Raw genomic sequence first — 112,398 nt, 5'->3', positions numbered from 1 at the left:
AGTTGGCGGCGTGCGCGTCGCCGCATATCTGGGCGGCGATCCCGGTGACGGGCGTCCCGACGAGGTCCTGGGCCATGAGCCCGGCGGAGCCGCGCAGGAAGGCGAAGGGGCCGGCCGCCATCCTGCCGACCCGTATCGGCGCGAGCTCGGGCACTCGGCCCCGGTTCGACTCCTCGACGGCGCGCACGGCGTCGGGGCGGTCGGCGGCGAGGGCCGGCCGGTCGTGCGAGGAGCGGGGCACCCGCTCGCGCAGCTGCTTGCCCCGGTCCTTGGGGTAGACCCCGGTGGCGGGGACGGCGCGGCGCGCGAAGCCCGGCACGTGCGGGACGCGTGCCCCGCCCTGCTCTTCGTCCGTACCGCGCTGTTCTGGCATGACGGCCTGGATCCCGTCCATGGGACGCCTCCCCCGATGCGATGTCCAACATCATCCGGCCCTGACCGTACCGCCGTTCCCGATCGCCCGTCTCCCCCTGTGGACAACGCCCTCACGAGCCTGTGGACAACCCCGCGAGCAAGCCCCTGGGCCAGGCCTCCGGAGAGGTCTCCGGCCCAGCTCCGGCCTGCGTCCTTGAGCTCTCAGGCCGCCCTCAGACAGCGACGGCCTCTTCCATCTCCTCCTCGGCCTCGGCCGCAGCCCTGGCCCGGACATCGGCGTCCTCCTCGACCGCCCCCGTCGTGGTCGCCGGCATCCCCGGTGCCCGCCCCTGCCCGGCGCTCGCCTGCTTCCGTCGAGACTCCGTGACTCCGGCGAGGACGACGAGCGTGACACCGGCGAGGAACCAGAGGGCGAGGACGAGGACGTTCCCGCCGAGCCCGTGGCCGTCGAAGTAGACGTGGCCGCGCACGCCCTCGACGAAGCCCGCGCCGTTCCAGAAGGCGTGCAGCGCGCCGAAGAAGCCGGGCTGGAGTTCGGGCCGGTAGATGCCGCCGGAGCTCGTGAAGTTGAGCATGACGAAGAGGACCATCACGCCGAGCGTGGTCCAGCGCCGCAGGAAGGTGTGCAGGCCGACGCCGACGGCGAGGATGCCCGCCGCGTACAGCCAGGACATCGCCCACACCCCGCCGAGGCCCTGGTCGACCAGGTGGAAGACCGGCCCGGCGAAGAGGGTGCCGATCAGGCTGACGACGAGTGACATGCCGGCGGCGAGGAGCGCCCTGATCCGCATGGGCAGGACGGCTCCGGCTCCGCCGATGACGGCGACGGAGGCGTACGCGCCGATGCTGAGGGCGACGAGCAGGAAGAAGACGCCCTGGCCCGTGGGGTCGCCGGAGGCGGTGGGGGCGACGTCGGTGACCTCGAGGGGCGCGCCCTGTCCGGCGGCGACCTTGGTGAAGACCTTCTCGACGGCCATGGCGCTGGTGTCGGAGGAGCCCGAGGCGACGAGCAGTTCGGGCTTGGTGCCGGGGACGTAGGCGCCGAAGCTGCGCTGTTCGCGCAGTGCGGAGACGGCGGCGTCCCGGTCGGCGACGGTACGGACGTCGAGGGCACCGGCGCCCTTGTCCTGGAGCGTCTGCGCGAGGACCTGGGTGGTGGGTCCGGAGCCGACGATGTCGACGCGCAGGTCGTGGGGTTCGGGCGCGTGGAAGGCGCCGAGGTAGGCGAGGCCCATGCCGACGCACATCAACAGGGGGGTGAGCAGATGTCCGAGGACATGCCGCAACGCGCCGCTGGTGTTCGGTCCTGCGGACACCGAGACCTCCATGGTTGGCTTTTACAACTAAAGTACCGTTGTACTATACAACCGAAGGTTCGCGAGAGACGACCCGTCCCGAACCTCCTCCCCGAACGACCCGCCCCGACCGACCCCGGCCGACGGCGACGCACCGACGGCAACGCACCGACAGCAGGGAGCGCACGATGACCGGCGCCGCAGAGCCACCCCGTGAGGCGTCCGTGGACGTCATCCAGCGCGAGCTGACCGCCTTCGCGCGCCGGGCCCGTGCCGCGGCGGCCCGGGTCCACCCCGAACTCCCGCTCGTCTCGTACACGCTGCTCGCCCACATCGAGGAGCAGCGCGGCTGCCGCGCCACCGACCTCGCGGCCCACTACTTCCTGGACAAGTCGACGGTGAGCCGCCAGGTCGCCGGCCTGGAGAAGCTCGGGTTCGTGGAGCGCCGCCCCGCCCCCGACGACCACCGGGTGCAGGTGCTGCACCCCACCGAGGCCGGCACCAGGGTCCTCGCCGCGGCCCAGACGAGCCGCATGGCCGCTTTCCAGGAACGCCTGGAGGACTGGTCGGCCGAGGACCTCGCCCGCTTCGCCGCGTATCTGCTGCGCTACAACGCCGCGGCCGCCGGCCCCCTCTCCGGCACCCCCGCGAACTGACCCCGCCCTTCACCCACCGACCAGGCACCGGCCTCCACGTGCCCGGCCTCCACCCGCCGGCCAGACACCGGCCTCCACGTGCTCGGCCTTCACCCACCGACCAGGCGCCGGCCTCCACACGACCGGCCCGCCCCGCCTCCTCGGCTACAGCCCCGCGTCCCGCGCGAGCAGGGCCGCCTGGACGCGGTTCTCGCAGTCCAGCTTGGCCAGGATCCGGCTCACGTACGTCTTCACGGTGGCCTCGCTCATGTGCAGCCGCTTCCCGGCGTCCGCGTTGGAGAGGCCTTCGCCGAGCAGGGCCAGGACGTCCCGTTCCTTCTCGCTGAGCGCCGCCACCCGTGTCCGCGCCTGCTCGGCGCGCGCCACCTCCCGGCCCGTGGCCAGCCGCTCCACCACGTGCCGGGTCGCCGCCGGCGACAGATACGCGTCTCCCGCCGCGGCCGCCCGCACCGCCCGGATCAGCTCGGCGGGCGCCGTGTCCTTGAGCAGGAACCCGGCGCCCCCGTGCTCCAGGGCCCGCAGCACGTTCTCCCGCTCCCCGAAGGTCGTCAGGACGATCACCCGGGCCGCGGGCGCGGCCCGGCGCAGCTCCGGCAGTGCGGAGAGGCCGTCGAGCACCGGCATCTGGATGTCGAGCAGCACCACGTCGGCGGCGTGCGCCCGTGCGGCCTCGACCGCCTCCCGCCCGTCGCCGGCCTCCCCGACGACCTCGATCTCCGGGTCCGAGATGAGGATCATCCGGATCCCGGCTCTGATCAGAGGCTCGTCGTCGGCGATCACGACCCTGATGGGCTGCCCTGCCACTGCTTCTCCCCCACGCCTCCGGTACGGGCCGCTCAGCGCTACCGCTGCTCGACCGAGTACGACTTCTTCTCGATCAGCTTGCCGTCCTTGAAGCAGAACCGGAAAACGGGCTCCCGGTCACCGACGTCGCCCATGTCCGAGGACATCAGCACCAGACAACTGGCGCCCGCCGGCCGTGCGGGTCCGGTGCCGTCCAGTCCCGCCGTGGCTATGGTGTCGCCCGGGGGCAGCTGGTCACGGACCTCCTTCTCGGTCATCCCGACCTTCACCGCCTCGTACTGGGCGGGGTCGATCATGCCGTCCTTCACCGAACCCATAAGGAAGTAGAGGCCGAAGCCCGCCGCCACCACCAGGAGGACGAGCGCCGCGAACGCGATCCCGCAGCCCAGTGCGACCGCCCCGCCCGTGCTCCTGCCCCTGCCCCCACGCACCGCCATCGCCAACTCCCGCTCCGTGTACGTCCAGTCGGCCGGTCCGACCTCGACCGGACGACCATCGCCCACCAGCGGCTTCGTGGTCTGCTGCCGGAAGTCGTCGGCCGCGTCGACCAAAGGCGCTGCCTCGGCGACCGGCGCCGCCCCGTACGGGAGCATCCCCGCGACCCGGAACCCGCCGCCGTCGGCCGGGCCCGCATGGCACATGCCGCCCACCAGACGGGCCCGTTCGACGAGGCCGGCCAGCCCCTGCCCGCCACTCACCACGTCCTTCACCGGGCCGTCCACCGGCTCGCCGTTGACGATCTCCACGACGAAGGTGTCCGGCTCGTACCGCAGCTCGACGCCGATCGGCGTCCCCGGCGCGTACTTGTAGGCGTTGGTCAGGGCCTCCTGCACGATCCTGTACGCCGCGTGGTCGGCGGCCGGCGCCAGTGGTCTCTCCTCTCCCAGCCGCCGCAGCCCGACCGAGGTGCCGGCCGCGCGGGCCGCCGCCACGAGCCCCTCGATGCCGGCGATCCCGCGCGCGGCCCTCCCCGTCTCGTCCCCGGCCGGTGCGGGCGCCGACGGGGCGCCGTTCTCCGCCGCGACCCCGTCGCGGAGTATCCCGACGACCTCCCGGAGTTCGTGCATGGCAGTCACCGAGGCGTTCCGCAGGACGCCGACCACCTCGCGCTGCCGCTCGCCCAGGTCCCGGTCCACTTCGAGGGCGCCCGTGTGCACGGCGATCAGTGCCAGCTGGTGGCCGAGGCTGTCGTGCATGTCCTGGGCGATCCGCTGCCGCTCGCGCAGTCTGGCCTGCCAGATCACCATGTTCCGCTCGCGCAGCAGCTGTGCGTTGCGCTCCTGGAGCGCGTGCAGCAGGGTCCGCCGCTGGGTCCAGTAACGGTGGGCGAGGCCGGGAGCCAGCGTGGTGCCCAGGTAGTAGAGGGTGGCCATGAAGGCGACGGTGAGGAGCCGCTGTCGGTCCCAGGTCTCCAGGAGCGTCCCGCCGACGTTCAGGACGAAGGCGGCGATGAACGCGGCCAGCGCCCGGCCGGCACTGGCGACGTACCGGCCGGAGGACCAGCCGAGCACGATGAGCAGGGGCCCGAGGCCGGGCAGGAAGGGCGCGAGGCCGGCGGTCAGGACGAGCACACCGGCGGGGAGTCTGCGCCGCAGCAGCGACAGCACGGCCGCGCCCGCGGCGACGGCGGCCAGCCTCCATCCCTCGCCGCCCATCAGTTCCTCGGAGCCCGCCGCCAGCAGCGCGACGACCACGGCGAGGGCCACCTCGCCGGTGATCCTGCGTCGTGACCAGTGCCCGGGCATCACGAGCCAGTTCCACCAGTCGGCGACCGTGGCCGCGATCTCACTCGCGGCCCGGCTCCCCGACTCCGGCAGCGCGCTCCGGTCCCCCGACTCCGGCAGCACGGTCCGGTCCCCCGACTTCGACATAGCGTCCACGCTCGAACCCTAGGCAGCGACCGGCCCCCGGTCGTCTCTCTTTCGTCTCGCCCTTGGACGACAAAAGTCGCGCCCTTCGACGGGCACCTTCGACGGCAGCCCCCGAGGAACGTCCCCCGAGGAACGCCCCCGACGAACACCGCCCGCCGAACGTCCCGACAAGCGCCCCGACGGACGCCGCCGAACGCCCCGACGAACGCTCCGACGTGGGAAGGCTCACACCCGTCCCCGCATACGCGGAAGCCCCGTAGGTCGATGACCTACGGGGCTTCCGTCTGGTGCGCGAGGGGGGAGTTGAACCCCCACGCCCTTGCGGGCACTGGAACCTGAATCCAGCGCGTCTGCCTATTCCGCCACCCGCGCATTGGGTGGTCTCCCTGCCCTCTCACTTTTCAGTGGGAGCGCCTGGCGACATCTGAAGATTAGCACGTCGCAGACCGTGGATTCACATCCGTTGTTTCGCCCCCGCTCCCGGAGAACAAGGAGAGGGAGGGAGCGACGGCACGGCCGCGTGGAGCGGAAGCCGGGAGGGAGCCCGGAGGAGTGGGCCCGTCCGGGAGGGGGAGGCAGGGGGAAGGACGGCGGAAGAGAGGGAGAAGAGAGGACGGATGGGAGGAAGAAGGGGGGAGGAAGGGGACGGACCGGTCCGGAACCCCGGCCCGAGCCTCCGCTCCCACAGCCGGGTGCGGGACACTGTCCACAGGCCGCCTCTACGATCCGTGGGGAAAGCCTGTGAGAGGTGACACTCGTCCACAGGGCAGAGAAGGGGAACCAGCCGATTTCCCGACGCGTGGATACGATCAGTAAGCAGTACCAGGGCGACAACGACGGAGGAGGTGCCCCATGGGAGTCCTGAAGCGTTTCGAGCAGCGTCTCGAAGGTCTGGTCAACGGCACCTTCGCCAAGGTCTTCAAGTCCGAGGTCCAGCCCGTCGAGATCGCCGGCGCGCTCCAGCGCGAGTGCGACAACAACGCGACGATCTGGAACCGCGAGCGGACGGTCGTCCCCAACGACTTCATCGTGGAGCTGAGCACGCCGGACTACGAGCGTCTCAGCCCCTACTCGGGCCAGCTCGGCGACGAGCTCGCCGGCCTGGTCAGGGACTACGCGAAGCAGCAGCGGTACACCTTCATGGGCCCGATCAAGGTCCACCTGGAGAAGGCCGAGGACCTCGACACCGGCCTGTACCGCGTCCGCAGCCGCACGCTGGCGTCGAGTACGTCACAGCCGCAGCCGCCCTCCCCGGGACAGCAGCAGCATCAGCAGCAGGGCCGCGGCGGCTACGGGTACCCCCCGGTCGGCGCCCCGCCCATGCCCGCCTCCCCGCCTCCCGGCGCGCCCGGCCACCGGCCGACGGCGCCCGCCGGACGCCCGGCGGGCGGCCCCGGATCCATGCCCGGCCCCGCCACCCACGGCGGAGCGGGCGCTCCGGTGCGCCGCTGGATCGAGATCAACGGCACCCGCCATCAGATCTCCCGCCCGACCCTGGTCCTCGGCCGCAGCACCGACGCGGACGTGAGGATCGACGATCCCGGCGTCTCCCGCCGGCACTGCGAGATCCGGACCGGAACGCCCTCGACGATCCAGGATCTGGGATCCACCAACGGCATCGTGGTGGACGGGCAGCACACCACCCGCGCTACGCTCCGCGACGGCTCGCGGATCGTCGTGGGCAGCACCACCATCGTTTACCGGCAAGCCGAAGGGTGAAGCGGGGGCAATGTCAGAGCTGACCCTGACGGTCATGCGGTTGGGTTTCCTGGCCGTTCTGTGGCTGTTCGTCATCGTGGCCGTCCAGGTCATTCGCAGTGATCTGTTCGGCACACGGGTCACCCAGCGCGGTTCGCGGCGCCAGGAGGCGCGGCCCCAGCAGAACGCGCGCCAGGCGACCGCGCCTCCGCAGCAGCGCGGCCAGCAGAACGCGGGTGGCCGCCAGCGCCGCGGCGCACCGACCAAGCTGGTCGTCTCCGAGGGCACCCTCACGGGCACGACGGTCGCCCTCCAGGGGCAGACGATCACGCTGGGCCGGGCGCACGACTCGACGATCGTCCTCGACGACGACTACGCCTCCAGCCGTCACGCCCGGATCTACCCGGACCGGGACGGCCAGTGGATCGTCGAGGACCTCGGGTCCACCAACGGCACCTACCTCGACCGGACCCGCCTCACCACCGCCACGCCGATTCCGCTGGGCGCGCCGATCCGCATCGGCAAGACCGTCATCGAGCTTCGGAAGTAGTGCCACGACATGAATGAGCGCGAGCGGAGCGAGCGAGCCGGGACGGTCCCCGCCGCGGGACGTGCCGCGCTCCCGACCGGAGCGACTGAATCGACCGGCGTGACCGGAGCGACCGGAGGGTGGGCAGTGTGGGTCGAGACCGGCCGTACCCCGATGCAGCGGCGACAGGGCAGGTGCGCATGACTCTGTCCCTGCGATTCGCCGCGGGCTCGCACAAGGGCATGATCCGCGAGGGCAACGAGGACTCGGGCTACGCCGGTCCCCGACTGCTCGCCATCGCCGACGGCATGGGCGGACAGGCCGCCGGCGAGGTCGCCTCCTCCGAGGTGATCTCCACGCTCGTCACGCTCGACGACGACGTCCCCGGCTCCGACATCCTCACCTCGCTCGGTACGGCGGTGCAGCGCGCCAACGACCAGCTGCGGATGATGGTCGAGGAGGACCCGCAGCTGGAGGGCATGGGCACCACGCTCACCGCCCTCCTGTGGACCGGCCAGCGGCTCGGGCTCGTGCACGTCGGTGACTCCCGCGCCTATCTGCTCCGCGACGGCCTCCTCACCCAGATCACCCAGGACCACACCTGGGTCCAGCGCCTCGTCGACGAGGGCCGGATCACCGAGGAAGAGGCCACCACGCACCCGCAGCGCTCGCTCCTCATGCGCGCGCTCGGCAGCGGCGACCACGTCGAGCCCGACCTCTCCATCCGTGAGGTCCGGGCCGGCGACCGCTATCTGATCTGCTCCGACGGCCTGTCCGGCGTGGTCTCGCACCAGACCCTCGAGGACACCCTCGCCAGCTACCAGGGCCCGCAGGAGACCGTGCAGGAGCTGATCCAGCTCGCGCTGCGCGGCGGCGGCCCCGACAACATCACGGTGATCGTCGCCGACGTCCTCGACGTCGACGGCGGCGACACCCTCGCCGGTCACCTCAGCGACACCCCGGTCGTCGTGGGCGCCGTCGCCGAGAACCAGGCGCAGCTGAACGACGGCGGGGCGATGCAGACCCCGGCCGGCCGTGCCTCGGGCCTCGGCCGCACCGCGCCGCACCACCAGCCGCCCGCCGGCGGTTTCGGCCCGCCCGGCAGCGGCGACGACCACGGCTACGGCGGCATGCCCCCGCAGGGCTCCTTCGACTCGTACACGGACGAGGACTTCGTCAAGCCGCGCACCGGCCGCAAGTGGCTCAAGCGCTCCTTCTTCCTCGTCCTCGTCCTCGCGGTCGTCGGCGGCGGGCTGTACGGCGGCTGGCGCTGGACGCAGACGCAGTACTTCGTGGGTTCCAAGGACCAGCACGTGGCGCTGTACCAGGGCATCAGCCAGGACCTGGCATGGGTGTCGCTCTCGAAGGTCGAGAAGGACCACCCCGAGATCGAACTCAAGTACCTCCCCGCCTACCAGCGGAAGCAGGTCGAGGACACGATCGCGGGCGGCAGCCTCGCCAAGGCCGAGACGAAGATCTCGGAGCTGGCCCTGCAGGCCTCGGCCTGCAAGAAGGCCGAGCAGCGGCACGACGCCGCCGAGAAGGCCGCCGACCAGGCGAGCAAGCCGCCGGCCACCCAGAAGCCCGGCACCGCCACCCCTGACTCCAAGCCCACCACAGCCGCTCCCTCCCCGGGTCCCACCCTCACCGCGGAGGAGCAGAAGCTGGCCTCGAACTGCGGCAAGCAGTAAGCACCCGTAGGGGGCCTTTCACCACCATGAGCGTTGTCACCAACACGACCACCATCGGCGCGATCGAGGCGCCGAGCCGCCGCAACACCGAGCTGGCGCTGCTGGCGTTCGCCGTCGTCATCCCGGTGTTCGCGTACCTCAACGTGGGCCTGGCCATCGACGGCAAGGTCCCGGCCGGCATGGCCGGGTACGGCCTCGGCCTGACCCTCCTCGCGGGCGTCGCGCACCTGGTGGTGCGGAAGTGGGCCCCGTACGCGGACCCGCTGCTGCTGCCGCTGGCGACCCTGCTCAACGGCCTGGGCCTGGTGCTGATCTGGCGGCTGGACCAGTCGCCGCGGCTGATCGCCAAGTCCATCCGGGACTTCGGCAGCTTCAGCCCCGACGCTCCCAAGCAGATGCTGTACTCGGCGGTCGGCGTCGCCATGTTCGTGGGCGTGCTGCTGCTGCTCAAGGACCACCGTGTCCTGCAGCGCTACACGTACATCTCGATGGCGGCGGCGCTCGTCCTCCTGCTGCTGCCGCTCGTCCCGGGTCTCGGCGCGGACGTCTTCGGCGCCAAGATCTGGATCCATATCGGTGGCTTCTCCATCCAGCCCGGTGAGTTCGCCAAGCTGGTCCTGGCGATCTTCTTCTCCGGATACCTGATGGTGAAGCGAGACGCCCTGGCCCTGGCCAGCCGCCGCTTCATGGGGCTCTACCTGCCGCGTGGCCGTGACCTCGGCCCGATCCTGACGATCTGGGCGGTCAGCCTCCTCATCCTCGTCTTCGAGAACGACCTCGGTACGTCGCTGCTGTTCTTCGGCATGTTCGTGATCATGCTGTACGTGGCGACGGAGCGGACCAGCTGGATCGTGATGGGTCTGCTCATGGCCGTCGCGGGCGCCGTCAGCGTGGCCTCCTTCGCGGGCCACGTCCAAGCCCGCGTGGACGCCTGGGCCGACCCGTTCGCCTGCGCGCAGACGGTCGCCGCCTGTGACCAGATGTCGCAGGTGCTGATGTCCTTCGGCTCCGGAGGCATCCTCGGCGCCGGCCTGGGACAGGGAAGCTCGGACCTCATCGGCTTCGCCGCGAACTCCGACTTCATCTTCGCCACGGTCGGCGAGGAGCTCGGCCTCACCGGGGTGATGGTCTTCCTGCTCTTCTACGGGCTCATCATCGAGCGCGGAGTCCGCACCGCCCTCGCCGCCCGCGACCCCTTCGGCAAGCTTCTCGCGATGGGCCTCTCCGGTGCCTTCGCGCTCCAGATCTTCGTCGTGGCCGGCGGTGTGATGGGCCTCATCCCGCTCACCGGTATGACGATGCCGTTCCTCGCGTACGGCGGTTCCTCCGTCATCGCCAACTGGGCTCTGATCGGCATCCTGATCCGGATCAGCGACACCGCGCGCCGCCCCGCGCCCGCTCCCGCCCCGAACCCCGATGCCGAGATGACCCAGGTGGTCCGTCCGTGAACAAGCCGCTGCGCCGGGTCGCGATCTTCTGCGGCCTGCTCGTCCTCGCCCTGCTCCTGCGGGACAACTGGATCCAGTTCGTCCGTGCCGACGAGCTGAACGCACATCCCAAGAACACCCGTGTCCGGATCGAGCGATACGCGAACCCGCGCGGCAACATCATCGTCGACGGCAAGCCGATCACCGGCTCCGTCGACTCCGGCGGCAACTACTACAAGTACAAGCGCACCTATGTGAACGGCCCCATGTGGGCCCCCGTCACCGGCTACGCCTCGCAGGTGTACGACGCCAACCAGATCGAGAAGATCGAGGACGGCATCCTCACCGGCAACGACGACCGGCTCTTCTTCGACCGCACCCTCGCCATGTTCACCGGCGAGAAGAAGAAGGGCGGCGACGTCGTCACCACCCTCAGCAGCGCCGCGCAGAAGGCCGCCTTCGAGGGCCTCGGCGACAAGACCGGCGCCGTCGTCGCGATCGAGCCGAAGACCGGCAAGATCCTCGCGCTCGCGTCCACCCCGTCGTACGACCCGTCCACCATCGCCGGCAGCGACGACGAGAAGGCCTGGGTCGCGCTGAACGAGGCCAAGAGCAAGCCGATGCAGAACCGGGCGCTCCGCGAGATCTACCCGCCCGGTTCCGTATTCAAGGTCGTCACCGCCGCCGCCGCCCTGGAGAGCGGCAAGGTCACCGACATCAATGCGCCGACCGACACCCCCGAGGGCTGGAAGATCCCGCTCTCCACCAAGCCGATGGTCAACCACGCCAGGGGCTGTGCCAACGCCAGCCTCAAGCACGCCCTCGACATCTCCTGCAACTCGGTCTTCGCGAAGCTCGGCGACGACGTCGGTGTCGAGAAGATGACCGAGATGGCGGAGAAGTTCGGCTTCAACGCCGAGCAGTTCACCCCGGTCCGCTCCTCCGCCTCCGTCTTCGACAAGAAGGCCGACCGCGGCGGCAACGCGCTCTCGTCCATCGGCCAGTTCAACACCGCGACCACCCCGCTGCAGATGGCGATGGTCACGGCGGCGATCGCCAACGACGGCAAGCTGATGAAGCCGTACATGATCGACCAGCTGCGGGCCCCGAACCTCGACATCATCAAGCAGACCGACCCGGAGGAGATGAGCCGCCCGGTCTCGCCGGAGACCGCCCAGAAGCTCCAGCAGATGATGGAGAGCGTCGTCGCCAACGGCACCGGCGGCAACGCCGACCTGAACATGGACGGCGTGAGGGTCGGCGGCAAGACGGGTACGGCCCAGCACGGCGAGAAGAACGCCAAGCGCCCGTACGCCTGGTTCATCTCGTACGCGAAGACCGCCGAGGGCTCCCCGGTCGCGGTCGCCGTCGTCGTCGAGGACTCGGCCGGCACCGACCGTGAGGACATCACCGGTGGCGGTCTGGCCGCCCCGATCGCCAAGGCCGTGATGAAGGCGGTCATCAAGACCCGGGGCTGACCCCCGGCCCCTACACGAGCCGGGTACCAGCCAGGTACCGGTCAGGTATCAGCTACCGGCCCCGGGCGGAACGCCTTCCCGGGGCCGGTAGCGTATGCGCGGACAGCACACACCGCCGGACCACCCATGGGTGCGGTCGGGACAGACGGAGAGGGCTGGATTAGCTATGGAAGAGCCGCGTCGCCTCGGCGGCCGGTACGAGCTGGGCCCGGTGCTCGGCCGTGGTGGCATGGCCGAGGTGTACCTCGCCCAGGACACCCGGCTCGGCCGCACCGTCGCCGTGAAGACGCTGCGGGCCGACCTGGCCCGCGACCCGTCCTTCCAGGCCCGGTTCCGCCGTGAGGCACAGTCCGCCGCCTCGCTGAACCATCCGGCGATCGTCGCGGTCTACGACACCGGCGAGGACTACGTCGACCAGGTCTCCATCCCGTACATCGTGATGGAGTACGTCGACGGGTCGACCCTGCGTGAGCTGCTGCACTCCGGGCGCAAGCTGCTGCCCGAGCGCACCCTCGAGATGACGGTCGGCATCCTCCAGGCGCTGGAGTACTCGCACCGCGCCGGCATCGTGCACCGTGACATCAAGCCGGCGAACGTCATGCTGACGCGCACCGGCCAGGTCAAGGTCATGGACTTCGGCATCGCGCGCGCCATGGGCGACGCGGGCATGACCATGACGCAGACCGCCGCGGTGATCGGCACGGCCCAGTACCTCTCCCCGGAGCAGGCCAAGGGCGAGCAGGTCGACGCCCGCTCCGACCTGTACTCCACGGGCTGCCTCCTCTACGAGCTGCTCACCGTCCGTCCCCCGTTCATCGGCGACTCCCCGGTCGCGGTCGCGTACCAGCACGTCCGCGAGGAGCCGCAGCCGCCGAGCAACTTCGACCCCGAGATCACGCCCGAGATGGACGCCATCGTCCTGAAGGCGCTGGTCAAGGACCCCGACTACCGCTACCAGTCCGCCGACGAGATGCGCGCGGACATCGAGGCCTGCCTCGACGGCCAGCCGGTCGCGGCCGCCGCCGCGATGGGGATGGGCATGGCGGGCGCGCCCGGCTACGGCGGGGGTTACGGCGGGTATCCGCCGGAGGACCAGCCGACCACCGCGCTGCGCCAGGCCGACCCGGCCGGCCAGACGTCGATGCTGCCGCCGGTCAACCCGGACGACGGCGGCTACGGCTATGACGACCGTCCGGACCGCCGTCGTGGCGGTGGCCAGAAGAAGTCGAACACCTCGACGATCATCCTGGTCCTCGCGGGCATCCTGGTGCTCGTCGGCGCGATCTTCATCGGCGTCGCGATCTTCGACAAGAAGGACGGGCCGCAGAAGGTCACCGTCCCGCAGCTGGTCGGCCAGACGATGCAGGACGCGCAGGATCGCGCACGCAACGTACAGGTGAAGGTCCAGCAGGCCGGCACCGAGCGCTGCGACCAGCCCAAGGACTCCATCTGCCGCCAGGACCCGGCCGCGGACGGCACCGCGAAGATGGACATCGACGGCACGATCCAGGTGTACGTCTCCGAGGGCGCCCCGCTCATCGAGGTACCGGACGTCATGGAGCAGTCCCAGGAGCGGGCCGAGCAGAGCCTCAAGGACAAGGGCTTCAAGGTCAAGGTCGAGCAGGAGGAGTCCGAGCAGGACCCCGGCACGGTCCTGCGCCAGAACCCCGAGGGCGGCACCAAGGCGGAGAAGAACTCCGAGATCACGATCACGGTCGCGAAGAAGCAGCTGTCGGAGCTTCCCGACCTCAAGGGCCGTACCTACGACCAGGCCGTCCAGCAGCTCAACACGATCGGCTTCAAGAACGTGACCCAGGAGCCGGTCGACTCGACCGAACCCGCGGGCACGGTCGTCGGTCAGACTCCGGAAGGCCCGTCGAACCAGCCGAAGGACGTCCAGATCACGCTGAAGGTCTCCAAGGGCCCTCAGCAGACCCAGGTCCAGATCCCCACGGGCCTGACCGGCAAGAAGTTCAAGGACGTCCGGGACCTCCTCCAGGGCATGGGCCTCACGGTCGTCCAGGCGGGCTCCGACAAGGAGGACGCCATGGTCATCAACACGAACCCGCCGGAGGGCACGATGGTCGACAAGAGCCAGCCGGTCACCGTCAACACCCTGGGCGGTGGCGGTGGCGGGGACAACAACAACGGCAACCCCGGCGGCGGCATCGGCGGCTTCTTCGGCTGAGACCCGCCCGCGTCGAGCGCGCACGAGGCGAGGGCCCCGGCATCCGTGAGGATGCCGGGGCCCTTCCGTCTTCCGGGACGCCCTCCCGGCTTCAGCGCAGTTCGGCCGGAGGGGTCCGGTCGCGGTCGACCTTCTCCGTGCGTTCCAGTTCGCCCCAGACGATGTAGCGGTAGTCCGAGGTGTACATGGGGGTGCAGGTGGTCAGCGTGATGTAGCGGCCGGGCTTCATCTTCCCCGATTCCTTCGGGACGGGCTGGAGGACGTCCACGTTGTACTTCGTGGTCTCGGGCAGGGTCTTGTAGACCTTGTAGACGTACCAGGTGTCCTTGGTCTCGAAGACGATCGCGTCCCCGGTCTTCAACTTGTGGATGTTGTGGAACTTGGCGCCGTGGCCGTCCCGGTGGGCGGCGAGCGTGAAGTTGCCCTGCTTGTCCTGCGGGAGCCCGGACTTGACCGGCTCGGTGTAGTAGCCGGCGACGCCGTGGTTGAGGACGTCGGTGCCGGTGCCCTGCTTCACCAGGACCTCGCCGTTCTGCATGGCGGGCACGTGGAGGAAGCCGATGCCGTCCTTGGTGTCCAGCGCGCCGGGCCCGTCGGCCCACCGGTCGCGGACCTGGGCGCCGTCCTTGTCGGCGGCGCGGTCGGCGAGGACGTTGGTCCACCACAGGGAGTAGACGACGAAGAGGCCGAGCACCAGGCCCGCCGTGATGAGGAGTTCGCCGATGAGGCTGATGAGCCCGGCGATCCGATTGCGCGCGCGTGCCACTAGGTCGTCCCGTCGTCCCGTCCGGAGGTGTGGGGTCTCAGCCTACGAGCGCTTCCGGCTTTCCCTTGCTGCGCGGGCGTTCGTCGACCAGCCTGCCCCACACGATCATGCGGTAGGTGCTGGTGAACTCCGGTGTGCAGGTGGTCAACGTGATGTACCGGCCGGGCCCCTTGAAGCCGGACTGCTTCGGTACGGGTTCGATCACCGAGACGTTGGAGGGCGAGGTCTGCGGCAGGATGCTGGCCATCTCGTACGTGTAGTACGCGCTCTGCGTCTCGACGACGATCGGGTCCCCGGGCTTCAACCGGTTGATGTACCGGAAGGGTTCGCCGTGGGTGTTGCGGTGGCCGGCCACCGCGAAGTTGCCCTGCTTGTCGGCCGGCATGGCCGTCTTGAGCTTGCCCTCGCCGTAGTGGCCGACCATGCCCTTGTCGAGGACGTCGGTCTTGCTGATGCCCTCGGCTACGGGGACGACGACGTCGAGCTTGGGGATGTACATGATGGCGAAGCCCTTGCCGGGCTCGAAGGCCCCCGGTTCGGTCTTGTCGTCGCCCTTGGCCCAGGTGTCCTCGATCTGTGCCTTGGCCCTGTCGGTCTCCTGTCCGGCCCGGATGTTCGTCCACCACAGCTGGTAGGTGACGAAGAGGAGCATGACGACGCCGAAGGTGATGAAGAGTTCTCCGACGACCCGGCTGGCGACGACGCCGACGCTCTCCTTGGCGGCGCGGGCGGCCCGCCGGGCCTCCACGCGGGAGAGGGGGCGTCCTTCGGCGGCGGACGGAGAGGCGGTCGCGGGGGCGGCGCCCCGGGTCCTGCCCCGGCCGCCCTTGGCGGCACGCCGGCGCTCGGCCCGCCCGGGGCCCGGGGACGGCGGCTCGGCAGGGCCCTCCACGGCCCGCAGGGGCATCGTCTCGTCCGGCGGGGCCGCCGGGGGTTCTTCCGCCTCGTACGGGCCGTACGGGGGCCCGTAGGGGCCCTCTTGGGCGACGCCCCCGCGGTGCACCGGCTCCTCGTACGCGTACGGCTCGGCGGTCGCGTACGGCTCGGCGGCCGTGTAGGGCTCGACGTACGGCTCGGTTTTCGGCGCGTACGGATCACCGGGGGCGTACGACTCGGCGACGGGCGCGTACGGTTCGGCGGCGGCATACGGCTCGGCGTACGGCTCGGCGTACGGCTCGGCGGCAGGCGTGTTCGGCGTGTACGACTCGGCGTACGGCGCGTACGGCTCGGTGTTCGGCGCGTACGACTCGACGTTCGGCGCGTGCGGCTCGGCGGCAGGCGCGTGCGGGTCCCCGGTTATCGGCTCCGGCCCCGGCCCGTTCGACGGCCGGAACCACGGCGAGCCCGTCGTCACGCGACGGCCTTGCCCACCACCGGAGCGAGCCCCGCCGACCGGCCGACCGCCCCCTTGTCGCCGCACTGCTCCAGCCAGTTGGCCAGCATCAGGTGTCCGTGCTCGGTGAGGACCGACTCGGGGTGGAACTGCACTCCCTCGACGGGCAGTTCACGGTGGCGCAGCCCCATGATGATGCCGTCCTCGGTCCGCGCCGTGACCTCCAGCTCGGCCGGCAGGTCGGCGGGCTCGGCGGCCAGGGAGTGGTAGCGGGTCGCGGTGAACGGCGAGGGCAGACCGGCGAAGACGCCCTGGCCCTCGTGCGTGACGAGCGAGGTCTTGCCGTGCAGCAGCTCGGGCGCGCGGTCGACGACGCCGCCGTAGGCCACGGCCATCGACTGCATGCCGAGGCAGACGCCGAAGACGGGCACGCCGGTGTCGGCGCAGTGCCGGACCATGTCGATGCAGACGCCGGCCTGCTCGGGCGCGCCGGGCCCGGGAGAGAGCAGGACGCCGTCGAAGCCGTCCTGGGCATGGCTCAGCTCGACCTCGTCGTTGCGGAGGACTTCGCACTCGGCGCCGAGCTGGTAGAGGTACTGAACGAGGTTGAAGACGAAGCTGTCGTAGTTGTCGACGACGAGAATTCGCGCGCTCACTGGCCGTCCACCGTCACATCGTTGAACGGAAGCAGAGGCTCCGCCCAGGGGAACACGTACTGGAAGAGGACGTAGACGATCGCGAGGACCAGCACGATCGAGATCAGCGCCCGTACCCACGCGTTGCCCGGCAGATGCCGCCAGATCCAGCCGTACATGACGTCGACCGCCCCTTCCGTTCGTTACGGGGACCAGAGTACGGGGCGAGCGGGCCGCGGGGGGTCAGCTGCCCAAAGCCTGTGGACGGCCGTCGGTCACCGGGCGGGTGGCGTCGAGGTGCGCCCAGACGATCAGCCGGTGGCTGCTGCCCCACTCGGGGTCGCAGGTGGTGAGGGTGAGATAGCGCCCGGGACCGTCGAAGCCGGACTTCCCGGGGACGGGGTCGACGACGGCGGTGTCGTCGGGGACGGTCCGGTAGGGGCCGCGGTCGATCCGGTAGGTGAACCAGGTCGTGCCGTCGGTGAGGACGATCGCGTCGCCGGGGCGCAGCCGCGGGAAGTCCTTGAAGGGGTCGCCGTGGGTCCGGCGGTGGCCGGCGACGGCGAAGTTGCCGGTGGCTCCGAGCGGGGCGGTGCGGGTGTAGTGGCCGAGGCCCCGTTTCAGGACGTCGGGGCCGGTGCCTTCGAGGACGGGCCATTCCCAGTCGCGGCCGAGCCGGGGGACGTACATGACGGCGAAGCCCTTGCCGGTGGCGTACGGCGCCGGTGTGCGCGCGGGAGCGGGTGCGGCGGCGACGGGCGTGCCGGCCCACTCCCGCTGGAGGGTGTCGATCTGGGCGGCGCCGGCGCTGTCGGCCTGGACGCCGGTCCAGTAGAGGAGGTACGCGACGAAGAGGACGACCAGGGCGCCGGCGGTGATGCACAGCTCGCTGAGGCTCCGTACGACCAGTCGTACCGTCACGGCCCCGGCTCCCCCCGGTCGACCACCGGCGCGTCAGCTCACCGGCTTCGCGTAGTGGAGGTCCACTGTGCCCGAGTAGCCGGGAAGAGTCACCGCCCTGTGCTCGTCGACTTTCCAGCCGAGGCCGTACGCCTTGACGTACAGCTGGTAGTTCTGGAGCGCGGGGGACTCCGCGAGGGCCTTGGTCAGCTTCCCCCGGTCACCGACGGCGGTGATCCTGTAGGGCGGGGAGTAGACGCGGCCCTGGAGGATCAGGGTGTTGCCGACGCAGCGCACGGCGCTGGTGGAGATGAGCCGCTGGTCCATGACCCGGATGCCTTCGGCGCCGCCGTGCCACAGGGCGTTGACGACGGCCTGGAGGTCCTGCTGGTGGATGACGAGGTCGTTGGCCTGCGGTTCGGGGTAGCCGGGGGCCGCCTGGGCGTTGGGCGGGGCGTCGTCGAGGGTGACGGTGAGGCCGGGGCCGGCGACCTCGGTGGTCCCGGCCTTCGCCTCCAGCGCGTCGAGTTTCTCGTCCTCCGCGCGCGTGGAGCCGTCGTCGCGGGCGGCGAGGGAGTCGACCTGGGTGCGGAGGGCGGCGGTGGACTCGTCGAGTCCGGCGTTCTTGTGGCTGCGTTCCTCGATGAGGTCGGAGAGCCGCAGGAGCGAGGCGTCCGTCCGGAGGTTGGTGCCCTTGGCGGTGTTGAAGCTCGTGACGAAGATCAGTCCGGCGAGGGCGAAGACGGCAAGGGTGAGCACTCGGACGGGGCGCCACCTCGTGGTGCGGCCCGGCCTTTCGGGAGTGTCGGCGGAATTGCTCAACGTACCCTGATCCCCTTCGGTGCCGCGGAACCACTACGCTAACGGACGCCTGGGGGACGCAGTCGTCCTCCTTCGTCACATCCCGGCGCCAGCCACAGTTCCCTGCGCGGTCACGCAGCGCATCGACAGGAGAGTCCCTCGTGCCGAAGTCACGGATCCGCAAGAAGGCCGACTTCACGCCTCCGCCCGTCAAGGCCACCAACATCAAGCTGACCAATCGCAGCTGGGTGGCGCCCGTGATGCTGGCGCTGTTCGCCATCGGGCTGGTGTGGATCGTGGTCTTCTACGTCACCGACGGTTCCATGCCGGTCGAGTCGATCCGGAACTGGAACATCGTGGTGGGCTTCGGCTTCATCGCGGCCGGCTTCGGCGTCTCCACGCAGTGGAAGTAGCGGGCTCCGACGTCTCCCCGCAGTGACGGCAGGCGGGCTTCGACGTCTCCCCGCAGCAGCGGAAACAGGGACGGTCCGGGCGATCTAGCGGTCGCGCGGGCCGCTCGTCAAGTTCTCCCCCGAGCTTATCCACAGAGTTGTGCACAGCACTGGATAACTTACGAAGATCTGTGGATAACTCGGCATCAGGTTGACGCCGGTATGACCGGAATCACCCATGAGGTTATCCACAGTGCCCCTCGTCTCCCTGGGGAAACACCAGGTCAGAGGCGAGGGGCGCTGTCTTTCCCCACGCAGCGGACAGGGCTCGCCACACACTGTGGATAACTCTGGGGAAAGCTCACCGAAGAGCTCTTCCACAGGTGTGCATGCTCAGGTGAGCGCTGCCGAACGGGCTAGCACGATCCCCAGGTCGATCAGGAGCACCAATCCACAGGCCCCGTACTGCACGAGGTCCCGACGGGCCCGCGGCGCGTGCACCATCGCGTACGCCACCAGGGCGCCGGCCACCAGACCGCCGACGTGCGCCTCCCACGAGATCCCCGGACGGGTGAACGTGAAGAGCAACGACAGCGCCACGAAGAGGGCCACCGGCCGCATGTCCTGCCGCCGGCGCCGGGCCAGTACGGCCCAGGCTCCGATCAGGCCGTAGACGATGCCGGAGGCGCCCAGCGAGAACTGGTTCTGCGGGGAGAGCAGATAGGCCAGCGCGGAGCCGGAGAGCCCGGCGAGCAGACAGAGGGCCGCGTACCGGATCCGCCCGAGCTCGGGTTCGACGATCCCGCCGATCACCCACAGGCCCATCATGTTGAAGAGGAAGTGCGGGATCTCCTGGTGGAGGAAGGCGGAGGTCAGCAGGCGGTACCACTCGCCGTCCGAGACCCCGACCAGCTCACCGGTCGGCAGGTACGCGCCGCCGATGAGCGCCAGGTCGTCGACGAGCCGGTCGCCCACCACCTGGACGGCGATGAACAGCGCCAGGTTGATCGCGATGAGGATCTTGGTGACGAACCGCTCGTCCGACGCCACCCGGCCGCCGGCGAGCGTCCGGGGCTGGTTGGCGTCGGGGGCGTGGCCCGTCCCCGAACCGCCCCGCACGCACTCGGGGCACTGGAAGCCGACGGAGGCGGAGATCATGCACTGCGTGCAGATGGGCCTCTCGCAGCGGGCGCAGCGGATGCCGGTCTCGGCCTCCGGATGGCGGTAGCAGCGCAACAGACCGGGCTGCGTGTCCATGGCAGGTCCCGTCCCTTCCGCCTCAGCGCTTCTCGATCACCACGGAGTCGACGGTCACGTCCTGGAGCGGACGGTCGGTGTGCGGGTCGGTGGCGGTGGCCGCGATGGCGTCCACGACCTTCCGGCTCTCCTGGTCCACGACCTCGCCGAAGATGGTGTGCTTGCGGTTCAGCCAGGTCGCGGGGCCGACGGTGACGAAGAACTGCGAGCCGTTGGTGCCCGGGCCGGCGTTGGCCATGGCAAGCAGGTAGGGGCGGTCGAAGAAGAGCTCCGGGTGGAACTCGTCGGCGAACTCGTAGCCCGGCCCGCCCGTTCCGTTCCCCAGCGGGTCGCCGCCCTGGATCATGAATCCCTTGATGACCCGGTGGAAGACCGTTCCGTCGTAGAGCGGGTCCGAGGAGACCTTGCCGGTGGCGGGGTGCGTCCACTCGCGCTCGCCGGAGGCGAGTTCGACGAAGTTCCGGACCGTCTTCGGGGCGTGGAACGGCAGCAGCCGCACCTCGATGTCGCCCAGGCTCGTCTTGAGGATCGCGTACAACTGCTCGGCCACGGTCGCCTTCCGTCCACGTCGTCTCGCGCCATGCCACGCACGTCGTCCGGCGTCATGTCACGGCTGTCTCTGGCGTGTCCGATCCTCGCATGCCCCGGATGCCAGCCCCACATGCCGGAGCTCGCTCCGGCGGGCATGATTCCGAAAAGGATGGAAAGGCGAAAAACCGACATCGCCACCGAGGAGGAGGAACCCCGTGACCCGCATGGACAGCGTGCGCGCCGCGACAGGATCGGCGAAGGAAAGCGTCCTGCACGCCGCGGAAGTGGTGGCGCCGTACGCCGGCACGGCCAGGGACCAGGCCACGTACTACGCGCAGGAGGCGCGGTCGTGGGCCGCGCCGAAGGTCTCGAAGGCCGCGCAGCAGGCACGCGCGCAGGCTCGTGCGCAGTACGACTCGTATGTCGCACCGCATGTACCGCCACGGGTCGACGCGGCCGCACACCGTGCGGCGGTCAAGACCCGCCAGGCCGCCCGTCAGGCGGCCGACTACACCGTTCCGCGCGTCGAGAGCGCGGTCGCCGCGACCGGTCCCGCCCTTGAGGAGGCCGGGTCGCGTTCCACCGCCGCCTGGGCCGCGCTGCGCGGTCAGGTGACGCCGGAGGAAATCCAGAAGATCGTGAAGAAGCACGAGCGTCGGGCCAGGGCCGGACGCCTCGCCAAGGGACTCGTCGTCCTCGGCGTACTGGTCGGCGGCGCGTTCATCGCCTGGAAGTGGTGGGACAAGCAGGCCAATCCCGACTGGCTGGTCGAGCCTCCCGCTCCGACCGAGACGGACGAGACGGACGAGACGGACGAGGACTCCTCGCTGCCGTCCGTCGACGGCGGTGGGGCCCCGCTCGACGCGGAGGCGGAGGCCGACGCGGATGCCGCGGCCGCCGCAGAAGCCGCCGAACGCGACGAACGCCGCTGACCGACCACTCCTCCTGCCGGGGTCCTACCGGGGTCGTACTGGGTACTGCCGGGGCCGTACTTGGTCCTGCCGGGTGCTGCGGGGTTCTGCCGGGTCCTGCGGGGTTCTGCCGGGTCCTGCGGGGTACTGCGGGGTCCTGCCGGGTCCTGAGGAGGTCCTGCCGGGGCTTGCCGAGCACCGCTGGGTCCCGCCGGGTACTGGCGGGGTCCTGCCGGGCGCTGGTGGGGGCCTGCCGGGTACTGACGGGGCCTGCCGGGCCTTGCCGCGTACCGCTGACGTCCTGCCGGGCCCTGCCGAGATGCCGCCGGACCGTACGGACTCTGCCGGGCTCGGCCGAGGTCCTGCGGGGTCCTGGCGAGGTGCCGCCCGGTCGTACGGAGGTGTTCGCCGACCCTGCCGCGGGCTTGCCGGCCCTGGCACGGGTCTGCCGGTCCTGCCGCGGGGTTCCGCGGGTGGGGTGCGGGGAGTACGCGTCGTGGCTCCCCACCCCCTACGCCGCCGCGGCGAGCGCGAGCTCGGTCAGCGCGGTCGGGTCGCTCTCGACCCCGGCGGACGACGAGGACCGCTGCCGCGCGGAGGGAGAGGCACCGTGGGCCTCGGCGGCGATGCGCTGCTTGATGGTGGGCGGCAGGGAGCGGTCCCCGACGAGCGGCCACCGGCGCGCCCGCTGTGCCGGTACGGGGGCGAGCGCGCGCTCCACGGCGGCAGCGGCGGGAACGGCCGCGGGGGCGGCGGGCTCCTCGGGCTGCTGGACGGCGGGCTGCCCGGCCGCGGCGGCGGTGTTCGCCAGGCCGACGGAGGCGAGGAGGGCGAAGAGGACGGAGATGAAGGCGGTCCAGAACTGCTTGACCTTGGCGGTGGCCATGGCCCCTCACTTTCGTGACGTTCCCGGATGGTTCATTTCGGGTTGCGCGCTTTACATACCTTTCTCATGATGTTGATGCGGTCCGGATTTCCGCGGACCGACGCTGCCGCCGCGCAGTTCTTCCGATGAACACCACCCGTCCGGCCCTGCGCCGCCCGGTCACCCAGCGCCACGGCGCCCCGCCGCGAGGCCGCCTCCCCGCCCCCGAGGCCCCCCTGGAACGCGAAAGACCCCCTTGACCTGCGCTGCCGCAGGTCAAGGGGGTCTGTCCGAGTGGAGCCTAGGGGAGTCGAACCCCTGACATCTGCCATGCAAAGACAGCGCTCTACCAACTGAGCTAAGGCCCCGGAACGAGGACAGCGTACCGGGTCACCCCCCATGTCCGGCAAAAGGATTGGGACTCCCGGTGGGCGACCACTCTCCGTAAGATGCTGACCGGGGTTCGCAGTGGCGAACCAAGGGATGGGGAGAAGCAATGGACGCAGCGCAGCAGGAAGCCACGGCAAGAGCCAGAGAGCTTCAGCGCAGTTGGTACGGAGAGCCGCTGGGGGCGCTCTTCCGTCGCCTGATCGACGACCTCGGGCTCAATCAGGCCAGGCTCGCGGCCGTGCTCGGGCTCTCCGCGCCCATGCTGTCCCAGCTGATGAGCGGCCAGCGGGCCAAGATCGGCAACCCGGCCGTCGTCCAGCGCGTCCAGGCCCTCCAGGAGCTCGCCGTCCAGGTCGCCGACGGCACCGTCAGCGCCGCCGAGGCCACCGACCGGATGGACGAGATCAAGAAGTCCCAGGGCGGTTCCGTCCTGACCGGCACGGCCCAGCCGACCACCGGCTCGGGCGGCCCGACCGTGCGCCGCGTGGTCCGCGAGATCCAGTCCCTGTTGCGCTCCGTGGCGGCCGCCGGCGACATCATCGACGCCGCCGACTCGCTCGCCCCGGCCCACCCGGAACTGGCAGAGTTCCTCCGGGTGTACGGCGCCGGGCGCACCGCCGACGCGGTCGCCCACTACGAGTCGCACCAGAACTGACGCGGGCCCGGCAGTCGGCCGGCACCGCGTGAAGCCGACGCAGACGGGGAGCGGACGCAGCGCGATGGGTGAGGTCTTCGCCGGCCGGTACGAGCTGGTCGACCCGATCGGGCGCGGCGGGGCGGGCGCCGTGTGGCGCGCCTGGGACCACCGGCGCCGCCGCTACGTGGCGGCCAAGGTGCTCCTGCAGAGCGACGCGCACACGCTGCTCCGCTTCGTCCGCGAGCAGGCGCTGCGGATCGACCATCCGCACGTCCTCGCCCCGGCCAGCTGGGCCGCCGACGACGACAAGGTCCTCTTCACCATGGACCTGGTGGCCGGCGGCTCGCTGGCCCACGTCATCGGGGACCACGGGCCGCTGCCGCCCCGCTTCGTCTGCGCCCTGCTCGACCAGCTGCTCTCGGGCCTGGCCGCGGTGCACGCCGAGGGGGTCGTGCACCGGGACATCAAGCCGGCCAACCTCCTCATGGAGGTCACCGGCGCCGGGCGGCCGCACCTGCGGCTGTCCGACTTCGGCATCTCCGTGCGCAAGGGCGAGCCCCGCCTCACCGAGACCGACCACGTGGTGGGGACGCCCGGCTACTTCGCGCCGGAGCAGCTCCTCGGGGCCGAGCCGGACTTCACCGCCGACCTCTTCGCCGTCGGGCTGGTCGCGCTCTATCTGCTCAAGGGCCGCAGGCCGGACTCCCGGGCGCTGGTCGAGCACTTCCTCGCGCACGGCACCCCGGGCGCGCCGGAGGGCGTTCCGGAGCCCTTGTGGCAGGTGCTGGCAGGGCTGCTCCAGCCCGATCCGCAGGCCCGCTTCCGGACGGCCACGGGAGCGCGCAAGGCGCTGGGCTCCGCCGTGGAGATGCTGCCCGAGCCGCGCCCCGACGAGCAGCCGGTGGAGATCCTCGACCAACTGGGCCCCCTTCCGGCCGGATTCGGCCCGGAGGGCCCCACGGCTTCCACAGGTCCTGCCGGTCCTGCCCGTCCCGCCGGGCCCACGAGCCCCACAGGCACCCCAGGCCCCACGAACCCCGCAGAGCCCGCGGAGCCACCGCGCCCCGCCGGTACGGGCCCCGCCGCGTCCGCGCCCGCCCCCGGGCCCGTACCGGCCCAGGAACCGCCCGTGCCCCCCGTACAGCCGCAGCAGCCCCCACCGCAGCCCCGGCCGTACCCGTCCCATCAGCTCGCCGCCCAGGCCCCGGTGGCCCCGCCGCTGCCCGGGCCCTCCGAGACGGGCAGCTTCCATCTGCCTCCGCCGGTCCCGCACCCGGCCCCGGTCCCGTCCTTCGCGCAGGCGCCCGCCGCCCCGGCGCCGTACGGACCGGCTCCCGCCCCTCCGTACGTCCCCCAGCCCGTCCAGGTCCCCGCTCCGGCCGCCGTACGCAGGCCGGGACCGCCCCCGAAGGTGGCGGTCCCGGTGCTCCTGGTCGCGCTGGTCTGCCTCGCGGTCGGGTTCTGGGCCCTGACGCGGGTCTGAGGGCTCAGGCCCGGCGCCGGGCCAGCAGGGTCCAGGCCCCCAGCCCGAGCAGCAGTGCGGTCCCGGTGCCGATGCCGGCGGTCGCGACGATCGCCATCGTGCCGTTCGTCGTGGCCGACGCCCCGGTGGCGCCGTTCACGGCGGCCTCCCGGTCGTCCGCCGTCACCGAGAAGATCCCGGGGTCCGCGTCGTACGGGGGAGCCTGCTCCGGGCTGCCCTCGACGTTCACCCGGAGCGTCAGCGGCACCGGCTTGTCGCCGTACTCGGCGGCGACCTCCGGGCTCAGCGTCGCCGACAGGTAGTACCAGCCGGCGAACCGCATGCCGCTGGTGGCCTCCTGGTACGAGGTGCGGTTCTCGTGGGCGACCGGCCGCAGCGGGTCGAGCGTCAGTGTGGTGGGCTCCCCGTCGTAGCTGACCGTGTCCATGTCGACGAAGCCGAGGGCCGGGTTGTCGACCGAGAGGGCGAGCGCGTTGCTCACGGAGTCCCCCTTGGCGCCGCTGCCCAGTTCGGCGCTGGCGAAGAGCTGCTGCCCCCAGTCCACCGGCACCCGGTAGAAGAGGGTCTGGCCGGGCCGGATGTCGGCCCGCCACTCGCCCTCGCGCAGGGCGACGGCCTCGTGGAACCCGGCGCCTCCCTGCCGCCTCTGCTGGCCTCCGGCCGGCGGCGCGGGCGTGCCCGACGGCCAGGCCTCGGGGAGGGCGGTGGGGCCGGCCTGCTTGAGGAGGGGCTCGGTGACGTACCGGATCTCCAGCTCCCAGTCGTCCGGGGTGGAGGTCGCCGCCGCGTCGCGCTCGACGAGCACGTAGTAGGCGCCCTGCTTCTGGCAGCTGGAGGAGTCCGGGTCGACGATCCGGCGGGCGTAGGCGGCGAGCGGCCTGGGGTACCGGCCGGAGCCGAAGTCGACCTGCTGGTAGCCGCAGTCGGCTCCGGTGTTGTCCTGGATGCCGACCTTGAAGCCGTCGCCGTACTCGACCTTGCCGCCGGGCTTGGGGACGGCGACGACGGAGACGTACGCGTTCCGCTTCGTGTCGAGGTCGACCCGGTAGTAGACCTTGCCGTCCTTCTCGAGGGTGTCGCGGTACGTCCGGCCGGTCTGCAGCGTCTTCGCGTCGAGGCTGGAGGAGGCGCCCTGGATCCGCTGGGCCGAACCGTCGAAGGCGTACGGCGGCACGGCCGACCCCCCGGCGGCCTGGGCGGCCCCGGTGGCCTGGGCGGGCAGGGCCGTCACCGTGCCCATCGCCGCGGCCGCCGCGATCAGGGCCCCCGCCCTCCGGCCGATCCCGGTCCGCCTCCCGGCCTGCGTACCCACGCGTCCCTCCCGTTCGTTCCCGCCCTGCGGTGCCGGTCCATCCTGCCTTTCGCGGGACCTCCGCACGACGACTTCGCGTGAGCGGGCACACGATTCGCGCGGGCGAACACCGGGGGGCCGAGACGCAGTGAAGCCCCGCTCCGCTCATGCGGCCGGGGCTTCACCCACAGAGTGTGTGTCGCTCAGACACCGGAACCTGCGGGCACGGAGTCGGTCGCCTCCGTCCACAGGTCCTGCTCGGCGCGATCCGCCTGGATCTGGCGGTACACGAGGAGCCCGCCGATGGCGGCCAGTGCGACCAGGAGAAGCTTCTTCACCGCGCGACCTCGTCTTTCGTTGACGTAGGAGACTTCTGACGCCCACTCTACACATCGACCGATACCGATCGGTGACCTGTGCGGACTTCGCACCCCTGCTTCAAACCTCATACAAACAAATCGACCCGGATGGAGTACCATCCGGGTCGATCCGATCTGTGGGGCTAACAGGATTTGAACCTGTGGCCTCATCCTTATCAGGGATGCGCTCTAACCAACTGAGCTATAGCCCCGCCGCGCTCTGCGGTTTTTCGTGTCCGCCGCGCTGACTCCTGAACATTAGCGCACGTGGGGGCCAGTCCCAAAATCGGTGCCCGGGCCCGGCCCCCCGCGGACTACTCGTCCTCCGCCAGCGTGAGCTCCACACCGCCCACGAAGCCGGCCGACAGGTTGTAGATGAAGGCGCCCAGCGTCGCGAGGGCCGTCATCAGAACCACGTCGATCACGGCGATCACCGAGGTGAACATCAGGACCCGCGGCAGCGACAGGAAGGACTGCAGGTCGAAGCCGTTGGACTCGTTCGAGCCCGTGGCCTCGCTGATCGTGCCGCCGACCGTCGAGAAGACGCCCATGGCGTCCATGACCATCCACAGCACCGCGGCGGCCACGACCGTGCAGATGCCGAGCGCGATGGAGAGCAGGAAGCTCACCTTCATGACCGACCACGGGTCGGCCTTGGCCACCCGCAGCCGCGCCTTGCGCGTCCTGGGCATCGTGCGCGCCCCGGTCCGCGGCCGGCGCACGGCCCCGGTCTGCCCGCCCTGCGTACCGCCCGCAGGCGTGCCGCCCGCGGGCGTGCCGTACGCCTGCGGCGGGTGGTAGGGCCCGCTCGGCTGCCCCTGGGGGCGCTCGCCGGGCAGTGGCCCGTTGTACGTCTCGTACGAGGGCTGCTGCCCCCGAGTGTCCGTCACCGCAACCCCCTGGGAGTCCGTGGCGGAACCACGGGCACCGTTCGCTCCAGCACCAGCAGAAGCTCCGGCAGCCGCCGATCCGGCGCCCGTGGCTCCACTCACGCTCTACTCCTCGTGCTCCCCGGTCGAGGGCTCCGTGCCCTCGACCGCCTCGACCTCGGCCGCCTCCAGGGCGCCCTCGGCATCGTCGACGTCCTCGTCGTCGCCACCGGCCTCGGCGTTCCGTGCGATGCCGACGACGGCATCGCGCTTGCCCAGGTTGATCAGCTGGACGCCCATGGTGTCACGGCCGGTCTCCCTGACTTCGTTGACTCGCGTACGAATCACACCGCCGGACAGCGTGATGGCGAGGATCTCATCGGTCTCCTCGACCACCAGCGCGCCCACGAGCGAGCCGCGGTCCTCCACGATCTTGGCGGCCTTGATACCGAGGCCGCCGCGGCCCTGGACGCGGTACTCGTCGACGGGGGTGCGCTTCGCGTACCCGCCGTCGGTCGCGGTGAAGACGAAAGTACCGGGCCGGACGACATTCATCGAGAGAAGCTCGTCGTCCTCGCGGAAACTCATCCCCTTGACGCCCGAGGTGGCGCGTCCCATCGGGCGCAGCGCCTCGTCCGTCGCGGTGAAGCGGATCGACTGCGCCTTCTTCGAGATGAGCAGCAGATCGTCCTCGGAGGAGACCAGCTCGGCGCCGATCAGCTCGTCGTCGCTGCCGTCCTCGCGCTCCCGCAGGTTGATCGCGATGACACCGCCGGAGCGGGGCGAGTCGTAGTCCTTCAGCGCGGTCTTCTTCACCAGGCCGGCCTTGGTGGCGAGCACCAGGTACGGCGCGGCCTCGTAGTCGCGGATCGCCAGGATCTGGGCGATCTGCTCGTCCGGCTGGAAGGCCAGCAGGTTGGCCACGTGCTGGCCGCGGGCGTCCCGGCCGGCGTCCGGCAGCTCGTACGCCTTGACCCGGTAGACCCGGCCCTTGTTGGTGAAGAAGAGCAGCCAGTGGTGGGTGGTGGAGACGAAGAAGTGGTCGACGATGTCGTCCTGCTTCAGCTTCGTGCCGCGCACGCCCTTGCCGCCGCGCTTCTGCGAGCGGTAGTCCTCGGTCTTCGTCCGCTTCACGTAGCCGCCGCGCGTGATGGTGACGACGATGTCCTCCTCGGCGATCAGGTCCTCGATGGACATGTCACCGTCGAAGGGCACCAGCTTGGAGCGGCGGTCGTCGCCGAACTTCTCGACGAGCGCGGCCAGTTCCTCGCTGACGATCGCGCGCTGCTTCTCCGGCGAGGCCAGGATCGCGTTGTACTCGTCGATCTTCGCCTGGAGCTCGTCGTGCTCGGCGACGATCTTCTGGCGCTCCAGGGCGGCGAGCCGGCGGAGCTGCATCTCCAGGATCGCGTTGGCCTGGATCTCGTCGATCGAGAGCAGGTCCATCAGACCCGTGCGCGCGACCTCGACGGTCTCGCTGCGGCGGATGAGCGCGATGACCTCGTCGATCGCGTCGAGGGCCTTGAGCAGGCCGCGCAGGATGTGGGCGCGCTCCTCGGCCTTGCGCAGCCGGAACCTGGTCCGGCGGACGATGACCTCGATCTGGTGCGTCACCCAGTGGCGGATGAACGCGTCGAGCGAGAGGGTGCGCGGCACGCCGTCGACGAGCGCCAGCATGTTCGCGCCGAAGTTCGTCTGCAGGTCGGTGTGCTTGTACAGGTTGTTGAGGACGACCTTGGCGACGGCGTCGCGCTTGAGCACGATCACCAGGCGCTGGCCGGTGCGGGACGAGGTCTCGTCGCGGACGTCGGCGATGCCGCCGATCTTGCCGTCCTTCACCAGGTCGGCGATCTTCTGCGCGAGGTTGTCCGGGTTGGTCTGGTAGGGCAGCTCCGTGACCACCAGGCACTGGCGGTTCTGGATCTCCTCGACCTCGACGACGGCGCGCATGGTGATGGAGCCGCGTCCGGTGCGGTACGCCTCCTCGATGCCCTTGCGGCCGACGACGAGCGCGCCGGTGGGGAAGTCCGGGCCCTTGATCCGCTCGATCAGTGCGTCGAGGAGTTCCTCGTGGGTGGCCTCGGGGTGCTCCAGGGCCCACTGGGCGCCGGCCGCGACCTCGCGCAGGTTGTGCGGCGGGATGTTGGTGGCCATGCCGACGGCGATGCCGGCGGAGCCGTTGACCAGCAGGTTCGGGAACCGGGCCGGGAGGACCGTCGGCTCCTGGTTGCGGCCGTCGTAGTTGTCCGTGAAGTCGACGGTCTCCTCGTCGATGTCGCGGAGCATCTCCATCGACAGCGGCGCCATCTTGCACTCGGTGTAGCGCATGGCGGCGGCCGGGTCGTTGCCCGGGGAGCCGAAGTTGCCGTTGGAGTCGACGAGCGGCAGGCGCATCGACCAGGGCTGGGCGAGGCGGACGAGCGCGTCGTAGATCGAGGAGTCGCCGTGCGGGTGGTACGTGCCCATGACGTCGCCGACGACGCGGGCGCACTTGTAGAAGCCCTTCTCGGGCCGGTAGCCGCCGTCGTACATCGCGTACAGCACGCGCCGGTGGACGGGCTTGAGGCCGTCCCGTACGTCGGGCAGCGCGCGGGACACGATGACGGACATCGCGTAGTCGAGGTACGAGCGCTGCATCTCGGTCTCGAGCCCGACGGGCTCGATCCGCAGCACGGGCTCCTGCTCTTCGGTGGTGCCGGAGGTGTTCTCGTCGGCCATTGCTGGTCTTCAGTCCTTTCGTACGGTCAGCTGAGACCGACTCAGATGTCGAGGAAGCGAACGTCCTTGGCGTTGCGCTGGATGAAGGAGCGCCGTGCCTCGACGTCCTCACCCATCAGCACCGAGAACAGGTCGTCGGCCTGGGCGGCGTCGTCCAGGGTGACCTGGCCGAGCACGCGGTGCTCGACGTCCATGGTGGTGACGCGCAGCTCCTCGGCGTTCATCTCGCCGAGACCCTTGAAGCGCTGGATCGAGTCCTCGCGGATCCGCTTCCCGTTCTGCTTGCCCAGCTCGACGAGCGCGTCCCGCTCCCGGTCCGAGTACGCGTACTCGAAGTCGTCCCGGCCCCACTTGATCTTGTAGAGCGGCGGGCGGGAGAGGTAGACGTGCCCGGCCTCGACCAGCGGCCGCATGAAGCGGAAGAGGAAGGTCAGCAGCAGGGTGTTGATGTGCTGGCCGTCGACGTCGGCGTCTGCCATCAGGATGATCTTGTGATAGCGGAGCTTCTCGATGTCGAAGTCCTCGTGCACGCCGGTGCCGAAGGCGGAGATCAGCGCCTGGACCTCGGTGTTCTGCAGGATCTTGTCGATCCGCGCCTTCTCGACGTTCAGGATCTTGCCGCGGATCGGCAGGATGGCCTGGTACATCGGGTTGCGGCCGGACTTGGCCGAGCCGCCGGCGGAGTCGCCCTCGACGATGAAGATCTCGCACTTGGACGGGTCGTTCGACTGGCAGTCGGACAGCTTGCCCGGGAGGGAGGCCGACTCCAGGAGGCCCTTGCGGCGGGTCAGGTCGCGCGCCTTGCGCGCGGCCACGCGCGCGGTGGCGGCGGTGATGCCCTTGCGGATGATGTCCGCGGCCTCGATGGGGTTGCGGTCGAACCAGTCCGTGAGGTGCTCGAAGACGACCTTCTGGACGAAGGTCTTCGCCTCGGTGTTGCCGAGCTTCGTCTTGGTCTGGCCCTCGAACTGCGGCTCGCCGAGCTTGATCGAGATGATCGCGGTCAGACCCTCGCGGATGTCGTCACCCGTGAGGTTGTCGTCCTTCTCGCGGAGCAGCTTCTTCTCGCGCGCGTACTTGTTGACGAGCGTCGTCAGCGCGGCGCGGAAGCCCTCCTCGTGCGTACCGCCCTCATGGGTGTGGATCGTGTTCGCGAAGGAGTACACGCCCTCGCTGTACGAGGAGTTCCACTGCATCGCGATCTCGACCGAGAGCAGGCGCTCCTTGTCCTCGGCCTCGACGTCGATGACGGTGGGGTGGATCAGGTCGCCCTTGCGCGAGTTGAGGTATTTCACGAAGTCGACGATGCCGCCCTCGTAGTGGTACGTCACCGTGCGCGCGGTCGGCTCGGCGGCGGCCTCGGCGTCCGGGTCGTCGGCGCCCACCGTGGCCTTCGCGGACTCGCGCTCGTCCGTGAGCGTGATCGTCAGGCCCTTGTTGAGGAAGGCCATCTCCTGGAAGCGGCGCGAGAGCGTCTCGAAGGAGTACTCGGTCGTCTCGAAGATGTCCGGGTCGGACCAGAACGTGACCGAGGTGCCGGTCTCGGAGGTCTCCTCGTGCTGGGCGAGGGGCGCGGTGGGGACGCCCATCTTGTAGTCCTGCGTCCAGCGGTGGCCGTCCGTCTTGATCTCGACGGAGACCTTGGTGGACAGGGCGTTCACGACCGACACGCCGACACCGTGCAGACCGCCGGAGACGGCGTAGCCGCCGCCGCCGAACTTGCCGCCCGCGTGCAGGACCGTCAGCACGACCTCGACGGCCGGCTTGCCCTCGGACTCGACGATGCCGACGGGGATGCCGCGGCCGTTGTCGACGACGCGGACGCCGCCGTCGGCGAGGATCGTCACGTCGATGGTGTCCGCGTGACCGGCCAGGGCTTCGTCGACCGAGTTGTCGACGACCTCCTGCACCATGTGGTGCAGACCGCGCTCACCGGTCGAGCCGATGTACATGCCAGGGCGCTTGCGCACCGCATCCAGGCCCTCGAGCACCTGGATGTTGCTGGCGGTGTACTGGTTGTTCTCGTTGGGGTTGCCGGAATCGGCCACGAAGCGCCCTTTCTGGCACAGCACAAGCCGTTCTCCGGGCATACGGGAGCGGCTGCGTCGTTCGACATGTTCCGCAGGGTGGCGGGATTGTCTCCCAGTCTACCGGTAGCGCCGACACTCATGGGGGTTTGCCGGTACCTGAATGCGCATGTGCCGCCCTGGGCGGGAGCGAGACGACTCCCCATATCCGGATAGGGGCTCCAGAGGCCCCAGACGGCCACCCAGCGCTTCGGCCGGTGACCCGTTGTGGGCACCGCGTCGGCGCCCGGCCGCGGGCAGTCGTTCCGCCGCGTCGCGGGCATGCGTTCGCCGGGGTGGAACGGGTGGGCGGAACGGGTGGGCACAACGCCACCCGCGCGGCGCCCGACTGCTTGGGCCCGCACCGTGGCGGCCCCCGTGACGGGCCCCCGGACGCCCGGCGCCTCAGCCGTACGTGTCCCCGGGCCCCACGGACCCCGGCGCCCGAAGCGGTCCGTACCCCCGCCGGGGGGCACCCGGCCCCAGCACCTTGATCATCCGCACGGTCCCGTGCCCGAGGTCCTCGTTCAGGCGGGCGACCAGTCGCGGCGCGAGCAGCCGCAGCTGCGTCGCCCAGGCCGTCGAGTCGCACTGCACCGTCAGCACCCGCGCGTCCGGCTCGTCGTCGAACTTCAGCGGTACGCAGTGCTTCGCCAGGTCCTCCCCGACGATCTGCGGCCAGCGGCCCATGACCCCGCCGACCGCCGCCGGGGTCTCCCAGCCCCGCTCGGTGATCAGCCGGTTGATCGCGGCGCCGAGCGCCATCGGGTCGCGCCCGTCGGCGCGCGCGCCGGAGCGCAGTCCGCCCCCGCGCCGGGCCTGGTTCTTCTGCGCCGCCGCCGCGCCCCGCGCCTTCGCCTGCTCCTTGGCGGCGCGCAGCGCGACCCGGGCGAGGTCGACGCCCGAGGGTTCCGGTGCGGCGGGACTGTCCACAGCCTGGGGAAGCTTTTCCTCGCTCACGCCCGCTCCACCGTCCCGCCGGACACGGCGTACCGGGTGCCCGTGAGCACGCCCGGCACATCGTCGTCGACCGCCGCCGTGACGAGCACCTGCTCGCCCGGCGCCACCAGCTCCGCGAGCCGCTCGCGCCGTCGCGCGTCCAGTTCGGCGAAGACGTCGTCGAGGACGAGGACCGGCTCGTTGCCCTCGGCGCGCAGCAGGTCGTACGAGGCGAGGCGGAGCGCCAGCGCGTACGACCAGGACTCGCCGTGGCTCGCGTACCCCTTCGCGGGGAGCTCGCCGAGCTTCAGGAGCAGCTCGTCCCGGTGGGGCCCCACGAGCGTGACGCCCCGCTCGACCTCCTGCTTGCGGACCTCGGCGAGGGCGGCGAGCAGCTGCTCGTACAGCGCCTCGCGGGTGTGCCCGGTGCCCGGCGCGGAGGGACGGTACTCGAGGAGGACCGGTCCGCCGCCGGGCGCGAGCTGCTCGTACGCCTTGTCGGCGAGCGGCTGCAGTACGGCGATGAGGTCGAGCCGCTGGGCGAGCAGCTCGGCGCCCGCCCTGGCCAGGTGCTGGTCCCACACGTCCAGGGTGGACAGGTCCATGCCCCGGCCGCCGTGCCGCCGGGCCATCGCCGCGGACTTCAGGAGCGTGTTGCGCTGCTTGAGGACGCGCTCGTAGTCGGAGCGCACGCCCGCCATGCGCGGCGTGCGCGCCGTGATCAGCTCGTCGAGGAAGCGCCGGCGCTCACCGGGGTCGCCCTTGATCAGGGCGAGGTCCTCGGGGGCGAACAGCACGGTCCGGACGATTCCCAGGACGTCACGTGGTCTGACCTGCGAGGACCTGTTGATGCGGGCGCGGTTGGCGCGGCCCGGGTTGAGTTCCAGCTCGACCAGCTGGGAGCGCTCGCCCTGGGTGACGGCGGCGCGGATGACCGCGCGCTCCGCCCCCATCCGGACGAGCGGGGCGTCGGAGGCGACGCGGTGGCTGCCGAGGGTGGCGAGGTAGCCGACGGCCTCGACCAGATTGGTCTTGCCCTGGCCGTTCGCGCCCACGAAAGCGGTGACGCCCGGGTCGAGCGGGACCTCGACCCGGGCGTAGGAGCGGAAGTCGGCCAGCGAGAGATGCGTGACGTGCATGGTGGGCGCCGACCTTCTTCCCCCGGCGGCCGTGCACCGCGGGGTGCACAGCCTGTGGATTACTTCTTCGTCTCGACCGCGTGGCCGCCGAACTGGTTGCGCAGCGCGGCGATCATCTTCATCTGCGGGGAGTCGTCCTGACGGGAGGCGAACCGCGCGAACAGCGACGCGGTGATCGCCGGCAGCGGGACGGCGTTGTCGATGGCGGCCTCGACCGTCCACCGGCCCTCGCCGGAGTCCTCCGCGTAGCCCCGCAGCCCGTCCAGGTGCTCGTCCTCGTCCAGCGCGTTCACCGCGAGGTCGAGCAGCCAGGAGCGGATGACCGTGCCCTCCTGCCAGGAGCGGAAGACCTCGCGCACGTCGGTGACGGAGTCGACCTTCTCCAGGAGCTCCCAGCCCTCGGCGTAGGCCTGCATCATGGCGTACTCGATGCCGTTGTGGACCATCTTCGCGAAGTGGCCGGCGCCGACCTTGCCCGCGTGGACCGAGCCGAACTCGCCCTCGGGCTTCAGCGCGTCGAAGATCGGCTGGACCTTCGCCACGTGCTCGGCGTCGCCGCCGTACATCAGCGCGTAGCCGTTCTCCAGGCCCCAGACGCCGCCGGAGACGCCGCAGTCGACGAAGCCGATGCCCTTGGCCGCGAGCTCCTCGGCGTGCTTCTCGTCGTCCGTCCAGCGCGAGTTCCCGCCGTCCACGACGATGTCGCCGGGGGAGAGCAGCTCGGCCAGCTCGTCGATGGTGGACTGGGTCGCGGCACCGGCCGGGACCATGACCCACACGACGCGCGGACCCTTGAGCTTGCCCACAAGCTCTTCGAGGCTGTGGACATCGGCGAGGTCCGGGTTGCGGTCGTATCCGATGACGGTGTGGCCTGCGCGGCGGATGCGCTCACGCATGTTGCCGCCCATCTTGCCGAGACCGACGAGACCGAGCTCCATCAGAGATTCCTTAAGCGTCGTGTGCGGTGTACCCGGGTCCGAGCCTACGCCCGGACCCCCGTGCACACCTGTGGGGTCAGCCGCTCAGGCGACGACCCCCGGGGGAGCGGGCTCAGCCGCTCCCCGGGAGGGGGCTCGACCGCTCCCGGGGAGGGGCCTCAGCCGCTCAGCCGCACCGGCATGATCAGGTACTTGTAGGCCTCGTCCGCCTCCGCGTCGAGCGCGGGCTTGCCGCTCAGCAGCGCCGGCTTCGTGGAGGTCGTGAAGGAGAGCTGGGCGACCGGGGAGTCGATCGCGCTCAGGCCGTCCAGCAGGAAGGTCGGGTTGAAGGCGATCGAGATGTCGTCGCCGTCCAGCTGCGCGTCCACACGCTCCACAGCCTGTGCGTCGTCGCTGGAGCCGGCCTCCAGGATCAGCACGCCCTGCTCGAAGCTCAGCCGGACCGGGGTGTTGCGCTCGGCCACCAGGGCCACGCGCTTCACGGCCTCGACGAAGGGGGCGGTCTCGATCACCGCGACCGAGTTGAACTCGGTGGGGAAGAGCGTCCGGTACTTCGGGAGGTCGCCCTCCAGGAGGCGGGTGGTGGTGCGGCGGCCCGCGCCCTCGAAGCCGATGAGGCCCTCGCCCTTGCCGGAGCCCGAGAGCGCCAGGGTCACCGTGTCGCCGCTGGTGAGCGCCTTGGCGGTGTCCAGGAGGGTCTTCGCGGGCACCAGGGCGACCGCGGAGGCGTCCGGGGACTCCGGCTTCCACAGGAACTCGCGGACCGCGAAGCGGTAGCGGTCGGTGGAGGCCAGGGTGACCGTGTCGCCCTCGATCTCGATGCGCACACCGGTGAGGACGGGCAGCGTGTCGTCACGGCCGGCGGCGATGGCCACCTGCGCGGCGGCGGAGGCGAAGACCTCGCCGGGGACGGTGCCGGTCGCGGTGGGCATCTCCGGCAGCGCCGGGTACTCCTCCACAGGCAGTGTGTGGAGCGTGAAGCGGGAGGATCCGCAGACCACGGTCGCCCGTACACCGTCTGTGGAAATCTCCACGGGACGGTTGGGGAGGGCGCGGCAGATGTCGGCGAGCAGCCGGCCGGAGACGAGGACCGTGCCGTCCTCCTCCACCTCGGCCTCGACCGAGACCCGCGCCGAGACCTCGTAGTCGAAGCTCGAGAAGCTCAGGGCGCCGTCCTCGGCCTTCAGGAGAAGGCCCGCGAGCACGGGCGCCGGCGGACGGGCCGGAAGGCTGCGGGCCACCCAGGCCACCGCCTCCGCGAGTACATCGCGCTCCACCCGGATCTTCACCGGAACCGCCTCCTGCTGTTGCTGGCTCTTCGTCGACTGCGGGAACCAGTCTGACGTACGCCACCGACACTCGGTGCTGCTCGGGGTCAAGTCGAGACGAGAGCGCGACGGAGCTCCGGCGCCGAGTTGTGCACAGGTCCCACTTCGAAGCGAATTCCGGGCTAACTCTATGTGGGAGTAGTAGTAGGGCCTGTGGAAACCGTGGATAACCCCGTTTCCCCAGCTCAGGCCCAGTTTTTTGTCCACCGGCCCTGTGGGTGGTGTCCGTGGACAACCGGGGGTCTCTGTGGACACCCGAAAGTTCTGCACAGCCGGTACACAGGCCATGGGGAGTTCTCCCCAGCGCTGTCCCCAGCTTTCCCCAGGTTCCCCACAGCCCAAACGTCTCCCTTGGTGTGACCGCTTTCACTCGTCTCAGTGAGCAGACGTGTTTCGTTGCCGAACAGTGGACAGCGGTGTGGAGAAGCTGTGGGCAACCGACTCCTCCCTGTGGGTGCCCGGTGGACAACTCTCGGGGCGCCCTGTGGACGGAGGATTCATCCACAGCCTGTGGAAATCGTTTGCCAACAATTCCACAAGGGTCTGACCTGGAGTGATGGCCTGTCACCAGGCGGACCTGTGGACACAATCCGGATAACTCGACAGTCCCCACCCTGTGGACGGGAGATCATCCCGCAATCTGTGGAGAACCTGCCACCGGAACGCGGGAATCGAACAGGCCGGTGCCGGCTGTGGATCGCGGACGCGGTCCGGGACGCCTCCGGGGAGGGCGCGGGACGCCTCCGGGGACGGCGAAAGGGGCTCCCGGAGGACGGCGGAGGGAGCTCCTGGGGGAGGCGAAGACCGTTCCAGGGAACGGCGGAGGGTGTCCCCAGGAACGGCGGAGGGTGCTCCCGGGGACGGCGAAGGGCGCCCCGGGAGGTGTCCCGGAGCGCCCTGGAGAGGTCATCGGAGGCCCGTACGAGGAGGCCCTGGTGACCCGGCGTCAGCCGTTCTTGATGCGGTTGGTGAGTTCGGTGACCTGGTTGTAGATGGAGCGCCGCTCCGCCATCAGGGCGCGGATCTTCCGGTCCGCGTGCATCACCGTCGTGTGGTCGCGGCCGCCGAACTGCGCGCCGATCTTCGGCAGCGACAGGTCCGTGAGCTCACGGCACAGGTACATGGCGATCTGCCGGGCCGTCACCAGGACGCGGCTGCGCGAGGATCCGCAGAGGTCCTCCACCGTCAGACCGAAGTAGTCGGCCGTGGCCGCCATGATCGCGGGAGCCGTGATCTCCGGCGAGCTGTCCTCGCCGCCGGGGATCAGGTCCTTGAGGACGATCTCGGTGAGTCCGAGGTCCACCGGCTGCCGGTTGAGGCTCGCGAAGGCCGTCACCCGGATCAGCGCGCCCTCCAGCTCACGGATGTTCCGCGAGATCCGGGAGGCGATGAACTCCAGTACCTCCGGCGGCGCGTTGAGCTGCTCCTGGACCGCCTTCTTGCGGAGGATCGCGATGCGCGTCTCAAGCTCCGGCGGCTGCACGTCGGTGGTGAGGCCCCACTCGAAGCGGTTGCGGAGCCGGTCCTCCAGGGTGACCAGCTGCTTGGGCGGCCGGTCCGAGGAGAGCACGATCTGCTTGTTCGCGTTGTGCAGGGTGTTGAAGGTGTGGAAGAACTCCTCCTGCGTCGACTCCTTGCTCGCCAGGAACTGGATGTCGTCGACGAGCAGGATGTCCACGTCGCGGTAGCGCTTGCGGAAGGCGTCGCCCTTGCCGTCGCGGATCGAGTTGATGAACTCGTTGGTGAACTCCTCGGAGCTCACGTAGCGCACGCGCGTGCCCGGGTAGAGGCTCCGTGCGTAGTGCCCGATCGCGTGCAGCAGGTGGGTCTTGCCGAGACCCGACTCCCCGTAGATGAAGAGCGGGTTGTACGCCTTCGCCGGCGCCTCGGCCACCGCGACGGCGGCCGCGTGCGCGAACCGGTTCGAGGAACCGATGACGAACGTGTCGAAGAGGTATTTGGGGTTCAGCCGCGCGTGCTGCTCGCCCGGGGCGCCGGCGCCCTGCCCGGAGGACGGGGAGCCGTGGCCGCCGCCCGGCACACCGCCCGGCCCGGGGACCGTGGTGCCGGGCCGGGGCCCGGGCCGCGGCCCGTGGTTCTGCGGGTCGGGCAGCTCGGCGCGCTCGGGCCGTTGCTGCTCGTAGCCGCGGGCGGGCTCGTCGTAGCGGGTCCCCCGGGACTGCTCCGGACCGGTGTACGGGGCGCGCTCCTGGTAGCCGCCGAGCCGGGGCTGCTGCCAGGAGAGGTCCTCCTGGGTGCGCGGCCAGGCGCCGGGGTCGGGCCGCTGCTGCTGGTAGTCCGGGTAGGCGGGGCGTGCGGCGGGCAGCCCGTCGTCGGGCATCGGCCGGTGGCCGTAGCCCTCGTACTTCTCGTACGGCTCGGGCTGGGCGCGCTCGTCGTAGCGGGACTGCTGCGGCTGCTGCACCGGGGGCGCCGGCGGAGTCGGCTCGCCGACGGAGTCGTCGACGGTGATCGCGATCCGGATCGGCCGGCCGCACTCACGGCTCAGGGTCTCGCTGATCAGCGGGGCGAGCCGGCCCTCCAGGACCCGCTTGCCCCACTCGTTGGGGACGGCGAGCAGGGCCGTGTCCGCGACCAGGGCGAGCGGCTGGCAGCGCTCGATCCACTGCTTGTCCTTGGGCTCGATTCCCTGCTGGCCCTCGGCGAGGAGGTGCTCCAGGACGCGTGGCCACACTGCGGCAAGATCGGCAGGTACGTCAGCCACAGGGCACGCTTTCTCGCAGGTCCCACGAAGGCGTGGTTCGTGGGACAGGGGGTCGAAGTCCGTGAGGATGGGTCCGTCGAGGACAGGTGAGGACAGAACGGAATAAAGATTGTGGAGGTCGTCCACGGTAGTCGGGGCGGATGACGTGGTTCAAGTTGTTGTCCACAGCCTGTGCACAATGGGGGGTGGCGACAGGTCGGTTTGACCGGATGGCGTAGCCGCGCGTACCGTAACCAGGTCGAGTTGTCGATGGCTGCTGCCGCCTGCCTCCGATGGGCAAAGATCACGGTCAGTGATCGTGTAGCGGTGCACTCGGGCGTATTGCGAGCTACTCGTGGGCGCACGGTGACAGCCAGGCGATGTCCCGCCATCTACGAATCATTTCTGGAGCCCCCGAGTGAGCAAGCGCACCTTCCAGCCGAACAACCGTCGTCGCGCGAAGACCCACGGCTTCCGCCTGCGCATGCGTACGCGTGCCGGTCGCGCCATTCTGGCGAACCGCCGTTCCAAGGGTCGCTCGGCGCTGTCCGCCTGATCCACTTAAACAGGTCATGACGTGCTGCCTACCGAGAATCGGCTGAGGCGGCGCGAGGACTTCGCAACCGCGGTACGCCGAGGTCGCCGGGCCGGTCGCCCGCTCCTCGTCGTCCACCTACGCAGCGGTGCCACGGACCCGCACGCGCCTGGGGAGAGCGCTCCCCCGACGCGTGCGGGTTTCGTCGTGAGCAAGGCCGTGGGCGGGGCGGTCGTACGCAACCAGGTGAAGCGACGCCTGCGCCATCTCGTCCGCGACCGCATCTCCACGCTGCCCCCCGGTAGCCTGGTGGTCGTACGGGCGTTGCCCGGAGCCGGCGACGCCGACCACGCACAGCTGGCCCGAGACCTGGACGCCGCTCTCCAGCGGCTGCTGGGAGGGGGCACGCGATGAAGTACCCGCTGCTGGCTCTCATCAAGCTGTACCAGTGGACGATCAGCCCTCTCCTGGGCCCCGTCTGCCGGTACTACCCGTCGTGTTCCCACTACGGATTCACGGCCATCGACCGGCATGGCGCGATCAAGGGCACGGCCCTGACCGCCTGGCGCCTCCTGCGGTGCAACCCGTGGTCGCCCGGCGGAGTGGACCACGTCCCCCCGCGCAAGCGTCCCCGCTGGCACGAGATGCTGCGGAACGCGCTGCGTGGCGACAAGGGCGGATCCCCCGTCGAGACGAGCCCGGCCGCCGAGACCTCGCCCAATGCTCAAGGAGCCTGATTAGTGGACACGATTGCCAGTCTGTTCAGCTTCATCACCTGGCCCGTTTCCTGGGTCATCGTCCAGTTCCACAAGGTGTACGGGGCGATCTTCGGTCCCGACACGGGCTGGGCCTGGGGCCTGTCCATCGTGTCCCTCGTGGTGCTGATCCGTATCTGCCTGATCCCGCTTTTCGTCAAGCAGATCAAGTCGACGCGGAACATGCAGGCGCTCCAGCCGAAGATGAAGGCGATCCAGGAGCGCTACAAGAGCGACAAGCAGCGTCAGTCCGAAGAGATGATGAAGCTGTACAAGGAGACGGGCACCAACCCGCTCTCCTCGTGCCTTCCCATCCTGGCGCAGTCCCCGTTCTTCTTCGCCCTGTACCACGTGCTCTCCGCGATCGCCTCGGGCAAGGAGATCGGGGTCATCGACGGCCCGCTGCTCGCCAGCGCCCGTCAGGCCCACATCTTCGGCGCCCCGCTCGCCTCGAAGTTCACGGACACCGCCGCTGAGGTCGCCGCTCTCGACGCCTCGATCACGTCGGTCCGCATCGTCACCGCGGTCATGATCGTGATGATGTCGGCCTCGCAGTTCTTCACCCAGCGCCAGCTGATGATGAAGAACGTCGACCTCTCGGTGAAGACCCCGTACATGCAGCAGCAGAAGATGCTCATGTACATCTTCCCGCTGATCTTCGCCGGCATGGGCATCAACTTCCCCGTCGGTGTCCTCATCTACTGGCTGACCACGAACGTGTGGACCATGGGCCAGCAGATGTACGTGATCAACCAGAACCCGACCCCGGGCAGCAAGGCCCAGGACGCCTACCTCCAGCGCCTGCTGAAGAGCATCACGCACAGCGGTGAGGTCAAGGGCCGTCGCCGGAAGAACGTCGTCAAGGTCATCGTCGCCAAGGGCGGCGACCGCAACGAGAACGAGCGCCGCTTCTTCGTGGGCCTGTCCAAGGCCGGCTTCGCCGCCCAGCCGGACGGCACCGTGATCAAGAGCGACACGATCGTGGCCGAGGCCGAGGGCGGTGCCGCCGCCAGGCGCCAGCAGCCCAAGCGCCAGACCAAGTCCCAGCGCCAGGCCTCCGCGGCCCAGCAGCCCCTGGTGAAGGACTCCGAGGAAGGCTCCGAGCCGACCGCCGCAGAGGCGACCACCTCGCTCGAGAAGAAGCCCCAGGGTCCGGCTGTCACCGAGGCCAAGGGCGAGACGCAGGGTGACAAGCCCCAGCGTGGAAGCCGTGCCAACTCGGGTGGCTCGCGTCAGGGCAAGTCCGGCCAGGGCCAGCGCAAGGGTCAGCAGCGGCCCAAGCACCCCTCCTCCAAGAAGTAAGCCTCCCAGAAGCAAGAAGGAGTCCATCCGTGACGGAAGGCACCACCTCCGCCGCCGCCGAGGGTGGCGACACCCTGACCCGCCTGGAGCAGGAGGGTGAGATCGCGGCCGACTACCTCGAGGGCCTGCTCGACATCGCCGATCTCGACGGCGACATCGACATGGACGTCGAGGCGGACCGGGCCGCGGTCTCGATCATCAGCGACTCCGGCAGCCGCGACCTGCAGAAGCTCGTGGGCCGTGACGGCGAGGTCCTGGAGGCGCTCCAGGAGCTGACGCGCCTCGCGGTGCACCGCGAGACCGGCGACCGCAGCCGGCTGATGCTCGACATCGCCGGCTTCCGGGCCAAGAAGCGCTCCGAGCTCGCCGAGCTGGGTGCCAAGGCCGCGGCCGAGGTGAAGTCCACCGGCCAGCCGGTCAAGCTGGACCCGATGACGCCCTTCGAGCGCAAGGTCGTGCACGACGCGATCGCCGCCGCCGGTCTGCGCAGCGAGTCCGAGGGCGAGGAGCCGCAGCGCTTCGTCGTTGTGCTCCCGGCCTGACCCCTCACGTAGTGTCGGCCCCGTCTGTTCACAGGCGGGGCCGATCTTTGTCAGCCTTGATAGTCAGCCACCACAGTGCGCTCGCACGCGATGCGTGCGGTACGGAAGGACGGTTCCCGTGACGGAGGCAGCGGAGCTCCCCGAGGCGCCGGAGCAGGCGCGGACAGTCTTCGGAGAGTACTTCCCGGAGGCCGTGCGGTACGCGGAGCTGCTCGCGGACGCGGGTGTGAAGCGCGGTCTGATCGGCCCGCGTGAGGTCCCGCGTCTCTGGGAGCGCCACCTGCTGAACTGCGCCGTCCTCTCGGAGGTCGTTCCCGAGGGCGTCACCGTCTGCGACGTGGGCTCGGGCGCCGGTCTCCCCGGCATCCCCCTGGCCCTGGTCCGGCCCGATCTGAAGATCACTCTCCTGGAGCCCCTCCTGCGCAGGACGAACTTCCTCCAGGAGGTCGTCGAGCTGCTCGGTCTCGACCACGTGACCGTGGTGCGGGGACGCGCGGAGGAGATGCTCGGCAAGATCACGCCCGTGCACGTGGTGACCGCCCGCGCGGTGGCCCCGCTCGACCGGCTGGCCGGCTGGGGCGTTCCCCTGCTGCGTCCGTACGGAGAGATGCTGGCGCTCAAGGGCGACACCGCCCAGGAGGAGATCGACGGCGCTCGTGCCGCGCTCTCCCGGCTCGGCGTGGTGGAGACCTCGGTGCTTCAGGTGGGCGAGGGCGTCGTCGATCCCTTGTCCACGGTCGTGCGGGTGGAGGTCGGCGAGAGCCCCGGCGGTGTGCGGTTTGCGGCCAAGCGGGCGAAGGCGGCCCGGACCAGCAAGACCCGTCGGCGCCGCTGAGCGTCGCATACGTACCATTTCGGAGTGTCGAACGGTCCCGGCCGGGCGGCGGCGGCATGGTGTTTCACGTGAAACGTCGCTCACTGCTGCAGGGGATCATCAACCGCGGTCGCGCCGCTGCCACGCCCCGGGACCGTCGGCCCCGCGTGAAGCCACCCGTGAGGGTTACGGAGTTCTCCACAGAGGTGGATTCACCCACAGAACCACCGACCTCGCTGGTTCGTGACCCCGAAAGCATGGCAGGCTCTCCTCATCGCGAGCCTGAAGCCGAGGAGAGTGAATCCTTGCGGTCCGACGCCAACATCGCGGGACCGATGACCGATCCGGTCCCCGGTCCCCGAACCGAATCGGCGGGGGAGGATGTTTCACGTGAAACACCGCCCCCGATGGACGACACCCCCATCGGTCGTGCTGCCCAGCTGGCAGTAGAGGCGCTGGGCCGTGCCGGTGAGGGTCTTCCCCGCCCGGCCGAGACGCGTGTGATGGTGGTCGCCAATCAGAAGGGCGGCGTGGGCAAGACGACCACGACGGTCAACCTCGCCGCCTCCCTGGCGCTGCACGGTGCCCGCGTCCTGGTCATCGACCTGGACCCGCAGGGCAACGCCTCGACGGCGCTCGGCATCGACCATCACGCCGAGGTCCCCTCGATCTACGACGTCCTGGTGGACAGCAAGCCGCTCTCCGACGTGGTGCAGCCGGTCCTGGACGTCGAGGGCCTCTTCTGCGCCCCGGCCACCATCGACCTCGCCGGCGCGGAGATCGAGCTGGTGTCCCTGGTGGCGCGTGAGAGCCGCCTGCAGCGGGCGATCCAGGCCTATGAGCAGCCGCTGGACTACATCCTGATCGACTGCCCGCCCTCGCTCGGCCTCCTCACGGTCAACGCCATGGTGGCGGGCGCGGAGGTGCTGATCCCCATCCAGTGCGAGTACTACGCGCTGGAGGGTCTCGGACAGCTCCTGCGGAACGTCGACCTGGTGCGAGGGCACCTCAACCCGGCGCTCCACGTCTCGACGATCCTGCTCACCATGTACGACGGCAGGACGAGGCTCGCCTCGCAGGTCGCCGAAGAGGTGCGCAGCCACTTCGCCGAGGAGGTGCTGCGGACCAGCATTCCGAGGTCCGTCCGCATCTCGGAGGCGCCGAGCTACGGGCAGACGGTCCTCACCTACGACCCGGGCTCCAGCGGCGCCCTGTCGTATCTCGAAGCGGCCCGTGAGATCGCCCTGCGGGGGGCCGCCGTGCACTACGAGCCGCAGCACGCCCATGTAGGGCACCAGAACAACCAGCGCAGCATGTCGGAGGGGATCCAGTGAGCGAGCGACGTAGGGGATTGGGGCGTGGGCTCGGTGCGCTGATCCCCGCTGCTCCCCAGGAACGACAGGTCGAGCGCGGGGTGGCCGCCGCGAAGCTGACGACGCTGCCGCGGAGCCCGCAGGCCCCGGAATCGGACCCGGCGTGGAACGAGCCCGAGCCGGTGGCTCTGCCGGAGCCTCCGGCCGGGGCCTACTTCACCGAGCTTCCGATCAGTGCGATCGTGCCCAACCGGCACCAGCCGCGTGAGGTCTTCGACGAGGACGCGCTGGCGGAGCTCGTCACCTCCATCAAGGAGGTCGGTCTCCTCCAACCCGTGGTCGTGCGCAAGATCGAGGCCGACCGCTACGAGCTCGTCATGGGTGAGCGCCGTCTGCGGGCTTCGACGGCGGCGGGCCTTGAGCGGATCCCGGCGATCGTCCGGGACACCGACGACGAGAAGATGCTCCTGGACGCGCTCCTGGAGAACCTTCACCGGGCCCAGCTGAACGCGATCGAGGAGGCCCACGCCTACGAGCAGCTCCTCAAGGACTTCGGCTGCACCCATGACCAGCTCGCGGAGCGGATCGGGCGGTCCCGCCCTCAGATCTCCAACACGCTGCGTCTGCTGCGGCTCTCCTTGCCGGTGCAGCGCCGGGTCGCCGCCGGAGTGCTCTCCGCCGGACACGCGCGGGCCCTGCTCGGGGTCGAGGACCCGGAAGCCCAGGACAAGCTGGCGTACCGGATCGTCTCCGAAGGCCTCTCGGTGCGGAGCGTCGAGGAGATCGTGAGCCTCATGGGCTCCGAGGAGCCCACGTCCGCGGCCAAGCCGAGGGGACCGCGCGCCGGCGCCCGGGTCTCGCCCGCGCTGACGGACCTCGCCACCAGGCTCTCGGACCGCTTCGAGACCCGCGTGAAGGTCGACCTGGGACAGAAGAAGGGCAAGATCGTCGTCGAGTTCGCCTCGATGGACGATCTGGAGCGGATCCTCTCGACCCTGGCTCCCGGCGAGGGGCGGGTCCTGGGCCGCACGAACGCCGAGCAGGGCGCCGAGGACTGATCCCCTCCCTGCTCGTCGGGACCGCTCAGGGCGGGCCGTGCTCCGGACTTCACCGGAACGCGGCCCGCCCTTTGCCTATGAGCGGTATCGCCCCGATCGCCCGATCGATACGATTCCGAGAGGCGTATCCGTGCTCGATGGCGAGGGAAACGAGGAGCAGCCGTGGGGCGTCGGCTCGTACCGCTCACCCTGGACAACCTTCCGGATCTCCCCAAGCGGTGTCGCTCCTGCGTCTTCTGGGAGCTCGACCCGGTCAGCGGTGAGGCGGCGGTGAAGGCGGGGCGCCCGGAGCTGGAGAAGGAGGCCTGGATCTCGGGCGTTCTCCTGGAGTGGGGCTCCTGCGGCCGGGTGGTCTACGTCGATGACGTGCCGGTCGGTTACGTCCTCTATGCTCCCCCGGCCTATGTGCCGCGCTCGACGGCCTTCCCGACGAGCCCCGTGGCGGCGGACGCCGTCCAGCTGATGACGGCATGGATCATGCCGGGCTACCAGGGGCAGGGCCTGGGGCGGGTGATGGTGCAGACGGTGGCCAAGGACGTGATGCGGCGGGGCTTCAAGGCGATCGAGGCGTTCGGAGACGCCCGGTGGAAGGAGCCGGCCTGTGTGCTGCCGGCCGACCATCTCCTCGCGGTGGGCTTCAAGACCGTCCGTCCGCACCACGCCTTCCCCCGGCTGAGGCTGGAGCTCAGGACGACGCTCTCCTGGAAGGAGGACGTCGAGATGGCCCTGGACCGTCTGCTCGGCGCCGTGCAGAAGGAGCCCGCCCTGCGGCCTCTGTAGCGGAGACATGAGAAACGGCCCGCCCCCTGCCGGGGACGGGCCGTTTCACGTGAAACACGCGGGAAGCATCAGGCCTTGGGGGCGCCGATGAAGGGGTCCAGGTCGCGCAGGATGGCGGCCTTCGGCTTGGCGCCGACGATGGTCTTCACGACCTCGCCGCCCTGGTAGACGTTGAGCGTCGGGATGGACATGACGCCGTACTTGGCGGCCGTGGCCGGGTTCTCGTCGATGTTGAGCTTCACGATCTCGACATCGTCCTGCTCGTTGGCGATGGCCTCCAGCGACGGGGCGATCTGACGGCACGGGCCGCACCAGGCAGCCCAGAAGTCCACCAGGACGGGCTTGTCGCTCTTGAGGACGACTTCCTCGAAGTCTGCGTCGGTCACGTTCTTCAGGGCGCCGGCCACGGCGGCCTCCTTATTTCGCGGGGTGTGAGGTGGGGAGAGACGGGGGTCAGACCGCGGGGGTCTCGGCCAGCTTCTCGCTGTCGGCGAGGGCGGCCAGGAAGCGCTCGGCGTCGAGTGCGGCGGAGCAGCCGGTGCCGGCGGCGGTGATGGCCTGACGGTAGGTGTGGTCGACGACGTCACCGGCGCCGAAGACACCCGTGAGGTTCGTGCGCGTCGACGGGGCGGCGACCTTGAGGTAGCCCTCCTCGTCCAGGTCCAGCTGGCCCTTGAAGAGCTCGGTCCGCGGGTCGTGGCCGACGGCGATGAAGAGGCCGGTGACGGGGAGCGCGCGGGTCTCGCCGGTCTTGGTGTCGCGCAGGGTCAGACCGCTGAGCTTCTGGTCGCCGTGGATCTCGGTGACCTCGCTGTCCCAGGCGAAGGAGATCTTCGGGTCGGCGAAGGCGCGCTCCTGCATGGCCTTGGAGGCGCGCAGGGTGTCCCGGCGGTGGACGATCGTGACGGACTTGGCGAAGCGCGAGAGGAAGGTGGCCTCCTCGATCGCGGTGTCGCCGCCGCCGACGACGGCGATGTCCTGGTCCTTGAAGAAGAACCCGTCGCAGGTGGCGCACCAGGAGACACCGCGGCCGGAGAGCGCGTCCTCGTTGGGGAGGCCGAGCTTGCGGTGCTGGGAGCCGGTGGTGACGATCACGGCCTTCGCGCGGTGCACGGTGCCGGCGGTGTCGGTGACGGTCTTGATGTCACCCGTCAGGTCCACGGAGATGACGTCGTCCGGGACCAGCTCGGCGCCGAAGCGCTCGGCCTGGGCACGCATGTTGTCCATCAGGTCCGGGCCCATGATCCCGTCGCGGAACCCGGGGAAGTTCTCGACCTCGGTGGTGTTCATGAGGGCGCCACCGGCGGTGACGGCACCCTCGAAGACCAGAGGCTTCAGCGACGCTCGGGCCGTGTAGAGCGCAGCGGTGTAACCCGCGGGACCGGAGCCGATGATGATCACGTTACGGACGTCGCTCACGGGTTTCTTCCTCGTCTCTGCAGACTTCACTGCCTACGGGGGCGGTTGTCTCGGTCGCTCTCACCCCACCCAACGGATCCTAAGGGGCGTGCATTCCCGAGACCGCCGCGCGGCACCGTGGCCGGGCGTGGAGAGAGGTCAGGAGCGAGGGTACGTCCTGCTGAGGAGGAGTCCGGCGGCCGGGCTTCCGGTCTCCGTGGGTTGCTGGGCGCAGGAGGCGTCGAGCACATAGGCCTGGACCCGTGTGCTGTCCGCCGGATCCGTCAGGACGAGCAGGTAAGCGGGCGCACCCCTGTATTCGCCCCGCTCGTAGCCGAGTACGCCGTCGCTCCGGCCGGTGCCTGCCAGGACGCAGGCGGGGACGGCGGTGTTCCCGGTGCGCCGGGACGCGTCGCCACCGGACTCGGCGGACATGGATTCGGGTCCGATCCCCTGGGGGGTCTTGGGTGCGCGGTTCTCGGCGAGGAGGGCGTGGACGCGGTCCTCGACGGGTGCGCCGGAGAAGGGGCTGAGGGGCGCGCTCGCGAGCGTGTCGGCCTTCTCGGTGTCCTGGGCCGCGCCGCCGGCGGTCAGGTTGCCCGCCTGGCTGAGGTACAGGCTCGTTCCGAGCACCATGGCCCCGAAGGCGGCCCCGATCGTGGAGAGCAGCGCGATCCGGCGTCGACGGGGCTTTCCGGGGCGCCCGGGGCCGGTGCCGGCCCGAGGACGTCCGGCGGGGCGATCCGCGGCCGGGGAAGGCGGTGCGGGAGGAGCGGTCTCGGATGTCTCTGCCGAGGAGCGCGGTGTTTCACGTGAAACAGGGTTGTCGCGTTCCGGGGAGGTGGCGTTGAGGAGGGCTTCGGCGGCCAGGGCGGCATCGATCCGCCCGGCGATCTCGGCAGGCATGCGGGGCGGCCCCGGCAGGGTGCCGAGCAGGCCCCGGATCTCCTCCAGGGAGGACCGTACGTCGGCGCAGAGGGGACAGGCGTCCACGTGCTGCCGTACGGCCGCCGAACGGGTCGGCGAGAGCAGCCCCTCGGTCAGATCGGAGATCTCCGAGACGTCCGGGTGCTGTGTGGTGTCGGCCCTGCCGGCCGTGGAAGTCACGTGCGCCCACCTCCGCCCTTCACAGCAGCTGGATCTGTCGGTCCGGTGTCCGTCGGCCCCGGCACCGGTGGGACGGATGTCCCCGGCGTCCGGTTCCTTCCCCCTTCGGTGGCCTCGTTACCCACGGTGTCGGCGCGCAGATGAGTGACCATCGGAAGGAGGCGTGCCCGCCCGCGTGCGCAGCGGCTCTTCACGGTTCCGGTGGGGACGCCGAGGATACGGGCCGCCTCGGCGACGGGGTATCCCTGCATGTCGACCAGGACGAGGGCGGCACGTTGATCCGGAGGAAGCGTGGCGAGCGCGGCCAGCAGCTCCCGGTGGAGGTCCTGGCGCTCGGCGGGGGCCTCGGCGGACTCGTGGGGTTCGAGGAGCTGCTCGAACCGGTCGGTGTCGTCGACGGACGAGGTCTTGCGAGAGGCGGCCTTGCGGGCACGGTCGAGGCAGGCGTTCACCGTGATGCGGTGGAGCCAGGTCGTGACGGCCGACTGGCCACGGAAGGTGTGGGCGGCCCGGAAGGCGGAGATCAGGGCGTCCTGGACGGCGTCCGCGGCCTCCTCGCGGTCCCCCAGGGTCCGCAGCGCCACCGCCCACAGCCGGTCACGGTGGCGCCGCACGAGCTCACCGAAGGCGTCGGGGTCCCCGGCGACATGACGTGCCAGGAGTTCCTGGTCGTCCACGGCGTCTATCGGACGGTCCAACGGTGAGCCCCCTCCCCTGTGGTCGTCAGCTCATGACCTTGACTTCGGTCAGCTGGCCGCGGAACTCGCCGTCGGTGAGAGGCAGCTCCGTCAGCCAGACCAGAACGTAGCGGGTCGTGACGGGCTTGATGAGCTTCAACTTCATGTCGCTGCCCGTTTTGGACACCTGAGTGGTGAATCCTTCTGCCGTGGACGGCGCCGAGGAGGCATCGGCGGGCGCCGTGCGGATCTCCGCCGAGGTGGGCCCGACGAACGACAGGTCGACCGAGCCGACCTTCTGGGCCGAGCCCAGGTCCAGCACGATCCCGACGCCGCTCTTCAGATTGCCGAACTTCGCGGTGGTGTAGTTCTTGGTGTGCCAGAAGGTGCTCGGATCACCGTCGAAGGCGTTCGCCACGGACTCCGGGTACTCCTCGCCGTTGCCCCCGGGGGGCGGGTCGAAGTCCTGGGCGGACGAGATGGCGATCGGCTTCGACGGCGCGGGCTTGTCGTCGGCCGACGGGTGCACTATCGGCGTCTCGTCCTTGCCCTCCGGCGCGAGCAGCCGGTCCGCGATCTGCCAGCTGCCGAGGCCAAGCGCGGCGATGAGAAGGGCCGAGACGGCCCACTTCATCGCCTTGCCGGTGCGGCTCTCCAGCGGGGCCGGCGGGACGACGACCGGCTGGGTGGTCACGGGACGCGGCTGGGGACGCCCGTAGGTGCCCTGCTGGTACGTCGTCTGCTGGTACTCGGGCGGGGCGATGAACTCTGGCTCCGGCGGCTTGACGCGGGGCATCGACGCCACGGCCTTGGCCAGCTCGTCCGGGGTGGTGCAGGGCGGCTCCTGTCGCGAGGCGGTGGCCCCGTCGTTCGCCAGGGCGCGCATGGCGATCTCCGCGAGGCCGCGGTGGACGCCCGCGCGCACCTGGTCGGGCGGGAGCAGCCCGACGCCCTTGGGGAGGCCGGAGAGGCCGTGGGCGTCGTTCTCGTACGGCCAGCGCTGGGTGAGCGCGGCGTACAGCAGGGCGCCGATGGCCTCGGTGTCGGTGCGCTGCGGACGCTCGGCGGTGATGCCGCGCAGGGCGGCGTTCACGGCCAGGCCGCGGATCCGGTACTGGCCGGTGGAGCTGCGCAGCACGGCGCTCGGCGTGAGCCGGAGGTGGGCGAGGCCCTCGCGGTGGGCTGCGGCCATGGCCTGGGAGACCTGGCTGACGAGCTGGTACGCGTCGTGGGGCTCCAGGGGACCGGCCGCGAGCAGCGCGGTCAGCTCGGTGGAGTCGGGCAGCCATTCGTGCACGACGTAGACGAGGTCGTTCTCCTCGACGGCGTCGAGGACCTGGACGAACCGGGGGTCGCCGAGGAGGGCCGAGGAGCGGGCCGCGGCCAGGACCGACCGGGCCCTGGGGTGGTCGGCCGGCAGCAGGTGGACCCCGACCGCGCGGCGCAGCTTCTCGTCGACGGCGCGCCAGCTGCTGAACCCGTCCAGACGGGTGACGCACTCCTCCAACCGATAGCGTCTGGCCAGCTTGTGGCCGCTGTGCAGCTCGGGTGCCGTGATGGGGGGCTGTTCGCCGCTCTGTCGTTCGACCGCCTTGCTCTCCGTGGCCTCGGCGGTCTTCTCCGCCGTCTTCTGGTCTTCCGCCACCCCGTCGGTCGCGGCCGTGTCCGCCTTGGCGGTCAGCGGATCGTCACCGCTGTTGTCGGCCACGTCGACGGCAGCCGTGCTACGTTCCGCCACCGTCGTTCCTGCCTCCCCATCCGTTGCGCCACATCCAACAGCCAAGCCAATTGTGCCCACAGTCGGACGCTATGCACGACACGCGGTTCCCGCCGATGGTTGTGCGGGTCCGGTGGTTCAGCGTCCCAGACGTCCGCGGACCATGCCGACCAGGCTGTTGAGCTCCGCGATCCGCATGCGCTTCGCCGCGACGAAGAAGACGCCGAGGAGGACCGCACCGCCCACCACGAGGGCGGCGAGCGAGCCCAGGGCGCCCTCGCCGAGCAGCTTCAGCAGACCGAAACCGACGGCGCCGGCGACGATCGCGGCGGGCACGGAGGCCATGCAGAGCCGTGCGTAGGTCCGCATCACGTGGGTGCCGTCCAGGTCGCCGCCCAGGCGCTTGCTGAGCCGGCGCCAGGCGACGCCGACGCCGACGGCGTAGGCGAGCCCGTACGAGGCGGCCATGCCGACGACCGCCCACTGGGCGGGCAGGACGACGTAGCAGATCGCCGAGGCGGCCGCGTTGACGGCGGCCACGATCACCGTGTTGTAGAAGGGCGTCCGGGTGTCCTCGTAGGCGTAGAAGCCGCGGAGCACGACGTACTGGACGGAGTAGGGGATCAGACCGAGGCCGAAGGCCATCAGGATGAAGCCCATGCCCTGGGCGGCCTCGACGCCGCTGGAAGCGTAGAGCAGGGTGCACATCGGGACGCCGAGCGCGAGGAAGGCGAAGGAGACCGGGACGATCGCGACGGCCGAGTTCCGCAGGCCCTGCGAGATGTCGTCCCGGACGGCGCCGGGATCGTCGTCGTGGGCGGCGCGGGAGATCCGCGGCAGCAGCGCGGCCATGACGGAGACCGTGATGATGGCCTGCGGCATGCCCCAGATCAGCTGGGCGTTGGAGTAGGCGAGGAAGCCCGCGCCGTTCTTCCCGGACTCCTCACCGGCGGCGGTGGCGAGCTGGGTGACGACCAGGACGCCCGCCTGGTTGGCGAGGACGAAGAGGACGGTCCACTTGGCCAGCTTGACCGTCTTGCCGAGTCCGTGACCCTTCCAGTCGAAGCGGGGACGGAAGCGGAAGCCCGTCTCGCGCAGGTACGGGATCATCGCCAGGGCCTGGACGGCGAGACCGAGCAGGGTGCCGATGCCGAGCAGGCGGATGCCCTCGTCCGGGATGGTCTGCACGCCCATGTGGGACTCGGCGGAGGTGCCGTAGACCCAGATGAACAGACCGAAGGTGACGATCATGACGATGTTGTTGAGGACCGGGGTCCACATCATCGCGCCGAACTTGCCGCGGGCGTTGAGGATCTGGCCCATCACCACGTGCACGCCCATGAAGAAGATCGTGGGCAGGCAGTAGCGGGCGAAGGTCACGGCCACGCTGTTGGCCGCCGCGTCGTCGGCGATGGTGTTCGACATCAGCCGGACCAGCAGCGGCGCCGCGAAGACGGCCAGGGCCACGATGAGGCCGAGCGCCACCATGACCAGGGTGAGCAGACGGTTGGCGTAGGCCTCGCCGCCGTCCTCGTCGTTCTTCATCGAGCGGACGAGCTGGGGGACGAAGACCGAGTTGAGGCCGCCGCCGACGGTGAGGATGTAGATCATCGTCGGCAGGGTGTAGGCGATGGTGAAGGTGTCGCCGAGCAGGGCCGCGCCGAGCGCTCCGGTGATCACCAGGCTGCGGACGAAGCCGGTCAGCCGGGAGACCAGGGTGCCGGCCGCCATCACCGCGCTCGACTTGAGGATGCCGGAGGCACGGCCGGACTTCTTGGGGGCGGGCGCGGGCAGCGGGTCCGGCTCCGAGGTGGGCGGGGGCACCTGTCCCGACGCCTGCTGGTCCCGGTAGAGGTGCGCGAACGCGTCCGGCTCGGGCTCCTCCTCACCGGCCCGGGTCACCAGGTCGTCGACCCCGGTGAACTGGACCGTGCGCGCGTCGTCGCCGTACGGCAGGTGGCGTGAGGGGCCGTCCGGCTCGGGCGCCGGGGTCTGCGCCCACACCCGGGGGTCGGGAGCGTGCTGCGGCGCGGCGGGCTGCTGGTAGAGCGCGTGCGGGTCCTGGTAGGTGCCGGGCGGGGGCGGCGGGTGCGCGGCACGGTCGTAGAGCGCCTCGGTCACCGGGTCCTGCGCGGACATGTCCTGGGCCCGGTACGGGTCGTGGGCGTAGGCGTCCTGGACGTAGGGGTCCTGGGCATACGGGTTCTGCGCGTGGGGGTCCTGGCCCTGCGGGTCCTGGGCGTAGGGGTCCTGTCCCCGGGGGGACGACACCGGCGGGTGGCCGGCGCCGGGAGGCGCAGCGGGCGTCCCACCGGACGGCGCCGGGCCGCCCGCGCCCTGGCCGCGGTCACCGTCGTACGGCGCGTTCATGGTTACCCCACCTCATCGTCCCCGGCCGACCGGCCACGACATCGCTCAACGGTCCACTTTCTCACCCGTGCCCGACGGGTCGCCGCTTTCGGGTCCGGTGTCCGGTGTCGGGTCACTCGGCTGCACGGGTTCGTCCCCGCGGGACTCCCCTGCGCCGGACCCGTCCCGGACGAGCTCCGAAGCGGCGCCTCCCTCGGTGGCCTCGGCGCCCTCGGCCGCCTCGGCCTCGGCGTTCCGGGCGGCCACCCGCTTGCGCTGGCTGTACATGCGCACACCGGCGAGAACGAGGAGGAGGACACCGCCGGCGATCACGAGCATCACCGTGGGAGTGATCTCGGAGACCTTCACGGTGAAGTCCATCGGCTGCCCGTACGGGGTGCCGTCCTCGGTGTAGAGCTGGGCCGTCATCGTCACCTGGCCGTTGACGTTCGCCGAGGCGGGGAACTTCACCGACTGGCTGTGTCCGCCGCCGACCTTCACCGGCAGCTCGGCGTACCTGTCGCCGTTCACCTCCAGCCGGTTCTTGTTGGCGGAGGTGAGGCGCAGCACCAGGTTGCCCACGTCCTGGAGCAGCTTGTTCTGGACGGTCACGGGGATCGTCGCGCTGCGGCCGGAGAGCGTGAGGTCCGACTTGTCGACGAGCTGCACGCCCTTGGTGAGGGTCTGCAGGTAGTCCAGGACGTTGTTCCGGTAGATCGCGGCCGCCCGGGCCTCACCGCGCCAGGAGGTCGACATCTCGCGGTTGATCGCGTTGCCGAACGGCGTCACGACGCGTTCCGGCTGGGTCAGGACGACCTTGAAGTCGTCCAGCTCGTCCCGGGTGGTCTTCATGTCACGGAAGGCCTGGACCGGAAGCTCCCGGTCCCGCAGCGCCTTCGGGTAGCGGGAGCCGCTCGGCACCGTGGTGGAGGCGTCCGGGTCCGGCTTGGCCGCGGCGGCCGCGAGGAGATCGGTCGGCTGGGTCCAGCGCCGGGCGGAGAGGCCCTCCAGAGCGGTCGCCATGGCCTGCGCCTGGGCGGCGGTCGGCATCCGCTGCGGGGCGACCACGACGCTGCGCTGGTCCTCCGGCTGCTCCAGGGTGATCGCCAGGGACTGGGCGAGGAACTCCTGGACCGCGAGCGTGGAGCTCTCCGCGCGGACCATGTCCCCCTCGAAGGCGGTGGACAGGAGCGCGTCGCTCACCACGGCCGTGGTGCTGCCGTTGCCGAGGGGGCGGGCGGCCGTGGGCGTGTAGGGGAGGTCGTCGCGGACGCTGTCGCTCCGGGCGATCACCTTGTCGGCGCCCGCGGAGGTCGCGACCGCCGCGATGGAGGGGTCCACGGCTCCGTCGGCGGGCCAGGCGAAGTCGGTGGAAGCCGGCACGTGGAGGACGGTCTCGACCGTCACGCCCGCCAGGGCGGTCGCCGACTGGAGGTGTCCGAGGGAGCCGGGGACGTCCTTGCCCCGGTGGGCCAGCGAGGCCAGGTCGGGGTCCGCGAAGGGCAGGGCGACGACCTTGTGCCCCTGGACCGCCTTCTCCAGCGCGTCCAGCCACCGTTCGGCGACGGCCTGGTCCTTGCCGGGGACGTCCAGGTCGCCGTCCTTGACGCGGTAGCCGTTCGCCATGGCGTCGACGGAGGCCAGCAGGTCCGGGTCGACCACCCAGGTGACCGGCAGGTTCTTGCCGAGCGAGACCAGCCGGTCCAGGCGTCCGCCCGGCCGCAGCTCGGCCGCCAGGGCGTCGTCCTCGAAGACCGGGGTCTGCTGGTCGTCCGTGGCCGTCTGCGCCGAGACGTGCGCCGAGGAGATCAGCGGCCAGAGGTAGGCGAGCTGGGTCTTCTTCTCGGTGGCCTCCGGCTGGTACGGCAGGAAGGTCCGCTCGATGCCGAGCACCCGGTCGTACTGCCGGTCCGAGGTCTGCCCGGTGAGGGAGACGCCCAGCTGGTAGACGCCCTCCTCGTCGAGTCCGAGCTCGGAGACGGGGACGGACAGCGAGAAGTCGGTGCTGAGGCCGGCCCCCAGCCTGGGGATCTTGACGACGGGGGCGTCCTCGAGGGGGGCGGGATCGCTGTCGTTCCGGAAACCGGTCCGCCCCGTGACCTGCTCGATCTCGCTGCGGCTCGTCATCCTCGGCCCGACGCGCAGGTTCACGGTCGCGCCGGTGACGGTCTTCTTGCCCCGGTTGGTCACCGTGCCGGTGACGGTGACGGTGTCGCCCGCGACGGGAGCGCTCGGAGCCAGCGTGGCGAGGGACACATCGACGGTCCTGGAGCCGGTGCCGTCCTCGGCGGTGGCCGCCGGAGCGGCGGCGACCGGGGCCTGGAGCAGGCCGGCGAGGAGCGGCGCCCCGAAGGCGACGGTGATCGTGCGCCGCAGCCATCGGCGGGCAGGTGAGGGACCGGTTCCCTGGATGTCTGCCGCCTCGGCCACGCGTTCGCCCGTCCTCGTCGTTGTCTGTGGTGCCAGTGCTGTCGGTGGTTCCCGGTTGCTGTGTCCAGGCATGGTAACGAGGCACGCCGGGGGCAAGTGCCGGGGAGTGCTCCAGCCGATCTTCGACCGACCGCCGCCGGTGCCGCCGGGCACCCCGCCGGGCGGAGACGCGGAGGCCGGGCGGCCTCACCCGGCGGAAAACGAGGACATCGCGGTGAGCCGGGGCACGTACCCTTTTCTGTTGTGCCGAACGCCAACGAAGACACCCCGACTGCACTGAGCCAGGTGCAACGCCGCGCGGTCAGTGAACTGCTGCGTGTGTCCCCTGTCGCCGACGACCTCGCCCGCCGTTTCCAGGAGGCCGGGTTCAGCCTCGCGCTGGTCGGCGGCTCGGTGCGGGACGCCTTGCTCGGCCGGCTCGGCAACGACCTGGACTTCACCACCGACGCCCGCCCCGAGGACGTACTGAAGATCGTCCGTCCGTGGGCCGACGCGGTGTGGGAGGTCGGCATCGCCTTCGGAACCGTCGGCTGCCAGAAGGAGGGCTACCAGGTCGAGGTCACCACGTACCGCTCGGAGGCGTACGACCGGACCTCCCGGAAGCCCGAGGTCTCCTACGGCGACTCCATCGACGTGGACCTCGTCCGGCGTGACTTCACCGTCAACGCCATGGCCGTGGCCCTCCCCGAGAAGGAGTTCATCGACCCGTACGGCGGTCTCGAGGACCTGTCCGCCCGGGTCCTGCGCACGCCGGGCACGCCCGAGGAGTCCTTCTCCGACGACCCCCTGCGCATGATGCGGGCCGCACGGTTCGCCGCGCAGCTGGACTTCGAGGTCGCCCCCGAGGTCGTGGCCGCCATGAAGGAGATGTCGGGCCGGATCGAGATCGTCTCCGCCGAGCGCGTCCGTGAGGAACTCAACAAGCTGCTGCTCTCGGCACACCCCCGGAAGGGCCTCGGGCTCCTCGTGGACACGGGCCTCGCCGAGCACGTGCTGCCCGAGCTGCCGTCGCTGCGTCTGGAGAGTGACGAGCACCACCGGCACAAGGACGTGTACGAGCACTCGCTGACCGTGCTCGACCAGGCGATCGACCTGGAGGAGGACGGCCCCGACCTGGTGCTGCGCCTCGCCGCCCTGCTCCATGACATCGGCAAGCCGCGCACGCGCCGCTTCGAGAAGGACGGCCGGGTCTCCTTCCACCACCACGAGGTGGTCGGCGCGAAGATGACCAAGAAGCGCATGACCGCGCTCAAGTACTCCAACGAGATGATCAAGGACGTCTCGCGTCTCGTGGAGCTGCACCTCCGCTTCCACGGCTACGGCACCGGCGAGTGGACCGACTCGGCCGTGCGGCGCTACGTCCGTGACGCCGGGCCGCTGCTCTCCCGGCTGCACAAGCTGACCCGCTCGGACTGCACCACGCGGAACAAGCGCAAGGCGAGCGCGCTCTCCCGCGCCTACGACGGCCTTGAGGAGCGGATCGCCCAGCTTCAGGAGCAGGAGGAGCTGGACGCGATCCGCCCCGACCTCGACGGCAACCAGATCCAGGAGATCCTGGGCATCGGACCGGGGCCGGCCATCGGCCAGGCGTACAAGTTCCTGCTGGAACTCCGGCTGGAGAACGGGCCGATGGAACACGACCAGGCCGTCTCCGCGCTCAAGGAATGGTGGGCAGCGCGCGACTGAGCCGGAACGGCGCCCGGACGGGCCGGTGTTTCACGTGAAACACGGACCCGCTCGACGCTCTGCAGGGGTGGTGTTTCACGTGAAACACCACCCCTTCCGGCTTTCCCGACGCAGGGCCACGGCAGTCGCCGCATAGATCACGGCCACCAGCACGACCAGCAGGGGCGACCGGCCGTCGGCCGGCAGCATCAACGCCGCGACCCCCGCCGCGCCCACGAAGGCGACGTTGAACAGCACGTCGTAGAGGGAGAAGACCCTGCCGCGATAGGAATCGTCCACGGCCGTCTGGACCACCGTGTCCGTCGCGATCTTGCCTCCTTGGGTGATGAGCCCGAGGACGAAGGCGGCGACGAGGAAGGGGGCCGGGGTGAAGAACAGCCCGAGCGCCGGCACGAGGACGGCGGCCGCGGCCGTGCACACGGTCATCCAGCCGAAGGGCCCGAACCGTCCGACCGCCCAGGGCGAGAGGACGGCGGCCGCGAAGAAGCCGGCGCCGGACGCGGCGACGGCGAGTCCGAGAAGGGCGAGGCCGTCGGAGTCCGTGGAGCTCCAGGCGTAGCGGCAGAGCATGAGCACGGTGACGAGCAGGGCGCCGTAACAGAAGCGCATGAGGGCCACCGCGAGGAGCGCACGGGCGGCGGGGCGCCGTTCGGAGAGGTGCCGCAGCCCCGCGGCAAGACCGTGGGCCGTCGTCCTCAGGGCCGAGGTGAGGGACTGCGGCCTGAGGTCGGCATCGGGGCCGAGGAGTTCCCGGGACATCCGCAGGGAGGCGAGGGCGGCGCAGAGATAGAGGACGGCACCGAAGGCCACGACGACCGCGTCGGAGTCGTCGGAGAGGAGCCTGACCCCGAACGCGAGGCCGCCGCCGACGGTCGCGGCGAGGGTGCCCGCGGTGGGCGAGAGCGAGTTCGCCATCACGAGCCGCTCCTCGTCGACGACACGGGGGAGGGAGGCCGAGAGCCCTGCCAGGACGAACCGGTTGACGGCGGTGACGGAGAGGGCGGAGGCGTAGAAGAGCCAGTCCGGCACGGAGGCGAGGACGAGCAGGGCGGTCCCGCAGGCCAGCAGGGCGCGCAGGAGGTTGCCGTACAGGAAGACCTGGCGGCGTTGCCAGCGGTCGAGGAGCACTCCGGCGAAGGGCCCGACGAGCGAGTACGGGAGCAGGAGCACCGCCATGGCGGAGGCGATGGCGCCGGGCGAGGTCTGCTTCTCGGGGGAGAAGACGACGTACGCGGTCAGGGCCACCTGGTAGGTGCCGTCGGCACACTGGGAGAGCAGCCGGACGGCGAGCAGGCGGCGGAAGTCCCGCAGGCGCAGGAGTACGCGCAGATCACGTACGACGGACATGGCAGCAAGACTCACATACGACGAGGGCCCCCGGGCAGTGCCTCGGGGACCCTCGATCGACAAGCGTGCGGCGCTTTAGCGCTCGACCTCACCCTTGATGAACTTCTCGACGTTGGCCAGGGCCTCGTCGTCGAAGTACTGGACCGGCGGGGACTTCATGAAGTACGAGGAGGCGGAGAGGATCGGGCCGCCGATGCCGCGGTCCTTGGCGATCTTCGCGGCGCGCAGGGCGTCGATGATGACACCCGCCGAGTTCGGGGAGTCCCAGACCTCGAGCTTGTACTCCAGGTTCAGCGGGACGTCGCCGAACGCGCGGCCCTCGAGGCGGACGTACGCCCACTTGCGGTCGTCCAGCCAGGCCACGTAGTCCGAGGGGCCGATGTGGACGTTCTTCTCGCCCAGCTCACGGTCCGGGATCTGCGAGGTGACGGCCTGCGTCTTCGAGATCTTCTTGGACTCCAGGCGCTCGCGCTCGAGCATGTTCTTGAAGTCCATGTTGCCGCCGACGTTGAGCTGCATGGTGCGCTCGAGACGGACACCGCGGTCCTCGAACAGCTTGGCCATCACGCGGTGCGTGATGGTCGCGCCGACCTGCGACTTGATGTCGTCGCCGACGATCGGGACGCCCGCCTCGGTGAACTTGTCGGCCCACTCCTTGGTGCCGGCGATGAAGACCGGGAGGGCGTTGACGAAGGCGACCTTGGCGTCGATGGCGCACTGGGCGTAGAACTTCGCCGCGTCCTCGGAACCGACGGGCAGGTAGCAGACGAGGACGTCGACCTGGCGGTCCTTGAGGATCTGGACGACGTCGACCGGCTCCTCGGCGGACTCCTCGATGGTCTGGCGGTAGTACTTGCCGAGACCGTCGAGCGTGTGACCGCGCTGGACCGTGACGCCCTTGTTCGGGACGTCGCAGATCTTGATGGTGTTGTTCTCGCTGGCGCCGATGGCGTCGGAGAGGTCGAGGCCGACCTTCTTCGCGTCGACGTCGAAGGCGGCGACGAACTCGACGTCACCGACGTGGTAGTCGCCGAACTGGACGTGCATCAGGCCGGGCACCTTGGTCGCCGGGTCGGCGTCCTTGTAGTACTCGACGCCCTGAACCAGCGAGGCGGCGCAGTTGCCCACGCCGACGATGGCTACGCGAACCGAACCCATTCCGGTTGCTCCCTGTGTGATCGTGGAAGCCCTGCTGTGCGCAGGGTTTCACTTGGCGGTGTCGTCGGACGGATCCGGCCGGGTACTGCCCCCGTGCCGGGGCAGGCCGCCCGTCTCTCCAGAATCGTTGTCGTGCCGAGAGGGGGCGCCGGGGCCGGATCGCTGATCCCGCCCTGCCCGCTCGCTCTCGATGAGCTCGTTCAGCCAGCGCACTTCGCGCTCCACGGACTCCATGCCGTGGCGCTGCAGCTCAAGCGTGTAGTCGTCCAGGCGCTCGCGGGTCCGGGCCAGGGAGGCGCGCATCTTCTCCAGGCGCTCCTCCAGCCGGCTGCGGCGACCTTCGAGCACGCGCATCCGCACCTCGCGCTCGGTCTGGCCGAAGAAGGCGAAGCGGGCGGCGAAGTGCTCGTCCTCCCAGGCGTCGGGGCCGGTGTGGGAGAGGAGCTCCTCGAAGTGCTCCTTACCTGCCGGGGTCAGCCGGTAGACGATCTTGGCTCGGCGTCCCGCGAGCGACGCGGCGAGGGCCTCCTCGGGGGCGCTGCCCGGCTCCTCGATCAACCAGCCGTTTGCGACCAGCGTCTTGAGGCAGGGGTACAGCGTTCCGTAGCTGAAGGCCCGGAAGACGCCCAGCGAGGTGTTGAGGCGCTTCCGCAGCTCGTACCCGTGCATGGGGGCCTCGCGCAGCAGGCCGAGGACGGCGAACTCGAGGATGCCGGAGCGCCTGCTCATCCGTCGCCTCCTCCTCCGCCTTCGGGGCCCTTATGCCGTGCTGATGTATCGACTCGATACATCAGCACGATAGAACGGCCTCCCTGTCTCGACAAGCGGGACCGCCGTGACCGGCGTCACATCGTCAATTCACAGCGGTCGCCTTGCCCGATTTGGGGTGAACTCCGGCTCTAGGAGGGTTTTGGCCGTGCGTAGTCTGTGCGGCATGCAGATCACCGGGAACCGAGCGACGCCGTGGGGCGTCAGTGCTGCGGGTGACCGGCTGCGGTACGGGGGGACCTCCGATGGGGTTCCCACGTGCGCATTTCGGGGGGACCGGAACTCAACTGCCGCTTCCAGGCGTACGCGCCTGCCCGAGGAGTAGTCGTTCGATGAGCGAGCATCGTCGCAAAATGCCGCCGCAGCAGCCGCCGACGGGCGGTCGCGCGGCGGCACGGCGCGCTGCCCAGCAGCCGATGGGCCGCAGGTCGGCCCCGGCCCATGACGTCGGTACGGGGGCCCCTTCGGCCTCGTACGGACCTCCCTCCTCCTACGGAGAGGAGCAGCGTCCCTACGGCGGGCGCGCGGAGGCCCGGCGGGCCGCCCAGCGCGGCAGCCGCCGCAGGGGTGCCGATTCCGGTCCCGGTGGTCCCGGTGGAGGGCGGCGCGGTGGCGGTGGCGGTGGTCGCGGCGGCGGTCCGGGGCGCGGTGGCGGCGGTGGCGGTCGCCCGCCGGGCAAGAAGCGGTTCATCGACTACCCGCGCCACAACAAGTACGGCTGGCGTCGCTGGATGCCGTCGTGGAAGCTCGTGACGGGCACGTTCCTGTTCTTCGCGGCGAGCCTGATGGGCGCCGCGACGATCGCGTACTCGCAGGTGGAGATCCCCAACGAGGCCGACACCGCGAAGTCGCAGAACAACATCTACTACTGGGCCAACGGCGACCGCATGGTCGCGACGGGCAGTGGCACCAACCGTCAGATCGTCCCGTTCGCAGAGATCCCGAAGTCCATGCAGAACGCGGTGATCTCGGCGGAGAACAAGACCTTCTGGGACGACTCCGGTGTCGACCCCATGGGCATCGCCCGCGCCGTGTGGAACATGGCCAAGGGCGGCGAGACCCAGGGCGGTTCGACGATCACCCAGCAGTACGTGAAGAACAACCGCCTGGACGACCAGTCGCAGACCATCACCCGGAAGGTGAAGGAACTCTTCATCTCCATGAAGGTCGGCAACGAGGTCGACAAGGACGTGGTCATGGCCGGCTACCTGAACACCTCGTACTACGGGCGTGGTGCGTACGGTATCCAGGCCGCGTCCCGCGCCTACTTCAACAAGGACGTCGGCAAGCTCAACCCCAGCGAGTCGGCGCTGCTCGCCGCGGTGCTGAAGGGCGCGACGTACTACGACCCCGCCGGTTACCCCGAGATCGATCCCCAGGCCTCGCGCGAGGCGAACACCGCGCGGGCCACCAAGCGGTGGAAGTGGATCCTCGACGAGATGGAGAAGGACGGCCACATCTCGGCCGCGGAGCGGGCGAAGTACACCACCTTCCCCAAGGTGCAGCCGCCCCGGAAGAGCGCCAACCTGGGCGGTCAGATCGGCTACCTCGTCGCCACCGCCGACCAGAACATGAAGAACCAGTTCGGGATCACCGAGGAGCAGTTGCAGCGCGGCGGCTACCAGATCTACACCACCTTCGAGAAGGACAAGGTGGACAAGATGGAAGCCACGATCAAGAACGTCATCAAGGAGAACATCGACCCGAAGAAGCGGCCGTTGACGGACACGCACGTCCAGTTCGGCGGTGCTTCGGTCGACACGGCGACCGGAAAGATCGTCGCCATCTACGGTGGCGTCGACGCCACCAAGCACTTCCGGAGCAACGCCGACGCCACCGGCGCCCAGGTCGGCTCGACGTTCAAGCCCTTCGTGCTCGCCGCCGCGATGAAGGACGGCGTCCGGGACAAGAGGCTCGGACCGGACCAGGACGAGTCCCAGCGCACCATCGTCGATCCGGACAAGAGCCTCTACAACGGCAAGGACGACCTGACGATCCGCAAGTACAACGGCGAGATCTGGCGGGACGACAACGGGGACGAGTGGAAGCAGAGCAACGACGAGGACGCCAGCTACGGCCCCATCTCGCTGCGCTACGCCATGATCAAGTCCGCCAACTCGCCGTACGTGCAGCTCGGCATGGACGTGGGCATCGACAAGGTCCGCGACGCGGCCATGAGGGCCGGCCTCCGCGAGGAGTCCCTCGTCAAGGGCGAGTTCCCCTCCTTCTCCCTCGGTGTCTCCAGCCCGAGCGCCATCCGCATGGCCGGCGCGTACGCCACCTTCGCCAACGAGGGTGAGCAGAACGACCCGTACTCGGTGGAGAAGGTGGTGCGGGAAGGCACCACCTTCAAGCACGAGGCCAAGCCCAAGACGGCCTTCAGCCCGGCCATCGCCAACAACGTCACCGACGTGCTGCGGTCCGTCGTGGACGACGACCGGGGTACCGGCCGCAAGGCGCGCATCCCGGGCCGCGCGGTGGCCGGCAAGACCGGTACGACCGACGACAACATGTCGGCCTGGTTCGTGGGCTACACGAAGCAGCTGGCGACCGCGATCGACATGTACCGCTTCGACGACGACGAGACGAAGCAGGGTCGTAAGTTCGAGAAGATGTACGGCACGGGTGACCAGCCGACGATCCACGGTTCGTCGTTCCCCTCGCGCATCTGGCGGGAGTACATGACGGACGCCGTGAAGGACATGCCCGTCGAGGACTTCCCGAAGCCGGAGAAGCTGGAAGGCGCCAAGCCCGTCTTCGGCGGCGGTGCCGCGAGCCCGACGCCGACCCCGACGGCCACGCAGACGCCCACCGAGTCGGCGACGCCGTCGACGACTCCCCCGGCCACCCCGACGACGACCGCCCCGACGAAGCCGACCAAGACGCCGAAGCCGGGCAAGACGACCTGCGGCGTCTTCGACTGGAACTGCACCGACCCGGGCGGCACGGGCGGCAACACCGGGCAACCCACCACGACGCCACCCACCACCGAGGGGCCGACGCCGACGGACTCGCCGACGGACACCTCCGGCGGAGGGAACGGCAAACCCGGGGGCGGGGGGTTCTGGAGCCCCTGATCCCTTCGCCTCGCGCGGCGATCCGGGCACGTCCTGAGGGCCGCCGCGTCCGCTCCGTACCTTCCGTACGGGCCGGTCGCGGCGGCTCTCGCCGTTTTCCCGGGGCCGTACGGCAGGATGTCCCCCATGCCGAGCCTCCAGAAGTCGAGCGCGCCGCGGGACCGCTCGCAGACGGTCATCCCCACCCACCGGGACAAGGTGGCCGCAGCGGGCAGCGAACTGATCGGCGGCCCCTACGGGCGCCGGGCGGTGCCCGGCACCGGACAGTGGACGCCGGTGCGGGTCGTCGCGCTCGTGGCCCTCGGCATGTACGCCCTCGGCATGGTGCAGAAGCTGCCCTGCTACAACTGGGCCTGGTTCCGCGGGACGACCTCCCAGTACACCCACGCCTGCTACTCGGACATCCCGCACCTGTTCGTCGGGCGGGGCTTCGCGGAGGGCCTGATCCCGTACTTCGACCGGCTGGGCGGCGACATACCGTTCCTGGAGTACCCCGTCCTGACGGGTCTCTTCATGGAGGTCGCGGCCTGGCTGACGCCCGGCGGCGGCGACACGAACCAGCAGGAGCAGTCGTACTGGCTGGTCAACGCCGGCATGTTGATGGTGTGCGCGGCCGTCCTGGCGGTCTGCGTGACCCGGACGCACCGCAGGCGCCCCTGGGACGGCCTGCTGGTCGCCCTCGCGCCCTCGGTCGCGCTCACCGCCACGATCAACTGGGACATACTAGCCGTCGCGCTGACCGCCGCCGCCGTCCTGATGTGGTCGCGGAGCCGGCCGCTGGCCTTCGGGATCCTGCTCGGCCTGGCCACGGCCGCCAAGTTCTACCCGATACTGCTCCTCTGCCCGCTGCTGCTGCTCTGCTGGCGGGCCGGGAAGTGGCGGGCGTACGGGGCCGCGGTGCTCGGCTTCCTGGGCTCCTGGCTGCTCGTGAACCTGCCGGTGATGCTGCTCGCGCCGGAGGGGTGGAAGCAGTTCTACCTCTTCAGCCGGGACCGGAACGTCGACTTCGGTTCGATCTGGCTGCTGGTCAGCCAGCGGACGGGCGACGTGATCACGCCGGGCCGGGCCAATCTGTACGCGTTGCTGCTGATGGCGGTGGCGGTGGCGGGCCTCGCGTTCCTGGCGTTCACGGCGCCCCGCAGGCCGCGCTTCGTGCAGATGGCCTTCCTGGTCGTCGCTGCGTTCGTGCTGACGAACAAGGTCTACTCGCCGCAGTACGTGCTGTGGCTGGTGCCGCTGGCCGCGCTCGCCCGGCCCCGCTGGCGGGACTTCCTGGTCTGGCAGGCCTGCGAGGTCATGTACTTCGTCGGCATCTGGATGTACCTGGCGTTCACGGGCAGCGGCAACAAGCAGGGCCTGCCGGTGGACGGCTACCAGTTCGTGATCGTCCTGCACCTGCTCGGCACGCTGTACCTGTGCGCGATGGTCGTACGGGACATCCTGGCGCCCGAGAAGGACCCGGTCCGGCAGGACGGCGCGGACGACCCGTCGGGGGGCGTCCTGGACGGTGCCGAGGACGTCGCCGTGGCGGGCAGGGCGGCCCGTCCGGCCCGGCACGCCGCCCCGGCCGTGGAGGAGGGGCAGCGGGTGCGCTGGGGCACCACCGACGACCCCTGGGGCGCCCCCGAATAGGCGAACAGGCACAGCACATCACCCCCGGGAGCAGGGCTCCCGGGGGTGATGTGTTTCGGCGGGCTCGGCCGGGCGGTGGCTTCCGGCCGACCCGGCGCGATGCCTTCCGGTCGGCTCAGCGCTCGACGAGGCGGTCGAACTGCGTCGTGGTGTGGCGCAGATGCGCCACGAGCTCGTCGCCCACCCGGGGCTCCTGGGCGTCGGCCGGCACGAACAGGATCGACACCTGCATGTGCGGCGGCTCGGCGAACCAGCGCTGCTTCCCGGCCCAGACGAAAGGCGAAAGGTTCCGGTTGACGGTGGCGAGGCCCGCCCGGGCGACGCCCTTGGCGCGCGGCATGACGCCGTGCATGGCCTTCGGGGCCTCCAGGCCCACGCCGTGGGAGGTGCCGCCGGCGACGACGACCAGCCAGCCGTCCGAGGCGGCCTTCTGCTGGCGGTAGCCGAACCGGTCGCCCTTGGCGACCCGGGTGACGTCGAGGACGGCGCCCCGGTACTCCGTGGCCTCGTGGTCGCCCAGCCACAGCCGGGTGCCGATCCGGGCGCGGAACCGGGTCTGCGGGAACTGCTGCTGCAGCCGGGCCTGCTCCTCGGCCCGCAGGTGGCTCACGAACATGGTGTGCAGCGGCAGCCGGGCGGCCCGCAGCCGGTCCATCCAGGCGATGACCTCCTCGACGGCGTCCGTGCCGTCCGGGCGGTCCAGGGGCAGGTGGAGGGCGAAGCCCTCCAGCCGGACGTCCTCGATGGCGGCGTGGAGCTGCGGGAGCTCCTCCTCGCGCACGCCGTGCCGCTTCATCGAGCTCATGCACTCGATCACGACCCGGGCGCCCACCAGGGCGTGGACGCCGTCCACGGACGACACGGAGCGGATCACCCGGTCGGGCAGCGGAACCGGTTCCTCACCCCGGCGGAAGGGGGTGAGGACCAGCAGGTCGCCACCGAACCAGTCCTTGATCTTCGCGGCCTCGTACGTGGTGCCCACGGCGAGCATGTCGGCGCCGAACCGGGCCGCCTCGTCCGCGAGCCGCTCGTGCCCGAAGCCGTACCCGTTGCCCTTGCACACCGGAATGAGCCCCGGGAACTGGTCGATGACGGTCTTCTGGTGCGCCCGCCAGCGAGCGGTGTCGACGTAGAGGGAGAGCGCCATGGCCGGCCCGGAACCTTTCTGATGGCAGCGGTGGGTCAGAGGTGTGTACGAGACTACGAAGCCTACGGAACGGTCAGCGGCGCGACATGTAGATGTCGAGCGCCTTGTGCAGCAGCTTGTTCAGCGGGAAGTCCCACTCGCCGACGTACTCGACCGCCTCGCCGCCCGTTCCCACCTTGAACTGGATGAGTCCGAAGAGGTGGTCGGTCTCGTCGAGCGAGTCCGAGATGCCCCGCAGGTCGTAGACGGTCGCGCCCATGGCGTACGCGTCGCGCAGCATCCGCCACTGCATCGCGTTCGAGGGCCGGACCTCACGGCCGATGTTGTCGGAGGCGCCGTAGGAGTACCAGACGTGCCCGCCGACGACGAGCATGGTCGCGGCGGAGAGGTTCACCCCGTTGTGGCGGGCGAAGTAGAGCCGCATGCGGTTGGGGTCCTCGTTGTTGAGGACGGTCCACATGCGCTGGAAGTACGAGAGCGGGCGCGGCCGGAAGTGGTCGCGCACGGCCGTGATCTCGTACAGCCGCTGCCACTCGGCCAGGTCCTCGTAGCCGCCCTGGACGACCTCGACGCCGGCCTTCTCGGCCTTCTTGATGTTGCGGCGCCACAGCTGGTTGAAGCCCTTGAGGACGTCGTCGAGCGAGCGGTTCGCGAGCGGGACCTGGAAGACGTAGCGGGGCTGCACGTCGCCGAAGCCGGCGCCGCCGTCCTCGCCCTGCTGCCAGCCCATCTTCCGCAGCCGGTCCGCGACCTCGAAGGCGCGCGGCTCGATGTGGGTGGCCTCGACGTCCTTGAGGCGCTTGACGTCCGGGTCCTGGATGCCGGCCTTGATGGCGGCCGAGTCCCAGCGGCGGATGACCACCGGCGGGCCCATCTTCACCGAGAAGGCGCCCTGCTGCTTGAGGTGCGCCAGCATCGGCTGCAGCCAGTCGTCGAGGTTGGGCGCGTACCAGTTGATGACCGGACCCTCGGGCAGGTAGGCGAGGTAGCGCTTGATCTTCGGCAGTTGGCGGTAGAGCACCAGGCCGACGCCGACGAGCTCGCCGGTCTTGTCGAACCAGCCGAGGTTCTCCGAGCGCCACTCGGTCTTCACATCAGCCCACGCCGGGACCTGGCAGTGGCTCGCGGCGGGCTGGCTCTGGATGAATGCCAGATGCTGCTCACGGCTGATGGTCCTCAGGGTCAGGCTCATGCGGGGCGCTCCTCGGCAGGTGTGTCCCCATCGGTCAGGGGCTCCGGCTCTCGCGCCGAAGCCTACTGTGACCGGAGAGCGCCCCGAATGGGTGTGTGTGCGCCGACGCGCGGTCGGGCTCAGCCGAAGAGGCCGCCGTGCGCCATTCCGAGGTAGAAGCCGACGGCCGAGGCGCCGAGTCCGATGATCATCAGGAAGCGCTCGCGTGTCGTCACGGAGATGAACTGTCCGTACGCGCCGGTCAGGATGCCGATCAGACCCGACCAGGAGCTCAACAGGTGCAGGTTGTGGAACTGCGCCGTGACGAAGGCGAGGATCCCCAGGACCAGTGTCACGCCCATCAGGGCGTCCTGGAGCGGGTGGGGTTTGCCGTCGGTCGCGAAGAGGGAGTGGCCGGGGTCGGGTCGCATTGCCTGTGCCATAGGGCACCTCCTGGCGTGGCTACCGGAAGGCGGCGCATCCTGGCGCCGCCCACTTCCGTTGTGTACAGATTGCGTCCCCTCCCCGGGGAATTTCAACCGCAAGCCGATGTGCGGGTACTCTGTACAGCTGCGCCGGTGTCTGCCCAGGTCCTTCCGGGATCCCCGACAGCGCTCCTCGCTCGCCGAGGGGGACTGTCAGTGGTGGCGGATACCGTTGCTTACGCATCACGACCCTCCTGCCACGGAACGACCGTGGCCGCTGAGTCCAAAGGAGGTGGGTTCCACATGCGTCACTACGAGGTGATGGTCATCCTCGACCCCGATCTCGAGGAGCGCGCTGTCTCCCCGCTGATCGAGAACTTCCTCTCCGTCGTCCGTGAGGGCAACGGAAAGGTCGAGAAGGTCGACACCTGGGGCCGTCGTCGTCTCGCCTACGAGATCAAGAAGAAGCCCGAGGGCATCTACTCGGTCATCGACCTGCAGGCCGAGCCTGCGGTCGTCAAGGAGCTCGACCGCCAGCTCAACCTGAACGAGTCGGTCCTCCGGACCAAGGTCCTCCGCCCCGAGACCCACTGAGCTTCTAGCTCAGAGGTCATCGGGTCCGAGTAGCAACGAAGCAGCCAGAAGCAAACCCGCCGAGAGGTTCCCCATGGCAGGCGAGACCGTCATCACGGTCGTCGGCAATCTTGTCGACGACCCCGAGCTGCGCTTCACCCCGTCCGGTGCGGCGGTCGCGAAGTTCCGTATCGCGTCCACCCCCCGCACCTTCGACCGCCAGACCAACGAGTGGAAGGACGGCGAAAGCCTCTTCCTGACCTGCTCGGTCTGGCGTCAGGCGGCGGAGAACGTCGCCGAATCGCTCCAGCGAGGCATGCGCGTCGTCGTGCAGGGCCGGCTGAAGCAGCGGTCCTACGAGGACCGTGAGGGCGTCAAGCGCACGGTCTACGAGCTGGACGTCGAGGAAGTCGGCCCCAGCCTCAAGAACGCCACGGCCAAGGTCACCAAGACCACCGGTCGCGGCGGCCAGGGTGGATACGGCGGCGGCCAGCAGGGCGGCGGCGGAGGCGGCTGGGGTGGAAACTCCGGCGGCGGTGGCCAGCAGGGTGGTGGCGGTGCTCCCGCCGACGACCCGTGGGCGACCGGCGGCCCCTCCGGCGGCGGCCAGCAGGGCGGCGGCGGTGGCGGCTGGGGTGGAAACTCCGGCGGCGGCTACTCGGACGAGCCCCCCTTCTAGGGCACGCCCTCGAAGCAGCTCGTACCCCCACTTCTTGATCACACAGGAGAAACACCATGGCGAAGCCGCCTGTGCGCAAGCCTAAGAAGAAGGTCTGCGCGTTCTGCAAGGACAAGACCGCGTACGTGGACTACAAGGACACGAACATGCTGCGGAAGTTCATTTCCGACCGCGGCAAGATCCGTGCCCGCCGCGTGACCGGCAACTGCACGCAGCACCAGCGTGACGTCGCCACGGCCGTCAAGAACAGCCGTGAGATGGCGCTGCTGCCCTACACGTCCACCGCGCGATAAGGGAAGGGTGACCGAAAAATGAAGATCATCCTCACCCACGAGGTCTCCGGCCTCGGTGCCGCCGGCGATGTCGTCGACGTCAAGGACGGCTACGCTCGCAACTACCTGGTCCCGCGTGGTTTCGCGATCCGCTGGACCAAGGGTGGCGAGAAGGACGTGGCGCAGATCCGCCGCGCCCGCAAGATCCACGAGATCGCGACCATCGAGCAGGCCAACGAGATCAAGGCCCAGCTCGAGGGCACGAAGGTGCGCCTGGCCGTTCGCTCCGGCGACGCCGGCCGTCTCTTCGGCTCCGTGACCCCGGCCGACATCGCCTCGGCGATCAAGACCGCGGGTGGCCCCGACGTCGACAAGCGTCGCGTCGAGCTCGGTTCGCCGATCAAGACCCTGGGCTCGCACCAGGTCTCCGTGCGTCTGCACCCCGAGGTTGCCGCGAAGCTCGGCATCGAGGTCGTCGCCGCGTAACGCTGCCCTCGGCAGTCTGCGCTCAGCAGTGAGGAAGGGCCGCACCCCTCGGGGTGCGGCCCTTCCGCTGTTTCACGTGGAACAGAGGTTCACGAGGAACGAGGGCGGTCCCTCAGCGGGTGGCGCCCGTGACGATCCAGCGGCCGGAGCGCATACGGAACCAGAGGGTTCCCATCCGGACCGTCATCATCAGGGTCATCGCCCACCAGAGCGCCGTCAGTCCGCCGCCGAGCGCCGGGACCAGCAGGGCGACCGGGGCGAAGACCGCCAGCGTGAGCAACATCGCCCAGGCCAGGTAGGGGCCGTCTCCCGCGCCCATCAGGACGCCGTCGAGGACGAAGACGACCCCGGAGACCGGCTGGGAGAGCGCGACCACGAGCAGGGCCGGGAGCAGGGTGTCCTGCACGGTGGTGTCGCCGGTGAAGAGCGGGACGAACAGGGGCCGGGTGACGATGAGCAGCGCACCGAGCGCCACCCCCGAGACCACGCCCCACTGGACCATGCGGCGGCAGACCTGGCGTGCCCCGTCGGCGTCGTCCGCACCGAGGTAGCGTCCGATGATGGCCTGTCCCGCGATGGCGATCGCGTCGAGCGCGAAGGCCATCAGGCTCCACAGGGACAGGATGATCTGGTGGGCGGCGACCTCGGCGTCCCCGAGCCGGGCGGCGACGGCCGTGGCGATCATCAGGATCGCGCGCAGGGAGAGCGTACGGACCAGGAGGGGGACGCCGGCCTGGGCGGAGGCGCGTATGCCGGCCGGGTCGGGGCGGAGGGAGGCGCCGTGGCGTCGGGCGCCCCGTACGACCACGACGAGGTAGACGACGGCCATGCCGTACTGGGCGATGACCGTGCCCCAGGCGGAGCCGGCGATGCCGAGGCCGGCGCCGTAGACCAGGCCCGCGTTGAGAGCGCCGTTGGCCGCGAAGCCGGCGATGGCCACGTAGAGCGGTGTACGGGTGTCCTGGAGGCCGCGCAGGACGCCGGTGGCGGCCAGGACCATCAGCATGGCGGGGATCCCGAGGCTGGAGATCCTCAGGTAGGTGACGGCGTAAGGGGCGGCGGTGTCCGAGGCGCCGAAGACGTCGACGAGCCACGGTGCCGTGGGCAGGGTCAACGCCACGACGGCGGCGCCGAGCAGGAGCGCCAGCCAGATGCCGTCCATGCCCTGCCGAATGGCGCCCTGGAGGTCGCCCGCGCCCACGCGCCGGGCGACGGCGGCGGTGGTGGCGTAGGCGAGGAAGACGAAGACGCTGACGGCGGTGGAGAGCAGGGCCGCGGCGATCGCGAGGCCCGCGAGTTGAGGCGTGCCGAGGTGCCCGACGATGGCGCTGTCGACCATGAGGAACAGCGGTTCGGCGACGAGGGCGCCGAAGGCCGGCAGGGCGAGGGAGACGATCTCGCGGTCGTGCTGTCGGCGGACGTCCTTGGGGGTCGCGGGGGCCTGAGTCATGAGCTCAATCTAATCTTCCACAGGTAAGAGATGCAATGCATCAGTGATCCTTACTTGGGGCTGGCGTGGGGCTTCGGGTGTGGGCCGTTTGTTCTGATCTTGGTCCCGGTGGACAACTTTTTCTCCCCCACAGCCCGTGGATGGGAAAAGTGCAGGTCAGATGGGTGAGGTCGGGGGTGTTATGAGTTTGTCCACATGGCTGTCCCCCGCTCCGTGCACAGGATCCGGGGAGTTCTCCACAGCATCTGGCCCGTAACCCACAGGGCCTGTGGATAACCAGATTGGCTGGGGCTCTCCACAGGCCTACCGTGGTCCGGCGCCCGACGCGCCAGAAGCGGTCGCGAAGCCACTCGTCGATCAAGGCGTGGCATAAGGAAGAGTGGCACGGCGAGGTCCGCGGAGCGGACGGGAGGAGGTGGCTTGGTGAGCATTCCCGAGCCCATGGACGACCCCTGGGCCGACAGCGGACCGAGCGACCGGCTGCCCACCCGTACCCGTGGCGAGGGACGCGGCCGTGGCCGTGGTCGCGACGACCAGCACGAGCGGGGCGGCGACGGTCCCTGGGACGGCGGGCTCTCCGCCTTCGAGCGCGTCCCTCCGCAGGACCTCGACGCCGAGCAGTCCGTCCTCGGCGGCATGCTGCTCTCCAAGGACGCCATCGCGGACGTCGTGGAGATCATCAAGGGCAACGACTTCTACAAGCCCGCGCACGAGACCGTCTACGCGGCGATCCTCGACCTCTACGCCAAGGGCGAGCCGGCCGACCCGATCACGGTCGGCGCCGAGCTCACCAAGCGCGGTGAGATCACCCGCGTCGGCGGCGCCTCCTACCTCCATACGCTGGTCCAGTCGGTCCCGACCGCGGCCAACGCCTCGTACTACGCGGAGATCGTCCACGAGCGCGCGGTCCTGCGCCGCCTCGTGGAGGCCGGCACCAAGATCACACAGATGGGATACGCGGCCGACGGGGACGTCGACGAGATCGTGAACTCGGCCCAGGCCGAGATCTACGCCGTCACCGAGCAGCGCACCACCGAGGACTACCTGCCGCTCGGCGACATCATGGAGGGCGCGCTCGACGAGATCGAGGCGATCGGCTCCCGCAGTGGCGAGATGACCGGTGTGCCCACCGGCTTCACGGACCTCGACTCGCTCACCAACGGACTGCATCCGGGCCAGATGATCATCATCGCGGCCCGTCCCGCCATGGGTAAGTCGACCCTCGCCCTGGACTTCGCCCGGGCGGCCTCCATCAAGCACAACCTGCCCAGCGTCATCTTCTCCCTCGAAATGGGCCGCAACGAGATCGCCATGCGTCTCCTCTCGGCCGAGGCCCGGGTCGCGCTCCACCACATGCGCTCCGGCACGATGACCGACGAGGACTGGACGCGGCTCGCCCGCCGGATGCCGGACGTCTCCCAGGCCCCGTTGTACATCGACGACTCCCCGAACCTGTCGATGATGGAGATCCGCGCGAAGTGCCGCCGGCTCAAGCAGCGCAACGGTCTGAAGCTCGTCATCATCGACTATCTGCAGCTCATGCAGTCGGGTGGTTCCAAGCGGCAGGAGAGCCGTCAGCAAGAGGTCTCCGACATGTCGCGAAACCTGAAGCTCCTCGCCAAGGAGCTGGAGCTTCCGGTGATCGCGCTCTCCCAGCTGAACCGTGGTCCCGAGCAGCGCACCGACAAGAAGCCGATGGTCTCCGACCTGCGTGAGTCCGGCTCGATCGAGCAGGACGCCGACATGGTCATCCTGCTGCACCGCGAGGACGCCTACGAGAAGGAGTCACCGCGCGCGGGCGAGGCGGACATCATCGTGGGCAAGCACCGTAACGGCCCGACGGCCACGATCACCGTGGCCTTCCAGGGCCACTACTCGCGCTTCGTGGACATGGCCCAGACCTGACCCGAGGGAAATCGGAAAGTCCCACGGGCGACCTTCGCGTTGGATGGGGTCCATGACGACATCTTTCGAAGCCTTGTTGCCCGGTACCGAGCGGGCCCTGCTGCACCGCGTCGCGGTCGCCCAGTCCGAGGGGCGGACGCCGTCCTTCGTGGGAGCGGTGGTCCGCGACGGGGCGTTGGTCTGGAGCGGTTCGCGCAGCTGTGTGGACGGCCACGCACCGGACGCCGACACCCAGTTCAGGATCGGGTCCATCACCAAGGTGTTCACCGCCGTTCTGGTGATGCGGCTCCGGGACGAGGGCCTGCTCGGGCTCGACGATCCGCTGGAGCGCCACCTGAAGGGAACGGGCGTCGGGGAGGTGACGATCGCTCAACTCCTGGGCCACACCGGCGGTCTCGCGGCCGAGACGCCCGGCTCGTGGTGGGAGCGGTCCTCGGCCGCCCTGCGGCCGGAGCTCTCCGACGTCCTGGGGGAGCAGCCCTTCCTCCAGTCGCCGGGACGCAGGCACCACTACTCCAACCCCGGCTACACGCTGCTGGGTTCGCTGGTCGAGGCGGTCCGGGGGGTGTCGTGGGAGGAGGCGCTGCGGCGCGAGATTCTGGAGCCGCTGGGAATGGGGCGGACGACGGTCGATCCCGTCGCTCCGCACGCGGGTGGCTGGGCGGTGCATCCCTGGGCCGACGTCATGTTGCCCGAGCCGTCCGAGGACCTCGGCCTGATGGCATCGGCCGGGCAGCTCTGGTCGACGGCCGCCGACCTCGCGCGCTTCGCCGCCTTCCTCGCGGCGGGGGACGAGCGGGTGCTCGCCGCGGCGTCCGTGGAGGAGATGCGCGCCCCGGCCGCTCCCGCAGGGGAAGGCGACTGGGAGGCGGGCTACGGGCTGGGTCTCCAGCTGGTGCGCAGGGACGGCCGCACCCTGATCGGCCACAGCGGCTCCCTCCCGGGTTTCGTCGCCTCCCTGTGGGTGAGCGTGGAGGACGGCCTCGCGGGCATCGCCCTCTCCAACGCCACCTCGGGGCCGCTGGCGGGGGTCGTGGCCGCCGATCTCGTGCGGATCGTGGCGGAGGCGGAGCCCAGGTTCCCGGAGCCGTGGCGGCCCCTTCCCGAGGCCGAGGTCGACGAGGAGCTGCTGTCCCTCACGGGGCTCTGGTACTGGGGTACGTACGCCTACGGGCTGCGGCTCGGGCCCGAGCGGGGCGTGGTGCTCGAACCGCTGCGGGGCGTCGGGCGAAGTGCCCGCTTCCGGGCGCTGCCGGAGGGCGGCTGGGTCGGCCTGAACGGCTACTACGCGGGGGAGACGCTCAGGGCGGTGCGGCGCGCCGACGGCAGCGTGAGCCATCTCGACCTCGGCTCGTTCGTCTTCACGCGAGAGCCCTACGAGCCGAAGGACGCGGTTCCGGGCGGCGTGGACGAGGCGGGCTGGCGCGGTCTCTGAGTCGTTGTGGGGCGTTTCACGTGAAACCGTGCTGTTTCACGTGAAACGCGTCCTCAGATGCTCTTCTTGAAGCCCACGTGGGAGGCCTCGAAGCCCAGGCGCTCGTAGAAGCGGTGGGCATCGGTGCGGGTGACGTCGGAGGTCAGCTGGACGAGTCGGCAGTCCTGGCGGCCCGACTCCTCGACGGCCCATTCGATGAGCTGCGTTCCGAGGCCGCTGCCGCGCTCGTCGGAGTGGATGCGGACGCCCTCGATGATCGACCGGGTGGTGCCCCGGCGGGAGAGTCCCGGGATGATCGTCAGCTGGAGGGTGCCGACGACCTTGTCCCCGCGGACGGCCACGACGACGTGCTGGTTCGGGTCGTTCGCGAGGCGTTCGAAGGCGATGAGGTACGGGGCCAGGTCGTCGGGGGATTCACGCTGTGCGCCCAGGGGGTCGTCGGCGAGCATCGCAACGATGGCCGGGAGGTCCTCTGCGGTGGCGGGGCGTATCTCAAGATCGCTCATGCCTCGAAGGGTAACGCCGGGGCGCTCCTACTCCGGCGTCGGGCTCATACGGGCGCGCCCACGCCCTCCAGGACCTCGACCAGCGGGGCCAGCTCGGGGTTCTTCGCGGCTTCGTCCAGCGCCTCGCGCAGCGCGTTGTCGTTGGTGGGGCGGGCCTCTTCGAGGAGCTTCTGGCCGGCCTCGGTGACGTCGGTGTAGATGCCGCGCCGGTCGGTGGCGCAGAGGTACCGGGTGAGCAGACCGCGGTCCTCGAGGCGGGTGACGAGCCGGGTGGTGGCGCTCTGGCTGAGCACGACGGCGTCGGCGACCTGCTTCATCTGGAGGTGGCCGCCGGGGCCGCTGTGCTGGCGGCTGAGGACATCGAGCAGCGAGTACTCCCGCACGCTCAGACCGTGGCCGGACTCCAGGGCGCGCTCGATGTGGGACTCGATCCTGCCGTGCAGCAGGGAGAGGGCGCACCAGCGCTGGGAGAGCGCGGTGAGTGCGGGGTCCGTCGCGGTCATGTTCTCTCCTCGGTGTCTCCTCGGCGCCGGTGCGGCTCTCCGTCCAGGGTAGACGAAGAGGCGCAATAATGGGCGTCTGCAAGTAAAGCTATCCGGCGGCGACGGTCAGGGGGGCGAAGCGACGGCGCCAGTCGCCGGGGAGATCGGGCAGGGAGCGGATCATCACCGACGTGGTGGCGATCGTGTCGATGCCGTTCTCCTTCGCCCAGCTCAGCAGGGAGGCGTGCCGCACGTCGATGTCCGTGCGCAGCGGCCGGTGGGTGGCGGCGGCCAGGGCGGCGATCAGGGCCTTCGCCGTGCCCGGGTCCCGGGCGATCAGGGGGCCGATGACATGGGTGTCCATGTTGGGCCAGGCGGCCGCGAAGCCGGTGATCTCGCCGTCCTCCTCCGCGACCCTGAGGTGGTCCGCGAACGCGGGGAGCCGGGCGATGACGTGGGTGCGGTCGAGACCGAAGACCTCGTGGTCCAGGCGCAGGATCGCCGGAAGGTCCTCGGCCGTCGCCGGCCGGACCGGAACGTCCGGGGCGGGTGCGGCGAAGGCGAAGTGCCCGCGCACCATCTCGGACCGGCTCGTCTCGGCGAAGCCCAGCTGTTCGTACAAGGGCTGTCCGTTCGCCGTGGCGTACAGCGTGAGCGGGGTGTCCCCGGCCTCCGCCAGGACGTGCCGCATGAGTCGGCGCCCCACGCCCTGGCGTGCGTACCGTTCGGCGACGAGCACCATGCCGATCGCGGCGAGCCCCGGGCCGTACGAGGTGACCACGGTGCAGGCGGCGAGGCCCGGTCCGTCGGGATCATCGATGCCGTAGCCGGTGCCGGCGGCGAGCAGCAGGCCCCACTTGTGCTCCTCGCGCGGCCAGCCCCGATTCTCGGAGAGGTCGGCGCAGGAGAGGAGGTCCGCCGAGGTGAGCCGTCGGATCGGGAGCTGTGCGAGGGGAGTGGGGGAAATCGGCATGCCTTTCAGGCTGAACGACACGGTGATCTTCCGTCCACCGCTTTACGGTGTTTCACGTGAAACCCCGAAGCCCTCGAACGCGACGACTGCATCTCTTCGACCTCGACGGCACCCTGATCAGGGGTTCGGCCGCCGCGGTGGAGATCTCCCGGCAGCTGAATCTGCTGGAGGAGATCACCCTTCTGGAGGAGGGGTTTCTACGGGGGCTCACACCGGACGAGTTCGCCGTCCGGGCCCATGAGCTGTGGTCCGCGCTCACCCCGGCCCAGGTCGTGGCGGCTTTCGAAGGGGCGCCCTGGCTGGCGGGCATCCGCGAGGTCTGGGCGGACATCCGGGCGCGGGGGGACCTCTGCGCGGTCATCTCCCTCTCGCCCGACTTCTTCGTCGAGCGGCTTCTCGACTGGGGCGTCGACTCGACCCACGGTTCGCTCTGGCCGGCGGTCCCCTTCACCGAGCCGATCCACCGGCCGGGCATCCTCGACGCGCACGCGAAGGTGCGGATCGCGAGGGAGCTCTGCGCGGGGTACGGAGTGGACCCCGCCGACTGCGTCGCGTACGGGGACTCGATGTCCGACGCGGAACTCTTCGCGATCGTGCCGCAGACGGTGGCCGTGAACGCGGACCACCATCTCGCCGGGCTCTCCCGCCACAGCTACTCCGGAGGGGATCTGCGCGAGGCCTACGCCCTGGTCCGAAACAGCGCAGCCTAGCCAGAAAACCGGGCCTATGGCCCGAGAACGCCACTTTCGGTCCGAAGCGTCGGCGGGAAGCGTCATGCTGCGGTCACGGAAGCCGGCCAGCGCGAGGCGAGGCACATGATGGATGCTCCGACCACCACGACGTACGAGCGGGAGCCCCCGGAGGCAGAGGGGACGGAACCCCGGATATCCGAGGGGCCCTCCGCCGACGCCGTGCTCGTCCGGCGCACGCTGGCGGAGATCGCACCGGTCGCCGACCGGGTGACCTCGTACTTCTACGCCCTGCTCTTCGTCCGGTACCCCGGGCTGCGCGAGATGTTCCCCGCGGCCATGGACACCCAGCGGGACCGGCTCCTGAAGGCACTGCTGACGGCGGCCGAGCACATGGACGACGCCCCGGTCCTCACCGCGTACCTGGAGAACCTCGGCAGGGGGCACCGGAAGTACGGGACGCGGGCGGACCACTATCCGGCCGTCGGCGAGGCCCTCATGGGTGCTCTGGAGCGGTACGCGGAGAAGAGCTGGGACCAGGAGACCGAGGCGGCCTGGGTCCGCGCGTACACGACGATCTCCCAGATCATGATCGACGCGGCCGCGGAGGACGAGCGGTCCGCGCCCGCCTGGTGGCAGGCCGAAGTGGTCTCCCACGACCTGCGCACCCCCGACATCGCCGTGGTCACGCTCAGGCCCGACCAGCCGTACCCCTTCCTCGCCGGGCAGTACACGACGCTGGAGACCCCGTGGTGGCCCCGGATATGGCGCCACTACTCCTTCGCCTCGGCACCCCGGCCGGACGGGCTGCTCTCCCTCCACGTCAAGGCCGTCCCGGCGGGCTGGGTGTCCAACGCACTGGTGCACCGGGCGCGCCCCGGGGACGTGCTGCGGCTCGGTCCGCCGGCCGGTTCCATGACGGTCGACCACTCCACGGACACCGGTCTGCTCTGCATGGGCGGCGGCACCGGGATAGCGCCGATCAAGGCGCTGGTCGAGGACGTCGCCGAGCACGGGGACCGGCGCCCGGTCGACGTCTTCTACGGGGCGCGCAGCGGCCACGACCTCTACGACATCGACACGATGCTGCGGCTCCAGAAGACCTTCCCGTGGCTCTCCGTCCATCCGGTCACCGAGGAGCAGGGAAGGCTCCCGGACGCCGTCTGCCGCTACGGCCCGTGGAACGAACGGGACGCCTATCTCTCGGGACCGCTCGACATGGTCCGCCGGGGCATCGACGCCCTGCGCGGCGCGGGGGTCCCCTCGGACCGCATCCGCCACGACTTCCTCGCGGAACTCACCCCCGCGGCGGGCTAGGAGGTGTCTTGTCGATCAGGCCGGGCTCGCGGCGCCTGGCACCGCGCCTCGCCGCGTTGTCGTCGGTCGACAACGCTCCTTCCCCAAGTTCTCGGCTTCGCTCGAACAGGGGAGACCCCACTGCCTCCCTCCTCCGCCTTGCGATGCACGGCACCAGACGCCGCTCCCTGATCCGGCCTGATCGACAAGACACCCCCTAGGGAGTCAGCCCAGGTCGGGGGCGTGCATCGCGCGCACGCCCTCGATGTTGCCGTCGAGGTAGTGGCGCAGGGAGAGCGGGACGAGGTGCACGGCGGCGATGCCGACGCGGCTGAAGGGCACCCGGACGATCTCGTACTCGCCGACCGGCTCCTCGATCTCGGGGCCGTGCCGCAGGGACGGGTCCATGGAAGCGAGCCGGCACACGAAGAAGTGCTGGACCTTCACCCCGGAGACCCCGCCGTCGACGATGTGCTCGACGGTGTCGACGAAGCAGGGCACCACGTCGGTGATCTTGGCGCCGAGCTCTTCGAGCACCTCGCGGTGCAGGGCCTCGACGACGGTGGAGTCGGTGGACTCCACCCCGCCGCCGGGGGTGACCCAGTAGGGATCCATCCCGGGCTTGGTCCGCTTGATGAGGATCAGATCGTCCCCGTCGAGCAGGATGGCGCGTGCGGTGCGCTTGATCACGGGCCGTTCGGTCATGGGAAGAAAATGGCCCGTCCCAGGTGTCCTGAAACTCACCAGTTCCCTGCCGCGCGCAGCAGTTCCTCGTGGGCCCGCGCGAGCGGGGACAGCGCGAGCGTCCCCGTGCGCACGACCAGGAAGTAGGTCCGGAGCGGAGGGACCGGGGGGTCGAGCAGCGCCACGAGCCGCCCCTGCCGCAGCGCCTCCTCGCACAGATAGCGCGGCAGGACGGCGAGCCCGGCGCCGGAGGCGGCGGAGTCCCGCACGGCCCGCAGATCGGGGGCGATGACGGTGGCGGCCGCCGCCGGTTCGGTCTCGAAGACGCTCGCCCAGTAGCGGGAGACGAAGGGCAGCGACTCGTGGACCTCGACCACCGGTAGCTGTTCCAGGAGCACCGCGTCCTTGTTCAGGAGCACCTCGGGGGAGAGCCGGGCGGCCCAGCGCGGGGCTGCGACCAGGACGTGCTCCTCGTCGCAGAGCGGGGTGGAGACCAGCAGGCCTCCCCGGGGGCGGGCGGTCGCGATGGCCAGATCGTGGTGGCCCGCGGCGAGCCCGTCGAGGATCTCCTCCGTGTCGCCGAGGAAGGAGGCCCGCACGGCCAGCCCCTGCCCGACCAGGGGGGTGAGGGCGGGCAGCGCGCGGAGCGCGGTGAACTCCGGGGGGCCGGCGACGTGGAGGGTGCGGACACCGCTCCCCTCGTCGAGCCCGGTCTCGGCGATCTCCACGAGGGCGTCCAGATGGGGTGCCGCGCGGTGCGCGAGTTCGTCGCCGATGGTGGTCGGGGTGACTCCACGCGCCCGTCTGAGGAAGAGCGGCCGCCCGAGCTGTCGTTCCAGCGTACGGATCTGACTGGTGACGGCGGGCTGGGAGAGGCCCAGGAGCGCGGCGGCGCGGGTGAAGGAACCGGCCCGGTGCACCGTGACGAACGTGCGCAGCAGGGCCAGATCCATGTTCGCCCCTCCCGGCCCGTGGCCGTTCGACTCAGGCGGTCGACTGATGTCGCCTCAGGAACGTCCAACTATAAATAAGTCGATAGGTCGCTGTCGCTACCGTGATTGGACACTGACGCTCAGTCAACTAGCCTTGTGCAGGCGGTTTCCGCGTGGGAGACCGAGGGCGTTCCGAGCCACGAGGGGGGAGGCTCGGAGCGCCCCGCCCCGCGTGCGCCGGGGGCGGGGCGCCGGTCTCAGCCGGTGCTTCCGGCCTCGTCGAGGGCGCGCAGCACATCGGCGATCAGGTCCTCCGGGTCCTCGGCTCCCACCGAGAAGCGGATGAAGCCCTCCGCCACCGCGTCCCCGCCCCAGCGCCCGCGCCGCTCCGCCGTGGAGCGCACGCCGCCGAAACTGGTGGCGTCGTCGACGAGCCGCAGCCCCTCCAGGAACCGCTCGGCCCGCTCCCGGTCCGCCAGCTCGAAGGAGACCACCGGGCCGAAGCGCCGCATCTGCCGGGCGGCCACCGTGTGCGAGGGGTCGTCGGGCAGCCCGGGGTAGCGCAGCCCGGTCACGTCCGCGCGCTCGGCGAGCGCCCGTGCCAGCGCCAGCGCGGTGGAACACTGCCGGTCGATCCGCAGCTGGAGCGTGGCGAGCGACCGATGCGCGAGCCAGGCCTCCATGGGACCGGGGATGGCGCCGACGATCTTGCGCCAGCGCCGCACCTCCGCCGCCCGCCGGGGGTCCCGGCAGCTCACGTGGCCGAGCAGGATGTCGCCGTGCCCGGTCATCCCCTTGGTGTCGCTGGCGACGGAGAAGTCTGCGCCCAGCGCGAGCGGGCGCTGTCCGAGCGGGGTGGCGAGGGTGTTGTCGACGGCGACGAGCGCCCCGGCCGCGTGGGCCTCCCGCACCAGACGGCGGATGTCGCACACGTCGAGACCGGGGTTGGACGGGGTTTCGAGCCACAGCAGTCTGGCCCCGTCCAGTACGGACAGCTGGGCGTCGCCGCCGGTCGGCGCGGTGCGGACCTCGACGCCGTACGCCCGCAGCTGCTCGTGCAGCAGGGGCAGGGCCTGATAGCCGTCGGCCGGCAGCACCACCGCGTCGCCCGCCTTCAGCTGCGAGAGCAGGACGGCGGAGATCGCCGCCATGCCGGAGGCGAAGACCAGCGTCTCCACGCCCTCCTCCCCCGGCGCCTCCAGCTCGCCGATCGCCCGCTCCAGGTGGGTCCAGGTGGGGTTCTCGTCGCGGCCGTAGGTGTACGGCCCGGTCGCCTCGCCCGGCAGGTGGAAGTGGGCCGCGAAGACCGGCCCCGGCAGCGTCGGCTCGTACTTCACGGGTTCGGGCAGCCCGGCCCGCACCGCCCTTGTGCCCTCGCCGAGTTCGTCGTCCTTCACGGTGTCCGTTCCTCCAGTTCCGCGCGTACGGCCACGAGCAGTCCCTCGCTCGCGGCCTCCACCATCTCCAGGCATTCCTCGAAGTCCTCACGGTCCCCGTAGTAGGGGTCGGGGACGTCGAGCCCGGCCCCGGCGGCCGGGTCGTAGGAGCGCAGGAGCCGTATCCTCGCTGCCTCGTCGGGAGTGCGGGCGAGCGCTCGGAGCTCCCGCAGATGCCCTTCGTCCAGGGCGATCACCAGGTCGAGGGCGGAGAACCACGAGGACCGGAACCGCCGGGCGACGTGCGCGGAGGTGTATCCGTTCTCGTCGAGGACGGTCACCGCGCGCGGGTCGGCCCCGTCGCCCTCGTGCCAGCCTCCGGTGCCCGCGCTGTCGACCTCCACCAGGCCGCCGAGGCCGGCCTCCTCCACCCGACGGCGGAAGACGTGCTCGGCCATCGGCGAGCGGCATATGTTGCCCGTGCAGACGAAGCAGACGCGGTAGGTCATGATCCCCACTCAGTCGCCGTCGGGGAGCACGACGTTCAGCGCCCACGAGACGACGGAGATGATGAGACCGCCCAGGACGGCGGTCCAGAAGCCCTCCACGTGGAAGCTGAGGTCGAGCTGCTCGGCCAGCCAGGACGTGAGGAGCAGCATCAGGGCGTTGACCACCAGGGTGATCAGGCCGAGGGTCAGGACGAAGAGGGGAAGCGTCAGGAGTTTGACGACCGGCTTGACCAGGAAGTTCACCAGCCCGAAGACGAGGGCCACGAGAATGAGGGTCCAGGCCTTCTTCCCGGTGCTCTCACCGGTCAGGGTGATGTCCTGGAGCAGCCAGATGGCGACTCCCAGGGCGCCCGCGTTCGCGAGCGTCTTGACTACGAAATTCATCATGTGTCTGATCGTGGCAGACATGATCGGGCCGAGGGCAGGGGCGAGCAGGCGATGAAGGCATTCCGGCTGGACGAACTGGAGGCGGAGCGCGCCGCGAACAAGGGCGCGTACCTCCAGTTCCTGCGCGAGCGGAACATGTCGGTGGGCCTGTACGCGCTCGATGCGGGGGAGCTCGATCCGCAGCAGCCGCACGGCCAGGACGAGGTGTACTTCGTGGTCAGCGGGCGGGCGGCGATCACGGTCGGGACGGAGACGACCCAGGTGGCGCGCGGCAGCGTGGTCTACGTGCCGGCCGGGGTGGAGCACCGGTTCCACCACATCAGCGAGGACCTGCGGGTCATGGTGGTCTTCTCGCCGCCGGAGAGCTGAGCGGGAGCGCGGGCCGGACCGGAGTCGCAGGCCAGGCTCCGGATGCCGGCGCCGACGTGCGGGCCGAGCCGGAGCCTGGAGCCGACGCGCGGGTTGAGCCGGAGCCGGAGGCCGGCCCCGACGTGCGCGCCGAGCCGGAACCCTGAGGGCGTTCCGGGAGCGGGGGCCGAGCCCCTAGGGGGCGGATCAGGGGAGAGCGGGGGCCGCGGGGCCCCCGCGGGCTTCCTCCCGCCCCTAGCCTTGAGGGTGTTCGGCGCGGAGTGCGCGGTTCTTCGAGAGCGAGGTAGGGACGATGGCCGTACGGGAGATTCTCGCGGGGATGCCCTGGTGGGTGAAGTGGGTCGCCATACCCGTTCTCGCCCTGCTCGTCTTCGGCGGGCTGATCACCAGCGTCCTCACCTTCGTGGTCGGTCTGCTCTTCAAGGTGCTGCTCTTCGTGGCCCTCGTCGCCGGACTGGTCTACGTCGTGCGGAAGTTCAGCTCCTCCGCCAGGTCGCGCGAGGACTGGTAGCACAAGCTACTGATAGGGCTGGGGGCGGCGGAGGGTGTTAGCCCGCGCGGGGGAACGCCCTGGCCGAAACGGGTGTGGGCCCCGAGGCGGCCACTAGAGTGGAATCTCTCCGCCGTGATGGGGACTACAGGCGTAGACCTCCATACTGACCAGCGGTTTCCCAGGCCCGGCGGGCGCGCGGGGGCGGCCCCCGCGGGCGGGTGCACTGCACCCGTCCTCACGCCTGGGGGTGACCTTTGGCCATGGCTACGCAGACGGCAGCGCCTACCCTGATCGGATCGGTGCAGCGGGCGCTGAGACTCCTGGAGGCCGTGGCCTCCCATGCGGAGGGCGCCCCCGCGAAACAACTCGCCCGTGAGACGGGCCTTCCGCTGCCCACCACGTACCACCTGCTCCGCACCCTGACGCACGAGGGCTATCTGCGCCGCGACAAGGGTGTGTTCGTCCTGGGCGACGCCGCCGTCCGACTGGCCGGCGGCGGAGCTGTGCAGAATCGTCGCATCAAGATCGAAGATTCCCTTGCCCGTTGGCGGGACGAGATCGGTGTGCCCATCTACTTCGCCTTCTACCGCGAGGGCGAGGTCGAGCTGGTCGCCGTCGCCGACACCCCCTCCGCCCCCGCCGTGGAGGAATGGGCCGACTTCCGGGAGACCGCGCACGCCCATGCGATCGGGCAGTGCCTGCTGAGTCAACTCGATCTGAAATCTCGTCAAGACCACCTCGACCGCCATCCGGTGGAATCCATCACTCCGTACACGGTGCGTAATCGCCGCGTCCTTTTGGAGCGTTTGGGCGGTTTGGGGCGAATGGAGCCCCTGGTGGAACGCCAGGAATATGCGCTGGGCACGGTCTGTGCCGCGATCCCCATCACGGCGGGCTCCACGGCGGCCGCAATGGCGATTTCCCTTCCCCTCCACCAGGAAGAACGGTTGCTCCCAGCAGTCGAGCGACTACGCACGGAGATCGGAAAGCTCTTCGGGTCCCTTGCGTTCTCTATCAGTATCTGAAAAATCACTCCTTGTGATCTGCTAGTGCTTACAGCACGATTGCGTCAAGAGGCCACGGGGGATCATTCCTGGCCGTTTCGGTCACAGCTTTCAGCAGCTGTGTTCACACAACTGCTTCGTCTACTGCGGGGTGCACGATGCGAGAGTCGGTTCAGGCCGAGGTCCTGATGAGCTTCCTCGTCTCCGAGGAGCTCTCCTTCAAGATCCCGGTAGAACTCCGGTACGAGACCCGGGATCCCTACGCGGTGCGGATGACCTTCCACCTTCCCGGAGACGCCCCCGTGACCTGGGCGTTCGGAAGGGAGCTGCTGCTCGACGGGATCAACCGGCCGAGCGGGGACGGCGACGTGCACATCGCCCCGACGGAGCCCGAGCGGCTCTCGGACGTGTCCATCCGGCTCCAGGTGGGCAGCGATCGCGCACTGTTCCGGGCCAGTGCGCCGCCGCTGGTCGCCTTCCTCGACCGGACGGACAAGCTGGTTCCGCTCGGCCAGGAACGGACGCTCGGCGACTTCGAGGACCACCTGGAGGCGGCACTGGGCCGGATCCTGGCCGAGGAGAACGCCGGCCCTGCGTGAGCCCGCCTGCCTGCTTGAACCGGCGAACCCCCGCGTGAGCCTGCCTGCTTGAACCGGCGAACCCCCGCGTGAGCCTGCCCGTCTGAACCGGCGACCCCCAGCGTGAGCCTGTCCCTCTGAACCGGCGACCCTCTTCGCGAGCCGGCCCGTCCGCCTCACTTGGCGCGGCGGCGCCGCCCACCCCGTACCGCCGCCGGCTTCCCGCCCCCGGACGCCGGCCGGTCGGCGGAGACCACCAGGGCCGCGAGCACCGTGGTGACCGGAACGGACGCCACCAGACCGATCGACCCGATCAGGGTCCGCACGATCTCCTCGGCGACCAGCTCGCTGTTGGCCACCGTCCCCATGCTGCTCCGGGCGATGGAGAAGAGCAGCAGCAGCGGCAGGGCGGCGCCCGCGTACGCCAGCACCAGCGTGTTCACGACCGAGGCGATGTGGTCGCGGCCGATCCGGATCCCCGCCCGGTACAGGCCGCGCGCCCCCATGCCCGGATCGGCCTGGTGCAGCTCCCAGACCGCCGAGGTCTGGGTGACCGTCACGTCGTCGAGCACACCGAGCGAACCGATGATGACCCCCGCCAGCAGCAGGCCGGACATGTCGATCTGCGGGTACAGGCCGTGGATCAGACCGGTGTTGTCGTCGGTGTTGCCGCTGAGCGAGGCCCAGCCGATGAAGAGCGAGCCCAGCAGACCGATCAGCAGCAGCGAGACCAGCGTGCCGAGCACGGCGACCGAGGTGCGGGCCGAGAGCCCGTGACACATGTAGAGCGCGATCAGCATGATCGCGCTCGCCCCGACCACCGCCACGACCAGCGGGTTCGAGCCCTCCAGGATCGCCGGCAGGATGAAGTACGTCAGTACGAGGAAGCTCACGGCGAGCGCGATGAGCGCCATGACGCCCCGCATCCGGCCGACGACCACGACCGCGACGGCGAAGATGCCGGCGAGCAGTGCCAGCGGCAGCTTGCGGTTCACATCGGTCACCGAGTACTGCAGGTCGTGCGGTGCGTCAGGGGCGTACGCCACCACCACGCCCTGTCCCTGGTGCAGTTGGCGCGGCGCGTCCGGCTGCACGATCTCGACGAACCTGCGTCCCTTGTCCGGGCCGCTGGTGACCTCGACCGTCGCCTTCTCGCACTGCCCCTGCTGGGCGTTGACGGCCTCGCGCCCCTCCGGGGTCGAGGTGTCGCCGGTCGGCGGGACCTGGGCGGCGTTCACGTCCTTGCAGTCGACGCGCTCGACGGCGACGACCTCTCCCTGCTCGGTCTGCCGGTCGAAGCCGACGCCGGTGCGCTCGTGCGCCGGGGTGCCGCCCGGCCACAGGACCGCGAGCCCGACGACGACGGCGGCGGCGAAGGGGATCAGGATCGCGGCGATGACCTTCCGCAGATGCCGGGAGACCGGGGCGGCGGGCCCGTGGCTGTGGCTGTGTCCGTGCCCGCCGCCGCCCCCTCCTCCGGCTCCGTTTCCGTGGCCGTGTCCGTGGCCGTGTCCGGAATCGTGGGCATGGGGGTGGTCGTGGCCGTGTGGCTGGAGGGGCTGCTGGGGGGAAGTCACCGGCCGATCATCGCAAGAACGACGGGGGCCCACTGTTCAGCACGCCAGGGAGGACGCTAGCGTGGTGGCACCTTTGCACACGCGGGAGCTCGGAGCACCGGGCTGAGAGGGCGCTGATCACCGTACGCGCGTACGGGAAGAGGCTGCGCCGACCGCCGAACCTGTTACCGGGTAATGCCGGCGTAGGGAGATCGGTCTCATGACCATTCAGGATGCACGCACGCCTGCCTCCGACCAGAACCAGGCCGACGGGCAGGAGCGCACGCCGGGCTGGCACAAGGGGTACGTCCAGGGCTCACGCCCCGACCTCCGGGTGCCCGTCCGCCAGGTGCACCTCACCAACGGCAAGGACGTCACGCTGTACGACACGTCCGGCCCGTACACCGACCCCGCCATCGACACCGATGTCCGGCGGGGCCTTCCCCCGCTGCGCGAGAACTGGATCATCGCGCGCGGTGACACCGAGGAGTACGCGGGCCGTCCGGTCCGCCCCGAGGACGACGGCATCAAGCACACCTCCCCGCGCGGCGGTGGGCTGAAGAACCTCGACGCCGTCTTCCCCGGCCGTCCCCGCCTGCCGCGCCGCGGCCGTGACGGCCAGGCGGTGACCCAGCTCGCGTACGCCCGCCGGGGCGAGATCACCCCGGAGATGGAGTACGTCGCGATCCGCGAGAACGTCTCCCCCGAGGTCGTGCGGGAGGAGATCGCCGCGGGCCGCGCCGTGCTGCCGGCGAACGTGAACCACCCGGAGATCGAGCCGATGATCATCGGCAAGCGGTTCCTGGTGAAGGTCAACGCCAACATCGGCAACTCCGCCGTCACCTCCTCCATCGAGGAGGAGGTGGAGAAGATGACCTGGGCGACCAAGTGGGGCGCCGACACGGTCATGGACCTGTCCACCGGCCGCAACATCCACACCACCCGCGAGTGGGTGCTGCGCAACTCCCCCGTGCCGATCGGCACCGTGCCGCTCTACCAGGCCCTGGAGAAGGTCGACGGCAAGGCCGAGGAGCTGACCTGGGAGATCTACAAGGACACGGTCATCGAGCAGGCCGAGCAGGGCGTCGACTACATGACGGTGCACGCCGGCGTGCTCCTGCCGTACGTGCCGCTCACCGCGCGCCGCAAGACCGGCATCGTCTCGCGCGGCGGCTCGATCATGGCCGCCTGGTGCCTGGCGCACCACAAGGAGAACTTCCTCTACACGAACTTCGAGGAGCTCTGCGAGATCCTGGCGGCGTACGACGTCACCTACTCGCTCGGCGACGGCCTGCGCCCCGGCTCGATCGCGGACGCCAACGACGAGGCGCAGTTCGCGGAGCTGCGCACGCTCGGCGAGCTGAACACGATCGCGAAGCGCCACAACGTGCAGACGATGATCGAGGGCCCGGGCCACGTCCCGATGCACAAGATCAAGGAGAACATCGACCTCCAGCAGGAGATCTGCGAGGAGGCGCCGTTCTACACGCTCGGCCCGCTGACCACGGACGTCGCGCCCGCCTACGACCACATCACCTCCGGCATCGGCGCCGCGATGATCGCCTGGTGGGGCACGGCGATGCTCTGCTACGTCACGCCCAAGGAGCACCTGGGCCTGCCGAACAAGGACGACGTGAAGACGGGCGTCATCACGTACAAGATCGCGGCGCACGCCGCGGACCTCGCCAAGGGGCACCCGGGTGCGCAGGAGTGGGACGACGCGCTCTCGGACGCGCGGTTCGAGTTCCGCTGGGAGGACCAGTTCAACCTGGCCCTCGACCCGGACACCGCACGGGAGTTCCACGACGAGACGCTGCCGGCGGAGCCCGCGAAGACCGCGCACTTCTGCTCGATGTGCGGTCCGAAGTTCTGCTCGATGAAGATCTCCCAGGACATCCGGCGCGAGCACGGCGGCACGCAGCAGGAGATCGAGGCCGGCATGGCGGAGAAGTCGAAGGAGTTCGCGGCGAGCGGCAACCGCGTCTACCTGCCGCTGGCCGAGTAGTCCCCGCGCCGTCGTCCCTCAGGCCGAGTGGTCCCCGGGCCTCGTCCCTCAGGCCGAGTGGTCCCCGGGCCTCGTCCCTCAGGCCGAGTGGTCCCCGGGCCTCGTCCCTCAGGCCGAGTGGTCCCCGGGCCGTCGTTCCTCAGGGCGCCGTCGGGTCCGGTGGCGTCGCCGCGGCGAGGGCGTCGCGGAGGAAGGGGAGGATGCCGCGCTCCAGGAGGGCGTGGCGCCAGGCCTCCCTGGCGAGGGAGAGTTCGTCGTCGGCCGTGGCGGTTCCGTCCGCCGCGGCCGGCCTGTTGCGCAGGGCGGTCACGAGCAGGCCGATGCCCGCGGAGAGCAGGCCGACGGCGGCGAGGGCGGCGAAGACGAGGCCTGCCGTCAGCAGGGTCCCGCCGAACACCACGGTGGGCGCGAGGGCGTGCAGGACCCCGCCGACCAGCAGGAATATCGCGGCGGCGGTGCCCGCGAGGACGGGCAGCAGCACGGTGACGACGGCGACGACGCCGGCACCCGCGCCGGTGTCCGTGCCCTGCTCCGCTTCGGGCCTCCGGGCCCCGAGGGCCGCCCGGTTCTGCTCGCGGACCTTCACGAAGTGGTCGTACTCCAGGGCCGCGGCGGTGGTGACGAGCGCTGTCGCGTTCATCGTCATGGCGCGCAGCTGCGCGACCGTGAGCCTCGTTCCGACTCCGGCGAGATCCGGACGTGAGTGGGCGGTGCTCAGTGCGTCGTCGAGGACCCGCTCGTACTCGGCGCGGTCCTCGGTCAGCAGGTGCGGAGCCACGTTCATGTGCATCCCCCGATGCTCCGTAGGCCCGGATCAGCCGTGGGGAACGGTCGGTCGGGCGGAAACGGAGGAGAGCCTGCTACGGATGACCCGATGGTATTGCGGTGACACCGCGCCCTGACAGGGTCTTTCCGGAAATCGCCTTCCCCGGATGCGCAGCGTTATGCGTCAGTCGTTCAGGGGGAGTTGGACGACCAGTAGCTTTCCGGCCATGGTCACTCCACCGTCCATGGCGATCGCGAGACCGTCGGCGTACACGTGCGGTCCGTCGACGACCGGGCCCGCGCCGTCCTCGCCGTCCTCGGCGCCGACCTGGCCGAGGAGGTACGGGATGGGGCTGTGGCCGTGCACGATCCGGCGGCCGCCGTAGGTGGAGAGCAGCTCCTGGACGGCCTGCGGGCCGCCGTCGTCGCGGAACGCGAAGCGCTTGGTGAACTTCCGGAAGAGGTCCCAGACCTCGTCGGCGTCGTTCCGGTTGAGGATCTCGTGGACCGTGTCGTTGACGTCCTCGATGGTCTGGCCGTATTCGAGGTACGCGGTGGTGTCGGAGTGCACGAGGAGGTGGTCGTCCTCGCGCACCACGGCGTCGAGCCGGGACATCCACTGGAGGTGGACGTCCTGGAGCCGGTCCATGTCGTGCTTCTGGCCGCCGTTGAGCAGCCAGGCGGCCTGGAAGGTGGCGGTGCCCGCGCCGGAGTTGACGGGGGTGTCGCCGAAGCGTTTGGCGCCGATCAGCAGCAGTTCGTGGTTGCCCATGAGGGCCTTGCAGTAGCCGCCGGCGGCGGCGGCCTCGGCGGAGAGGCGCATGACGAGGTCGATGACGCCGATGCCGTCGGGGCCGCGGTCGGTGAAGTCGCCGAGGAACCAGAGCCGGGCGTTGCCCGCGGCCCAGCCGCCGTTCTCGTCGATGAGGCCCTGGGCGCGCAGGGCGGCCAGGAGTTCGTCGAGGTAGCCGTGGACGTCGCCGACGACGTAGAGGGGGCCGGGTCCGTCGCCGTTCGCGGGCTCCGGGGCGGGGGCCGGCTCGGGGGTGACGGAGACCTGGACGGTGTCGCCGCGGTTGATGACGGGGAGGTCGCGCTCGGTCGGGGTGTAGCCCTCGGGCGGCTCGCCGCCGGGGAAGGCGTTGCCCGGGTGGCCGGTGGCGACGGAGACGATGGAGGAGCCGGCCGGGGCGGCGGCGTACGCCGGGGCGAGCCGGTGCCCCAGGTGGAGGGTCGGGTCGGCGGGCATGGCGGCGGGCGCGGCCTGCGGCGGTGCGGGCGCGTCGGGCGGAGCCGGAGGCGCGGTGGGCGGGAGCGGTGCGGCGGCTTGCGGTGCGGGGGCCTGCGGTGCGGCCGGCGGGGCCGGGGGCGCCTCCTCGGTCGGAGGGGCTTCGGCCGGGAGGGCCTCGGCCGGCGGGGTCGGCATCGGGACGGCCTCGACCGGCGAGGGGGCGACCGGCGGGAGGTGTTCGGCGGGTGCCGGGTACGCGGGGGGAGTGAGGCGCTCGACCGGAGCGGGCTCGACCGGCGGAGCCGTCGGCGGCGTCTCCGGGGACGGCGGCTCGGCGGCGTGGCCCTGCACGGGCACGCGGGCGTACGGCGGTACGCGGAAGTCACGCAATGTCGCCGTGCGCACCACGGGCTCCTGACCGGCCCCCTGAGTCATCGACCCCTCCACCACCGTCGCGATGCCCTGCACATCGCGGACCGGCCTGGTCGGGGTGGTCCGCGGTGTCGTCCGCCCATCATAGGAATGAGGGCCCTTCCGTGTGACGCACCAGGGGTGGTGAATCCGGGTTCACTCCGGGTTAGCCGATTGTTTCGCCCGAATTGTGAAGGTCCAGTCCAGGGGTGAGCCCGGTGCGGTGATCGGTTTCGCCGTCCCTGCCCACGGGCAGGGGCGGGGACGGCGGTGCGAATGACGGCGGGTTCGGGCGCCGCCGCCCGTGGGGTCAGTCCTTGGCCGGCGAGCGTGGCGGGCTGACCGTGGTGCGCGGCGGACGTCGCTGCGAGGAGGTGCGGACGATGAGTTCGGTCGGTATCACCTGCTCGATCGGACCGTCGGTGTCGACCCCTTCGATGGCGTCGATGAGGAGCTGGACGACGGCCGTGCCGATCCGGCGCGGCTTGAGCGAGAGCGTGGTGATGGGCGGTTCGGTGGTGGCGTAGACGGTCGACTCGCTGCAGCAGACCAGCAGCAGGTCGTCCGGGACGCGCAGTCCGTAGCGGCGGGCGGCCGCGAGGAGGTCGGTTCCGTTGGGGTCGAAGAGGCCGTACACGGCGTCGGGGCGGTCCGGGCGGGCGAGCAGCCGGTCGGCCGCGACGGCGCCCGCGCACGGGTCGTGCGCCGGGTAGGCCTCGTAGACGGGGTCCTGGCCCACCCGTTCGCACCAGTTGAGGTACGCGGTGGTGGACAGACGGGTGTACGTGTCGGTGGTGGTTCCGGTGAGGAGGCCGATCCGGCGGGCGCCGGCGTCGGCGAGGTGGTCGAGCAGGTCGAGGACGGCGGCTTCGTGGTCGTTGTCGACCCAGGCGGTGACCGGAAGGGTGCCGGCGGGGCGTCCGTCGGAGACGACGGGCAGGCCCTGGCGGACCAGTTCGGTGACGACCGGGTCGTGGTCGGAGGGGTCGATGACGACGGTGCCGTCGAGGGCGACGTTCGACCAGACGTCATGGCGGGAGGTGGCGGGGAGGATGACCAGGGCGTAGCCCCGGGCGAGCGCCGCCGATGTGGCTGCTCTGGCCATCTCCGCGAAGTACGCGAATTCGGTGAAGGTGAAAGGTTCATCCCCGTACGTGGTCACGGTCAGGCCGATGAGTCCCGACTTGCCGGTACGGAGCGTGCGGGCCGCCGCGGATGGGCGGTAGCCCAGCCTGTCGGCGACCTCGCGGACGTGGCGGCGGGTGGCGTCCGGGAGTCGGCCCTTGCCGTTGAGCGCGTCGGAGACAGTCGTGATGGAGACCCCGGCGGCGGCGGCCACGTCCCGGATGCCTGCCCGGCCCTGCCGGCTTCCCCGGGTCTGTGCCCGGCTCACCTGGTGCTTCCCTGCTGCTGTCATGGCGAGCCGATAGTAGGGCGATGAGGGGAGGTCGGGACGGTCGCATATGCAGGCGTTGACAGGCACGTTTCTGCATGATCGAAGAAGCTCAAGATGCCCTAAATCAAAGGTAGTTAGGTTCATTGACGTGTGATCCATGCCCATCGAGCGGTGTAGGCCTGGCGTGGGGGCGAGGTCTCGAAGAGGTCTCAACTCACCTCTACGGGGGATGCGCGCCACGGCGCCCGCCACCGGCGCACGCCACCCTGTCGCGCGCCCCTCTCTGCCGGGGGCGCGAGGGGGGCCTCGCCCACAGCGTGTCCCTCCTGTTGTCCACAGCCCATTCGCAGCAGCGGCGAATCCTCTTAAGGTGAGGAGTATTGGCGGTACGGACGGTCGAGGAGGCCACACTGTGAGCGAGACCAGCGGGACGAGCACCGGCAGCCCCAAGCTGCGCGCCGAGCTGGACGGCGTCCCCACCTACAAGCCGGGCAAGCCGGCCGCCGCGGGCGGTCCCGTGGCCTTCAAGCTGTCCTCCAACGAGAACCCCTACCCGCCGCTGCCGGGGGTCATGGAGAGCACGCTGGCCGCCGCCGCGAACTTCAACCGCTACCCCGACATGGCCTGCACCGGCCTGACGGAGGAGCTGGCGAACCGCTTCGGCGTGCCCGTCTCCCACCTGGCCACCGGCACCGGCTCGGTCGGCGTCGCGCAGTCGCTGCTCCAGGCCACCTCGGGCCCGGGCGACGAGGTGATCTACGCCTGGCGCTCCTTCGAGGCGTACCCGATCATCACGCAGATCAGCGGGGCCACCTCCGTGCAGGTGCCGCTGACCGAGGGCGAGGTGCACGACCTCGACGCGATGGCCGAGGCGATCACCGAGCGGACCCGGCTGATCTTCGTCTGCAACCCCAACAACCCCACGGGCACCGCCGTGCGCCGGGCGGAGCTGGAGCGCTTCCTGGACCGGGTTCCCTCCGACGTCCTCGTCGTGATCGACGAGGCCTACCGGGAGTTCGTCCGCGACAACGACATCCCGGACGGCATCGAGCTCTACCGGGACCGGCCCAACGTCGCCGTGCTGCGCACCTTCTCCAAGGCGTACGGCCTGGCGGGGCTGCGGGTCGGCTTCGCGATCGCCCACGAGCCGGTGGCGGCGGCGCTGCGCAAGACGGCGGTGCCGTTCGGCGTGAGCCAGCTGGCGCAGGACGCGGCGGTGGCCTCGCTGCGGGCCGAGGACGAACTGCTCGGGCGGGTCGGCTCGCTGGTGGCGGAGCGCGAGCGGGTCCACGCGGGGCTCGTGGCCCAGGGGTGGACCGTGCCGGACACCCAGGCCAACTTCGTCTGGCTGCGGCTGGGCGAGCGGACCATGGAGTTCGCGGCGGAGTGCGAGCGGCACGGTGTGGTGGTGCGGCCGTTCGCGGGCGAGGGCGTGCGCGTCACGATCGGTGAGTGCGAGGCCAACGACCTGTTCCTGAAGGCGGCGGAGGGCTTCCGCAAGGAGGGCTGAGCGGGCCGATCAGCCCGTGACGAGTTCGACGCGGATCGGGTCGCCGTCCCTGACGCCGGCCAGGATCCGCGGATCGTCGTCGAGCGCGCCCAGCAGATTGCAGGGGCTCGCCAGCCGGCATTCGTCGCCCCGCGAGATCGGGGTGGGGCCGTAGGGGAGGGCGAGCGCGTCGCCCTCCGTCCAGAAGGCCACGGTGCCGGGTTCGACGACCTGGCGCGCGCCGTCCTCCACCGAGGTGGAGACCGGCGTGTCGAAGTAGACCTCCTCGCCCCAGGTGCGGGCGGTGGAGGAGAACGGGAGGGCTCCCGCGAGCGCCTTGCTCGTGGGGGTCTCCTCAAGGGTGGCCGTGGTGTGTCCGGCCGGCCAGATGATGCGTATCCGAAGGGTCATGCCCCAGATTCAACAATATGTTGAAGGTCCTGGGAAGAGATCACCTTCGGTGGTGGGCCCCCCGATCGGCGGTACGGATTTCGTATGAGTCATAATGCTTGTGAATGTGAACGCGTTCACAAGCGTGTCCTGCTTCCTCCCGCTTTGGGTGGAACCCGCCAGGCAGACTGCCCGCTGTGACCCACGTCGACGTAAGGAGAAGACGACGTGAACCTAGCTTTGGCGCCGGAGACATTGGCGCGCTGGCAGTTCGGCATCACCACCGTCTACCACTTCCTGTTCGTACCCCTGACGATCTCGCTCGCCGCGCTCACCGCCGGCATCCAGACCGCTTGGGTCCGCACGGGCAAGGAGAAGTACCTCAGGGCGACGAAGTTCTGGGGCAAGCTCTTCCTGATCAACATCGCCATGGGCGTGGTCACCGGAATCGTGCAGGAGTTCCAGTTCGGCATGAACTGGTCCGACTACTCCCGATTCGTCGGCGACATCTTCGGTGCCCCGCTCGCCTTCGAGGCGCTCATCGCCTTCTTCTTCGAGTCGACCTTCATCGGTCTGTGGATCTTCGGCTGGGACAAGCTGCCGAAGAAGATCCACCTCGCCTGCATCTGGATGGTGTCGATCGGCACGATCCTCTCCGCGTACTTCATCCTGGCGGCCAACTCCTGGATGCAGCACCCCGTGGGCTACCGCATCGACAAGGAGCGAGGCCGGGCGGAGCTCACCGACTTCTGGCAGGTCCTCACCCAGAACACCGCGCTCACCCAGTTCTTCCACACGATGACGGCGGCGTTCCTGGTCGGCGGTGCGTTCATGGTGGGCATCTCCGCGTTCCACCTGGCGCGCAAGAAGCACGTCCCGATCATGCGGACCTCGCTGCGGCTCGGCCTGATCACCCTGATCATCGCCGGTCTCGGCACCGCCATCAGCGGTGACCTGCTCGGCAAGGTCATGTTCAAGCAGCAGCCGATGAAGATGGCCGCCGCCGAGGCGCTCTGGGACGGCGAGGCGCCCGCACCCTTCTCGGTCTTCGCCTACGGCGACGTCGAGAAGGGCCACAACACGGTCGCCATAGAGGTCCCGGGCCTGCTGTCCTTCCTCGCGAACGACGACTTCAGCTCGTACGTCCCCGGCATCAACGACGTGAACAAGGCCGAGCAGGAGAAGTTCGGGCCCGGCGACTACCGGCCCAACATCCCCGTCGCCTACTGGGGCTTCCGCTGGATGATCGGCTTCGGCATGGCCTCGCTGGGCATCGGCATGCTCGGCCTCTGGCTGACCCGGAAAAAGTTCATGCTGGCACCGGGGCTTCGGACCGGTGAGGACGAGGTGCCGAACCTGGTCCTGTTCAAGCGGAAGGCGCTCAGCCCCCGCCTGGGCACGTGGTACTGGATCGTCGCCCTGTGGACGATGGCGTTCCCGCTGATCGCCAACTCCTGGGGCTGGATCTTCACCGAGATGGGCCGTCAGCCCTGGGTCGTCTACGGCGTGCTGCGCACCCGCGACGCGGTCTCCCCCGGCGTCTCCCAGGGCGAGGTGCTCACCTCGATGATCGTCTTCACCACTCTCTACGCGATTCTCGCCGTCATCGAGGTCAAGCTCCTCGTCAAGTACGTCAAGGCGGGACCGCCGGAGCTCACCGAGGACGACCTCAACCCGCCCACCAAGATCGGCGGGGACTCCCGTGACCCCGACCGGCCCATGGCCTTCTCGTACTGAGGCTGAGGAGATCGAGGCATGGAACTCCACGACGTCTGGTTCGTACTCATCGCCGTCCTCTGGACCGGCTACTTCTTCCTCGAAGGCTTCGACTTCGGGATCGGAGTCCTGACCAAGCTGCTCGCCCGTGACCGGGCCGAGAAGCGGGTCCTCATCAACACCATCGGACCCGTCTGGGACGGCAACGAGGTGTGGCTGCTCACCGCCGGCGGTGCGACCTTCGCCGCGTTCCCCGAGTGGTACGCGACGCTGTTCTCCGGCTTCTACCTGCCCCTGCTGGTCATCCTGGTCTGCCTGATCGTCCGGGGCGTCGCCTTCGAGTACCGGGTGAAGCGGCCCGAGGAGAACTGGCAGCGCAACTGGGAGCAGGCCATCTTCTGGACCTCGCTGATCCCCGCGTTCCTCTGGGGCGTGGCCTTCGGCAACATCGTCCGGGGCGTGAAGATCGACGCCGACATGGAGTACGTCGGCACCCTCGGGGACCTGCTCAACCCGTACGCGCTCCTCGGTGGCCTGGTCACGCTCACCCTCTTCACCTTCCACGGTGCGGTCTTCGCCGCGCTCAAGACGGTCGGGGACATCCGGGGCCGGGCGCGGGCGCTCGCGCTCAAGCTGGGCCTGGTCACGGCCGTGCTCGCCCTGGGCTTCCTGACCTGGACCCAGGCCGACAAGGGGGACGGCTGGAGCCTCGCGGCGATGCTGGTCGCCGTGGTGGCGCTGGTCGGCGCCATCGCCGCCATCAAGGCGGGGCGCGAGGGCTGGTCGTTCGCGCTCTCGGGCGTGACGATCGCCGCCGCCGTGGCGATGCTCTTCCTGGCGCTCTTCCCGAACGTCATGCCGTCTTCACTCGACCCCGAGTGGAGCCTTACCGTGACGAACGCGTCCTCCAGCCCGTACACGCTCAAGATCATGACCTGGTGTGCGGCGATCGCGACCCCGCTGGTGCTGCTCTACCAGGGCTGGACCTACTGGGTGTTCCGCAAGCGCATCGGTACGCAGCACATCGCCGACGCTCACTAGTCGCCACTCGGCCGCCGACGCCACCCGTCGGCACTCGGCGGCCGACGCTCTTCAGAGGGGCATGTTTCACGTGAAACCGATCGACCCGCGCCTGCTCCGGTACGCCAGGGCCACCCGTCTCTTCCTGAGTGCGGTGGTCGTGCTCGGCGTCGTCGGAGCGGTGCTGGTCATCGCCCAGGCGATGCTCATCGCCGAGATCGTGGTGGGGGCCTTCCAGCAGGCCCGGTCGGTCGCCGATCTGACCACGCCCCTGCTGCTGCTCGCCGGAGTCGCGGTGGCGCGGGGGCTGGTCTCCTGGCTGACCGAGCTCGCCGCCCACCGGGCGAGCGCGGCGGTCAAGTCCGAACTGCGCGGCCGGCTCCTCGGCCGCGCGGCCGCGCTCGGGCCGGGGTGGCTGAGCGGCCAGAAGGCCGGTTCGCTGATCGCCCTCGCCACGCGGGGCGTGGACGCCCTCGACGACTACTTCGCCCGCTACCTGCCGCAGCTGGGCCTCGCGGTGGTCGTGCCGGTGGCGGTCCTGGCCCGGATCGTCACCGAGGACTGGGTCTCGGCGGCGATCATCGTGGTCACGCTGCCGCTCATCCCGGTCTTCATGATCCTCATCGGCTGGTACACCCAGGCCCGGATGGACCGGCAGTGGAAGCTGCTCTCGCGGCTCTCCGGCCACTTCCTGGACGTGGTGGCCGGACTGCCCACGCTCAAGATCTTCGGTCGGGCGAAGGCCCAGGCCGAGTCGATCCGCGCGATCACCTCGGAGTACCGCCGGGCGACGATGCGCACGCTGCGGATCGCCTTCCTCTCCTCCTTCGCCCTGGAACTCCTGGCGACCCTGTCGGTCGCGCTCGTCGCCGTGACCATCGGCATGCGGCTCGTCCACGGTGAACTCGATCTGTACACCGGGCTCGTCGTCCTGATCCTGGCGCCCGAGGCGTACCTCCCGCTGCGGCAGGTGGGGGCGCAGTACCACGCGGCGGCGGAGGGACTCGCGGCGGCGGAGGAGATCTTCGAGGTGCTCGAAGCCCCGGTGCGGGGCGGCGGTACGGGGCCGGTCCCGGACTCCGTGCGACTTGAGCTCGACGGCGTGACCGTCCGTCACGCGGGGCGCGCCGAGCCCTCGCTCGACGCGGCGACACTGACGGTCGAGCCGGGCGAGACGGTGGCCCTGGTCGGGCCGAGCGGGGCCGGGAAGTCGACGATGCTCGACGTGGTGCTGGGGTTCGCCGTTCCGGAGGAGGGCGGTTCGGTACGGGTCGGGGGCGTCGATCTGGGATCGCTGGACGTGGAGAAGTGGCGGTCCCGGATCGCCTGGGTCCCGCAGCGCCCGTACCTCTTCGCGGGGACGATCGCCGAGAACGTACGGCTCGCCCGCCCGGACGCCTCCGACGAGGCGGTACGGGACGCCCTGCGGGACGCCGGGGCGGACGGGTTCGTCGCGGGGCTGCCGCGGGGGCTCGACACGGTCCTCGGCGAGGACGGGGCGGGACTCTCCGCGGGGCAGCGGCAGCGGCTGGCGCTCGCGCGGGCGTTCCTGGCGGATCGGCCCCTGTTGTTGCTGGACGAGCCGACGGCGGGGTTGGACGGTGCGACGGAGGCGGGGGTCGTGGGGGCGGTCCGTCGCCTGGCGGCGGGGCGGACGGTGCTGTTGGTCGTGCACCGGCCGGCACTGCTCGCGGTGGCCGACCGGGTGGTGACGCTCGGGAACGCCGCTCCAGGTGTGAGTCCCGGGGGCGCGGGCGCGACGGAGGGCGACGGGTCTGCCGGGGCGTCGTACCCACCCGTTCCGCCCCTGGCGGAACGCATGCCCCCAACGGGTCCGGAACGGACGCCCGCACGTCGTGGGGCGGTGCTCGCGCGGGTGCGGGCCATGGCCGGGGCGCTCAAGGGGCGGCTGGTGTCGGCGCTGGTGCTCGGCGGGCTGGCGCTCGGATCCGCTGTGGGGCTCATGGCCGTGTCCGGGTGGCTCATCTCCCGGGCCTCCGAGCAGCCGCCCGTGCTCTATCTGATGATGGCCGTCACCGCCACGCGCGCCTTCGGCATCGGACGGGCCGTCTTCCGGTACGCCGAGCGGCTCGTCTCGCACGACGCCGTCCTGCGGATGCTCGCCGACCTGCGGGTCTCCGTCTACCGGCGCCTGGAGCGGATCGCCCCGGCCGGACTGCGCCGCACCCGGCGCGGTGACCTCCTCGCGCGGCTGGTCCATGACGTCGACGCCCTCCAGGACTACTGGCTGCGCTGGCTGCTGCCGGTGGGCGCCGCGCTCCTCGTGGGCGTCGCCTCCGCCGGGTTCACCGCCTGGATGCTGCCCGAGGCCGGGGCCGTCCTCGCCGTCGGCCTGCTGGTCGCGGGCGTCGCCGTGCCGGCCGTCGGCGGGGCCCTCGCCCGCCGGGCCGAGCGGCGGCTCGCCCCCGCGCGCGGCACCTTGGCGACCGCCGTGGCCGACCTGCTGCGCGGCTGCGCCGAACTGACCGTCGCCGGTGCGCTCAGGGAGCGGATCGAACGGACGCGGGACGCCGACCGCGCCCTCACCTCCATCGCCTCCCGACAGGCCGCCGCCACCGCGCTCGGCGCCGGCCTCTCGGCCCTGGTCTGCGGCCTGACGGTCGCGGCCGCCGCCCTCGTCGGCGTCCAGGCCGTACGGGACGGCCGGCTCGACGGGGTGGCCCTCGCCGTGATCGTCCTGACGCCGCTCGCCGCCTTCGAGGCCGTCACCGGCCTGCCGCTCGCCGTGCAGTACCGACAGCGGATCAAGCGCAGCGCCGAGCGGGTCTTCGAGGTGCTCGACGCCCCCGTCCCCGTACACGAGCCGGAGACGCCCGCCGCTCCCCCGGCGGACCCGTTCCCGCTGGAGCTGGCCGGGCTCTCGGCCCGGCACCCCGGACAGGAGCGGCTCGCGCTCGACGGCTTCGGGCTCACCCTGGAGGCCGGACGCAGGGTCGCGGTCGTCGGCACCTCCGGCTCCGGCAAGACCACGCTCGCCCAGGTGCTGCTGCGGTTCCTGGACGTGGAGCACGGAACGTACCGGATCGGCGGCGTACCGGCCGGGGAACTCGACGGCGACGCGGTCCGGCGGTTCGTCGGGCTCTGCGCCCAGGACGCCCACCTCTTCGACAGCTCCGTCCGCGAGAACCTGCGGCTCGCCAAGGTCGGCGCGGACGACGAGGAGCTGCGCGAGGCACTGTGCCGGGCCCGGCTGCTCGACTGGGTCGACGGACTGCCCGCCGGACTCGACACGCTCGTGGGCGAACACGGCTCCCGGCTGTCCGGCGGACAGCGGCAGCGCCTCGCGCTCGCCCGGGCCCTCCTCGCCGACTTCCCGGTCCTCGTCCTCGACGAGCCCGCCGAGCACCTGGACCTGGCCACGGCCGACGCGCTCACCGACGATCTGCTCCGGGCCACCGAGGGCCGTACCACCGTCCTCATCACCCACCGGCTGCACGGTCTCGACGCCGTCGACGAGGTGGTGGTCCTCGACGAGGGCCGGACCGTGCAGCGCGGCCCGTACGCCGAGCTCGCGGTGGCGGACGGTCCGCTGCGGCGGATGCTGGAGCAGGAGCGGGAGACCGATCTGCTCGTCGCCTCGGCGGCGAGCGGTACGGGGGACGACCGGTAAGGGGAGGCCGGTACGGGGGTGGCTGGTAAGGGAGCGGGCGGTAAGAGACGACCGGTAAGGGAGCGGGCGGTAAGGGGTGGCCGGCAAGGGAGCGGGCGGTAAAGGGAGGCCGGCAAGGGGGCGGTCGGTAAAGGGAGGCCGACTTTTCTCGCCAAATGGGGCTTACTAGGCTCAAGGTCATGACCGCCGCCGCGTCCGACGCCCCGGACCCCCTGGAAGCCGCCACCCGGGCCGCCCGCAGTCTCCAGGGCCTGTCCACGGAGCTCACCGCCCGCGTGCCGCAGCTCCTGGAGGCCATGCGCTCGGTCGGCACCGGGCTCGAACTCCACTCCACCCTCGACCGGATCTGCGAGACCGCCGCCGAACTCGCCGACGCCCGGTACGCCGCGATCGGCGTCGTCGACGAGGAGGGCGAGGGCCTCTCCGACTTCGTCACCTTCGGCGTCGGCGAGGACGTGGTCCGCCGGATCGGACACCGCCCCGACGGCCACGCGGGGCTGCTCGGCGCGCTGATCCGCGACCCGCAGACCATCCGCCTCGCCGATCTGTCCACCGACCCGCGCGCGGCGGGCTTCCCGCCGGGACATCCGCCGATGCGGACCTTCCTCGGTGTCCCCATCCGGGTCCAGGGCGAGATCTTCGGCAACCTCTACCTCGCGGAGAAGCACGGCGGCGGCGAGTTCAACGACTACGACGTGCACATGGTCCGGGTCCTCGCCACCGAGGCCGGCATCGCGATCGGCAACGCCCGCCTGTACGAGGCGGCCCGGCAGCGCGAACGGTGGATCGACGGCTCGGTCGCCGTCACCACCGCCCTGCTCTCCGGCGGCGACGCGGAGGACGCCCTCACGGTCGTCGCCGAGCAGGCCCGCAGGCTCGCCGACGCGGACGCCGGGATCGTGCTGCTGCCCGCCGAGGAGGGCGGCCTGGAGATCGTCGCCGTCTCCTCGCCCTGGGCCACGAAGTCGCTGGGCATGGTGATCCCGCCCGAGAGCGCCGTCGTGAAGGAGGTCCTGGAGGGCGAGGCCGTCTTCGTGGCCGACGCCTCGACCGACCCGCGCATGATCAGCCGACTGACGTCCTCGTACGGGCCGAGCATGATCCTGCCGCTGCAGAGCGGCGGACGGGTCCTCGGCGCGCTCGCCACGCCCCGGGTGCGCGGCGCCCGGCAGTTCACGGAGGCCGAGCGGACGCTCGCCACCCAGTTCGCCTCGCAGGCGGCCCTCGCCCTGATGATGGCCGACGCGCAGCGCGACCGGGAGCGCCTCGCCGTCTTCGAGGACCGCGACCGGATCGCCCGCGACCTGCACGACCTGGTCATCCAGCGGCTCTTCGCCACCGGCATGATGCTGGAGAGCGCCCAGCGCAGGTCGATCGTGCCGGCCGTGCGGGAGGGCGTGGGCAAGGCCGTGGACGAGCTGGACGTGACCATCCAGGAGATCCGTACGGCGATCTTCGCGCTCCAGCAGGGCCCCACCGAGGCGCCTTCGGGGCTGCGCACCCGTGTCCTGCGGGAGATCAACATGGCGGCGGTGCCGCTCGGCTTCAAGCCCGCGCACCGCTTCCTCGGCGCGGTCGACTCGACGGTCGGCGAGCTCACCGGCAAGAACCTCGTCGCCGCCCTGCGCGAAGCGCTCTCGAACGCGTTCCGGCACGCGGGGGCGAGCCGCATCGAGGTCGTCGTCGACGCCGGTGTCACCCTGCCGGACGGCTCCGCCGGGGTGCGCCTCTCGGTCGCCGACGACGGCGTCGGCATCCCGGCGGGCGGGCGGCGCAGCGGCCTGCGCAATCTGGCGCGCCGGGCCGAGTCGCTGGGCGGCGCGAGCTGGTGCGGACCGGGCCTGGGCGAGGACGGCGGCGGGACGACGGTGGTGTGGGAGGCACCGCTCTAGCCTGCGGCGCTGCGGCGGGGGGCTCTGCGGCGGGGCCCGGGAGGCGCTGCTCCACCACGCGGATCTGTGCCGGGGCGGTGGCACGCCGGGCCGTGGCCGGGAACGTGCCGTTGCGGCCCCTCGTCCCCCGGTGCCGTTCTAGTCGGCGGTCTCCCCGGCCTGGGCGGCGGTCTGCCCGGCGGCGAGCGCTTCGGTGACGAGTCGTTCGATGACGACGGCCACGCCGTCGTCGTTGTTGCCGAACGTGCGGCCCGAGGCGGCGGTGAAGACGTCCGGATGGGCGTTGCCCATGGCGAACGAGCGGCCCGCCCAGCTCAGCATCTCGATGTCGTTCGGCATGTCGCCGAAGGCGACGACCTCCTCGGCTGCGATGCCGCGCTCGGCGCAGCACAGGGCCAGGGTGGAGGCCTTCGAGACGCCGAGCGCGCTGATCTCGATGAGCGCGGTCGGGCTGGAGCGGGTGAAGGCGGCCAGGTCGCCCGCGGCCTCCCGTGCGAGCGCGAGGAACACGTCCGGGTCGAGCTCGGGGTGCTGGGCGAGCAGCTTGAGCACCGGGGCGGCCGAGCCGGGCTTCTCCTCGAAGAGGAGCTTCTCGGCGGTGGCGACGGTGGCGCCGGGGTCGAGGAAGAAGGGCGGGTACTGCGGCTCGTAGTGGATGCCGGTGGTGAGCTCGACGGCGAAGGACGTCCCCGGCGCGGCGGCGCGCAGGGCACGGACCACGTCGAGCGCGACCGGCCGCTCCAGCGGACGGACCTCCAGGAAGGTGCCCCCCGAGTGGAGGTCGACGACGGCGGCGCCGTTGGCGCAGATCGCCATGCCGTGGCCGTGGACGTGGTCACTGACGACGTCCATCCAGCGGGCGGGGCGGCCGGTGACGAAGAAGACCTCGATCCCGGCCTGCTCGGCGGCCGCGAGGGCGGCGACCGTGCGCGGGGACACGGACTTGTCGTCGCGCAGCAGGGTGCCGTCGAGGTCGGTGGCGATCAGCCGGGCCACCGGGGCGGAAGGGCGCGGGGAACGGGGAGAGGTCACCGCCCCATTCTTCCGCACCGGACGCACGGGCGTGCGAGGAGCCGCACATATGAGTGCGATGAGTGGGAGAAATCCCGCGGGCGGGCCCGCGGGGCGGTGTTCGTGGAGTGGTGTTCGTGGAGCGGTCTCAGTACGCGACCTCCACGACGGCCCGGTGGGCGCGGTGGTCGTCGACGTGGGTGAGCAGGTAGTGCGCGAGATCGGCGCGGGAGAGGGACTTCGGCCGTGCCAGAGGGGCGTTCTCCGCGGTCCGGTAGGTGCGGGTCAGCGGGCCGTCGGTCAGCATCGGGGGCCGGACCACCGTCCACACGGTGCCGTCGGCGGCGGGGGACCGTACGAAGCTCTCCATACGGGCCATGTCGGCGTAGCCGTGCCGGTAGAGCCGCTGGATCACGTACCGGGTGACGAGCCGCTGCGGCAGCGGCGTCTCCGGGGTGACCTCCAGGCCCGCGGACGAGAGGCAGAGCAGCCGGCCGACGCCGGAGGCGCGCATGGCCTCGACGATGTTCCGCGTGCCCTGCGAGTAGACGGTCGTGGGGTGCTTGCGGTCGGTGCTGCCGAGGCAGGAGAGGACGGCGTCGTGGCCGGCGACCGCCTCCCGCCAGGTCTCGGGAGCCAGCACGTCGCCGGGCAGGACGGTCAGGCCGGCCCCCGGGGCCGCGACGGGGACCCGGGCGGGGTCGCGGGCGACGGCCGTGACCCGGTGGCCGGCGTCGAGGGCCTGGGCCAGGAGCTGCGCGCCCGTACCGCCGGTGACGCCGAAGAGCAGGAGCCTCATGACGCCTCCGCAAGGGTGTCCACGAGGGCGACGGCGATCGCCCGCTGGCCGTCGAGGGTGAGGTGGACACCGTCGTCGAGGTGCAGACCGGTGGTGACCCGCCGGGCGTCGACCGTGAGTTCCGGGCGCCCGAGGAGGAAGTCGGCGACGCCGTCGACGTCCTCGCTCGTCCAGCCGATGCCGGCGCGCCGGAAGTGCGGATAGGAGTCGGCCCGCTCCTGGTCCACGGCGCTCGGGGTGAGCCAGATCCAGCGGTCGGGGCCGGGGAGCCCGTCGCGTTCGGCGAGGTCCCGCAGGGCGAGCAGGTTGCGCTCGGTCTCCGCCTCGCTGACCAGCCGGGTGCCGACGGCCCCCGCGCCGCGGCCGAGCCGCTGGGCGTCGTTCGCACCGAGCATGCACAGGATCCAGTCGGGGCGCAGGAAGCCGAGCCGGGGCAGCTGGGCGAGGGCCTGTGTGGTGGTGGAACCGGAGACGGCGAGGTTGACGAGCTCGACGCCGTCCGGGAGGAGGTGGCGCAGGATCGAGAACCAGGAGAGCCGGTCGGCGGTGGTGCTCTCGCCGAGGGCCACGACCCGCTGCCCCGGCCGGAAGGGCAGCCGGTCGGCGCGGGCGGCGAAGGCGGGGTCCTCGAGGAGTTCGGCCGCGGTGTCCCGGGTCTGTTCGTCGAGGCCGCGCAGGAGCGTCCGGTACGTCTCGGTGTCCAGGCCGAAGAGCTCGGCGAGGCGGGTGTCGGGCAGTTCGCCCAGGTAGTGGAGGGTCTTCTCGGGCTGCTGGAAGCGCACCAGCTTGTCCGTGAGGTTCTCGGCCATGTCAGTGCTCCTTGGAGGTGCGGCGGAGGGGCTCGGTGCGGGTGCGGCGCCGGGGCAGCAGGAAGCCGGCGGCGATCAGCCAGCCCAGGCAGGTGAAGCGGGCCAGCGGCAGCAGCAGGGCAGCGCCGTCGAGGAGCAGGGCGAGGGTCGAGAGTTCGGCGACCGCCGCCAGGACGAGGCCGGTCACGGCGAGCGCGCGGGGCAGCAGTCCGGCGAGGAGTCCGGGGACGGCGATCCCGGCCACCAGCAGGCCCAGCGTCACGACGTGCCCCGGGCCGCCGGTGGCGAAGGCCAGGTACTGCAGGGCCCGGACGAGCGGTGGGAGCTCCAGGACCTCCGTACGCGACAGGGTCCAGCCCACCAGGCCGCAGCAGGCCAGGAACCCGGCGGCGAGGAGGCCGCCGGCCAGGGCGATGGTCGCGCCGGGGGCGCGGACGCCGAGCCGGTGCAGCCGGGCCGAGACCGTGGCGGCGTAGACGGCCAGCGGGACCGAGGCCGCGAACTGGAGGGCGCCGGAGATCCGGACGGCGTCGGAGTGGGCGCGGAAGTACGCCACGATCTCGCCGGTCCCGCCGAAGGGGGAGGGGAAGGGGGTGCCGTCGGCGAGCACGGTGCCGAGCACCAGCCCCGCCAGGAACAGCCCGGTGAACACCACGGCGAGGACGCCGGGAGGGGGTCCTCCCTGCGCCTCCCGGCGGGTTCGGGGGGCCCGGAGGGCTTCGGTCGGCCGGGGGTCGGTCCGGCTCTCTGCTTCTGCTGCAGACACGGGTCCAGTCCGTTCTCTCATGAGAATAGTTCACAGCGGAGAATCATTCTTGTCGCGTACGATAGCCCCGTGAACAGTGACCGGCAACCAGTGGAAGAGCCCGGGGCGGCGGCGGGACCGCCGCCGCGCGGCGGAGCGTTTCTGCTCGCCCAGCTCGGGGCGCACGCGGCGGGACGCTTCGGCGAGCGCGTCGGCGAGCTCGGCCTCGCCCCGCCGGACGTCGGCCTGCTGCGGATGATCGCCGTGGAGCCGGGGCGGAGTCAGCGCGCCCTCGCCGCCGACCTCGGCGTCGTCCCCAGCCGGGTCGTCGCGCTCATCGACAACCTGGAGAAGAAGGGGTTCGTCGAGCGGCGCCGCAGCGCCGAGGACCGTCGCCACCACGAGCTGTACGTCTCCGAGGACGGACGCCGCGTGCTCGGACGGGTCCGCGAGGTCGCCGCGCTGCACGAGGACGATCTGTTCGCGGCGCTCGACGAGGAGGACCGGGACCGGCTGACGGCGCTCCTCGGGCGAATCGCGGAACAGCAGGGCCTCACCCCCGGAGTGCACCCGGGCTACCGCCACCTGCCGAAGCGCCAGGGCTGAGCGAGGGCGGGGCGGAGCCGACGCAGGGTCGGAGCGGAGCCGGTGGGGGGACGGCGCGGCGGTGGCGCGGGGACGGCGCGGAGTCGGTGCGGCGGTGGCGCAGAGCCGGTGCGCTTCGGTGTGCGCCAGGACATGGCCGTAAACACCCGTTCGTTTTCCACCGGACGGGGGAAGACCCCTGGAAGCTGACGGCGTCTCCAGGGAGGGCGGGACATGGTCGCGGGCCGACGAGCCGCGGAGTGCGACTCCTGCGGCGCGCCGTACGGGACGTGGGTCAGGAGCCTCGGCATGTCCCTCTGCGCGGAGTGCGAGCAGGCCGGAGCGGCGCACCCCACGCGGGACCCGGTCCTCGTGGGCGAGGTCCTGGCCGGCCTGGCCGACGCCATGCCCCGGGGCGCCCGCGTCGTGGCGCAGCGGGCGCGGCCGGGGGACGTCGTACGGGACCTGTTCGGGCCCGGCAGTGCCGCACGGGACGGCGCGGGGCCCGGGAGCAGGCCCCCGGGCGTGCGGGCTCCGGTGCTCGCGGCCTGTGACCGGTGCGGTGCGGGCGCCGAGTGGCACCGCACGGCGCGCGGACGCTGGGTCCTGATCGAGCCGGGGGAGCTGACGGCCGGGCTCGTCCCGGTCGGCAGACGCTGGCGCGTCGGCGGCGACGGGACCGCCGCCAACCTGGGCGCGGCCGTGCCGGCGGACAGGTGCCGGGTCAGTCACTTCGACGTCTGCCCGGCCCGCCCGGCGCCGGACGGCTCCCCGGTCCTGCTCGCCCTGTGGCAGAGCCACGCCCGGCGCACGGCCTGACGGGCACCGGCCTGACGGGCACCCGCCCCGGGCGGGCCGGGGCGGGACGCTCAGCCCAGCTGGGCGAGCGCCTCGGTGGCGATGTTCTCGAAGACGGTCTGGTCGGCGGCGAAGTCGGAGTCCGGGATCGGCCAGTGGATCACGAGCTCGGTGAAGCCGAGCTCCCGGTGGCGCCCGGCGAAGTCGACGAAGGCGTCCACGGACTCCAGCGGCCGACCCCGGTCCGGGGTGAAACCGGTCAGCAGGACCTTGTCCAGCGCGGCGACGTCCCGACCGGTCTCGGCGCACGCCTTGGCGAGCTTCTCGACCTGGCCGCGCAGGGCCGCCACCGACTGCTCGGGCGTCCCCTCCTCGTACAGCTTCGGGTCGCCGGTGGTCACCCACGCCTGCCCGTGCCGCGCGGCCAGCCTCAGCCCGCGCGGTCCGGTCGCCGCCACCGCGAACGGCAGCCTCGGGCGCTGGACGCAGCCGGGGACGTTCCGCGCCTCGTCGGCCGAGTAGAACGTGCCCCGCTCCGTCACCGCGTCCTCGGTGAGGAGCCGGTCGAGGAGCGCCACGAACTCGCCGAACCGGTCGGCCCGCTCCTTCGGCGTCCACGCCTCCTGCCCGAGCACGGTGGCGTCGAAGCCGTTGCCGCCCGCGCCGATGCCGAGGGTGACCCGCCCGTCGGAGACGTCGTCCAGCGTGATCAGCTCCTTGGCGAGCGTCACCGGGTGCCGGAAGTTCGGCGAGGTCACGAGGGTGCCGAGGCGGAGCCGCTCGGTGGCCGTCGCCGCCGCGGTGAGCGTGGGCAGCGCACCGAACCACGGCCCGTCGCGGAAGCTCCGCCAGGAGAGGTGGTCGTAGGTGTACGCGGCGTGGAACCCGAGATCTTCGGCCCGCCGCCAGACCTTCTGCCCCTCGCTCCACCGGTGGATGGGGAGGATCACCGTACTCAGTCGCATGACGTCGACCCTACGGGACCCCTCCGGCCGGGCGTCGACTCCGGCGGGTCTCCGTTCGGGCGGACGGCCCGCCCGCCGGCCGTTCAGAACAGAGGCGCCGTGCCACCCGGGCCGTCCGCCGAGTCGCCCCGGCCGTCCGCGTCGCCCCGGCCGTCCGTGCCACCCCGGTTGTCCGTGCCACCCCGGCCGTCCGCGTCATTCCGGCCGTCCGCCCGGTCGGCGTCCGGCTGCGTGCCGAGCAGGCGGCTCATCGTCTCGGCGCTGCGGACGGCCGCATCGCCGCAGCAGTTGTTGAAGAGGACGTGGACCTCGCGGGCCCGGTCGGCCATCACGCGGACGGCCGGCGTCCAGGAGGAGAGCTCCTCGGACGTGTACCGGTGGCGGAACCGCTCCTCCTTCGTGCCCGTCCCCCAGGCGCGGTTGCGGCCGTGGAAGCGCACCACCGCGAGCCGGTCGGAGGTGACCGGGGTGACCGGCGGGATGGACGTGGGGAGCGACTGCACCATGTCCACGGCCACGGCGGACAGCTCCAGCTCCGACAGCAGGTCGAAGGTGGAGGCGGAGCGGTCCGGACGCCACCAGTCGGGATGCCGGAACTCCACCGCCACCGGCCAGCCCTCGGTGCGCTCCCGGCACCGGCGCAGCATCGACGTCGCCGCTGTGTCCGGGGCGAGCCACGGAGGGAACTGGAAGAGAACCGTCCCCAGGCGTTCGGCCCGGCGCAGGGGTTCAAGGGCTCCGCTGAAACGGAGCCACACCTCGTCGAGCAGCCCGGGGTCCGCCTCCGCCCGACCGTGCCGTCCGGCCGCCGCCTGCCGCAGATCGGCCGGCAGCGCGCCGGGCCGCGTCGGATGCCCGGTCAGCAACGAGAACGCCTTCACGTCGAACCGGAAACCGGCCGGTGAGCGCTCGACCCAGAGATCGCTGTTCCGCGTGCTGGGCAGCGCGTAGTAGGTGGCGTCCACCTCGACCAGCGGGAACTTCGTGGTGTAGTACCGAAGTCTGGCCTCCGCGTCGCGGTGACCTTCCGGGTACCAGCCGCTGGACAGCAGCGCCTTGTCCGTCCATGAACACGCGCCGACGAGAATGTCACCCATGGTCATCGTCTTCCCGGGCCCGTGACGCCGACTCCCTCCCGGCGCTCGTGATTCCCCCGGAAGTGAGGGGCGCGGTCCTCGGGCCTACGGCGGTCAGCGGACGCGGGAGCTCATCCAGGGGGTGAGGGTGCTGCCCGTGATCAGTTCCTTGTACGTCTCGTCGCCGGGGAGCGGGACGATCAGCCACCAGCCGGGCGGGAAGAACCGTCCCTTCACATGGGCGAGGCCGCCGCGGACGGAGCGCAGGAAGGCGGGGACGGCGTCGCGGGGCACGTCCGCGAACTCGATGCCGTCCACGGTGATCGTGGCGTCGTCCTCGGGGAAGACCCGGACGCTGATCGAGGGGGAGCCGCCCAGCTCGACGTAGGCCTCGTGCGGCAGCGATCCGTCCGGGTCGAGGACGGCGAACGCCCCGGAGGAGGTGCGCCGGGAGGTCTGGTCCGCGCCGATGTCATCGGTCACCGTCATCTCCAGGTGGAACTCCCGGGCGATCTCGCGGATCGCGGTGACGACGGCTTCGGTGGTGGGCAGGTGCGGGTGGGCCATGGCGACGATCATGCCGTACGGCCCTGGGGAGCGGGATCAGGAGGGGAAGCGGAGGAACTCCGGCGGGACGGCGTCGGTCAGCCAGACCCCGTTGGCGCTGACGCGGAAGACGTGACCGGCCCGCCGCATGGCACCGGCGTCGACGCTCAGCACGACGGGTCGCCCCCGGCGCGCGCCGACCCGGGTCGCCGTCTCCCGGTCGGGGGAGAGGTGGACGTGGTGGCGGGCCATGGGCCGCAGGCCTTCCGCCCGGATCGCGGGGAGCCGGTCCGCGACCGTGCCGTGGTAGAGGTACGCGGGCGGTTCCGCGGCCGGCAGGTCGAGGTCGACCGTGACGGTGTGGCCCTGGCTCGCCCGGATGCGGGTGCCCTCGACGGCGAAGCGCTTCTTGTCGTTGGTCGCGACGACGTGGTCCAGCTCTTCACGGGTGAAGGGGAAGCCGTGCTCCGCGGCGGCCCGGAGCAGGGCGTCGATCTCGGTCCAGCCGTGCGCGTCGAGGACGAGCCCGATGCGCTCGGGCTGGTGGCGGAGATGCTTGGAGAGGTACTTCGACACCTTCACGGTGCGGCGTTCGTCCATCTCGATTTCTTCCCCGTCCAGGTTTGATCCACAAGCAAGTGGAGTTATCCACAAGCGAGTTTGAGATTCTGTGGACAACTGGACTGCCAGGTCAAGGCATTTATTAAATTTCCTCGACTTTGTGACGTCTTGCGGCAAGTGCGTCCAATTTCCTTTTGCTTACCTCTCGTTCCGTGGCCGCCGCGATGAAGGCCTCGACGCCCTCCTCGCCGACCAGGCCCTGCACGGCCCGTATCGTCCCCGCCGGGAGCGACACCGCACGCGGCTGGTCGTCCCTCACCCGGGGCGGATCCGGCGACAGGTGGATCTGGAGGTGTCGGGTGGCCAACAGGCGCATGGCCCGCGCCAGTTCGGCGTCCACGGTCTGCTGGGCGAGCGGCCTGAGCCGCCGCACCATCGTCGCCGCCTCGGCCGCGTCCGCGTCCGTCGGCGGCCGGTGCTCCAGATAGCGCGCGAAGACGTGCTCGGTCGTGAACTCCAGGAAACGGGAAGCGATGTGCTCGACCTGATCGCGAAGTTCCCTCAGATGACCGGTGATCGCCGCCAAGGGCACGCCCGCCGCGTACAACTCGGCCGCCACCGCCAGCTCCTGGGGGCTCGGCACGAGGTACTCCTCGCCCTCCCGCCCCGGCAGCCGCTCCAGTACACCGAGCTCGACCGCCTCCCGGATGGCCTCCTCGTCCGGCGTGCCGCCGAAGCGGGCGTCCAGCTCCGCGCGGGAGATCCGGTCCGCCTCCTCGTCCGTCCACGGCCCGTGGACCTCCGCGACCAGCCCCAGTACCCCGCCGAGCCCCCGGCCGGTGTCCCAGGCCTCCAGGAGCTCCTTGATCGAGGCCAGGGTGTAGCCCCGGTCGAGGAGGTCGGCGATCTGCCGGAGCCGCGCGAGGTGCGCGTCCCCGTACACGTTCGACCTGCCCCGCCGCTCCGGGCGGGGCAGCAGACCACGGTCCTGGTAGGCGCGGATCGTCCGGACCGTGGCCCCGCTGTGATGGGCGAGATCCTCGATCCGGTACTCCGGCTGTGCTGACTGCTCGGCCAAACCCGCTCCCACCACCCGCGTCCACCGCCCCGTCGCCGCGGGGCCCCTCCTGATGAGAGGGATCGTACGACCGCTGGTCCCTACGCCGGAGGCTGCCAGCGGGCCAGGGCCCGCAGGGCGACGGGGCTGAGGCGGGACAGGAGGTGGGCGCCCCGGGCCTCGGGGGTCACCGGGACCACGGCCCGGTCGTGCAGGACCGCCCCCAGGATCGCGTCCGCGACCTTCTCCGGCGGGTAGTTCCGCAGGCCGTACAACCGGGAGGCCTTCTGCTGCCGCCGCTTCTCCTCCGCCGCGTCCGTGACCCCGGCGAACCGCGCGGTCGCCGTGATGTTGGTGTTGACGATGCCGGGGCATATCGCCGACACCCCGATGCCCTGGTCGGCCAGTTCGGCC

Annotated in this window: 103 protein-coding genes, 3 tRNA genes and 1 riboswitch (2 of these 107 cut by a window edge); of the genes, 43 read left to right on the top strand and 63 right to left on the bottom strand. The window is 70.7% G+C overall.

From position 1 onward, the window contains the following. Window positions 1-394, bottom strand: the start of a protein-coding gene (locus tag ACIGW4_RS04500) for a DUF2252 domain-containing protein (protein WP_399578422.1). It extends 1,067 nt beyond the left edge of the window; the window shows 394 of its 1,461 coding nt (coding positions 1-394); it begins with the start codon at window positions 392-394; its stop codon lies off the left edge, out of view. Between the two features lie 193 nt (window positions 395-587). Next, on the bottom strand, window positions 588-1,691 hold the full coding sequence (locus tag ACIGW4_RS04495; protein WP_399578420.1) for a hypothetical protein: 1,104 nt from the start codon (window positions 1,689-1,691) through the stop codon (window positions 588-590). A 167-nt stretch (window positions 1,692-1,858) separates the two neighbouring features. Between ACIGW4_RS04495 and ACIGW4_RS04490 the strand changes: the two genes are divergently transcribed. Beyond that, window positions 1,859-2,326, top strand: coding sequence for a MarR family winged helix-turn-helix transcriptional regulator (locus tag ACIGW4_RS04490; protein ID WP_359586678.1), 468 nt, complete (start codon window positions 1,859-1,861; stop codon window positions 2,324-2,326). 144 nt (window positions 2,327-2,470) lie between these two features. Here ACIGW4_RS04490 and ACIGW4_RS04485 read toward each other — a convergent pair whose 3' ends face one another. The 3 genes from ACIGW4_RS04485 to ACIGW4_RS04475 all read right to left on the bottom strand — a co-directional run bounded on the left by ACIGW4_RS04485 (window position 2,471) and on the right by ACIGW4_RS04475 (window position 5,373). Next, window positions 2,471-3,130: a response regulator gene (locus tag ACIGW4_RS04485; RefSeq protein ID WP_398708020.1), complete on the bottom strand. Its 660-nt coding sequence runs from the start codon at window positions 3,128-3,130 to the stop codon at window positions 2,471-2,473. Window positions 3,131-3,168: 38 nt separating this feature from the next. Continuing rightward, window positions 3,169-4,875, bottom strand: a complete 1,707-nt coding sequence (locus ACIGW4_RS04480; RefSeq protein ID WP_359586920.1) for a histidine kinase — start codon at window positions 4,873-4,875, stop codon at window positions 3,169-3,171. Window positions 4,876-5,286: 411 nt separating this feature from the next. Next, window positions 5,287-5,373, bottom strand: a tRNA-Leu gene (locus tag ACIGW4_RS04475). Window positions 5,374-5,853: 480 nt separating this feature from the next. Here ACIGW4_RS04475 and ACIGW4_RS04470 point away from each other — a divergent pair. The 6 genes from ACIGW4_RS04470 (at window position 5,854) to pknB (ending at window position 14,012) form a co-directional block, all read left to right on the top strand. Further along, window positions 5,854-6,720: a DUF3662 and FHA domain-containing protein gene (locus ACIGW4_RS04470; RefSeq protein WP_123453519.1), complete on the top strand. Its 867-nt coding sequence runs from the start codon at window positions 5,854-5,856 to the stop codon at window positions 6,718-6,720. A 10-nt stretch (window positions 6,721-6,730) separates the two neighbouring features. Continuing rightward, on the top strand, window positions 6,731-7,249 hold the full coding sequence (locus tag ACIGW4_RS04465; RefSeq protein WP_123453521.1) for an FHA domain-containing protein: 519 nt from the start codon (window positions 6,731-6,733) through the stop codon (window positions 7,247-7,249). A gap of 179 nt (window positions 7,250-7,428) precedes the next feature. After that, entirely contained in the window at window positions 7,429-8,919 is a 1,491-nt protein-coding gene (locus tag ACIGW4_RS04460; RefSeq protein WP_123453523.1) for a Stp1/IreP family PP2C-type Ser/Thr phosphatase, read from the top strand. A gap of 26 nt (window positions 8,920-8,945) precedes the next feature. Then, a complete protein-coding gene (locus ACIGW4_RS04455) occupies window positions 8,946-10,367 on the top strand; it encodes an FtsW/RodA/SpoVE family cell cycle protein (protein ID WP_399578418.1) in 1,422 nt (473 codons plus the stop codon). Further along, window positions 10,364-11,824, top strand: a complete 1,461-nt coding sequence (locus ACIGW4_RS04450) for a peptidoglycan D,D-transpeptidase FtsI family protein (protein WP_399578416.1) — start codon at window positions 10,364-10,366, stop codon at window positions 11,822-11,824. Before ACIGW4_RS04455 ends, ACIGW4_RS04450 begins: the two co-directional genes overlap by 4 nt. A 166-nt stretch (window positions 11,825-11,990) precedes the next feature. Then, window positions 11,991-14,012 carry a Stk1 family PASTA domain-containing Ser/Thr kinase gene (gene pknB, locus ACIGW4_RS04445; protein WP_399578414.1) on the top strand — a complete coding sequence of 674 codons (2,022 nt, stop codon included), beginning with the start codon at window positions 11,991-11,993 and terminating at the stop codon, window positions 14,010-14,012. Between the two features lie 91 nt (window positions 14,013-14,103). Here the strand turns inward: pknB and ACIGW4_RS04440 are convergent, their stop codons facing one another. From ACIGW4_RS04440 to ACIGW4_RS04415, 6 genes are all read right to left on the bottom strand, one after another. After that, entirely contained in the window at window positions 14,104-14,778 is a 675-nt protein-coding gene (locus tag ACIGW4_RS04440) for a class E sortase (RefSeq protein ID WP_399578412.1), read from the bottom strand. Between the two features lie 37 nt (window positions 14,779-14,815). Continuing rightward, window positions 14,816-16,132 carry a class E sortase gene (locus ACIGW4_RS04435; protein WP_399578410.1) on the bottom strand — a complete coding sequence of 439 codons (1,317 nt, stop codon included), beginning with the start codon at window positions 16,130-16,132 and terminating at the stop codon, window positions 14,816-14,818. Further along, window positions 16,129-16,767, bottom strand: a complete 639-nt coding sequence (locus ACIGW4_RS04430; RefSeq protein ID WP_123453533.1) for an aminodeoxychorismate/anthranilate synthase component II — start codon at window positions 16,765-16,767, stop codon at window positions 16,129-16,131. The genes ACIGW4_RS04435 and ACIGW4_RS04430 overlap by 4 nt, the downstream gene beginning before the upstream one ends. Further along, window positions 16,764-16,925 (bottom strand): hypothetical protein, encoded by a 162-nt coding sequence (locus ACIGW4_RS04425; RefSeq protein ID WP_030206689.1) that lies wholly within the window; start codon window positions 16,923-16,925, stop codon window positions 16,764-16,766. Before ACIGW4_RS04425 ends, ACIGW4_RS04430 begins: the two co-directional genes overlap by 4 nt. Window positions 16,926-16,989: 64 nt before the next feature. Further along, window positions 16,990-17,667, bottom strand: a complete 678-nt coding sequence (locus ACIGW4_RS04420) for a class E sortase (protein WP_398708010.1) — start codon at window positions 17,665-17,667, stop codon at window positions 16,990-16,992. Window positions 17,668-17,700: 33 nt separating this feature from the next. Continuing rightward, window positions 17,701-18,468 (bottom strand): DUF881 domain-containing protein, encoded by a 768-nt coding sequence (locus tag ACIGW4_RS04415; protein WP_123453537.1) that lies wholly within the window; start codon window positions 18,466-18,468, stop codon window positions 17,701-17,703. A 140-nt stretch (window positions 18,469-18,608) separates the two neighbouring features. Between ACIGW4_RS04415 and crgA the strand changes: the two genes are divergently transcribed. Then, the gene (gene crgA, locus ACIGW4_RS04410; RefSeq protein WP_093875148.1) at window positions 18,609-18,860 is read left to right on the top strand and encodes a cell division protein CrgA; all 252 of its coding nucleotides are present in this window, start codon (window positions 18,609-18,611) and stop codon (window positions 18,858-18,860) included. A 372-nt stretch (window positions 18,861-19,232) separates the two neighbouring features. On the opposite strand, the gene ACIGW4_RS04405 is transcribed toward crgA, so the two are convergent. After that, on the bottom strand, window positions 19,233-20,096 hold the full coding sequence (locus ACIGW4_RS04405) for a rhomboid family intramembrane serine protease (protein WP_123453539.1): 864 nt from the start codon (window positions 20,094-20,096) through the stop codon (window positions 19,233-19,235). A 22-nt stretch (window positions 20,097-20,118) separates the two neighbouring features. After that, window positions 20,119-20,646, bottom strand: a complete 528-nt coding sequence (locus tag ACIGW4_RS04400; protein ID WP_123453541.1) for a peptidylprolyl isomerase — start codon at window positions 20,644-20,646, stop codon at window positions 20,119-20,121. Window positions 20,647-20,842: 196 nt separating this feature from the next. Here ACIGW4_RS04400 and ACIGW4_RS04395 point away from each other — a divergent pair, with 196 nt between their 5' ends. Further along, window positions 20,843-21,559: a DUF5324 family protein gene (locus ACIGW4_RS04395; protein ID WP_399578407.1), complete on the top strand. Its 717-nt coding sequence runs from the start codon at window positions 20,843-20,845 to the stop codon at window positions 21,557-21,559. 490 nt (window positions 21,560-22,049) lie between these two features. Here the strand turns inward: ACIGW4_RS04395 and ACIGW4_RS04390 are convergent, their stop codons facing one another. Together ACIGW4_RS04390 and ACIGW4_RS04385 are read right to left on the bottom strand one after the other, a co-directional pair. Further along, window positions 22,050-22,424 (bottom strand): DUF6344 domain-containing protein, encoded by a 375-nt coding sequence (locus tag ACIGW4_RS04390; RefSeq protein ID WP_123453545.1) that lies wholly within the window; start codon window positions 22,422-22,424, stop codon window positions 22,050-22,052. A 274-nt stretch (window positions 22,425-22,698) separates the two neighbouring features. Continuing rightward, window positions 22,699-22,771: transfer RNA gene (locus tag ACIGW4_RS04385), tRNA-Ala, on the bottom strand. 128 nt (window positions 22,772-22,899) lie between these two features. On the opposite strand from ACIGW4_RS04385, the gene ACIGW4_RS04380 reads away from it, so the two are divergent. Both ACIGW4_RS04380 and ACIGW4_RS04375 read left to right on the top strand, forming a co-directional pair. After that, window positions 22,900-23,448: a DNA-binding protein gene (locus ACIGW4_RS04380; RefSeq protein ID WP_123453547.1), complete on the top strand. Its 549-nt coding sequence runs from the start codon at window positions 22,900-22,902 to the stop codon at window positions 23,446-23,448. 64 nt (window positions 23,449-23,512) lie between these two features. Continuing rightward, complete coding sequence (locus tag ACIGW4_RS04375) at window positions 23,513-24,913, top strand: serine/threonine-protein kinase (protein WP_399578405.1); 1,401 nt, start codon at window positions 23,513-23,515, stop codon at window positions 24,911-24,913. 4 nt (window positions 24,914-24,917) lie between these two features. Here ACIGW4_RS04375 and ACIGW4_RS04370 read toward each other — a convergent pair whose 3' ends face one another. The 11 genes from ACIGW4_RS04370 to dnaA all read right to left on the bottom strand — a co-directional run bounded on the left by ACIGW4_RS04370 (window position 24,918) and on the right by dnaA (window position 39,285). Continuing rightward, window positions 24,918-26,225: a hypothetical protein gene (locus tag ACIGW4_RS04370; RefSeq protein WP_399578403.1), complete on the bottom strand. Its 1,308-nt coding sequence runs from the start codon at window positions 26,223-26,225 to the stop codon at window positions 24,918-24,920. 182 nt (window positions 26,226-26,407) lie between these two features. Next, window positions 26,408-26,542, bottom strand: coding sequence for a DLW-39 family protein (locus ACIGW4_RS04365; protein WP_003958712.1), 135 nt, complete (start codon window positions 26,540-26,542; stop codon window positions 26,408-26,410). A gap of 159 nt (window positions 26,543-26,701) precedes the next feature. After that, window positions 26,702-26,775, bottom strand: a tRNA-Ile gene (locus tag ACIGW4_RS04360). A 102-nt stretch (window positions 26,776-26,877) separates the two neighbouring features. Then, entirely contained in the window at window positions 26,878-27,453 is a 576-nt protein-coding gene (locus ACIGW4_RS04355; protein WP_123453553.1) for a DUF3566 domain-containing protein, read from the bottom strand. Window positions 27,454-27,558: 105 nt separating this feature from the next. Continuing rightward, window positions 27,559-30,150 carry a DNA gyrase subunit A gene (gene gyrA, locus ACIGW4_RS04350; protein ID WP_123453555.1) on the bottom strand — a complete coding sequence of 864 codons (2,592 nt, stop codon included), beginning with the start codon at window positions 30,148-30,150 and terminating at the stop codon, window positions 27,559-27,561. Between the two features lie 41 nt (window positions 30,151-30,191). Continuing rightward, complete coding sequence (gene gyrB, locus ACIGW4_RS04345; RefSeq protein ID WP_123453557.1) at window positions 30,192-32,222, bottom strand: DNA topoisomerase (ATP-hydrolyzing) subunit B; 2,031 nt, start codon at window positions 32,220-32,222, stop codon at window positions 30,192-30,194. Window positions 32,223-32,621: 399 nt separating this feature from the next. After that, a complete protein-coding gene (locus tag ACIGW4_RS04340) occupies window positions 32,622-33,176 on the bottom strand; it encodes a DUF721 domain-containing protein (RefSeq protein WP_123453559.1) in 555 nt (184 codons plus the stop codon). Next, window positions 33,173-34,294 carry a DNA replication/repair protein RecF gene (gene recF / locus ACIGW4_RS04335; RefSeq protein ID WP_123453561.1) on the bottom strand — a complete coding sequence of 374 codons (1,122 nt, stop codon included), beginning with the start codon at window positions 34,292-34,294 and terminating at the stop codon, window positions 33,173-33,175. The genes ACIGW4_RS04340 and recF overlap by 4 nt, the downstream gene beginning before the upstream one ends. Window positions 34,295-34,353: 59 nt before the next feature. Next, window positions 34,354-35,232: a phosphogluconate dehydrogenase (NAD(+)-dependent, decarboxylating) gene (gene gnd, locus ACIGW4_RS04330; RefSeq protein WP_123453563.1), complete on the bottom strand. Its 879-nt coding sequence runs from the start codon at window positions 35,230-35,232 to the stop codon at window positions 34,354-34,356. 158 nt (window positions 35,233-35,390) lie between these two features. Continuing rightward, complete coding sequence (gene dnaN, locus ACIGW4_RS04325) at window positions 35,391-36,521, bottom strand: DNA polymerase III subunit beta (RefSeq protein WP_041130169.1); 1,131 nt, start codon at window positions 36,519-36,521, stop codon at window positions 35,391-35,393. A 985-nt stretch (window positions 36,522-37,506) separates the two neighbouring features. Further along, window positions 37,507-39,285: a chromosomal replication initiator protein DnaA gene (gene dnaA, locus ACIGW4_RS04320; protein WP_399578401.1), complete on the bottom strand. Its 1,779-nt coding sequence runs from the start codon at window positions 39,283-39,285 to the stop codon at window positions 37,507-37,509. A gap of 397 nt (window positions 39,286-39,682) precedes the next feature. Here dnaA and rpmH point away from each other — a divergent pair, with 397 nt between their 5' ends. The 9 genes from rpmH (at window position 39,683) to ACIGW4_RS04275 (ending at window position 46,363) form a co-directional block, all read left to right on the top strand. Further along, the gene (gene rpmH / locus ACIGW4_RS04315; protein WP_007265229.1) at window positions 39,683-39,820 is read left to right on the top strand and encodes a 50S ribosomal protein L34; all 138 of its coding nucleotides are present in this window, start codon (window positions 39,683-39,685) and stop codon (window positions 39,818-39,820) included. Between the two features lie 21 nt (window positions 39,821-39,841). Continuing rightward, entirely contained in the window at window positions 39,842-40,213 is a 372-nt protein-coding gene (gene rnpA / locus ACIGW4_RS04310) for a ribonuclease P protein component (protein WP_123453567.1), read from the top strand. Beyond that, the gene (yidD, locus tag ACIGW4_RS04305; RefSeq protein ID WP_093875133.1) at window positions 40,210-40,536 is read left to right on the top strand and encodes a membrane protein insertion efficiency factor YidD; all 327 of its coding nucleotides are present in this window, start codon (window positions 40,210-40,212) and stop codon (window positions 40,534-40,536) included. The genes rnpA and yidD overlap by 4 nt, the downstream gene beginning before the upstream one ends. A 3-nt stretch (window positions 40,537-40,539) precedes the next feature. Further along, window positions 40,540-41,856 carry a membrane protein insertase YidC gene (yidC, locus tag ACIGW4_RS04300; RefSeq protein ID WP_399578398.1) on the top strand — a complete coding sequence of 439 codons (1,317 nt, stop codon included), beginning with the start codon at window positions 40,540-40,542 and terminating at the stop codon, window positions 41,854-41,856. A 29-nt stretch (window positions 41,857-41,885) separates the two neighbouring features. Beyond that, entirely contained in the window at window positions 41,886-42,398 is a 513-nt protein-coding gene (locus ACIGW4_RS04295; protein WP_123453571.1) for a R3H domain-containing nucleic acid-binding protein, read from the top strand. Window positions 42,399-42,516: 118 nt separating this feature from the next. Continuing rightward, window positions 42,517-43,233, top strand: a complete 717-nt coding sequence (gene rsmG / locus ACIGW4_RS04290; RefSeq protein WP_123453573.1) for a 16S rRNA (guanine(527)-N(7))-methyltransferase RsmG — start codon at window positions 42,517-42,519, stop codon at window positions 43,231-43,233. Between the two features lie 236 nt (window positions 43,234-43,469). Further along, a complete protein-coding gene (locus tag ACIGW4_RS04285; RefSeq protein WP_123453575.1) occupies window positions 43,470-44,546 on the top strand; it encodes a ParA family protein in 1,077 nt (358 codons plus the stop codon). Further along, a complete protein-coding gene (locus ACIGW4_RS04280; RefSeq protein WP_398707994.1) occupies window positions 44,543-45,583 on the top strand; it encodes a ParB/RepB/Spo0J family partition protein in 1,041 nt (346 codons plus the stop codon). The genes ACIGW4_RS04285 and ACIGW4_RS04280 overlap by 4 nt, the downstream gene beginning before the upstream one ends. A gap of 162 nt (window positions 45,584-45,745) precedes the next feature. Then, window positions 45,746-46,363: a GNAT family N-acetyltransferase gene (locus ACIGW4_RS04275; protein ID WP_123453579.1), complete on the top strand. Its 618-nt coding sequence runs from the start codon at window positions 45,746-45,748 to the stop codon at window positions 46,361-46,363. A gap of 68 nt (window positions 46,364-46,431) precedes the next feature. Here the strand turns inward: ACIGW4_RS04275 and trxA are convergent, their stop codons facing one another. From trxA to ACIGW4_RS04240, 7 genes are all read right to left on the bottom strand, one after another. Continuing rightward, window positions 46,432-46,770 (bottom strand): thioredoxin, encoded by a 339-nt coding sequence (gene trxA, locus ACIGW4_RS04270; RefSeq protein WP_123453580.1) that lies wholly within the window; start codon window positions 46,768-46,770, stop codon window positions 46,432-46,434. A gap of 46 nt (window positions 46,771-46,816) precedes the next feature. Beyond that, a complete protein-coding gene (gene trxB, locus ACIGW4_RS04265; RefSeq protein ID WP_123453582.1) occupies window positions 46,817-47,782 on the bottom strand; it encodes a thioredoxin-disulfide reductase in 966 nt (321 codons plus the stop codon). Window positions 47,783-47,920: 138 nt separating this feature from the next. Further along, complete coding sequence (locus ACIGW4_RS04260) at window positions 47,921-48,868, bottom strand: hypothetical protein (protein WP_398707991.1); 948 nt, start codon at window positions 48,866-48,868, stop codon at window positions 47,921-47,923. Then, entirely contained in the window at window positions 48,865-49,566 is a 702-nt protein-coding gene (sigM, locus tag ACIGW4_RS04255; protein ID WP_190155419.1) for an RNA polymerase sigma factor SigM, read from the bottom strand. The genes ACIGW4_RS04260 and sigM overlap by 4 nt, the downstream gene beginning before the upstream one ends. 25 nt (window positions 49,567-49,591) lie before the next feature. Beyond that, complete coding sequence (locus ACIGW4_RS04250; protein ID WP_399578394.1) at window positions 49,592-51,283, bottom strand: protein kinase family protein; 1,692 nt, start codon at window positions 51,281-51,283, stop codon at window positions 49,592-49,594. A 117-nt stretch (window positions 51,284-51,400) separates the two neighbouring features. Next, window positions 51,401-53,632: a murein biosynthesis integral membrane protein MurJ gene (murJ, locus tag ACIGW4_RS04245; protein WP_123453590.1), complete on the bottom strand. Its 2,232-nt coding sequence runs from the start codon at window positions 53,630-53,632 to the stop codon at window positions 51,401-51,403. Between the two features lie 45 nt (window positions 53,633-53,677). Further along, window positions 53,678-56,041, bottom strand: coding sequence for a DUF6049 family protein (locus tag ACIGW4_RS04240; RefSeq protein ID WP_399578393.1), 2,364 nt, complete (start codon window positions 56,039-56,041; stop codon window positions 53,678-53,680). Between the two features lie 243 nt (window positions 56,042-56,284). Here ACIGW4_RS04240 and ACIGW4_RS04235 point away from each other — a divergent pair, with 243 nt between their 5' ends. Next, window positions 56,285-57,727, top strand: coding sequence for a CCA tRNA nucleotidyltransferase (locus ACIGW4_RS04235; protein WP_123453594.1), 1,443 nt, complete (start codon window positions 56,285-56,287; stop codon window positions 57,725-57,727). 75 nt (window positions 57,728-57,802) lie between these two features. Here the strand turns inward: ACIGW4_RS04235 and ACIGW4_RS04230 are convergent, their stop codons facing one another. From ACIGW4_RS04230 to ACIGW4_RS04220, 3 genes are all read right to left on the bottom strand, one after another. Beyond that, window positions 57,803-59,074 (bottom strand): MFS transporter, encoded by a 1,272-nt coding sequence (locus tag ACIGW4_RS04230; RefSeq protein WP_399578391.1) that lies wholly within the window; start codon window positions 59,072-59,074, stop codon window positions 57,803-57,805. Window positions 59,075-59,149: 75 nt separating this feature from the next. Then, a complete protein-coding gene (locus tag ACIGW4_RS04225; RefSeq protein ID WP_031003130.1) occupies window positions 59,150-60,232 on the bottom strand; it encodes an inositol-3-phosphate synthase in 1,083 nt (360 codons plus the stop codon). A gap of 48 nt (window positions 60,233-60,280) precedes the next feature. Beyond that, a complete protein-coding gene (locus ACIGW4_RS04220) occupies window positions 60,281-60,961 on the bottom strand; it encodes a PadR family transcriptional regulator (protein WP_123453598.1) in 681 nt (226 codons plus the stop codon). A 371-nt stretch (window positions 60,962-61,332) separates the two neighbouring features. Here ACIGW4_RS04220 and ACIGW4_RS04215 point away from each other — a divergent pair, with 371 nt between their 5' ends. Continuing rightward, window positions 61,333-64,077 carry a transglycosylase domain-containing protein gene (locus ACIGW4_RS04215; protein WP_398707986.1) on the top strand — a complete coding sequence of 915 codons (2,745 nt, stop codon included), beginning with the start codon at window positions 61,333-61,335 and terminating at the stop codon, window positions 64,075-64,077. Window positions 64,078-64,203: 126 nt separating this feature from the next. Further along, a complete protein-coding gene (locus tag ACIGW4_RS04210; protein WP_359586660.1) occupies window positions 64,204-65,709 on the top strand; it encodes a glycosyltransferase 87 family protein in 1,506 nt (501 codons plus the stop codon). A gap of 115 nt (window positions 65,710-65,824) precedes the next feature. On the opposite strand, the gene ACIGW4_RS04205 is transcribed toward ACIGW4_RS04210, so the two are convergent. The 3 genes from ACIGW4_RS04205 to ACIGW4_RS04195 all read right to left on the bottom strand — a co-directional run bounded on the left by ACIGW4_RS04205 (window position 65,825) and on the right by ACIGW4_RS04195 (window position 68,470). Then, on the bottom strand, window positions 65,825-66,856 hold the full coding sequence (locus ACIGW4_RS04205; protein WP_123453604.1) for an alanine racemase: 1,032 nt from the start codon (window positions 66,854-66,856) through the stop codon (window positions 65,825-65,827). A 73-nt stretch (window positions 66,857-66,929) separates the two neighbouring features. Further along, window positions 66,930-68,048 carry a peptidoglycan bridge formation glycyltransferase FemA/FemB family protein gene (locus ACIGW4_RS04200; RefSeq protein ID WP_123453606.1) on the bottom strand — a complete coding sequence of 373 codons (1,119 nt, stop codon included), beginning with the start codon at window positions 68,046-68,048 and terminating at the stop codon, window positions 66,930-66,932. A 119-nt stretch (window positions 68,049-68,167) separates the two neighbouring features. Next, complete coding sequence (locus ACIGW4_RS04195) at window positions 68,168-68,470, bottom strand: hypothetical protein (RefSeq protein ID WP_123453608.1); 303 nt, start codon at window positions 68,468-68,470, stop codon at window positions 68,168-68,170. 285 nt (window positions 68,471-68,755) lie between these two features. Between ACIGW4_RS04195 and rpsF the strand changes: the two genes are divergently transcribed. The 4 genes from rpsF to rplI all read left to right on the top strand — a co-directional run bounded on the left by rpsF (window position 68,756) and on the right by rplI (window position 70,462). After that, window positions 68,756-69,046: a 30S ribosomal protein S6 gene (gene rpsF, locus ACIGW4_RS04190; RefSeq protein ID WP_015034882.1), complete on the top strand. Its 291-nt coding sequence runs from the start codon at window positions 68,756-68,758 to the stop codon at window positions 69,044-69,046. Window positions 69,047-69,119: 73 nt separating this feature from the next. After that, window positions 69,120-69,704, top strand: a complete 585-nt coding sequence (locus ACIGW4_RS04185) for a single-stranded DNA-binding protein (protein WP_123453610.1) — start codon at window positions 69,120-69,122, stop codon at window positions 69,702-69,704. Between the two features lie 56 nt (window positions 69,705-69,760). Continuing rightward, window positions 69,761-69,997, top strand: coding sequence for a 30S ribosomal protein S18 (gene rpsR / locus ACIGW4_RS04180; protein ID WP_005315025.1), 237 nt, complete (start codon window positions 69,761-69,763; stop codon window positions 69,995-69,997). An 18-nt stretch (window positions 69,998-70,015) separates the two neighbouring features. Further along, window positions 70,016-70,462 carry a 50S ribosomal protein L9 gene (rplI, locus tag ACIGW4_RS04175; protein ID WP_030685731.1) on the top strand — a complete coding sequence of 149 codons (447 nt, stop codon included), beginning with the start codon at window positions 70,016-70,018 and terminating at the stop codon, window positions 70,460-70,462. 112 nt (window positions 70,463-70,574) lie between these two features. On the opposite strand, the gene ACIGW4_RS04170 is transcribed toward rplI, so the two are convergent. After that, a complete protein-coding gene (locus ACIGW4_RS04170) occupies window positions 70,575-71,912 on the bottom strand; it encodes an MATE family efflux transporter (RefSeq protein ID WP_399578384.1) in 1,338 nt (445 codons plus the stop codon). Window positions 71,913-72,335: 423 nt separating this feature from the next. On the opposite strand from ACIGW4_RS04170, the gene dnaB reads away from it, so the two are divergent. Then, the gene (dnaB, locus tag ACIGW4_RS04165) at window positions 72,336-73,817 is read left to right on the top strand and encodes a replicative DNA helicase (protein ID WP_123453613.1); all 1,482 of its coding nucleotides are present in this window, start codon (window positions 72,336-72,338) and stop codon (window positions 73,815-73,817) included. Window positions 73,818-73,869: 52 nt separating this feature from the next. Further along, window positions 73,870-75,252, top strand: a complete 1,383-nt coding sequence (locus ACIGW4_RS04160) for a serine hydrolase domain-containing protein (protein ID WP_398707981.1) — start codon at window positions 73,870-73,872, stop codon at window positions 75,250-75,252. A gap of 53 nt (window positions 75,253-75,305) precedes the next feature. Here the strand turns inward: ACIGW4_RS04160 and ACIGW4_RS04155 are convergent, their stop codons facing one another. The 3 genes from ACIGW4_RS04155 to ACIGW4_RS04145 all read right to left on the bottom strand — a co-directional run bounded on the left by ACIGW4_RS04155 (window position 75,306) and on the right by ACIGW4_RS04145 (window position 77,213). After that, entirely contained in the window at window positions 75,306-75,758 is a 453-nt protein-coding gene (locus tag ACIGW4_RS04155; protein WP_399578382.1) for a GNAT family N-acetyltransferase, read from the bottom strand. 44 nt (window positions 75,759-75,802) lie between these two features. Beyond that, window positions 75,803-76,261, bottom strand: coding sequence for a MarR family winged helix-turn-helix transcriptional regulator (locus ACIGW4_RS04150; RefSeq protein WP_123453619.1), 459 nt, complete (start codon window positions 76,259-76,261; stop codon window positions 75,803-75,805). 88 nt (window positions 76,262-76,349) lie between these two features. After that, window positions 76,350-77,213 (bottom strand): GNAT family N-acetyltransferase, encoded by an 864-nt coding sequence (locus tag ACIGW4_RS04145; RefSeq protein ID WP_399578379.1) that lies wholly within the window; start codon window positions 77,211-77,213, stop codon window positions 76,350-76,352. Window positions 77,214-77,260: 47 nt separating this feature from the next. Here ACIGW4_RS04145 and ACIGW4_RS04140 point away from each other — a divergent pair, with 47 nt between their 5' ends. Then, window positions 77,261-77,923 carry an HAD family phosphatase gene (locus ACIGW4_RS04140; protein WP_123453623.1) on the top strand — a complete coding sequence of 221 codons (663 nt, stop codon included), beginning with the start codon at window positions 77,261-77,263 and terminating at the stop codon, window positions 77,921-77,923. A gap of 105 nt (window positions 77,924-78,028) precedes the next feature. Further along, complete coding sequence (locus ACIGW4_RS04135) at window positions 78,029-79,219, top strand: globin domain-containing protein (protein ID WP_399578376.1); 1,191 nt, start codon at window positions 78,029-78,031, stop codon at window positions 79,217-79,219. A gap of 204 nt (window positions 79,220-79,423) precedes the next feature. Here the strand turns inward: ACIGW4_RS04135 and ACIGW4_RS04130 are convergent, their stop codons facing one another. The 5 genes from ACIGW4_RS04130 to ACIGW4_RS04110 all read right to left on the bottom strand — a co-directional run bounded on the left by ACIGW4_RS04130 (window position 79,424) and on the right by ACIGW4_RS04110 (window position 83,086). After that, window positions 79,424-79,903 (bottom strand): NUDIX hydrolase, encoded by a 480-nt coding sequence (locus ACIGW4_RS04130; protein WP_359586656.1) that lies wholly within the window; start codon window positions 79,901-79,903, stop codon window positions 79,424-79,426. Between the two features lie 35 nt (window positions 79,904-79,938). Further along, complete coding sequence (locus ACIGW4_RS04125; protein WP_123453627.1) at window positions 79,939-80,835, bottom strand: LysR family transcriptional regulator; 897 nt, start codon at window positions 80,833-80,835, stop codon at window positions 79,939-79,941. A gap of 236 nt (window positions 80,836-81,071) precedes the next feature. Then, window positions 81,072-82,211, bottom strand: a complete 1,140-nt coding sequence (locus tag ACIGW4_RS04120; protein ID WP_399578371.1) for a cystathionine gamma-lyase — start codon at window positions 82,209-82,211, stop codon at window positions 81,072-81,074. After that, window positions 82,208-82,699, bottom strand: a complete 492-nt coding sequence (locus ACIGW4_RS04115; protein WP_123457381.1) for a low molecular weight protein-tyrosine-phosphatase — start codon at window positions 82,697-82,699, stop codon at window positions 82,208-82,210. Before ACIGW4_RS04115 ends, ACIGW4_RS04120 begins: the two co-directional genes overlap by 4 nt. 9 nt (window positions 82,700-82,708) lie before the next feature. Further along, window positions 82,709-83,086 (bottom strand): phage holin family protein, encoded by a 378-nt coding sequence (locus tag ACIGW4_RS04110; RefSeq protein WP_123453631.1) that lies wholly within the window; start codon window positions 83,084-83,086, stop codon window positions 82,709-82,711. Window positions 83,087-83,137: 51 nt separating this feature from the next. On the opposite strand from ACIGW4_RS04110, the gene ACIGW4_RS04105 reads away from it, so the two are divergent. From ACIGW4_RS04105 to ACIGW4_RS04090, 4 genes are all read left to right on the top strand, one after another. Further along, window positions 83,138-83,455: a cupin domain-containing protein gene (locus ACIGW4_RS04105; protein ID WP_030685701.1), complete on the top strand. Its 318-nt coding sequence runs from the start codon at window positions 83,138-83,140 to the stop codon at window positions 83,453-83,455. Between the two features lie 292 nt (window positions 83,456-83,747). Further along, complete coding sequence (locus tag ACIGW4_RS04100; protein ID WP_123453633.1) at window positions 83,748-83,966, top strand: DUF5326 family protein; 219 nt, start codon at window positions 83,748-83,750, stop codon at window positions 83,964-83,966. 242 nt (window positions 83,967-84,208) lie between these two features. Further along, window positions 84,209-84,973: a helix-turn-helix domain-containing protein gene (locus tag ACIGW4_RS04095; RefSeq protein ID WP_359586654.1), complete on the top strand. Its 765-nt coding sequence runs from the start codon at window positions 84,209-84,211 to the stop codon at window positions 84,971-84,973. Window positions 84,974-85,110: 137 nt separating this feature from the next. Beyond that, the gene (locus ACIGW4_RS04090) at window positions 85,111-85,551 is read left to right on the top strand and encodes an SsgA family sporulation/cell division regulator (protein ID WP_123453637.1); all 441 of its coding nucleotides are present in this window, start codon (window positions 85,111-85,113) and stop codon (window positions 85,549-85,551) included. A gap of 155 nt (window positions 85,552-85,706) precedes the next feature. Here ACIGW4_RS04090 and ACIGW4_RS04085 read toward each other — a convergent pair whose 3' ends face one another. Further along, entirely contained in the window at window positions 85,707-87,107 is a 1,401-nt protein-coding gene (locus ACIGW4_RS04085) for a YibE/F family protein (protein ID WP_260174410.1), read from the bottom strand. 71 nt (window positions 87,108-87,178) lie between these two features. Continuing rightward, window positions 87,179-87,313, top strand: a riboswitch (TPP riboswitch). Between ACIGW4_RS04085 and thiC the strand changes: the two genes are divergently transcribed. Beyond that, on the top strand, window positions 87,307-89,091 hold the full coding sequence (gene thiC / locus ACIGW4_RS04080) for a phosphomethylpyrimidine synthase ThiC (protein WP_123453640.1): 1,785 nt from the start codon (window positions 87,307-87,309) through the stop codon (window positions 89,089-89,091). (Overlaps the previous riboswitch by 7 nt.) 139 nt (window positions 89,092-89,230) lie before the next feature. On the opposite strand, the gene ACIGW4_RS04075 is transcribed toward thiC, so the two are convergent. The 3 genes from ACIGW4_RS04075 to ACIGW4_RS04065 all read right to left on the bottom strand — a co-directional run bounded on the left by ACIGW4_RS04075 (window position 89,231) and on the right by ACIGW4_RS04065 (window position 92,915). Next, on the bottom strand, window positions 89,231-89,881 hold the full coding sequence (locus tag ACIGW4_RS04075; protein WP_399578366.1) for a hypothetical protein: 651 nt from the start codon (window positions 89,879-89,881) through the stop codon (window positions 89,231-89,233). 159 nt (window positions 89,882-90,040) lie between these two features. Then, on the bottom strand, window positions 90,041-91,522 hold the full coding sequence (locus ACIGW4_RS04070) for a metallophosphoesterase (RefSeq protein WP_399578365.1): 1,482 nt from the start codon (window positions 91,520-91,522) through the stop codon (window positions 90,041-90,043). 286 nt (window positions 91,523-91,808) lie between these two features. Continuing rightward, window positions 91,809-92,915 carry a LacI family DNA-binding transcriptional regulator gene (locus tag ACIGW4_RS04065; protein ID WP_399578362.1) on the bottom strand — a complete coding sequence of 369 codons (1,107 nt, stop codon included), beginning with the start codon at window positions 92,913-92,915 and terminating at the stop codon, window positions 91,809-91,811. A gap of 391 nt (window positions 92,916-93,306) precedes the next feature. Here ACIGW4_RS04065 and hisC point away from each other — a divergent pair, with 391 nt between their 5' ends. Continuing rightward, window positions 93,307-94,404 (top strand): histidinol-phosphate transaminase, encoded by a 1,098-nt coding sequence (gene hisC, locus ACIGW4_RS04060; protein WP_359586653.1) that lies wholly within the window; start codon window positions 93,307-93,309, stop codon window positions 94,402-94,404. A 9-nt stretch (window positions 94,405-94,413) separates the two neighbouring features. On the opposite strand, the gene ACIGW4_RS04055 is transcribed toward hisC, so the two are convergent. Further along, complete coding sequence (locus tag ACIGW4_RS04055; RefSeq protein WP_123453648.1) at window positions 94,414-94,794, bottom strand: cyclophilin-like fold protein; 381 nt, start codon at window positions 94,792-94,794, stop codon at window positions 94,414-94,416. 207 nt (window positions 94,795-95,001) lie between these two features. Here ACIGW4_RS04055 and ACIGW4_RS04050 point away from each other — a divergent pair, with 207 nt between their 5' ends. The 4 genes from ACIGW4_RS04050 (at window position 95,002) to ACIGW4_RS04035 (ending at window position 103,032) form a co-directional block, all read left to right on the top strand. Continuing rightward, complete coding sequence (locus tag ACIGW4_RS04050) at window positions 95,002-96,510, top strand: cytochrome ubiquinol oxidase subunit I (protein ID WP_123453650.1); 1,509 nt, start codon at window positions 95,002-95,004, stop codon at window positions 96,508-96,510. An 18-nt stretch (window positions 96,511-96,528) separates the two neighbouring features. Beyond that, window positions 96,529-97,530, top strand: coding sequence for a cytochrome d ubiquinol oxidase subunit II (gene cydB / locus ACIGW4_RS04045; RefSeq protein WP_123453652.1), 1,002 nt, complete (start codon window positions 96,529-96,531; stop codon window positions 97,528-97,530). A 61-nt stretch (window positions 97,531-97,591) separates the two neighbouring features. Then, a complete protein-coding gene (gene cydD, locus ACIGW4_RS04040) occupies window positions 97,592-101,140 on the top strand; it encodes a thiol reductant ABC exporter subunit CydD (protein ID WP_399578359.1) in 3,549 nt (1,182 codons plus the stop codon). A 179-nt stretch (window positions 101,141-101,319) separates the two neighbouring features. Then, window positions 101,320-103,032 carry a GAF domain-containing sensor histidine kinase gene (locus tag ACIGW4_RS04035; RefSeq protein WP_399578357.1) on the top strand — a complete coding sequence of 571 codons (1,713 nt, stop codon included), beginning with the start codon at window positions 101,320-101,322 and terminating at the stop codon, window positions 103,030-103,032. 138 nt (window positions 103,033-103,170) lie between these two features. Here the strand turns inward: ACIGW4_RS04035 and ACIGW4_RS04030 are convergent, their stop codons facing one another. The 4 genes from ACIGW4_RS04030 to ACIGW4_RS04015 all read right to left on the bottom strand — a co-directional run bounded on the left by ACIGW4_RS04030 (window position 103,171) and on the right by ACIGW4_RS04015 (window position 106,306). Next, on the bottom strand, window positions 103,171-104,064 hold the full coding sequence (locus ACIGW4_RS04030; RefSeq protein WP_399578354.1) for a Cof-type HAD-IIB family hydrolase: 894 nt from the start codon (window positions 104,062-104,064) through the stop codon (window positions 103,171-103,173). Between the two features lie 127 nt (window positions 104,065-104,191). After that, window positions 104,192-104,842 carry an NAD(P)-dependent oxidoreductase gene (locus tag ACIGW4_RS04025; RefSeq protein ID WP_398707961.1) on the bottom strand — a complete coding sequence of 217 codons (651 nt, stop codon included), beginning with the start codon at window positions 104,840-104,842 and terminating at the stop codon, window positions 104,192-104,194. Beyond that, entirely contained in the window at window positions 104,839-105,651 is an 813-nt protein-coding gene (locus tag ACIGW4_RS04020; RefSeq protein WP_399578352.1) for an SGNH/GDSL hydrolase family protein, read from the bottom strand. The genes ACIGW4_RS04025 and ACIGW4_RS04020 overlap by 4 nt, the downstream gene beginning before the upstream one ends. 1 nt (window position 105,652) lies before the next feature. Beyond that, the gene (locus ACIGW4_RS04015) at window positions 105,653-106,306 is read right to left on the bottom strand and encodes a hypothetical protein (protein WP_398707957.1); all 654 of its coding nucleotides are present in this window, start codon (window positions 106,304-106,306) and stop codon (window positions 105,653-105,655) included. 180 nt (window positions 106,307-106,486) lie between these two features. On the opposite strand from ACIGW4_RS04015, the gene ACIGW4_RS04010 reads away from it, so the two are divergent. Continuing rightward, entirely contained in the window at window positions 106,487-107,002 is a 516-nt protein-coding gene (locus ACIGW4_RS04010; protein WP_399578349.1) for a MarR family winged helix-turn-helix transcriptional regulator, read from the top strand. 288 nt (window positions 107,003-107,290) lie between these two features. Further along, a complete protein-coding gene (locus ACIGW4_RS04005) occupies window positions 107,291-107,800 on the top strand; it encodes a DUF6083 domain-containing protein (protein ID WP_399578347.1) in 510 nt (169 codons plus the stop codon). A gap of 50 nt (window positions 107,801-107,850) precedes the next feature. On the opposite strand, the gene ACIGW4_RS04000 is transcribed toward ACIGW4_RS04005, so the two are convergent. The 6 genes from ACIGW4_RS04000 to ACIGW4_RS03975 all read right to left on the bottom strand — a co-directional run. After that, window positions 107,851-108,744 (bottom strand): LLM class flavin-dependent oxidoreductase, encoded by an 894-nt coding sequence (locus ACIGW4_RS04000; protein ID WP_399578346.1) that lies wholly within the window; start codon window positions 108,742-108,744, stop codon window positions 107,851-107,853. 83 nt (window positions 108,745-108,827) lie between these two features. Next, window positions 108,828-109,841: a DUF72 domain-containing protein gene (locus ACIGW4_RS03995; RefSeq protein ID WP_399578343.1), complete on the bottom strand. Its 1,014-nt coding sequence runs from the start codon at window positions 109,839-109,841 to the stop codon at window positions 108,828-108,830. A 93-nt stretch (window positions 109,842-109,934) separates the two neighbouring features. Further along, window positions 109,935-110,387, bottom strand: a complete 453-nt coding sequence (locus ACIGW4_RS03990) for a hypothetical protein (RefSeq protein ID WP_123457384.1) — start codon at window positions 110,385-110,387, stop codon at window positions 109,935-109,937. A 36-nt stretch (window positions 110,388-110,423) separates the two neighbouring features. Beyond that, entirely contained in the window at window positions 110,424-110,966 is a 543-nt protein-coding gene (locus tag ACIGW4_RS03985) for an RNA 2'-phosphotransferase (protein ID WP_123453670.1), read from the bottom strand. Window positions 110,967-111,069: 103 nt separating this feature from the next. Further along, window positions 111,070-112,005: a MerR family transcriptional regulator gene (locus ACIGW4_RS03980; protein ID WP_399578338.1), complete on the bottom strand. Its 936-nt coding sequence runs from the start codon at window positions 112,003-112,005 to the stop codon at window positions 111,070-111,072. Window positions 112,006-112,085: 80 nt separating this feature from the next. Then, window positions 112,086-112,398 carry the end of an SDR family oxidoreductase gene (locus ACIGW4_RS03975; protein ID WP_399578335.1) on the bottom strand. It continues 1,472 nt past the right edge of the window, so the window shows 313 of its 1,785 coding nt (coding positions 1,473-1,785); the start codon falls outside the window, past its right edge — the gene reads right to left on this strand; the stop codon is at window positions 112,086-112,088.

It is taken from the genome of Streptomyces sp. NPDC053513, from assembly GCF_044544765.1.
Lineage (GTDB): Bacteria > Actinomycetota > Actinomycetes > Streptomycetales > Streptomycetaceae > Streptomyces > Streptomyces litmocidini.
Note: the sequence above shows the minus strand (reverse complement) of the source record. Positions and strands in the feature narration are given on the sequence as shown.

What these genes read in the sequence shown, in the direction of transcription:
- gnd (WP_123453563.1), bottom strand. Translation starts at nt 35,232, where the DNA reads ATGGAGCTCGGTCTCGTCGGTCTCGGCAAGATGGGCGGCAACATGCGT.
- recF (WP_123453561.1), bottom strand. Translation starts at nt 34,294, where the DNA reads ATGCACGTCACGCATCTCTCGCTGGCCGACTTCCGCTCCTACGCCCGG.
- ACIGW4_RS04390 (WP_123453545.1), bottom strand. Translation starts at nt 22,424, where the DNA reads ATGGCCACCGCCAAGGTCAAGCAGTTCTGGACCGCCTTCATCTCCGTC.
- gyrA (WP_123453555.1), bottom strand. Translation starts at nt 30,150, where the DNA reads ATGGCCGACGAGAACACCTCCGGCACCACCGAAGAGCAGGAGCCCGTG.
- ACIGW4_RS04160 (WP_398707981.1), top strand. Translation starts at nt 73,870, where the DNA reads ATGACGACATCTTTCGAAGCCTTGTTGCCCGGTACCGAGCGGGCCCTG.
- ACIGW4_RS04070 (WP_399578365.1), bottom strand. Translation starts at nt 91,522, where the DNA reads ATGACTCAGGGGGCCGGTCAGGAGCCCGTGGTGCGCACGGCGACATTG.
- ACIGW4_RS04405 (WP_123453539.1), bottom strand. Translation starts at nt 20,096, where the DNA reads ATGGACACGCAGCCCGGTCTGTTGCGCTGCTACCGCCATCCGGAGGCC.
- ACIGW4_RS04125 (WP_123453627.1), bottom strand. Translation starts at nt 80,835, where the DNA reads ATGGATCTGGCCCTGCTGCGCACGTTCGTCACGGTGCACCGGGCCGGT.
- ACIGW4_RS04195 (WP_123453608.1), bottom strand. Translation starts at nt 68,470, where the DNA reads ATGGCACAGGCAATGCGACCCGACCCCGGCCACTCCCTCTTCGCGACC.
- ACIGW4_RS04110 (WP_123453631.1), bottom strand. Translation starts at nt 83,086, where the DNA reads ATGATGAATTTCGTAGTCAAGACGCTCGCGAACGCGGGCGCCCTGGGA.
- ACIGW4_RS04025 (WP_398707961.1), bottom strand. Translation starts at nt 104,842, where the DNA reads ATGAGGCTCCTGCTCTTCGGCGTCACCGGCGGTACGGGCGCGCAGCTC.
- ACIGW4_RS04225 (WP_031003130.1), bottom strand. Translation starts at nt 60,232, where the DNA reads ATGGGTTCGGTTCGCGTAGCCATCGTCGGCGTGGGCAACTGCGCCGCC.
- ACIGW4_RS04205 (WP_123453604.1), bottom strand. Translation starts at nt 66,856, where the DNA reads ATGGCGCTCTCCCTCTACGTCGACACCGCTCGCTGGCGGGCGCACCAG.
- ACIGW4_RS04135 (WP_399578376.1), top strand. Translation starts at nt 78,029, where the DNA reads ATGATGGATGCTCCGACCACCACGACGTACGAGCGGGAGCCCCCGGAG.
- ACIGW4_RS04005 (WP_399578347.1), top strand. Translation starts at nt 107,291, where the DNA reads ATGTCCCTCTGCGCGGAGTGCGAGCAGGCCGGAGCGGCGCACCCCACG.
- ACIGW4_RS04065 (WP_399578362.1), bottom strand. Translation starts at nt 92,915, where the DNA reads ATGACAGCAGCAGGGAAGCACCAGGTGAGCCGGGCACAGACCCGGGGA.
- ACIGW4_RS04170 (WP_399578384.1), bottom strand. Translation starts at nt 71,912, where the DNA reads ATGACTCAGGCCCCCGCGACCCCCAAGGACGTCCGCCGACAGCACGAC.
- ACIGW4_RS04480 (WP_359586920.1), bottom strand. Translation starts at nt 4,875, where the DNA reads ATGCCCGGGCACTGGTCACGACGCAGGATCACCGGCGAGGTGGCCCTC.
- ACIGW4_RS04425 (WP_030206689.1), bottom strand. Translation starts at nt 16,925, where the DNA reads ATGTACGGCTGGATCTGGCGGCATCTGCCGGGCAACGCGTGGGTACGG.
- ACIGW4_RS04090 (WP_123453637.1), top strand. Translation starts at nt 85,111, where the DNA reads ATGCGAGAGTCGGTTCAGGCCGAGGTCCTGATGAGCTTCCTCGTCTCC.
- ACIGW4_RS04115 (WP_123457381.1), bottom strand. Translation starts at nt 82,699, where the DNA reads ATGACCTACCGCGTCTGCTTCGTCTGCACGGGCAACATATGCCGCTCG.
- ACIGW4_RS04460 (WP_123453523.1), top strand. Translation starts at nt 7,429, where the DNA reads ATGACTCTGTCCCTGCGATTCGCCGCGGGCTCGCACAAGGGCATGATC.
- ACIGW4_RS04130 (WP_359586656.1), bottom strand. Translation starts at nt 79,903, where the DNA reads ATGACCGAACGGCCCGTGATCAAGCGCACCGCACGCGCCATCCTGCTC.
- ACIGW4_RS03990 (WP_123457384.1), bottom strand. Translation starts at nt 110,387, where the DNA reads ATGGCCCACCCGCACCTGCCCACCACCGAAGCCGTCGTCACCGCGATC.
- ACIGW4_RS03995 (WP_399578343.1), bottom strand. Translation starts at nt 109,841, where the DNA reads ATGGGTGACATTCTCGTCGGCGCGTGTTCATGGACGGACAAGGCGCTG.
- cydB (WP_123453652.1), top strand. Translation starts at nt 96,529, where the DNA reads ATGGAACTCCACGACGTCTGGTTCGTACTCATCGCCGTCCTCTGGACC.
- rplI (WP_030685731.1), top strand. Translation starts at nt 70,016, where the DNA reads ATGAAGATCATCCTCACCCACGAGGTCTCCGGCCTCGGTGCCGCCGGC.
- ACIGW4_RS04145 (WP_399578379.1), bottom strand. Translation starts at nt 77,213, where the DNA reads ATGCCGATTTCCCCCACTCCCCTCGCACAGCTCCCGATCCGACGGCTC.
- thiC (WP_123453640.1), top strand. Translation starts at nt 87,307, where the DNA reads ATGACCATTCAGGATGCACGCACGCCTGCCTCCGACCAGAACCAGGCC.
- ACIGW4_RS04185 (WP_123453610.1), top strand. Translation starts at nt 69,120, where the DNA reads ATGGCAGGCGAGACCGTCATCACGGTCGTCGGCAATCTTGTCGACGAC.
- cydD (WP_399578359.1), top strand. Translation starts at nt 97,592, where the DNA reads ATGTTTCACGTGAAACCGATCGACCCGCGCCTGCTCCGGTACGCCAGG.
- ACIGW4_RS04000 (WP_399578346.1), bottom strand. Translation starts at nt 108,744, where the DNA reads ATGCGACTGAGTACGGTGATCCTCCCCATCCACCGGTGGAGCGAGGGG.
- ACIGW4_RS04100 (WP_123453633.1), top strand. Translation starts at nt 83,748, where the DNA reads ATGGCCGTACGGGAGATTCTCGCGGGGATGCCCTGGTGGGTGAAGTGG.
- ACIGW4_RS04455 (WP_399578418.1), top strand. Translation starts at nt 8,946, where the DNA reads ATGAGCGTTGTCACCAACACGACCACCATCGGCGCGATCGAGGCGCCG.
- ACIGW4_RS04380 (WP_123453547.1), top strand. Translation starts at nt 22,900, where the DNA reads ATGGACGCAGCGCAGCAGGAAGCCACGGCAAGAGCCAGAGAGCTTCAG.
- ACIGW4_RS04215 (WP_398707986.1), top strand. Translation starts at nt 61,333, where the DNA reads ATGAGCGAGCATCGTCGCAAAATGCCGCCGCAGCAGCCGCCGACGGGC.
- murJ (WP_123453590.1), bottom strand. Translation starts at nt 53,632, where the DNA reads ATGAACGCGCCGTACGACGGTGACCGCGGCCAGGGCGCGGGCGGCCCG.
- ACIGW4_RS04150 (WP_123453619.1), bottom strand. Translation starts at nt 76,261, where the DNA reads ATGACCGCGACGGACCCCGCACTCACCGCGCTCTCCCAGCGCTGGTGC.
- ACIGW4_RS04095 (WP_359586654.1), top strand. Translation starts at nt 84,209, where the DNA reads ATGGCTACGCAGACGGCAGCGCCTACCCTGATCGGATCGGTGCAGCGG.
- ACIGW4_RS04020 (WP_399578352.1), bottom strand. Translation starts at nt 105,651, where the DNA reads ATGGCCGAGAACCTCACGGACAAGCTGGTGCGCTTCCAGCAGCCCGAG.
- ACIGW4_RS04210 (WP_359586660.1), top strand. Translation starts at nt 64,204, where the DNA reads ATGCCGAGCCTCCAGAAGTCGAGCGCGCCGCGGGACCGCTCGCAGACG.
- ACIGW4_RS04470 (WP_123453519.1), top strand. Translation starts at nt 5,854, where the DNA reads ATGGGAGTCCTGAAGCGTTTCGAGCAGCGTCTCGAAGGTCTGGTCAAC.
- ACIGW4_RS04490 (WP_359586678.1), top strand. Translation starts at nt 1,859, where the DNA reads ATGACCGGCGCCGCAGAGCCACCCCGTGAGGCGTCCGTGGACGTCATC.
- rpsR (WP_005315025.1), top strand. Translation starts at nt 69,761, where the DNA reads ATGGCGAAGCCGCCTGTGCGCAAGCCTAAGAAGAAGGTCTGCGCGTTC.
- pknB (WP_399578414.1), top strand. Translation starts at nt 11,991, where the DNA reads ATGGAAGAGCCGCGTCGCCTCGGCGGCCGGTACGAGCTGGGCCCGGTG.
- ACIGW4_RS04105 (WP_030685701.1), top strand. Translation starts at nt 83,138, where the DNA reads ATGAAGGCATTCCGGCTGGACGAACTGGAGGCGGAGCGCGCCGCGAAC.
- ACIGW4_RS04375 (WP_399578405.1), top strand. Translation starts at nt 23,513, where the DNA reads ATGGGTGAGGTCTTCGCCGGCCGGTACGAGCTGGTCGACCCGATCGGG.
- ACIGW4_RS04230 (WP_399578391.1), bottom strand. Translation starts at nt 59,074, where the DNA reads ATGTCCGTCGTACGTGATCTGCGCGTACTCCTGCGCCTGCGGGACTTC.
- ACIGW4_RS04035 (WP_399578357.1), top strand. Translation starts at nt 101,320, where the DNA reads ATGACCGCCGCCGCGTCCGACGCCCCGGACCCCCTGGAAGCCGCCACC.
- ACIGW4_RS03985 (WP_123453670.1), bottom strand. Translation starts at nt 110,966, where the DNA reads ATGGACGAACGCCGCACCGTGAAGGTGTCGAAGTACCTCTCCAAGCAT.
- rpsF (WP_015034882.1), top strand. Translation starts at nt 68,756, where the DNA reads ATGCGTCACTACGAGGTGATGGTCATCCTCGACCCCGATCTCGAGGAG.
- yidD (WP_093875133.1), top strand. Translation starts at nt 40,210, where the DNA reads ATGAAGTACCCGCTGCTGGCTCTCATCAAGCTGTACCAGTGGACGATC.
- ACIGW4_RS04055 (WP_123453648.1), bottom strand. Translation starts at nt 94,794, where the DNA reads ATGACCCTTCGGATACGCATCATCTGGCCGGCCGGACACACCACGGCC.
- ACIGW4_RS04155 (WP_399578382.1), bottom strand. Translation starts at nt 75,758, where the DNA reads ATGAGCGATCTTGAGATACGCCCCGCCACCGCAGAGGACCTCCCGGCC.
- ACIGW4_RS04075 (WP_399578366.1), bottom strand. Translation starts at nt 89,881, where the DNA reads ATGCACATGAACGTGGCTCCGCACCTGCTGACCGAGGACCGCGCCGAG.
- ACIGW4_RS04465 (WP_123453521.1), top strand. Translation starts at nt 6,731, where the DNA reads ATGTCAGAGCTGACCCTGACGGTCATGCGGTTGGGTTTCCTGGCCGTT.
- ACIGW4_RS04220 (WP_123453598.1), bottom strand. Translation starts at nt 60,961, where the DNA reads ATGAGCAGGCGCTCCGGCATCCTCGAGTTCGCCGTCCTCGGCCTGCTG.
- ACIGW4_RS04200 (WP_123453606.1), bottom strand. Translation starts at nt 68,048, where the DNA reads ATGAGCCTGACCCTGAGGACCATCAGCCGTGAGCAGCATCTGGCATTC.
- ACIGW4_RS04285 (WP_123453575.1), top strand. Translation starts at nt 43,470, where the DNA reads ATGGCAGGCTCTCCTCATCGCGAGCCTGAAGCCGAGGAGAGTGAATCC.